At 61.1% G+C, this 115343-nt stretch carries 98 protein-coding genes and 2 tRNA genes (1 of these 100 running past the window's edge); 50 read left to right on the top strand and 50 right to left on the bottom strand.

Features of this window, described 5'->3' with window-relative positions; all coding sequences use genetic code 11:
• The 3 genes from glgX to asd all read right to left on the bottom strand — a co-directional run.
• Positions 1-1390, bottom strand: the 5' portion of a protein-coding gene (gene glgX, locus ACJ8J4_RS22390; RefSeq protein WP_197836484.1) for a glycogen debranching protein GlgX. It extends 593 nt beyond the left edge of the window; the window shows 1390 of its 1983 coding nt (coding positions 1-1390); the start codon lies at positions 1388-1390; the stop codon falls past the left edge of the window.
• Complete coding sequence (gene glgB / locus ACJ8J4_RS22385) at positions 1387-3573, bottom strand: 1,4-alpha-glucan branching enzyme (protein ID WP_025304568.1); 2187 nt, start codon at positions 3571-3573, stop codon at positions 1387-1389. The genes glgX and glgB overlap by 4 nt, the downstream gene beginning before the upstream one ends.
• A gap of 443 nt (positions 3574-4016) precedes the next feature.
• Positions 4017-5120, bottom strand: a complete 1104-nt coding sequence (gene asd, locus ACJ8J4_RS22380; RefSeq protein ID WP_016930397.1) for an aspartate-semialdehyde dehydrogenase — start codon at positions 5118-5120, stop codon at positions 4017-4019.
• Between the two features lie 318 nt (positions 5121-5438).
• On the opposite strand from asd, the gene ACJ8J4_RS22375 reads away from it, so the two are divergent.
• Positions 5439-6032: a YhgN family NAAT transporter gene (locus tag ACJ8J4_RS22375; RefSeq protein ID WP_004930825.1), complete on the top strand. Its 594-nt coding sequence runs from the start codon at positions 5439-5441 to the stop codon at positions 6030-6032.
• 30 nt (positions 6033-6062) lie between these two features.
• On the opposite strand, the gene gntK is transcribed toward ACJ8J4_RS22375, so the two are convergent.
• From gntK to ACJ8J4_RS22355, 4 genes are all read right to left on the bottom strand, one after another.
• Positions 6063-6590, bottom strand: coding sequence for a gluconokinase (gene gntK / locus ACJ8J4_RS22370; protein WP_016930399.1), 528 nt, complete (start codon positions 6588-6590; stop codon positions 6063-6065).
• Positions 6591-6691: 101 nt separating this feature from the next.
• Entirely contained in the window at positions 6692-8008 is a 1317-nt protein-coding gene (gene gntT, locus ACJ8J4_RS22365; RefSeq protein WP_016930400.1) for a gluconate transporter, read from the bottom strand.
• Positions 8009-8348: 340 nt separating this feature from the next.
• Positions 8349-9344, bottom strand: coding sequence for a gluconate operon transcriptional repressor GntR (gene gntR / locus ACJ8J4_RS22360; RefSeq protein ID WP_025304569.1), 996 nt, complete (start codon positions 9342-9344; stop codon positions 8349-8351).
• A 293-nt stretch (positions 9345-9637) separates the two neighbouring features.
• A complete protein-coding gene (locus tag ACJ8J4_RS22355; protein ID WP_004930835.1) occupies positions 9638-10333 on the bottom strand; it encodes a pirin family protein in 696 nt (231 codons plus the stop codon).
• Positions 10334-10723: 390 nt separating this feature from the next.
• Here ACJ8J4_RS22355 and ACJ8J4_RS22350 point away from each other — a divergent pair, with 390 nt between their 5' ends.
• Both ACJ8J4_RS22350 and ACJ8J4_RS22345 read left to right on the top strand, forming a co-directional pair.
• Complete coding sequence (locus ACJ8J4_RS22350) at positions 10724-11239, top strand: GNAT family N-acetyltransferase (RefSeq protein ID WP_049209126.1); 516 nt, start codon at positions 10724-10726, stop codon at positions 11237-11239.
• Positions 11232-12413, top strand: coding sequence for a P1 family peptidase (locus ACJ8J4_RS22345; protein ID WP_049205584.1), 1182 nt, complete (start codon positions 11232-11234; stop codon positions 12411-12413). Before ACJ8J4_RS22350 ends, ACJ8J4_RS22345 begins: the two co-directional genes overlap by 8 nt.
• A 61-nt stretch (positions 12414-12474) precedes the next feature.
• Here the strand turns inward: ACJ8J4_RS22345 and iolE are convergent, their stop codons facing one another.
• The 4 genes from iolE to iolD are packed head-to-tail and all read right to left on the bottom strand — an operon-like array spanning position 12475 to position 17351.
• Entirely contained in the window at positions 12475-13371 is an 897-nt protein-coding gene (gene iolE, locus ACJ8J4_RS22340) for a myo-inosose-2 dehydratase (protein ID WP_019455194.1), read from the bottom strand.
• A 59-nt stretch (positions 13372-13430) separates the two neighbouring features.
• A complete protein-coding gene (locus tag ACJ8J4_RS22335; protein WP_049205585.1) occupies positions 13431-14315 on the bottom strand; it encodes a sugar phosphate isomerase/epimerase family protein in 885 nt (294 codons plus the stop codon).
• A 31-nt stretch (positions 14316-14346) separates the two neighbouring features.
• Positions 14347-15369, bottom strand: coding sequence for a Gfo/Idh/MocA family protein (locus ACJ8J4_RS22330; protein WP_197836486.1), 1023 nt, complete (start codon positions 15367-15369; stop codon positions 14347-14349).
• A 41-nt stretch (positions 15370-15410) separates the two neighbouring features.
• Positions 15411-17351 (bottom strand): 3D-(3,5/4)-trihydroxycyclohexane-1,2-dione acylhydrolase (decyclizing), encoded by a 1941-nt coding sequence (gene iolD, locus ACJ8J4_RS22325; RefSeq protein ID WP_197836487.1) that lies wholly within the window; start codon positions 17349-17351, stop codon positions 15411-15413.
• Between the two features lie 545 nt (positions 17352-17896).
• Between iolD and ACJ8J4_RS22320 the strand changes: the two genes are divergently transcribed.
• The gene (locus tag ACJ8J4_RS22320) at positions 17897-19828 is read left to right on the top strand and encodes a bifunctional 5-dehydro-2-deoxygluconokinase/5-dehydro-2-deoxyphosphogluconate aldolase (protein WP_025304577.1); all 1932 of its coding nucleotides are present in this window, start codon (positions 17897-17899) and stop codon (positions 19826-19828) included.
• A 203-nt stretch (positions 19829-20031) separates the two neighbouring features.
• The gene (locus ACJ8J4_RS22315; RefSeq protein WP_004930856.1) at positions 20032-20868 is read left to right on the top strand and encodes a MurR/RpiR family transcriptional regulator; all 837 of its coding nucleotides are present in this window, start codon (positions 20032-20034) and stop codon (positions 20866-20868) included.
• Positions 20869-20906: 38 nt separating this feature from the next.
• On the opposite strand, the gene iolB is transcribed toward ACJ8J4_RS22315, so the two are convergent.
• Together iolB and ACJ8J4_RS22305 are read right to left on the bottom strand one after the other, a co-directional pair.
• The gene (iolB, locus tag ACJ8J4_RS22310; RefSeq protein WP_025304578.1) at positions 20907-21728 is read right to left on the bottom strand and encodes a 5-deoxy-glucuronate isomerase; all 822 of its coding nucleotides are present in this window, start codon (positions 21726-21728) and stop codon (positions 20907-20909) included.
• Positions 21729-21805: 77 nt separating this feature from the next.
• Positions 21806-23311 (bottom strand): CoA-acylating methylmalonate-semialdehyde dehydrogenase, encoded by a 1506-nt coding sequence (locus ACJ8J4_RS22305; RefSeq protein WP_043138995.1) that lies wholly within the window; start codon positions 23309-23311, stop codon positions 21806-21808.
• Positions 23312-23867: 556 nt separating this feature from the next.
• Between ACJ8J4_RS22305 and ACJ8J4_RS22300 the strand changes: the two genes are divergently transcribed.
• Together ACJ8J4_RS22300 and ACJ8J4_RS22295 are read left to right on the top strand one after the other, a co-directional pair.
• Positions 23868-25310, top strand: coding sequence for a sugar porter family MFS transporter (locus ACJ8J4_RS22300; RefSeq protein ID WP_025304580.1), 1443 nt, complete (start codon positions 23868-23870; stop codon positions 25308-25310).
• 31 nt (positions 25311-25341) lie between these two features.
• Complete coding sequence (locus ACJ8J4_RS22295; RefSeq protein WP_043139001.1) at positions 25342-26178, top strand: TIM barrel protein; 837 nt, start codon at positions 25342-25344, stop codon at positions 26176-26178.
• A gap of 35 nt (positions 26179-26213) precedes the next feature.
• Here the strand turns inward: ACJ8J4_RS22295 and fetB are convergent, their stop codons facing one another.
• From fetB to ACJ8J4_RS22270, 5 genes are all read right to left on the bottom strand, one after another.
• Positions 26214-26987: an iron efflux ABC transporter permease subunit FetB gene (gene fetB / locus ACJ8J4_RS22290; RefSeq protein ID WP_025304582.1), complete on the bottom strand. Its 774-nt coding sequence runs from the start codon at positions 26985-26987 to the stop codon at positions 26214-26216.
• Positions 26974-27651 (bottom strand): iron efflux ABC transporter ATP-binding subunit FetA, encoded by a 678-nt coding sequence (fetA, locus tag ACJ8J4_RS22285; protein ID WP_004930881.1) that lies wholly within the window; start codon positions 27649-27651, stop codon positions 26974-26976. Before fetA ends, fetB begins: the two co-directional genes overlap by 14 nt.
• Positions 27652-27842: 191 nt before the next feature.
• The gene (locus ACJ8J4_RS22280) at positions 27843-28130 is read right to left on the bottom strand and encodes a FaeA/PapI family transcriptional regulator (protein WP_004930885.1); all 288 of its coding nucleotides are present in this window, start codon (positions 28128-28130) and stop codon (positions 27843-27845) included.
• Positions 28131-28167: 37 nt separating this feature from the next.
• A complete protein-coding gene (locus ACJ8J4_RS22275) occupies positions 28168-29289 on the bottom strand; it encodes an FKBP-type peptidyl-prolyl cis-trans isomerase N-terminal domain-containing protein (protein WP_235211372.1) in 1122 nt (373 codons plus the stop codon).
• A 29-nt stretch (positions 29290-29318) separates the two neighbouring features.
• Positions 29319-29693 (bottom strand): hypothetical protein, encoded by a 375-nt coding sequence (locus ACJ8J4_RS22270; protein ID WP_373275267.1) that lies wholly within the window; start codon positions 29691-29693, stop codon positions 29319-29321.
• Positions 29694-30488: 795 nt separating this feature from the next.
• Here ACJ8J4_RS22270 and ACJ8J4_RS22265 point away from each other — a divergent pair.
• From ACJ8J4_RS22265 to pdxR, 9 genes are all read left to right on the top strand, one after another.
• Positions 30489-31019, top strand: coding sequence for a fimbrial protein (locus tag ACJ8J4_RS22265; protein WP_015379342.1), 531 nt, complete (start codon positions 30489-30491; stop codon positions 31017-31019).
• Between the two features lie 91 nt (positions 31020-31110).
• A complete protein-coding gene (locus ACJ8J4_RS22260) occupies positions 31111-31662 on the top strand; it encodes a fimbrial protein (RefSeq protein ID WP_025304586.1) in 552 nt (183 codons plus the stop codon).
• A gap of 86 nt (positions 31663-31748) precedes the next feature.
• Positions 31749-34235: a fimbria/pilus outer membrane usher protein gene (locus ACJ8J4_RS22255; RefSeq protein WP_046687943.1), complete on the top strand. Its 2487-nt coding sequence runs from the start codon at positions 31749-31751 to the stop codon at positions 34233-34235.
• Positions 34236-34259: 24 nt separating this feature from the next.
• On the top strand, positions 34260-35006 hold the full coding sequence (locus ACJ8J4_RS22250; protein ID WP_049294961.1) for a fimbrial biogenesis chaperone: 747 nt from the start codon (positions 34260-34262) through the stop codon (positions 35004-35006).
• A gap of 11 nt (positions 35007-35017) precedes the next feature.
• Positions 35018-35629: a fimbrial protein gene (locus ACJ8J4_RS22245; protein ID WP_043139018.1), complete on the top strand. Its 612-nt coding sequence runs from the start codon at positions 35018-35020 to the stop codon at positions 35627-35629.
• Positions 35630-35643: 14 nt separating this feature from the next.
• Positions 35644-36648, top strand: coding sequence for a fimbrial protein (locus ACJ8J4_RS22240; protein WP_025304590.1), 1005 nt, complete (start codon positions 35644-35646; stop codon positions 36646-36648).
• A gap of 18 nt (positions 36649-36666) precedes the next feature.
• Complete coding sequence (locus ACJ8J4_RS22235) at positions 36667-37203, top strand: fimbrial protein (RefSeq protein ID WP_025304591.1); 537 nt, start codon at positions 36667-36669, stop codon at positions 37201-37203.
• Between the two features lie 109 nt (positions 37204-37312).
• Positions 37313-37936: a helix-turn-helix transcriptional regulator gene (locus tag ACJ8J4_RS22230; RefSeq protein WP_043139025.1), complete on the top strand. Its 624-nt coding sequence runs from the start codon at positions 37313-37315 to the stop codon at positions 37934-37936.
• 79 nt (positions 37937-38015) lie between these two features.
• Positions 38016-39509 (top strand): MocR-like pyridoxine biosynthesis transcription factor PdxR, encoded by a 1494-nt coding sequence (gene pdxR / locus ACJ8J4_RS22225; protein ID WP_049294963.1) that lies wholly within the window; start codon positions 38016-38018, stop codon positions 39507-39509.
• Here the strand turns inward: pdxR and ACJ8J4_RS22220 are convergent.
• Entirely contained in the window at positions 39506-40420 is a 915-nt protein-coding gene (locus ACJ8J4_RS22220; RefSeq protein ID WP_049205608.1) for a DMT family transporter, read from the bottom strand. The genes pdxR and ACJ8J4_RS22220 overlap by 4 nt on opposite strands.
• 297 nt (positions 40421-40717) lie before the next feature.
• Here ACJ8J4_RS22220 and ACJ8J4_RS22215 point away from each other — a divergent pair, with 297 nt between their 5' ends.
• From ACJ8J4_RS22215 to ACJ8J4_RS22205, 3 genes are read left to right on the top strand one after another with little or no spacing between them, the layout of a single operon-like run.
• Positions 40718-41956 carry an SrfA family protein gene (locus tag ACJ8J4_RS22215; protein ID WP_197836488.1) on the top strand — a complete coding sequence of 413 codons (1239 nt, stop codon included), beginning with the start codon at positions 40718-40720 and terminating at the stop codon, positions 41954-41956.
• The gene (locus ACJ8J4_RS22210) at positions 41956-44901 is read left to right on the top strand and encodes a virulence factor SrfB (RefSeq protein WP_197832497.1); all 2946 of its coding nucleotides are present in this window, start codon (positions 41956-41958) and stop codon (positions 44899-44901) included. Before ACJ8J4_RS22215 ends, ACJ8J4_RS22210 begins: the two co-directional genes overlap by 1 nt.
• A complete protein-coding gene (locus ACJ8J4_RS22205; RefSeq protein ID WP_197836489.1) occupies positions 44898-47090 on the top strand; it encodes a virulence factor SrfC family protein in 2193 nt (730 codons plus the stop codon). The genes ACJ8J4_RS22210 and ACJ8J4_RS22205 overlap by 4 nt, the downstream gene beginning before the upstream one ends.
• Before the next feature lie 32 nt (positions 47091-47122).
• On the opposite strand, the gene ACJ8J4_RS22200 is transcribed toward ACJ8J4_RS22205, so the two are convergent.
• Positions 47123-48022, bottom strand: a complete 900-nt coding sequence (locus ACJ8J4_RS22200) for a LysR substrate-binding domain-containing protein (RefSeq protein WP_025304598.1) — start codon at positions 48020-48022, stop codon at positions 47123-47125.
• A gap of 141 nt (positions 48023-48163) precedes the next feature.
• Between ACJ8J4_RS22200 and ACJ8J4_RS22195 the strand changes: the two genes are divergently transcribed.
• From ACJ8J4_RS22195 to ACJ8J4_RS22175, 5 genes are all read left to right on the top strand, one after another.
• On the top strand, positions 48164-49174 hold the full coding sequence (locus ACJ8J4_RS22195; protein WP_025304599.1) for an aldo/keto reductase: 1011 nt from the start codon (positions 48164-48166) through the stop codon (positions 49172-49174).
• A gap of 53 nt (positions 49175-49227) precedes the next feature.
• Positions 49228-50025, top strand: a complete 798-nt coding sequence (locus tag ACJ8J4_RS22190; protein ID WP_025304600.1) for an SDR family NAD(P)-dependent oxidoreductase — start codon at positions 49228-49230, stop codon at positions 50023-50025.
• A 36-nt stretch (positions 50026-50061) separates the two neighbouring features.
• On the top strand, positions 50062-50478 hold the full coding sequence (locus ACJ8J4_RS22185; RefSeq protein WP_197769831.1) for an SRPBCC family protein: 417 nt from the start codon (positions 50062-50064) through the stop codon (positions 50476-50478).
• Between the two features lie 144 nt (positions 50479-50622).
• Positions 50623-51039 (top strand): VOC family protein, encoded by a 417-nt coding sequence (locus ACJ8J4_RS22180; RefSeq protein ID WP_197836490.1) that lies wholly within the window; start codon positions 50623-50625, stop codon positions 51037-51039.
• 137 nt (positions 51040-51176) lie between these two features.
• Complete coding sequence (locus ACJ8J4_RS22175; RefSeq protein ID WP_043139055.1) at positions 51177-51413, top strand: hypothetical protein; 237 nt, start codon at positions 51177-51179, stop codon at positions 51411-51413.
• 17 nt (positions 51414-51430) lie between these two features.
• Here the strand turns inward: ACJ8J4_RS22175 and ACJ8J4_RS22170 are convergent, their stop codons facing one another.
• Complete coding sequence (locus ACJ8J4_RS22170) at positions 51431-52630, bottom strand: NAD(P)/FAD-dependent oxidoreductase (RefSeq protein ID WP_442516109.1); 1200 nt, start codon at positions 52628-52630, stop codon at positions 51431-51433.
• A gap of 300 nt (positions 52631-52930) precedes the next feature.
• Between ACJ8J4_RS22170 and pitA the strand changes: the two genes are divergently transcribed.
• A complete protein-coding gene (pitA, locus tag ACJ8J4_RS22165) occupies positions 52931-54433 on the top strand; it encodes an inorganic phosphate transporter PitA (protein WP_043139063.1) in 1503 nt (500 codons plus the stop codon).
• Between the two features lie 73 nt (positions 54434-54506).
• Here the strand turns inward: pitA and uspB are convergent, their stop codons facing one another.
• Positions 54507-54842, bottom strand: coding sequence for a universal stress protein UspB (gene uspB / locus ACJ8J4_RS22160; RefSeq protein WP_016930435.1), 336 nt, complete (start codon positions 54840-54842; stop codon positions 54507-54509).
• Positions 54843-55275: 433 nt separating this feature from the next.
• Here uspB and ACJ8J4_RS22155 point away from each other — a divergent pair, with 433 nt between their 5' ends.
• From ACJ8J4_RS22155 to ACJ8J4_RS22110, 10 genes are all read left to right on the top strand, one after another.
• On the top strand, positions 55276-56049 hold the full coding sequence (locus tag ACJ8J4_RS22155; RefSeq protein ID WP_025304606.1) for an SDR family oxidoreductase: 774 nt from the start codon (positions 55276-55278) through the stop codon (positions 56047-56049).
• Between the two features lie 103 nt (positions 56050-56152).
• Complete coding sequence (locus ACJ8J4_RS22150) at positions 56153-57061, top strand: LysR family transcriptional regulator (protein ID WP_025304607.1); 909 nt, start codon at positions 56153-56155, stop codon at positions 57059-57061.
• 267 nt (positions 57062-57328) lie between these two features.
• Positions 57329-57766: a universal stress protein UspA gene (uspA, locus tag ACJ8J4_RS22145; RefSeq protein WP_004930988.1), complete on the top strand. Its 438-nt coding sequence runs from the start codon at positions 57329-57331 to the stop codon at positions 57764-57766.
• Between the two features lie 199 nt (positions 57767-57965).
• Positions 57966-59309, top strand: a complete 1344-nt coding sequence (gene gdhA / locus ACJ8J4_RS22140; protein WP_043139067.1) for an NADP-specific glutamate dehydrogenase — start codon at positions 57966-57968, stop codon at positions 59307-59309.
• Between the two features lie 329 nt (positions 59310-59638).
• Entirely contained in the window at positions 59639-60625 is a 987-nt protein-coding gene (locus ACJ8J4_RS22135; RefSeq protein WP_025304608.1) for an autoinducer 2 ABC transporter substrate-binding protein, read from the top strand.
• Between the two features lie 105 nt (positions 60626-60730).
• Positions 60731-62230: a sugar ABC transporter ATP-binding protein gene (locus tag ACJ8J4_RS22130; RefSeq protein WP_043139072.1), complete on the top strand. Its 1500-nt coding sequence runs from the start codon at positions 60731-60733 to the stop codon at positions 62228-62230.
• The gene (locus ACJ8J4_RS22125) at positions 62223-63212 is read left to right on the top strand and encodes an ABC transporter permease (protein WP_015379367.1); all 990 of its coding nucleotides are present in this window, start codon (positions 62223-62225) and stop codon (positions 63210-63212) included. Before ACJ8J4_RS22130 ends, ACJ8J4_RS22125 begins: the two co-directional genes overlap by 8 nt.
• A 1-nt stretch (position 63213) precedes the next feature.
• Positions 63214-64167 carry an ABC transporter permease gene (locus ACJ8J4_RS22120; protein WP_025304610.1) on the top strand — a complete coding sequence of 318 codons (954 nt, stop codon included), beginning with the start codon at positions 63214-63216 and terminating at the stop codon, positions 64165-64167.
• A 10-nt stretch (positions 64168-64177) separates the two neighbouring features.
• On the top strand, positions 64178-65815 hold the full coding sequence (locus ACJ8J4_RS22115) for an FGGY-family carbohydrate kinase (protein ID WP_442516108.1): 1638 nt from the start codon (positions 64178-64180) through the stop codon (positions 65813-65815).
• On the top strand, positions 65815-66414 hold the full coding sequence (locus ACJ8J4_RS22110) for a KpsF/GutQ family sugar-phosphate isomerase (protein WP_049294970.1): 600 nt from the start codon (positions 65815-65817) through the stop codon (positions 66412-66414). The genes ACJ8J4_RS22115 and ACJ8J4_RS22110 overlap by 1 nt, the downstream gene beginning before the upstream one ends.
• A gap of 28 nt (positions 66415-66442) precedes the next feature.
• Here the strand turns inward: ACJ8J4_RS22110 and rsmJ are convergent, their stop codons facing one another.
• The 4 genes from rsmJ to ACJ8J4_RS22090 form a co-directional block, all read right to left on the bottom strand.
• A complete protein-coding gene (rsmJ, locus tag ACJ8J4_RS22105) occupies positions 66443-67189 on the bottom strand; it encodes a 16S rRNA (guanine(1516)-N(2))-methyltransferase RsmJ (RefSeq protein WP_442516107.1) in 747 nt (248 codons plus the stop codon).
• An 8-nt stretch (positions 67190-67197) separates the two neighbouring features.
• Positions 67198-69240 (bottom strand): oligopeptidase A, encoded by a 2043-nt coding sequence (gene prlC, locus ACJ8J4_RS22100; protein ID WP_025304614.1) that lies wholly within the window; start codon positions 69238-69240, stop codon positions 67198-67200.
• Positions 69241-69358: 118 nt separating this feature from the next.
• A complete protein-coding gene (locus ACJ8J4_RS22095; protein WP_025304615.1) occupies positions 69359-69820 on the bottom strand; it encodes an HIT family protein in 462 nt (153 codons plus the stop codon).
• A 16-nt stretch (positions 69821-69836) separates the two neighbouring features.
• The gene (locus tag ACJ8J4_RS22090; RefSeq protein WP_025304616.1) at positions 69837-70241 is read right to left on the bottom strand and encodes an ASCH domain-containing protein; all 405 of its coding nucleotides are present in this window, start codon (positions 70239-70241) and stop codon (positions 69837-69839) included.
• Positions 70242-70376: 135 nt separating this feature from the next.
• Between ACJ8J4_RS22090 and ACJ8J4_RS22085 the strand changes: the two genes are divergently transcribed.
• Together ACJ8J4_RS22085 and gorA are read left to right on the top strand one after the other, a co-directional pair.
• Positions 70377-71219: a 23S rRNA (adenine(2030)-N(6))-methyltransferase RlmJ gene (locus ACJ8J4_RS22085; protein ID WP_004931012.1), complete on the top strand. Its 843-nt coding sequence runs from the start codon at positions 70377-70379 to the stop codon at positions 71217-71219.
• A gap of 130 nt (positions 71220-71349) precedes the next feature.
• Complete coding sequence (gene gorA, locus ACJ8J4_RS22080) at positions 71350-72702, top strand: glutathione-disulfide reductase (RefSeq protein WP_025304617.1); 1353 nt, start codon at positions 71350-71352, stop codon at positions 72700-72702.
• Positions 72703-72779: 77 nt separating this feature from the next.
• Here the strand turns inward: gorA and ACJ8J4_RS22075 are convergent, their stop codons facing one another.
• The 3 genes from ACJ8J4_RS22075 to ACJ8J4_RS22065 all read right to left on the bottom strand — a co-directional run bounded on the left by ACJ8J4_RS22075 (position 72780) and on the right by ACJ8J4_RS22065 (position 74930).
• Positions 72780-73346, bottom strand: coding sequence for a DinB family protein (locus ACJ8J4_RS22075; RefSeq protein WP_244590492.1), 567 nt, complete (start codon positions 73344-73346; stop codon positions 72780-72782).
• 69 nt (positions 73347-73415) lie between these two features.
• Positions 73416-74267 (bottom strand): PhzF family phenazine biosynthesis protein, encoded by an 852-nt coding sequence (locus ACJ8J4_RS22070; protein ID WP_060435210.1) that lies wholly within the window; start codon positions 74265-74267, stop codon positions 73416-73418.
• Positions 74268-74300: 33 nt separating this feature from the next.
• A complete protein-coding gene (locus ACJ8J4_RS22065; protein WP_043139101.1) occupies positions 74301-74930 on the bottom strand; it encodes a LysE family translocator in 630 nt (209 codons plus the stop codon).
• A 139-nt stretch (positions 74931-75069) separates the two neighbouring features.
• Here ACJ8J4_RS22065 and ACJ8J4_RS22060 point away from each other — a divergent pair, with 139 nt between their 5' ends.
• The 3 genes from ACJ8J4_RS22060 (at position 75070) to ACJ8J4_RS22050 (ending at position 78856) form a co-directional block, all read left to right on the top strand.
• Positions 75070-76419, top strand: a complete 1350-nt coding sequence (locus tag ACJ8J4_RS22060; protein WP_099817027.1) for an aminotransferase-like domain-containing protein — start codon at positions 75070-75072, stop codon at positions 76417-76419.
• A gap of 161 nt (positions 76420-76580) precedes the next feature.
• A complete protein-coding gene (locus ACJ8J4_RS22055) occupies positions 76581-77075 on the top strand; it encodes a molybdopterin-dependent oxidoreductase (RefSeq protein ID WP_043139109.1) in 495 nt (164 codons plus the stop codon).
• Positions 77072-78856 carry an ATP-binding response regulator gene (locus ACJ8J4_RS22050; RefSeq protein ID WP_025304623.1) on the top strand — a complete coding sequence of 595 codons (1785 nt, stop codon included), beginning with the start codon at positions 77072-77074 and terminating at the stop codon, positions 78854-78856. The genes ACJ8J4_RS22055 and ACJ8J4_RS22050 overlap by 4 nt, the downstream gene beginning before the upstream one ends.
• Here the strand turns inward: ACJ8J4_RS22050 and ACJ8J4_RS22045 are convergent.
• From ACJ8J4_RS22045 to ACJ8J4_RS22035, 3 genes are all read right to left on the bottom strand, one after another.
• A complete protein-coding gene (locus ACJ8J4_RS22045) occupies positions 78846-79697 on the bottom strand; it encodes a helix-turn-helix domain-containing protein (RefSeq protein ID WP_025304624.1) in 852 nt (283 codons plus the stop codon). The genes ACJ8J4_RS22050 and ACJ8J4_RS22045 overlap by 11 nt on opposite strands.
• A gap of 455 nt (positions 79698-80152) precedes the next feature.
• Positions 80153-83176: an autotransporter outer membrane beta-barrel domain-containing protein gene (locus tag ACJ8J4_RS22040; protein WP_442516106.1), complete on the bottom strand. Its 3024-nt coding sequence runs from the start codon at positions 83174-83176 to the stop codon at positions 80153-80155.
• 478 nt (positions 83177-83654) lie between these two features.
• Positions 83655-84293, bottom strand: a complete 639-nt coding sequence (locus ACJ8J4_RS22035; protein ID WP_038630005.1) for a TetR/AcrR family transcriptional regulator — start codon at positions 84291-84293, stop codon at positions 83655-83657.
• Between the two features lie 264 nt (positions 84294-84557).
• Here ACJ8J4_RS22035 and ACJ8J4_RS22030 point away from each other — a divergent pair, with 264 nt between their 5' ends.
• Positions 84558-85775: a Tm-1-like ATP-binding domain-containing protein gene (locus ACJ8J4_RS22030; protein ID WP_043142954.1), complete on the top strand. Its 1218-nt coding sequence runs from the start codon at positions 84558-84560 to the stop codon at positions 85773-85775.
• A 94-nt stretch (positions 85776-85869) separates the two neighbouring features.
• Here ACJ8J4_RS22030 and spy read toward each other — a convergent pair whose 3' ends face one another.
• Positions 85870-86361: an ATP-independent periplasmic protein-refolding chaperone Spy gene (spy, locus tag ACJ8J4_RS22025; RefSeq protein WP_043142950.1), complete on the bottom strand. Its 492-nt coding sequence runs from the start codon at positions 86359-86361 to the stop codon at positions 85870-85872.
• Positions 86362-86897: 536 nt separating this feature from the next.
• On the opposite strand from spy, the gene pdeR reads away from it, so the two are divergent.
• A complete protein-coding gene (pdeR, locus tag ACJ8J4_RS22020) occupies positions 86898-88892 on the top strand; it encodes a cyclic di-GMP phosphodiesterase (protein WP_043142947.1) in 1995 nt (664 codons plus the stop codon).
• Positions 88893-88908: 16 nt separating this feature from the next.
• Here the strand turns inward: pdeR and ACJ8J4_RS22015 are convergent, their stop codons facing one another.
• The gene (locus tag ACJ8J4_RS22015) at positions 88909-89775 is read right to left on the bottom strand and encodes a crotonase/enoyl-CoA hydratase family protein (protein ID WP_025304631.1); all 867 of its coding nucleotides are present in this window, start codon (positions 89773-89775) and stop codon (positions 88909-88911) included.
• A gap of 341 nt (positions 89776-90116) precedes the next feature.
• Here ACJ8J4_RS22015 and yhjD point away from each other — a divergent pair, with 341 nt between their 5' ends.
• The 3 genes from yhjD to ACJ8J4_RS22000 all read left to right on the top strand — a co-directional run bounded on the left by yhjD (position 90117) and on the right by ACJ8J4_RS22000 (position 93656).
• The gene (yhjD, locus tag ACJ8J4_RS22010) at positions 90117-91136 is read left to right on the top strand and encodes an inner membrane protein YhjD (protein WP_025304632.1); all 1020 of its coding nucleotides are present in this window, start codon (positions 90117-90119) and stop codon (positions 91134-91136) included.
• Between the two features lie 329 nt (positions 91137-91465).
• Positions 91466-92788: an MFS transporter gene (locus ACJ8J4_RS22005; RefSeq protein ID WP_043142943.1), complete on the top strand. Its 1323-nt coding sequence runs from the start codon at positions 91466-91468 to the stop codon at positions 92786-92788.
• Positions 92789-92888: 100 nt separating this feature from the next.
• Entirely contained in the window at positions 92889-93656 is a 768-nt protein-coding gene (locus ACJ8J4_RS22000; protein ID WP_025304633.1) for a CDP-diacylglycerol diphosphatase, read from the top strand.
• Here the strand turns inward: ACJ8J4_RS22000 and ACJ8J4_RS21995 are convergent, their stop codons facing one another.
• Positions 93657-95696 carry an AsmA family protein gene (locus tag ACJ8J4_RS21995; RefSeq protein ID WP_149570073.1) on the bottom strand — a complete coding sequence of 680 codons (2040 nt, stop codon included), beginning with the start codon at positions 95694-95696 and terminating at the stop codon, positions 93657-93659.
• Between the two features lie 90 nt (positions 95697-95786).
• Positions 95787-96578: a cyclic-guanylate-specific phosphodiesterase gene (gene pdeH, locus ACJ8J4_RS21990; protein WP_043142934.1), complete on the bottom strand. Its 792-nt coding sequence runs from the start codon at positions 96576-96578 to the stop codon at positions 95787-95789.
• A gap of 238 nt (positions 96579-96816) precedes the next feature.
• On the opposite strand from pdeH, the gene ACJ8J4_RS21985 reads away from it, so the two are divergent.
• Together ACJ8J4_RS21985 and ACJ8J4_RS21980 are read left to right on the top strand one after the other, a co-directional pair.
• Positions 96817-97752 carry a sugar kinase gene (locus ACJ8J4_RS21985; protein ID WP_264383763.1) on the top strand — a complete coding sequence of 312 codons (936 nt, stop codon included), beginning with the start codon at positions 96817-96819 and terminating at the stop codon, positions 97750-97752.
• Positions 97753-97987: 235 nt separating this feature from the next.
• Positions 97988-98689, top strand: a complete 702-nt coding sequence (locus ACJ8J4_RS21980) for a LuxR family transcriptional regulator (RefSeq protein ID WP_060448493.1) — start codon at positions 97988-97990, stop codon at positions 98687-98689.
• A gap of 47 nt (positions 98690-98736) precedes the next feature.
• Here the strand turns inward: ACJ8J4_RS21980 and ilvC are convergent, their stop codons facing one another.
• Positions 98737-100212 (bottom strand): ketol-acid reductoisomerase, encoded by a 1476-nt coding sequence (ilvC, locus tag ACJ8J4_RS21975; protein WP_025304638.1) that lies wholly within the window; start codon positions 100210-100212, stop codon positions 98737-98739.
• 168 nt (positions 100213-100380) lie between these two features.
• Between ilvC and ilvY the strand changes: the two genes are divergently transcribed.
• A complete protein-coding gene (gene ilvY, locus ACJ8J4_RS21970; protein WP_004929971.1) occupies positions 100381-101271 on the top strand; it encodes an HTH-type transcriptional activator IlvY in 891 nt (296 codons plus the stop codon).
• A gap of 9 nt (positions 101272-101280) precedes the next feature.
• On the opposite strand, the gene ACJ8J4_RS21965 is transcribed toward ilvY, so the two are convergent.
• The 10 genes from ACJ8J4_RS21965 to ACJ8J4_RS21920 form a co-directional block, all read right to left on the bottom strand.
• Entirely contained in the window at positions 101281-101982 is a 702-nt protein-coding gene (locus ACJ8J4_RS21965) for a DUF2461 domain-containing protein (RefSeq protein ID WP_141999152.1), read from the bottom strand.
• 21 nt (positions 101983-102003) lie between these two features.
• Complete coding sequence (locus tag ACJ8J4_RS21960; RefSeq protein WP_025304641.1) at positions 102004-102582, bottom strand: hypothetical protein; 579 nt, start codon at positions 102580-102582, stop codon at positions 102004-102006.
• The gene (locus ACJ8J4_RS21955; RefSeq protein WP_025304642.1) at positions 102582-103577 is read right to left on the bottom strand and encodes a hypothetical protein; all 996 of its coding nucleotides are present in this window, start codon (positions 103575-103577) and stop codon (positions 102582-102584) included. Before ACJ8J4_RS21955 ends, ACJ8J4_RS21960 begins: the two co-directional genes overlap by 1 nt.
• A gap of 112 nt (positions 103578-103689) precedes the next feature.
• Positions 103690-105234 (bottom strand): threonine ammonia-lyase, biosynthetic, encoded by a 1545-nt coding sequence (ilvA, locus tag ACJ8J4_RS21950; protein ID WP_015379394.1) that lies wholly within the window; start codon positions 105232-105234, stop codon positions 103690-103692.
• A gap of 5 nt (positions 105235-105239) precedes the next feature.
• Positions 105240-107090: a dihydroxy-acid dehydratase gene (gene ilvD, locus ACJ8J4_RS21945; RefSeq protein WP_015379395.1), complete on the bottom strand. Its 1851-nt coding sequence runs from the start codon at positions 107088-107090 to the stop codon at positions 105240-105242.
• 106 nt (positions 107091-107196) lie between these two features.
• On the bottom strand, positions 107197-108123 hold the full coding sequence (locus tag ACJ8J4_RS21940) for a branched-chain amino acid transaminase (RefSeq protein ID WP_033636413.1): 927 nt from the start codon (positions 108121-108123) through the stop codon (positions 107197-107199).
• A 23-nt stretch (positions 108124-108146) separates the two neighbouring features.
• Entirely contained in the window at positions 108147-108404 is a 258-nt protein-coding gene (gene ilvM / locus ACJ8J4_RS21935) for an acetolactate synthase 2 small subunit (RefSeq protein WP_004929955.1), read from the bottom strand.
• A complete protein-coding gene (gene ilvG, locus ACJ8J4_RS21930; RefSeq protein WP_043142918.1) occupies positions 108401-110047 on the bottom strand; it encodes an acetolactate synthase 2 catalytic subunit in 1647 nt (548 codons plus the stop codon). The genes ilvM and ilvG overlap by 4 nt, the downstream gene beginning before the upstream one ends.
• Before the next feature lie 142 nt (positions 110048-110189).
• Complete coding sequence (gene ilvL / locus ACJ8J4_RS21925; protein WP_013814970.1) at positions 110190-110288, bottom strand: ilv operon leader peptide; 99 nt, start codon at positions 110286-110288, stop codon at positions 110190-110192.
• Positions 110289-110421: 133 nt separating this feature from the next.
• Entirely contained in the window at positions 110422-111654 is a 1233-nt protein-coding gene (locus ACJ8J4_RS21920; RefSeq protein ID WP_025304644.1) for an MFS transporter, read from the bottom strand.
• A 341-nt stretch (positions 111655-111995) separates the two neighbouring features.
• Between ACJ8J4_RS21920 and ACJ8J4_RS21915 the strand changes: the two genes are divergently transcribed.
• A complete protein-coding gene (locus ACJ8J4_RS21915) occupies positions 111996-113519 on the top strand; it encodes a YifB family Mg chelatase-like AAA ATPase (RefSeq protein WP_043142915.1) in 1524 nt (507 codons plus the stop codon).
• Between the two features lie 27 nt (positions 113520-113546).
• On the opposite strand, the gene ACJ8J4_RS21910 is transcribed toward ACJ8J4_RS21915, so the two are convergent.
• On the bottom strand, positions 113547-113885 hold the full coding sequence (locus ACJ8J4_RS21910) for a DUF413 domain-containing protein (RefSeq protein WP_004929946.1): 339 nt from the start codon (positions 113883-113885) through the stop codon (positions 113547-113549).
• 119 nt (positions 113886-114004) lie between these two features.
• Here ACJ8J4_RS21910 and hdfR point away from each other — a divergent pair, with 119 nt between their 5' ends.
• The gene (gene hdfR / locus ACJ8J4_RS21905; RefSeq protein ID WP_025304646.1) at positions 114005-114832 is read left to right on the top strand and encodes an HTH-type transcriptional regulator HdfR; all 828 of its coding nucleotides are present in this window, start codon (positions 114005-114007) and stop codon (positions 114830-114832) included.
• A gap of 269 nt (positions 114833-115101) precedes the next feature.
• On the opposite strand, the gene ACJ8J4_RS21900 is transcribed toward hdfR, so the two are convergent.
• A tRNA-Trp gene (locus ACJ8J4_RS21900) sits at positions 115102-115177 on the bottom strand.
• 51 nt (positions 115178-115228) lie between these two features.
• Positions 115229-115305: transfer RNA gene (locus tag ACJ8J4_RS21895), tRNA-Asp, on the bottom strand.
• Positions 115306-115343: the final 38 nt, after the last annotated feature.

The raw sequence follows: 115343 nt of genomic DNA, 5'->3' as shown, positions 1-115343 counted from the left end.
CGTTGGGCTGATTGTGTTTCTCATTGAAGCTGACCACGTCTTGCAGGGTAAAACCATCATGGGCGGTCAGCATATTGACGGTGGCGTAAGGCGCTCGCCCGCGCTGGTTATACAGATCGCTGGAAGCGGCAAAACGCCGGGCGAACTGGCCGAGCGACACGCCGCTCTGCAGCCAGAAACGGCGCATGTCATCGCGGTAATGGTCGTTCCATTCGGCGAAGCGGCCGGGAAACGCCCCCACCTGATAGCCGCCGGGGCCAACGTCCCAGGGTTCAGCGATGAGCTTGCAGCGCGACAGCACATCGTCCGCCAGCATCGCCTGGAACAGCGGGGCATCGCGATCGAACTCCGGCGTGCGGCCGAGCACGCTGCCCAGATCGAAACGGAAGCCGTCGACGTGGCACTCCCGTACCCAAAAACGCAGGCAATCCATCACCCAGGCCACGCCTTGCGGCTGATCCAACCGCAGCGTGTTGCCGCAGCCGGTGTCGTTGACATAGTCCCCTTCGGGCGTCAGCCAGTAGTAGCTCAGGTTATCGATGCCGCTCAGCGACAGCATCGGCCCGTCCCTATCCAGCTCGGCGCTGTGGTTAAACACCACGTCCAGGATCACCTCGATGCCGGCTTGGTGCAGCGCCTTGACCGCATCGCGGAATTCGTTCAGCGGCGTGGCATCGGTGCTCAGGCTGGCGTAGCGGTTGTCCGGCGCATAGGGCGCCAGCACGTTATAGCCCCAATAGTTGATCAGCCCCAACCGCTGCAGGCGCGGTTCGGAGGTATGTTGCTGCACCGGCAGCAGTTCCAGCGCGGTGATGCCGAGGCGTTTGAAGTGGGCGATCATCTCCGGGTGCCCCAATGCGGCGAAGCTGCCGCGCAGCGCCGGCGGGATCTTCGGGTGCAGCAGCGTCAGGCCGCGCACGTGCGCTTCATAAATCACCGTCTGGCCCCAGGGCGTGGCAGGCGGGCGATCGTCCTGCCAGTCATACCGTTCGTCCACCACCACACATTTCGGCATTAGCTCTGCGCTGTCGTGCGGGTCCGGCTGCTCGTAACCGCCGTGCAGGTGCGGGTGGTCCCCCACCGGCCCTTCCACCGCGCGCGCGGCTGGATCGAGCGCCAGTTTGTTGGGGTTGAAACGCTGTCCGTTCGTCGGATCAAACGGGCCATAGACCCGGTAACCGTAACGTTGCCCCGGCCTGCCGCCCGGCAAATAGCCATGCCAGATATCGCCGCTGCGCGCCGGCAGCGGCAGGCGTACTTCGCGCTGCTGGCCGTCGAACAGGCACAGCTCCACCCGCTCGGCGTGCGCCGAGTACAGGGTAAAGTTGATGCCTTCGCCGTCGTAATGCGCGCCCAGCGGCGCGGCGAGGCCGGCCGTCAGCTCCGTCATGGCGCCTCCCGCAGCAGATAAATGGTCGCCAGCGGCGGCAGCGTTACGCAGATGGAGAAGTCGCGGCCGTGGCTGCCGACCGCTTCGGAAGAGACCCGCCCCTGATTGCCGGCGTTGCTGCCGTGATAGTGGTGCGAATCGGTATTGAGGATCTCGCGGTAGTCACCGGCGCGCGAGAGGCCGATGCGGTAGCGGTAGCGCGGCACCGGGGTAAAGTTGCTGATGGCGATCAGCTCATTGCCCTGCGAATCGTAGCGCGCGAAGGCGAACACCGAGTTATCGTGATCGTCGACCACCAGCCACTCGAAGCCGTCCGGCCGGTAGTCGCGCTCGTACAGCGGCGCCTGCTGCCGATAGCAGTGGTTCAGATCGCGCACCAGCCGCTGCACGCCGTTATGCCAATTATCCAACCCCTCCAATAAATGCCAGTCGAGGCTGGTATCGAAATTCCACTCGCGCCCCTGCGCGAATTCGCAGCCCATAAACAGCAGCTTTTTGCCCGGATGCGCCCACATAAACCCGTAATAGGCGCGCAGGTTGGCGAACTTTTGCCAGGCGTCGCCCGGCATGCGGTCGAGGACCGATTTTTTGCCGTGCACCACTTCATCGTGCGAGATAGGTAACACGAAGTTCTCGGTATAGGCATACAGCATGCCGAAGGTCATCTGGTTGTGGTGATATTTGCGGTGCACCGGATCGCACTTCATATAATTGAGCGTGTCGTGCATCCAGCCGAGGTTCCATTTGTAGTGGAACCCCAGGCCGTTGGCGTCCGGCGGCAGAGTGACGCCGGGATAGTCGGTGGACTCCTCCGCCAGCGTCACCGCGCCCGGCTGCGCCTGGCCAATGGTTTGGTTGGTATAACGCAGGAAGGCGATGGCCTCCAGGTTCTCGTTGCCACCGTAGTAATTCGGCACCCACTCGCCGTCGGCGCGGCTGTAGTCGCGATAAATCATCGACGCCACCGCATCGACCCGCAGCGCATCGATACCGAAACGCTCCAGCCAATACAGCGCGTTGCCCGCCAGGTAGTTGCGCACCTCGTGACGGCCGTAGTTGTAGATCAGCGTATTCCAGTCCTGGTGGTAGCCCTCACGCGGATCGGCGTATTCGTACAGCGCGGTGCCGTCGAAATTCGCCAGGCCGTAGGCGTCGCTCGGGAAGTGCCCCGGCACCCAGTCAAGGATCACGTTGATGCCCGCCTCATGCGCCGCCGCCACGAACGCCCTGAAATCGGCCGGCGTGCCGAAGCGACGGGTCGGCGCATACAGCCCCAGCGGCTGATAGCCCCAGCTGCCGTCGAACGGGTGCTCGTTGATCGGCAACAGCTCGATATGGGTGAATCCCATGTCCTTCACATAGTCGATAAGCTGCACCGCCAGCTCGCCATAGCTAAGCCAGAAGTGATTATCGGTGTGGCGGCGCCATGAGCCAAGATGCACCTCGTAGATGGCGATCGGCTGGTCAAAATCGTTGGCGCGGCGGCGCGCCGGCGTCGACGGCACCCCCTCCGGCAGCGGCGCCACCAGCGAGGCGGTATCCGGGCGCATCTGCGCCTCAAAGGCGTAAGGATCGGCTTTCAGCTGGGTATTGCCGTAGCAATCGACGATTTCATATTTGTACAGCTGGCCGGCCCGCACGCCGGGCAGGAACAGCTCCCAAATGCCGTTCTCACGCCGCAGACGCATCGGATGGCGGCGGCCGTCCCAGAAGTTGAACTCCCCCACCACCGAGACGCGCTGGGCGTTGGGCGCCCAGACCGCAAAACTGACGCCGTCGATGCCATCCAGCGTAACGAGGTGGGCGCCCAGCCGTTCATAGGGACGCAAATGCGTGCCCTCGGCCAATAGCCAACTGTCGATATCCTGCAGCAGCGGGCCAAACCGGTAGGGATCGTCGACAGTCTGTTGGTGATCGCGCCAGCTGACCTGCAGCTGATAGCGGAAAGGATTTTTTCGCCGCGGCACCACGGCGCTGAAGAAACCGCGCGGATCGTCGCAGTTCAGCTGCACCAGCCGCCGGCCGGTTTGCTGTTCTACCAGCCAGACTGCGCCGGCGTCCGGCAGCAGCGCGCGCACCTGCAGACCGTTATCGGTCGCATGCATGCCAAGCAGAGCAAAAGGGTCGGCGTAATGGCCGGAGATGATCTGATCAATCACGTCACGATCGGGAAGTACAGGCATAGTCTTCTTCCTTAGATTAACAGCATGATCTAAGCACGGCTTGTTGGTTATTCCTTGGCCGTTTTGGTCATCATGCAATGCATTCGGACTCTAAAGCGTGATTGCGGTCGGTTATTGACCAATCTTTACTCTGCCGACCTGAATTTCGCTCTTTATGCTTATTTTTTGAAATATTTCAGTCATGGTGAAAAAGTGTTCACCCATGCGTTAAGCATAGCCAATGTCTGTTAAAAACTGCTCAGCATTGCTCAGGAAAATTCTTCATTAAGAAAACTGCCAGCCCGGCGGCGTCTGAATGCGGCGGCCGACGAGGCGATATGCGGGGTGGAGCCCAGTGAAACGAGGCTTGCGGTGACGTTGTCCGACGCGGTGCGCGGCGAACAAAAAGGCGGAAAATAAGGCTTTAGGGGGCTGAAATCAGCCAGCCCCCAGGAAGTGCGGGTTTACAACAGGATGCGCAGCATGCGGCGCAGCGGCTCGGCCGCGCCCCACAGCAGCTGGTCGCCCACGGTGAACGCCGACAGGTACTCTGGCCCCATGTTCAGCTTGCGCAGACGGCCGACCGGCGTATTCAGCGTGCCGGTCACCGCCGCCGGCGTCAGTTCGCGCATGGTCAGCTCGCGGTCGTTCGGGATCACGCGCACCCAGTCGTTGTGCGTCGCCAGCATCTGCTCGATTTCCGGCAGCGACACGTCTTTTTTCAGCTTCAGGGTGAACGCCTGGCTGTGGCAGCGCAGCGCGCCCACGCGCACGCACAGGCCATCGACCGGGATCACGCTGCCGGTGTTCAGAATCTTGTTGGTTTCCGCCTGGCCTTTCCACTCTTCGCGGCTCTGGCCGTTGTCGAGCTGCTTGTCGATCCATGGGATCAGGCTGCCGGCCAGCGGCACGCCGAAGTTATCGGTCGGCAGTTTGCCGCTGCGGGTGGCTTCGGTCACCTTGCGCTCGATATCCAGAATGGCGGAAGCCGGGTCCTGTAGCTCTTTCGCCACGTCGGCGTGCAGCATACCCATTTGGGTCAACAGTTCGCGCATGTGGCGCGCGCCGCCGCCGGAGGCCGCCTGGTAGGTGGCGACCGACGCCCACTCCACCAGATCGTTAGCGAACAGGCCGCCGAGGGACATCAGCATCAGGCTGACGGTGCAGTTGCCGCCGACGAAGGTTTTGATGCCTTTGTCCAGGCCCTGCTGGATCACCGCGTGGTTGACCGGATCCAGGATGATAATGGCGTCGTCCTGCATGCGCAGCGACGAGGCCGCGTCGATCCAGTAACCCTGCCAACCGCTGGCGCGCAGCTTAGGATAGACTTCGTTGGTATAATCGCCGCCCTGACAGGTAATAATGATATCGAGCGCGCTCAGTGCGTCGATGTCATACGCATCCTGCAGCGTGCCTTGCTGGCCGCCGAAGGCCGGCGCGGCAGAACCGTGCTGCGAGGTGGAGAAAAAGACCGGGCGAATGGCGTCGAAATCGCGCTCTTCCGTCATGCGTTGCATGAGAACCGAGCCGACCATTCCGCGCCAACCGATGAAACCAACGTTTTTCATAATATCTGTATCCCGCCCGGATAAGGGCTTATGTAGGTGATAACGAGTTGTGTGCAATATCTCCTCACCTTACAAAATGTCGGCGCGGGCGCAAAGTGAATTTATTCGATGGCTGAGGATTTCTCAGCAATCCTTCTTATATACCCGTCGTCTTTCAAACTGCAGCGTTGTTACCTGCACGATCGCATCCCCAGTCACTTACTTGAGTAAGCTCCTGGGGATGCGATCGCTGGGCGCCTAGCTGCAATTTGAAATCCATAGGTATAGGCAAGGACGCGGCCGAAAAGGCCGAGGCGTTTTCCCGATCACGAGGTCACCATGACAGAGATGATTTCCGCTACGGTATTGCTGTTTTTAATTATGGATCCGCTGGGCAACCTGCCGATTTTCATGTCGGTGCTCAAGCACCTGGAACCGCGCCGCCGCCGGGTGGTGCTGATCCGCGAGCTGCTGATCGCCCTGCTGCTGATGCTGATCTTCCTGTTCGCCGGCGAGAAAATTCTGGCGTTCCTCAACCTGCGTACCGAAACCGTCTCCATTTCCGGCGGCATCATCCTGTTTCTGATCGCCATCAAGATGATTTTCCCCACGCAGGAGGGGAACAGCTCCGGGCTGTCCGCCGGCGAGGAGCCGTTCCTGGTGCCGCTGGCGATCCCGCTGGTGGCCGGGCCATCGATTCTGGCGGCGCTGATGCTGCTGTCGCACCAGTATCCGCATCAGCTGCCCCATCTGGTGGCAGCGCTGTTGATCGCCTGGGGTCTCTCTGCGGCCATTTTGCTGATGTCGAACCTGTTCCTGCGCCTGCTGGGCAGCAAAGGCGTCAGCGCGCTGGAGCGGTTGATGGGGCTGATTCTGGTGATGCTGTCGACCCAGATGTTCCTGGACGGCGTGCGGGCTTACATGAAGCTGTAGGCGCCTGGCGGCGCCGACAACGGCCCGCGCTCAGCGGGCGGTAACGCGGCGAATATAGGCGAGCGTATCGGCGACCACGCCGTCCAGCGGCTGGTTGATGTCAATCGCTTGCACATCCGGCTCCTGCTCACCCGGCTCTTCCAACGTGGCGAACTGCGAAACCAGCATCTGCGGTTTGAAGAAGTGACCTTTGCGCTGCTTCAGGCGCTCCTCGATCACCGCCTTGTCGCCTTTCAGGTAGAGGAAATGCAGGTTGCTATTCCCTTCGCGCAGGCGGTCACGATAGCTTTTTTTCAACGCCGAGCAGACCAGCAGCGACACGGGATTGGTGCGTTGCATGGCGAAGATGGCGTCGTTCAAGGCCGCCAGCCACGGGGCGCGATCGTTGTCGTCCAGCGCGTGCCCGGCAGCCATTTTGTTGATGTTGGCGCGCGGATGCAGATAATCGCCGTCCAGCATGGCGGCCTCGGCCTCGTGGGCGACAGTGCTGGCTACGGCGGATTTGCCGCTGCCGGATACGCCCATCAGGATAAATACGTGATTCTGCGGATTGCTCATTGTGTCATGCCCCTATGGGAACTGGCGCAAGCGCGCCAAATGCGTCCCAACTGATAAAGATACTCTGGAACGCCGACGCCCCGCAGGGCGCCGGATAAAGATTATACGACCGTCGCCAGGAGCAGACAGCCCACCAGGCCGCACACCGAGATGATGGTTTCCAGCACCGACCAGGATTTGATGGTTTCCATGATGCTCAGGTTGAAATACTCCTTGAACAGCCAGAAGCCCGGATCGTTGACGTGCGAGAAGATGACGCTGCCGGAGCCGACCGCAATCACCATCAGCTCAGGGCTGACGCCGGTGGTGGCGATCAGCGGCGCGACGATGCCGCCGGCGGTGATTGCCGCCACGGTGGCGGAACCCAGCGCCAGACGCAGCGCGGCGGCGATTGACCAGGCCATCAGAATCGGCGAAACGTTGCTGCCTTCCATCAGGCCGGCGATGTACTGCTCGACGCCGCTGTCCACCAGCACCTGTTTAAAGGCGCCGCCACCGCCGATGATCAACAGCATCATCGCGATGATTTTAATCGAGTCGGTGATGGTGCCCATCACTTCATCCATGGTGCGGCCACGGTTCAGGCCGAAGGTGAAGATGGCGATCAGCACGGCGATCAGGGTCGCCATCACCGGGTCGCCGAAGAACTCGGCGAAGCGCAGCAGGCTGTGGCCCTTCGGCAGCACCATTTCAGCCACCGCGCGCAGCGCCATCAGGATCACCGGCACCAGCGACGTGGCAACGCTGACGCCAAAGCTCGGCATCTCCGCGTCGGTAAAGGTTTTCGGGTTGTACAGGCCTTCCGGCACCGGCTTGTCGATGCCTTTCAGGAAGCGGGCATAGACCGGGCCGGCCAGGATCACCGTCGGGATCGCCAGCAGCGTGCCGTACAACAGGGTTTTACCCATGTCAGCATGGAAGATGGTGGCGATGGCGGTCGGGCCTGGATGCGGTGGCAGGAAGCCGTGAGTCACCGACAGCGCGGCGGCCATCGGCACGCCGACGTACAGCAGCGGAATGCGTGCGGAGGCGGCGATGGTGAACACCAGCGGCAGCAACAGCACGAAGCCCACTTCGTAGAACAGCGCGAAGCCGACGGTGAAGCCGGTCAGCACCACCGCCCATTGAATGTGTTTTCTGCCGAACTTGTCGATCAGCGTGGTGGCGATGCGCTGTGCGCCGCCGCAGTCCGCCAGCAGCTTGCCGAGCATGGCGCCGAAGCCCATGATCAGCGCCAGGCTGCCTAGCGTACCGCCCACGCCGGCCTTGATGGAGCCGATGACCTTATCGACCGGCATACCCTGTGCAATCCCGACCGCCAGGGCAACCAGAACCAGAGAGATAAAGCCGTTCAGCTTGAAGCGGATCATCAGCAGCAGCAGCAGCGCTACGCCGCCTGCAACAATCACTAATGGCATAGTTTTTCTCCAACCTTTTATCGCGACTCTCTTTACGATAGGCGTAAAGCGTGCGGTTGTTTTATTTTTAGGCTCTTTCCCGGTGTTTAAGAAGAGCTGTAGGTGTTGTTGAGTCAGAGGTTCAGTCTTGCAGCAAGATGACCGCACACTCGTTGTTACCGGTATCATGATACCGGTAACAACATGAGCGCCGGAACCGGGTAAGCGGCTAAAATTCGCGTTCTGGGACAGAGATCAAACTTATGTCGGCAACGAGCGGCGGGCTTACAGGCGGGATAACCAGCGCGCCTCAGGGCGCGCTGCAAAAAGAAAGGGTGTTAAAACAGAACGTTAAAATGGCTCAGATACTGCCACCGGGGATCACAGTGAAACCGACGTCCACCATGCGTGGGCACACCGTTTCACCGCGCAGCCGGGCCAGCAAGCGCTCGGCGCCGATCTGCCCCATGCGTTCACGCGGCGTCAGCACGCTGGCCAGCTTCGGCACCATCACCTGGCCGATGTCATGGCCGTGGAAGCCGGCGATCGCCATGTCCTGCGGGATCGACAGCCCCTGCCGCTGGCACTCGAAGGCCGCGCCGATCGCCAGGTCATCGTTGGTGCAGAAGATACTGTCGATCTGCGGATAGTCGCGCTGCGCCACGCGCAGCAGTTCACCGCCGGCGGAATAGGAGGAAGATCGCGCGGTCATGATGCTGTACGGTTCCAGGCCGGATTCACGCATCGCCTGCTCATACCCCTGCTGCTTGATGATGGTACGTTCATCCTGACGGGCGCCGAAATAGACCACGTGACGGTGGCCGTGCGCGATGATCTGCTGGGTCATCTGGCGCGCCGCCTCGAAGTTGTTGAAGCCCACCGCCAGATCGATGCACGGCGAGACGCAGTCCATCAGCTCCACCACCGGAATGCCCGCCACCTCGATCATTTTCAGGGTGCGCGGCGTGTGATGGCGCTCAGACAGGATCAGGCCGTCGATATTGTAAGACAGCAGCGAGGTCAGACGTTCTTCTTCACGCTCCGGCAGGTAGCCATAGTGCGCCAGCATGGTCTGGTAGTTGTGCGCGTCGGTCACGCTTTCGATGCCGCGCAGCACTTCGGCGAACACCTGGTTGGTCAACGACGGCAACAGCACGCCAATCGCCCGGCTGGTGGCGTTGGAGAGGATGTCCGGCGCGCGGTTGGGGATGTAGCCCAGCTCATCCAGCGCGACGGCGATTTTTTGCTGCAGGGCGACGGAAACCTGGTCGGGATTGCGCAGATAACGGCTCACCGTCATCTTGGTCACGCCCACCTTGTCCGCCACATCCTGGAGTACCGGCCGTTTTTTCTTCATTATCAATGAACTGACTAACCATGAATGGGCAGTCATTTTAGCAAAAAAAACGGCGGGCCGATATTGTCGGTTATGCGACGGCCAACGCAAAAAGGGCTCACATCGTGAGCCCTTCATACGCAGACAAAGGGGAAAAAGCGTGGTTTCTCCCCCTTTGTGACGATCAACCGAAAATCAATAAATTGATTTTCCTTGTTTTTATATGTTTTGCCGGCGTTAAGTCAGGCAACGTCGGCAGGCGAGTCACTCACCTCAAGGGCTCACACCGTGAGCCCTTGATATTTACCGCTTAATCACACCGGCGGCAGATCGAACAGCAGGATTTCGCTCTCTTCGTCGGCCTGGATCGTCAGTGCCGATTCATCCCACACCGCGAACGCGTCGCTGATGCCGGCGGTCTGGCCGTTGACCGAGACCTTGCCGCGCACCACCTGGATCCAAACGCGACGGCCGGCGGCGATCGGGCATTCCCCCTGCTCGCCTTTATTCAGCGCCCAACGCGACAGCGTCATATCCTGGAACACCTTCAGCGAGCCGTCACGCGCATCCGGCGACAGCACCAGCTGACGGCCCTGCGGCGCGTCGAACATGCGCTGCTCATAGCGTGGCTCAAGCCCGACCTGATCCGGGATGATCCAAATCTGGTACAGGTGCAACGGACGATCCTGATTGGCGTTGTACTCGGAGTGACGCACCCCGGTGCCCGCACTCATGATCTGGAATTCACCGGCCTGGATCTGCTCCTTGTTGCCCATGCTGTCCTGATGTTCCACCGTGCCGCTCAGCACGTAGGTCAGGATTTCCATGTCTTTATGCGGGTGAGTACCGAAACCCTGCCCTGCATCGATCACATCTTCGTTGATCACCCGCAGCGCCGAGAATCCCATAAAGTTCGGATCGTAGTAATCGGCAAATGAGAAGGTGTGCCAGCTATCCAGCCAGCCATGATTGGCGTGGCCGCGGTCTTCCGCTTTACGTACATAAATCATATTCAACTCTCCTCAATGTTTTTTTACAGTCTAGTCCTGCCAGCAGAATAAGAAAGCGTAAAAAACTCATGCCTCTGTTCAAAAATTTCGATGGAATGAAACAGCGGATGGGCAGCGGATTTGTTGAAGGCGGAAACGGCTGAAAAAAGGGCAAAAAAAAAGCCAGCACCCGAGCTGGCTAAGTAAACACTGGAAGCAATGTGAGCAATGTCGTGCCTTCGCAGCGAGAGTATCAAGGGTTGATGCCCTCCCCGGAACGCATCGCAATAATAATCATTATCATTCGCACCTGTAAAGCGTTTTTTTTGACCCGTTGAAATAATATTGACTCAAGGCAGTAAACGGATAAATTCAGAGGTTATTCAACCGGTAAGCAAAAGGAGCAGCGACATGAGCGAGATCGTGATACGCCACGTGGAAACAACGGATGCGCAAGCCCTGCATCATCTTTATTCGCAGACGCCCGTCTACCGCGATACGCTGCAGCTCCCGCTACCGTCCGTCGAGTCCTGGCAGAAGCGACTCGCCAATCCCGAACCGGGCACGCATAACCTGGCGGCCATCATCGACGGGCAGCTTGCCGGCCAGTTGGTTGTGATGCTGAATCAGCGCGTTCGCCGCCGCCACGTCGCCACCTTCGGCATCGGCGTCGATCCGCGCTACCACGGCAAAGGCGTCGGCAGCCGCCTGATGCGGGCGATGATCGACCTGTGCGACAACTGGGCCGCCATCGAGCGCATCGAACTGACGGTGTTCACCGACAACCCGGCCGCCATCGCGCTATACCGCAAGTTCGGCTTCGAGATAGAGGGCACCAGCCGCGGCTATGCCATGCGCGATGGCGTGCTGGTCGACGCCTACCATATGGCGCGTTTGCGTTCCGGGCAGCCGCACGGCGATGCGTAATATTCCCCACCCGCAGGGGCCGCTGTGCCGGCCCCTGCATATCAACCGCCGAACCTTTTTACACGCGCTGGCCGGCCTGACCGCCGCCGTCGGCATATTCTCTCCTCTCACCCCATTAGGTGCCGCTATGCCAACTTCCGCCGCCGGGCGCCCAGGCTCCCGCAACCTGATTACCGATGTGCCCGGCCTGAAGGTCGGCGTGGCTCAGGACAGCCGGGTGCGCACCGGCGCGACGGTGATCCTGCCGGACAGCCCGGCGATTGCCGCCGTGGACGTGCGCGGCGGCGGCCCCGCCACCCGGGAAACCGACGCGCTCGGTGAGGACAATTTGGTACAGACCATCGATGCGCTGACGTTCAGCGGCGGTTCGGTTTACGGTCTGGCGGCGGCGGATGGCGTCGCAGCCTGGCTGGGGCAACAGGGTAAAGGCTACGCGCTGCGCCCAGCACCCGGCGTGCCGGTCTCCCCTATCGTGCCCACCGCCTGCCTGTACGATCTGGCCAACGGCGGCGACAAAAACTGGCAGCTCACGCCGCCGTATCGCCAGTTGGGCATCGAGGCGGTCGGCAAGGCCGGCCTGGACTTTCCGCTGGGCACCGTCGGGGCCGGCTACGGCGCCATGACCGGCATGGGCAAGCTGAAAGGCGGCCTCGGTTCGGCGTCGATCGTGGCCACCAACGGCGCTACCGTCGGCGCGCTGGTGGCGGTCAACAGTTTGGGTGCGGTGGTCGCACCCGGCACCCGCGCCTTCTGGGCGACGCCTTATGAAATTAACGGTGAATTTGGCAACGGCGGCGCGGCGGCGCTGGCGCAACTGCATGCGCAGGGTGAAGACGGGATGGTGCAAGAGCCGCAGGGCGGCAGAAAGAACACCACCCTGGCCTGCATCGCCACCGACCTGGCGCTGACGCGAGTGGAGTTGAAACGGGTGGCCATCATGGCGCAAGACGGTATGGCGCGCGCGATTCGCCCGCTGCACAGCCCGTTTGACGGCGACGTGGTGTTCGCCCTGTCCACCGGGCAGCGCGAGGTACAGGGCAGCCGCGAACTGGCGGTGCTGCAAATCGGCGCGCTGGCGGCGGACACCCTCGCTCGGGCGATCGCCCGTGGCGTGCATGCCGCCACACCATGGCCAGGCAGCCAGGTCGCAACCTGGCAAACGCTCGGCGGCTAACGCGCCGCCATCAAAAAAGGGGCGCTGGCAGCGCCCCTCGATCTTTATTCACCCTTACCGCTTAAATACCGGCGGTTTCCCGAATATAGCGGCGCGCTTTCACCGCATACTCGAACGGGTTGGCCAGCGCCGGATCCTGCTCGGCCTCCACCACCATCCATCCCTTGTAACCGCGCTCGTCCAGCAGCTTGAACACCGGCCTGAAGTCGATCACGCCATCACCCGGCACGGTGAAGGTGCCCTTCTTCACGCCATCGAGGAAGCTCAGCTTGTTGGCCTTCACTTCCGCCACCACCTCATCGCGCACGTCCTTCAGATGGACGTGGTTGATGCGCGGCAGATACTTCTCCAGGATCGCCATCATCGCCTGCTGGCTGCCTTCCGAATAGTAGGCGTGCCCGGTATCGAACAACAGGTAAACGTCGTCGTTGACCATGCTCATGTAGCGATCGATTTCGGCGGTAGTCTGAATGCCGGTACCCATGTGGTGGTGCAGACACACCTGCATGCCTTTGCCGGCGGCGATCTTCGCCAGCTCGTTGTAACCGTCGGCCACGCGCTGCCACTCTTCATCGCTGAAATACGGCTTCTCTTCGAACACGCCTTTGGTGGTGCCCTGAATGCTCTTGCTCTGCTCGGAGCAGCCAATCACCCTGGCGCCCATGGCATGCAGGAAATTCATGTGGTTGATAAATTCATCGATGGTTTTGTCTTTTTGGCCGTCGGCGAAAAAGGTGCTGAACCAGGCGTTGCAGATCTGAATGCCGCGAATATCCAGCATCGGTTTCAGCACCGCCGGATCGCGCGGGTATTTGCTGCCCACTTCGCTGCCGGTGAAACCGGCCAGCGCCATTTCGCTGACGCACTGCTGGAAGGTGTTTTCCTTGCCCAGATCGGGCATGTCGTCGTTGGTCCAGCCGATTGGCGCGATGGCCAATTTCACGTTGTCTTTATTCATGGTCTGCCTCGGTCCTTGGAGGGCCGCCGGTGCAAATGACGCCGGCGAGCCAAATAAGATTATTTGCCCAACAGCTCTCTTTCGATGCGCTCTCTGGTCGCCACCGCCTGGCTCGGCATCTTTTCCGGATAGCCGAACAGCGAGGTGCAGATGATCGATTCGCCGCCGGCCTTGAAGCTGCGGTTGGCAAATTCCATATCGCGCAGCGTCTGGAACAGGGCGTCGAAATTCACCTCACCTTCGCCGATGCCGACGTGCTGATGCACCGCGGCGTCAACGCCCGGCGGATTGACGATATAACGGCAATGCTTGGTGTGATTCATGGTGTCGGCAATCAGCACGTGGGAAAGATCGTCCCCGGCGTACTGCAACATGCCGGCCACATCGCCCTGCCCCTTGTCGTAGTAGAAGGTGTGCGGCACGCTGTAGAGGTATTTGACGTGGTCGCTGCGCAGCGATTTCACCAGATCGGCGGTTTCGTTACTCAGCTCGCAGAAGTCCCACGGGTGCGACTGGATCTCCATACGGATACCTTCACGCTCGATGATCGGCAGCAGCTCCTCCATCGAGCGATACCACAGCTCCTCGCAGATCTCCGGCTCGTTGGGGTTGCCGGCCAGTTCGGTGTTGATCACCTGCACGCCCATTTCCACCGCGATCTCGATCATCCGTCGCCAGTTTTTGACTGCCGCCTGGCGGCGATCTTCGCCCGGCCCGGACCAGCGATACACCACGATAAATGAGGAGATCTCCACGCCGGTCGCTTTCAGGGCGTTTTTATACTCCGCCATGATTTCGCGGCTGGCCTTCGGATGCTTGTAAAACGGGTTGATCTGCGGGTGCGGCGACTGCTCGATGTATTTATAGCCCCAGTCCGCCACCTGCTGAACCATTTTGGTCACGCCCAAATCCCGGATAACGTCGACATCAAAAGCGATCTTCATGGTCACTCCTCTGCAATCATGGGTACGGGGTTCAAGCCGATGGCTTGTTGTAAAACGCCGGGCGCGCCGGCAGGGTCACCGGTACGATCTCACCGCTGAGCTGGGCCGCCACACAGGCGTCGGCGGTCACCGCGGCGGCGTAGCCGTCCCAGGCGGAAGGCCCGGTCAACTGGCCCGCGGCCACGTCGTTGATGAACCCCTGCAGCTCGACGTCATAGGCGTCGATAAAGCGATCCTTCCAGTCGGTCAGGATTTCGGTCGACAGGCGGGCGCCGCTGCGCATCTGCACCGAGGACGGCTCCGGCAGTTTGGCAATGCCGGTTTCCCCCACCACTTCACACTGAATGTCGTAGCCGTACTGGCAGTTGACGAAAATTTCGACGTCGATGCGCGTACCCTTGGCGGTTTCGAACAACACAATCTGCGGATCTTTCAGATGCGGGAACGCCTTCGGGCTCTTGCGTGGGAACACCACCTGCACCGACACATAGTCGTCGTCGAGCAGCCAGCGCAACACGTCGATTTCGTGGATCAGGGTGTCGGTGATCGCCATATCGGTGGTGTAAGCCTCGCCAACCGTCGGGTTGCGGTGCGCGCAGTGCAACATCAGCGGCTCGCCAATCTGGCCGCTGGTCAGCACCTGTTTCAACGCCCGATAGCCCTGGTCATAGGGGCGCATAAAGCCGACCTGCACCAGCCGCTTGCCGTGCTTCGCTTCGGCATCGACGATGTTTTTGCAGCCCTGCGCGGTCACCGCCAGCGGCTTCTCGCAGAACACCGGTTTGCCGGCGGTGATGGCCGCCAGCACGAATTCTTCGTGGCTCGGCCCCCAGGAGGTGACCAGCACCGCCTGCACATCGGCGGCCTTGATCAGATCGTGGCCGTTGTCATACACCCGCGCATCCAGCTGCAGATCGCTCACCACCTTGGCGGCGTTGTCGCGATTGATGTCGTTCACCGCCACGACGCGGGCGCCCTGCAACACTTTGCTACAGCGACGGATATGATCGCGGCCGATGGCGCCGGTGCCGATAACCCCAATGTTCAATGTCATTTTCGCTACCCTCTGGAAAGTGTGTTGTGTTCGAAAACGAATCAGTAATCGCGCGCCTTATCGATGTTTTCCTGCAGCTTGCGCGCCACTTCGACGATTTTCTCGCTGTCGGCCACCTGAGCGCCGCCCACGCGCCACCAGCTGAGATACTTGTGCACCATGGTCTTCGGCAGCACCTTGATGTCGAGCAGCGTGGACACGGTCTGCCTGCGGGCGTCGGCCAGCGCGTCGAGCAGCTGCTGCTCGGTGGTGACGCGATAGGTTTTACAGCCGTAAGCCGCCGCCAGCATGGCGAAATCGACCGGCACCAGTTTGCCGTCGAGCTTGCCGCCCTCTGGATTGCGGAAGCGGAATTCGGTGGTGTAGCTGTCCATGCCGTGTTCCATCTGCAGGTTGTTGATGCAGCCGTTGGTCATGTTGTCGAACAGCACCACGTTGATCTTGCAGCCTTCCTGAATCGAGGTGACCAGTTCGGAATGCAGCATCATGAAGGCGCCGTCGCCCACCATCGCGTACACCTCGCGCTGCGGCTCGGCCAGCTTGACCCCCAATGCGGCGTTCACCTCGTACCCCATGCAGGAGTAGCCGTATTCCACGTGGTAACCGTGCTCGCCACGGTTGTGCCACACCCGCTGCAGATCGCCCGGCAGGCTGCCGGCGGCGGCGACGATCACGCTGTCCGGCGGCAGCTCGCGGTTCAGCACCCCCAGCACCCGGCTTTGCGTCATCGCCGAGTCGGTCTGAGCGATAAATTCGGCGAACACCCGCTCGCGATCGAGGTGATCGTCTATCTCCGGCACAAAGCCCGCGCCGCCGTATTCCACCGCGTAAACCCGCTCGGTCTCTTCACGCTGGGCAGCGCGCGCCGCGGCGATGGCGTCGCCCCAGCCGGCGCAGTACTCGGCCTGCGCCAACAGCGCGCCCAATGCGTTCAGGGCCTCGCGGGCGTCCGCCAGCACCTGCACGCCGTCGAGCTTGCCGGCGTCAAAGGCGCTGACGTTGATATTGAGGAAGCTGACGTCCGGGTGTTGGAACAGCCATTTGGACGAGGTGGTGAAATCGGTGTAACGGGTGCCGACGCCAATCACCAAATCGGCCTGTCGGGCCAGCGTGTTGGCCGCCAGGCAGCCGGTTTCGCCGATGCCGCCGAGGTTGAATTCATGGTCGCTTGGCACCGTGCCTTTGCCGGCCTGGGTCTCGGCGAACGGAATGCCAAAGCGCTCGGCGAATTCGCGCAGCGCCCGCCCGGCCTGCGAGTATTTCACGCCGCCGCCGCACACCAGCAGCGGTTTGCGTTTGGCCGTCAGCAGCGCCAACGCGTCCGCCAACATGCCGTCGGTCGCCGGACGGCGATCGAGCCGGTGCACGCGTTTTTGGAAGAAATAGTCGGGGTAGTCGTAGGCTTCCCCCTGCACGTCCTGCGGCAGACACAGCGTCACCGCGCCGGTTTCCGCCGGATCGGTCAACACGCGCATCGCATTGATGCAGGCGCTCATCAGCTGTTCCGGTCGCACGATGCGGTCCCAGTATTTGCTCACCGCGCGGAACGCGTCGTTGGTGCTGATGCTGAGATCGTAAGACTGTTCGATTTGCTGCAGCACCGGGTCCGGCTGGCGGGAAGCGTAAACGTCGCCCGGCAGCAGCAATAAAGGAATGCGGTTGGCGGTGGCGGTGGCCGCGGCGGTGATCATATTGGCGGCGCCGGGGCCGACCGATGAAGTGCAGGCGTAGATCTGCCGGCGCAGTTTTTGTTTGGCGAAGCCGATCGCCGCATGGGCCATCCCCTGCTCGTTGCGGCCCTGATGCACCCGCAGATCGCCGCTATCCTGTTCCAGCGCTTGCCCCAGCCCCAGCACGTTGCCGTGGCCGAAAATCGCGAAAATGCCCGCGACGAATTTGGTTTCCACCCCGTCGGCCAGCAGATACTGGTTATCGAGAAATCTGACGAGCGCCTGCGCCATGGTTAGCCTGATCTTGCCCATTTACTCACCCTTTAGATTGAGGGCCGCCCCGGAAAGGGCTCGCGCCGAGCCGACAATCCCGTGTTTGTATTACGCGGCGGCAGCTATTATCTTGAGCAGGCGATGCCCGCTGCTCACGAAGTCGACAACCTGAAACGTGAAGCGATTATAAACAAATATATTTTTCATAAAATCACATTACAGAAGAAACATTTCATTTTGCGATAAAGATCGCATATTACATGAAAAGCCCGTTTCATCTCGTGATTCAGCCTTTACTGGCTTAGCGCCGCGCACCGGCCGATAACAACCGTTACCACACGGGCTGACAGCCTTTTATCCTGATCTAATCCCCTTTTCTGCGCGCGCCCGGTCGCCGTCTTATGGCCGCTTCATCGGCTTTTCCCGTTCTCCTGTCGATGTTTTAAACGCATCACATTTTCGGGGTGTAAATTTCATTCTATATTGAAATTGAAATTTTCATTCCCCATACTATCCACATGCTTCCTGCAGGGCGCCACGCTCGGGCCGCCGCCGGAGTTTTGCTTAAACAGAAGGAAACGGGTATGGCTACACAAGAAAAACAGCTTGATGTCATTTGTCTCGGGCGCATCGCCGTCGATTTCTATGCTCAGCAGATCGGCGCGCGGCTGGAAGACGCCGGCACATTCGCCAAGTACCTCGGCGGATCTTCCGGCAACGTGGCCTACGGCACCGCCATTCAGGGGTTAAAATCCGGCATGCTGGCGCGCGTCGGCGATGAACACATGGGCCGCTTTCTGCGCGAAGAGCTGCAGCGCGTCGGGGCCGATACTCGCTGCCTGATCACCGACAAACGTCGGTTAACCGGCCTGGTGATCCTCGGCATCAAGGATCAGGAAACCTTCCCGCTGATCTTCTACCGCGAAAACTGCGCGGACATGGCGCTGACGCCCGACGACATCGACGAGGCCTACATTGCTTCCGCGCGCGCGCTGGCCATCACCGGCACGCACCTGTCGCACCCGAACACCCGCGCCGCGGTGCTGAAGGCGCTGGAATACGCGCGCCGCCACGGCCTGCGCACCGCGCTGGACATCGATTACCGCCCGGTGCTGTGGGGGTTGACGTCGCTGGGCGACGGCGAAACCCGCTTTGTGGAATCGGATCAGGTAACGCGCGAGCTACAAGAGGTGCTGCACCATTTCGATCTGATCGTCGGCACCGAAGAGGAATTTCATATCGCCGGCGGCAGCACCGACACGCTGACGGCGCTGAAAAACGTGCGCCGGGCCACGGCGGCCACGCTGGTGTGCAAGCGCGGCGCCCAGGGCTGTTCGGTGTTCGAAGATGACATCGCCGACGACTGGGAACAGGTGAAGCTGCACGCTGGTGTGCGAGTGGAGGTGCTGAACGTGCTGGGAGCCGGCGACGCCTTTATGTCCGGCCTGCTGCGCGGCTACCTGAACGATGAGGGCTGGGATCAGGCCTGCCGCTACGCCAACGCCTGCGGCGCATTGGTGGTCTCGCGTCACGGCTGCGCCCCGGCCATGCCGACCAAACGGGAGCTGGATGACTATCTGCAGCGTGAACAACAGGTCACGCGCCCGGACCGCGACGCACGCCTGAATCACCTGCACCGGGTCACCACCCGCAAGCAACAGTGGCCGGAATTGTGCGTATTCGCCTTCGATCACCGCAAGCAGCTGGCGGACATGGCGCGCGAAGCCGGCGTCAGCGAGGAACGCATTCCGCGCCTGAAAACCCTGCTGTTAACGGCGGCGCAACAGGCTGCCGCGCAGGCCGGCCTCAACGGCAACAGCGGCATTCTGGCCGACACCACCTACGGGCAGGCGGCGCTGAACGAAATCACCGGTCAGGGATGGTGGATTGGCCGGCCGGTGGAGCTGCCCAGCTCGCGCCCGCTGCGCCTGGAGCACGGCAACATCGGTTCGCAATTGATCGACTGGCCGCAGGAGCACGTGGTGAAGTGCCTGGTGTTTTATCATCCGCACGACGCGGCAGAACTGCGCCGCGAACAGGATGAGCTGATCGCCGACGTCTACCGCGGCTGCTGCAAATCCGGCCATGAGCTGCTGCTGGAAGTGATCCTGCCGGACGGCAACGCCGACAAGGACGAGCGCTATTACCTGGAGATGATTGAACACTTCTACCGGTTGGGCATTCAGCCGGACTGGTGGAAACTGCCGCCGCTGAGCGCGGAAAACTGGCAGCAGGTCGGCGCGCTGATCGACGCCTACGATCCCGACTGCCGCGGCGTGCTGATCCTGGGGCTCGACTCCCCAGAGGCGGTGCTGAAGGCGGGCTTTGCCGCCGCCGCAGATGCGCGCTGGGTGAAAGGTTTCGCCGTCGGCCGCACTATTTTCGGCCAACCTTCGCGCCGCTGGCTGCAGGGGGAAATCGACGACGCGGCCCTGATCGAGCAGGTGAAACAAAAATACCTGACGCTGATCGGTTTCTGGCGCCAGTACCGTCCACAGGCGGGTGGCACGCACTGACAGCGAGAGCAGGTTCACGTCCCCTTAAGGCCATTTCGCCGCTTTAAGGGGATTTTTTTGCCCATTTTCTGTGAAGTCGCGCAATGTGCGATCGAATAAATCGCTTTTTGAGGAAATGAAATTTCCGCTCCGTCTGTTAAAATACCCTGTCAATATTTCAGGCGTCAGGCCAATGCGCCTTCACCCCACTGCGAGCCGAATGGATGAACAACCCAACTCAACTTTCGCTGTTACAGGACGAGATCCGCCACCGTTATGAAACGCTGAGCAAGCGTTTGAAGCAGGTGGCGCGCTATATTTTGGATAACAGTAACAGCATCGCTTTCGATACCGTTGCCTCCATCGCCGCACAGGCCAGCGTGCCGCCTTCCACCCTGATCCGTTTCGCCAACGCCTTCGGTTTCAGCGGCTTCAACGAAATGAAGCAGGTGTTCCGTCAGCATCTGATGGAAGAGACGGTGAACTATACCGAGCGCGCGCGCCTGTTCCGCCAAACCTCCACCGACGACAACGTCGCGCCAGAGAAGCCGGCGGAGATTCTCAACGTATTCACCATGGTCAACGCGCAGGCGCTGCAGCAGCTGGCGATGCAGATCGCTCCCGAGCAGCTGGATCGCGCCGTCGAGCTGCTCAACAACGCTGAAAACATCTACGTGATCGGCCTGCGCCGCTCGTTCAGCGTCGCTTCCTACCTCACCTATGCGCTGCGCCATCTGGAGCGCCGCGCGTTTCTGATCGACGGCCTGGGCGGGATGTTCACCGAACAGCTGAGCATGGTGAAACCGAAGGACGTGGTGATCGCCATCAGCTATTCGCCATACGCCCGCGAGGCGGTGGAACTGGTGGAATTGGGCGCCAAGCGCGGCGCGCAGCAGATCGCCATCACCGACAGCCAGGTCAGCCCGCTGGCCGCCTTCAGCGACGTCTGTTTCGTGGTGCGCGAAGCGCAGGTGGACGGGTTCCGCTCGCAGGTGGCTTCGATGTGCCTGGCTCAGACGCTGGCGGTCTCGCTGGCGCTGAATAACGCCCGGGACGAGTAAGGCTGACAAAAAAGCCCGGCAAGCCGGGCCTCAGGCGCTTATTGCGCGGCGGGATAGCCGTCGCCGTTAATCCAAGCGTGGTCTTTTTCCCAGGTGAATTTCCACTGCCGCACCGGCCCGGCCATCACGTTGAGGTAATAGTTGTCGTAACCCGCCAGGGTCGCCACCGGGTGATAACCGCGCGGCACTTTCACCACGTCACGATTGTAGACCGGCATGCACTCATCGAGCGTGCGATCGTCGGTATAGACGCGCTGCATGCAGAACCCCTGCTCCGGCTGTATGCGGTGATAGTACGTCTCTTCGAGATAGGTTTCGTGCGGTGAGTCTTCTTGATCGTGCTTGTGGCTCGGGTAGGAGCTGGTATTGCCCTCGTCGGTGTAAACCTCCACCACCAGTAGACTGTCGGCCGGCTCACTGTCCGGCAGAATGTTATGCACCAACCGCTGGTTACGCCCCTTGCCGCGCCGCTCCACGCCGATATCCGCCGGCGTAATCAGCCGTGAAGGCAGGTGGCCGCTGCCGGGTGCGCTGCACACCGCCAGCTCCAGATCGGTTTCTGCCCGCACGTCGATGCGATCGTGGTGCGGCACATACACCGCGTAAGGCGGCGTACGTTCGAACGGGCTCATGCGTTTACCGATATGCGGGTATTCGGCGCGCAGCGTGGCGACGGAGGCGATACCGGCAACCAGCACCAGGCACAGTTCCTGGTCGCCGCACTCAAGCTGCAGCGACTGCCCGGCGGCCAGGCGGTAAACGTCAAAGCCGACATAGCGCCAACCGGCATTTTCCGGCGTCACGTGCTGAATACGCCCCTCGGCATTCGGCGTCTGACATTTGGCAAGCAGTGAAGACATCTCGATTCTCCTGTTAATGACCCGTGCAAAGGCCGCTGCCCCGAAGGAGCAACGGCCTGGCCTGAATATGACAGCGCTTAACCCAGCGTCGGCATGCTGAATTCGGACACCGTCTGCTGCCCGGCCGGCCAGCGTGCGGTGGCGGTCTTCATGCGCGTGTAGAAGCGCACGCCGTCGGTGCCGTGCACGTTCAACGCGCCGAACACCGAGCGCTTCCAGCCGCCGAAGCTGTGGAACGCCATCGGCACCGGCACCGGCACGTTGACGCCGACCATCCCGGCCTGCACTTCCTGCACGAACTGACGCGCGTAGTGGCCGCTGCCGGTAAAGATGGCGCTGCCGTTGCCAAACTCATGGCCGTTGACCGTGTCGATGGCGGTGCGATAATCCGGCACCCGCACGATGCCCAGCACTGGCCCGAAGATCTCTTCGCGGTAGATGCGCATATTCGGCTTCACATGGTCGAACAGCGTGCCGCCGACGTAGTAGCCTTCAGGGTAGCCCGGCACCTGATAATTGCGGCCGTCGGCCACCAGGGTTGCGCCTTCTTCCTCGCCCAGATCGATGTAGCCCAGCACCTTTTTCTGGTGGGCAGACGACACCAGCGGCCCCATTTCATTCTCTTCGCCACCCTGCTGCAAGCCCGGCCCGACGCGCAGCTGCGCGATCAGCGGCTTCAGTTTGGCGATCAGTTTGTCGGCGGTATCGTCACCGACCACCACGGCGATCGGCAGCGCCATGCAACGCTCACCGGCGGAGCCGAACGCGCCGCCCATCAACGCGTTGACCGTGGCGTCCAGATCGGCGTCCGGCATGACGATCGCCTGGTTTTTCGCCGCGCCGAAGGCCTGTACCCGCTTGCCGTGCGCGCTGGCAGTGGTATAGATATGTTCCGCCACGGTGGAGGAACCGACGAAGCTCACCGCCTGAATGCGCGGATCGGTGCACAGCTGCGCCGCATCTTCATTGGCGCAGTGCACCACGTTGAACACGCCGTCCGGCAGGCCGGCTTCTTTCAGCAGCTCCGCCAGGCGCACCGAGGCCGAAGGCACCAGCGCCGGCGGCTTGAGGATAAAGGTGTTGCCGCAGGCCAGTGCGATGGGGAACATCCACATCGGCACCATCGCCGGGAAGTTGAACGGGGTAATGCCCGCCACCACACCCAGCGGCTGCATCAGCGAGAAGCTGTCGACGCCGCTGCCGACGTCCGGCGAATACTCTCCCTTGATCAGATGCGGGATACCGCAGGCGAATTCGACCACTTCCATGCCGCGCGTCAGTTCGCCCAGCGCATCCGAATACACTTTGCCGTGCTCGCTGACGATAAGCTCGGCCAGCTCGTCGCGGTGTTGTTCCAACAGCGCCTTGAAATTGAACATGATGCGCGCACGGCGCAGCGGCGTGGTGCGCGACCAGTCGGCGAACGCCCGATGCGCCACGTCGATGGCCTGTTTGACTTCGGCGGCGGTGCTCTGCGTGACGCGCCGCTCAACCTGCCCGCTGGCTGGGTTGTGCACGTCGATGGTTTGATTGCTGCTGCTCAGGCACACCTGCCCGTCAATAAAATTACCCACGGTTTTCATGTCACGCCCTCTTTTCAAGTCCGCTGTCGCCAGGCCACTCACAGGCGGCGCGGCGTTAATCGTCCCGCTCGCCAAACTCCGTCGGCAAGCCGGCTAAATCCTGACCGGATGCAGCAAACTCTATTTCATTGAAAAAAAAGTTTCAAATAAATTGTTTTGAAAAATTTGTTTTTAGTGCGTGAGGTCGCAATTTTGCGGTGTCGATCGGATTGGCGCTTTCATTGCCGTGCCAGGGAAAGCACAACAGCGGCGGAGAAAACAGAGCTAATACACACTGACTTTGCTACAGAAAACCCGCACTGAGCCTGCTCTGCCGTCGTTACCGTCCGCCCCCGAACGCCCAAGGCGCCTGGCGCAGAGGTGACGGTTTTTTTTGAACTGGATCTAAAAATCAATATTCCATTATTCACTAATTATGAAATAAATGTTCTTGTTTGTTCCAGCATTTATCGACGACATCGCCTTGATGACAGGCACGGTTCACACCCTTCCGCTCGCCCTCTTCCCGACACCCCGACCGTGCGGACGGAAGCCAGGATAAAAATCGGAGCAACACATGTCATATCAGCGTAAGCACAATACCGGCTACATATTGCGAATTTGCGGCATCGCCGCCCTGGGCGGCATTCTGTTCGGCTACGATACCGCCGTGATCTCCGGCGCGATCGAAGCGTTGAAAACCTATTTCGATCTCAGCCCGGCCGAAACCGGTTGGGCCGTCTCCAACGTGGTGATCGGCTGCGTGGTCGGCGCCTTCGCCGCCGGGCCGCTGGCGGCGCGCTGGGGCCGCAAAAAGGCGCTGATGCTGGCGGCGCTGCTGTTCACCGTGTCCGCCGTCGGCGCCGCATTGGCCCCGACCTTCACCTGGTTCGTCATCTACCGCATCATCGGCGGGCTGGCGGTCGGCATTGCCGCCACCGTGTCGCCGATGTACATGTCGGAGGTGTCGCCGAAAGACATGCGCGGGCGGGCGCTCAGCATGCAGCAATTCGCCATCGTCTTTGGCCAGATCGTGATTTTCTACGTCAACTTCAAAATCGCCAGCATCGCCAGCGAAGCCTGGCTGGTGGAAATGGGCTGGCGCTGGATGTTCGCCTCGGGCGTGATCCCCTGCATTCTGTTCTGCATCCTGGTGTTCGTCATTCCTGAATCGCCGCGCTGGAACGTGATGATGGGCCGCGACGATCAGGCGCTGGCGATGTTGACCAAGGTCTCCAACGCCGCCCACGCGCAGAATCTGCTGAAAGAAATCAAAGACTCGCTGCAGCAGGATCAACAGCAGCAGCACCGGAAGCTGAACTACGGCGATGTGCGGGTGCGGTTTATCCTGTTCGTCGGCTGCATGATCGCCATGTTACAGCAGGTCACCGGCGTCAACGTGATGATGTACTACGCGCCGGTGGTGCTGAAAACCGTCACCGAAAACGCGCAGGAAGCGCTGTTCCAGACCATCTGGATCGGCGTGCTGCAGCTGGTCGGTTCGGTCATCGGCGCCATGCTGATGGATCGCATGGGCCGCATTCCGCTGATGCGTTACGGCACGCTGGGCGCCATCGCCGGCCTGCTGCTCACCTCGTACGCGCTCTACACCCAGGCCACCGGCTATTTCGCGCTGTTCGGCATGCTGTTCTTCATGGTGTTCTATGCGCTGTCCTGGGGCGTCGGCGCCTGGGTGCTGGTGTCGGAAATCTTCCCGAACCGCATGCGCGCGCAGGGGATGAGCATCGCCGTCGGCTGCATGTGGGTCGCCAACTTCGCGGTGTCGCAGTCGTTCCCGATGATCAACGACCACCCTTACCTGTTCTCGCATTTCCACGGCGCCTTCCCGATGTGGATCTTCGCCGCCTGCTGTCTGTTCAGCTACTGGTTTATCGGCCGCTATATTCCGGAAACCAAAGGCGTCTCACTGGAAAAAATGGAGCAGGTGGTGATGGCCAAACGCCACCGCCAATCCCTGCCCGACGGCAAGCCGCTGCCGCTGGAAAACGGCAAATCCTGATCTCTCAACCCTGACCGCTGGAGTCATGCCCATGAACATTGCGCTGGACCGCTTCTGCATTAACCGCAAGATCGCGCCGAATCTCAATCTGGACCATTTTTTCCGCCTGGTGAAACGCTGCGGGCTCAGCAAAGTTGAGCTGCGCAACGACATGCCCAGCGGCAAGGTGACCGACGATCTGAGCGACGCGCAGCTCAACGCGCTCGCCGCGCAATACGGCATTGAAATCGTCACGATCAACGCCCTCGGCATGTTCAATCTGATGGATGACCCGGCGGCGCTGCAGCAGCGCGCCGAAGCGTTGCTGGCGCAGGCGCAGGCCATCCACAGCCGGGCGCTGGTGCTGTGCCCGCACTGCAGCGCCGACGACACGCGCAGCGAGCAGCAAAAACGCGACGACACCCTCGCCGCGTTGCGGCTGCTGGCACCGCTGTTTGCGCGCTATGGCGTACAGGGATACGTCGAACCGTTGGGCTTCGGCATCAGCTCGTTGCGATCGTCGCTGCTGACCCAGGCGCTCATCCGCGACTCGGGCGCGCCGTACCGTATCGTGCTCGATACGTTCCACCACTATCTGAGCGGCGTGACGCAAGCCGACTTCGACGCGCAGATCCAGGTGGCGCAGATCGGCCTGGTGCATCTGTCCGGCGTGGAGGACGGGCGGGATAAAGGCACGTTGAGCGACGAAGAGCGCATTATGCTGAGCGAGGGCGATCGGCTGGAGAGCGGCCGCCAGGTACAGAACCTCGAACGCCTGGGCTACACCGGCGTCTATGCCTTCGAGCCCTTCTCTTCACAACTGGACAGCTGGAGCGAGGCGGATATCGAACGGGAAATCCGCCAGAGCATCGCCCTGCTGCAAGGGTAAAAAAACGGCCTCCGCGGAGGCCGTTTTTCATGGCGTTACTTCAGGTTGCCGACCACCAGCTGGTGGCGCTCGTTGTAAAACTTACGGTAGGCCAAATAGCAGGCGATGATGGTTGACAGGCTGGCAGTAGAAAGCAGCATGAAGGTCACCATAATCTGGTATTTGATCGCTTTCACCGGATCGATACCGGCAAAGATCAGCCCGGACATCATGCCCGGCAAGCTGACCAGCCCAACGGTTTTCGCCGAGTCCACGGTCGGGATCAGCGAAGCGCGGATGCTGTCGCGGATCAGCGCCGCCGACGCGAACTTGGGCGTAGCCCCCAGGCTGAGCATCTCCTGAATCTTCTGCTGCTCGCCTTTGAAACGCTGGCCGAGGTTGGTGTAGCACAGCCCCACCGCCACCATGGCGTTACCGGCGATCATCCCGGAGATGGGGATCACCTGCATCGGTGTAAATTCGATGGAGCCGGTCAATACCAGCACCGCCAGCGTCAGCACCGCGCCGGTGGTAATGGCGATAAACGACGTCACGAACGCGTGTTCGATGTACTTGCTGCGTTTCTTGGCGTTGTAGGCCGCGTTAAAGCAGATGAACAGCACCATCAACACGGTGAGAACGGCGTTATCCAGGTCGAAAATATACTTCAGCACGTAGCCGACGATGATCAGCTGCACCACCGCGCGGCAGATGCTCCAGATAATGTCCTTTTCCAGCGCCAGTTTTTCCCGGTGGCTGATCAGGATGGCGACCACCACCAGCACCATCGACAAGCCCAAGGATTCGTTGGTGATGTTATGCTGATTCATGCTGTTGCTCCTGTTGCTCGGCGCCATGCGCGCGCAGGGTGATCACCTCGTCCGCATGCGCTATCTCTTCGGTATCGTGCGTCACCCACAGCACCGCCAGCCGGTGTTCCGCCACCAGTTGATGCACTATTTCGTTGACGTTGCGCTTATTTTCCTCGTCCAACGCGCTGGTGATCTCATCGAGCAACAGCACCCGCGGCATAAACTGCAGGTTGCGGATCAGGGACACGCGCTGCTTCTCCCCGCCGGACAGTTCATTGATGCTTTTGGTCAGCATCGCCTCTGGCAGCCCGAAACGCGCCAGATCGGCCTTCATTTTTCGCTCGGCTGGCGGTTCCTGGCGGATCTGGTAAGGCAGCGCCAGATTGTCGTAAACCGTATTGCCGAACAGTGACGGCGTCTGGAAGCAGTAAGAGACCTGCTTGCGATACGCCTCCGGCGACATCTCGTCGATCGCCTGGCCGTCGAAATAGAGCTTTCCGCTGGTCGGATCCATTAAGGAAGAGATGATTTTCAGCAGGGTGCTTTTCCCGCAGCCGGAAGGCCCGGTGATCAGTTTGAACTCGCCTTCACCCAGCGTGAAAGAGACGGAATCCAGGATCACCTGGCTGTCTATTTGATAATGAATATCATCCAATCTCAGTATGTCTTTCTTTTCCTTCATTACGATGCCGGCTCCCTACACCTGTTCCCGTCTGAGCGATAAGTATATGGCCGCAAAAAACATCTTAGCAATGGCTGTGCGGATGGCAGTGAACGAAGAGGGAGGATTGACGGAGCGAAACGCCCCGTCAAATGATAAATTTAATTAATGATTAGCTGTGGGAATAGTCAAAAGCGACCACCAGGGTCGAATCACTCTTTTTTTATCGCTGCCTGTTCGTCGCAGCTGTACCAACGGAGAGAATTGTTGATGCTGCGGTGGGTGCAGTGAACCTTGCCCTCCTTTTCCAGCGCCAGCAGCAGGGTGCGGGTGGTATAAATATTTTCGCCGCATTTATCCGCCAACTCGCGCGTCTTCGGCCACTGTTCCGGCGGGGGATGATGGCCCCCGGATCCTTCCACACGCTCCCTGCACAACCCTTGCAACACATTCAGCATCAGCGATTTTCTGCTTTCAAACGTTTTCGGCGCCTTGGCCATAGCATTCCTCCTGAGTGGTTACTGCTGAGCACCCCGCTCACGGCTGCACGTCAGCGATGCGCAGGGTGTAAATCATGGTGGCATTCGGGGGGATCGCCGGCGGGCTGCCCTGTTTGCCGTACGCCAGCGCCGGCGGCACCACCAGCGTGATCGAGCCGTGGCGCTGCAGCTTCTCGATAGCGGCGCGAAACAGCGGCGGATAGCGCGTCAACGGCTGCGAGATCACCGTCCCCGCCAGCTCCATGTCTTTGACCACCCGCCCGTCGGTCAGGCTTTCGCGCACCACGATATCTACCCGATCGTCGGCGCCGATCGCCCCGCTGCCGGCATAGTCCACCCGGTAGTAGAAACCGAGCGCATCCTGCTTGACGCCCTCCTGACGGGTAAAAGCGGCCAGATAGTCTTTACCGTCCAGAGGCGGAGCCTGCGTCTGCTGCGCCTGCTGCAAGCGCTGATGCGCCGTGCGCAGCGCGCTGTCGATGGCGGCCTCATCCAGCCGCAACCGCCCGGCCAGGGTATCGGCGATGCCCGCCAACAACAGCGGACTCTCCGCCTCCAGCCCCGCGCGCCGGTTCTCCTGCTGCAGATGCAGAATGTCGCGCCCGAGCGACACGCCGGCGGCATATGCCAGCTTGTCCGCCTCACTGGCCAGCACGGGTGGCTTGGCCGCCTGCTGCCGTTCGGCCAGCAAGGTCTCTACCCGCTGCTGCTGCTGTGCCAGTTGCGCCGCCAAACTTGCGCTGCGCTGTTCGGCCCGCGTGAGCGAAGCGGCCAATGCGCCCACCTCTGGCACCGGCGCAACGGCTTGCCGCAATCCCTTCAGGGCATCGGCCAGCGGCCGAATATCGACGACGACCCGCTCCCGTTTCGCCGCCGCCGCGGCCTGAGCCGCCGCCAACTGCCGCTCCAACTGACGGATTTTCTCCGCCTGTTGTTGCAAAGACTGCTTCAGCGACGTTAAACGAACGCTGTCTGCCCCGACGATGGCGGCCGGTTTGGTGGCCGGTTTGGTGACCGGTGCGGGCGCCGATTTACGCACTGTTTCTTCCCTGGGCGCGGCCGGTGGTGCCTGCCGTTGTTCGGCAAACTTCAACAGCGCGGGAATGCCGTCATCGGCGGCGCAAGCGGCCCCGCTCGCCGCTAACAGCAAAAGAACCATCGCCCATCCCTGCGCGCATCGCTTCATGGCTACAGATTCTCAACCCGGCTGGACAGATCGGACATCAGCTCATGCTCGACGTCGGCGCAGAATTTCTCGGTTTTATATTGATAAAGAGCATCTATCGCTTTACGGGTACTCTCATCCACGTTGCCGCGTACCCCGGCATATCCGGAGGCGTTGGAAAGAAGGCCGTTAAAATAGGCGATGCGTTTTTGGTAACTTTGCGGATTAATATTCTTTAATGAATTAACCCGTTGCTGACAAAGTGCGATGCGTTGCTCATCGGATTTATCATTAGGATTATTCTGTGAGATTTTTTTCACGGAATTCAGTTTTGTCTTGCTCCCGCCCGCACAGCCAGAAAGCGCCATAAAAGACAGCAGAAATATAGCCAAACCCATCCAGCGGCGCCCGCTGCAAGCATTAATCATCGTTATCATTCCGTTTATAATCCTTTAATTGTCACTTAGGTCATCATTATGTGGCGAACGGCAGCAGCACATGCCTTAATTTGATTAATCAAAATGGGTTAGGCGGTGAAAAATCCCTATACCGCAATGCGATAGGATAATTCACTACCGGTGTAATTGTTATTTAATTGTTAATCAATTAGGCTTAAACGCGAACTAAACGCGAATAAGAAACCCAATCTCTCGTGAACAAAAAACCATGAAACAACAATAAAAACAATGAATTATGTTTTATATTTTGTTTCTAAAGGGAAATGCATCATCTGCTGCCTAAGGGCGATATTAGCAAAACAATATTGTGAATTGTAGGTATCACCCTATTTCCCCCGATCTAATATCTCGCATATCGTTATTTATATAGTGATTTATACTGGATAATATTTGTATACGATCTATTGATTTTAAAGCAAATATGTTTCTTTTTCCTTTTGGTTTTATATTCTGAATTTGACTTAATTTAATAAAATCTATTTCCAAGCAATACTATTATTTGCAAGAATATTCCCAGCAACACGCCACACGTAAAACTCGTATTTTATTTACCAGAAAATCCATTGTCGATTTTCCAAATCTCGTTATTTCTCATAAATAACGGATGTCGGCGTATTGCCCAGAGCAAAAGGATCTGGCTCCAACCGCACGGACGGCGACATGGCGTTGCCGCCGCCGCGGGGGATTTAGATGTGCTGTTCTTTTATTTAAAAACTCTCTACAGGAACCTGAGAAATGAAACTGAATAAATTAATGCTGGCAACCGTGATTGCTTTCGCTTCCGCCTCTGTTGCTCATGCCGCATCTAATCAGGGCAGCGGTAAAGTCACCTTTACCGGCGAAATTATCGATGCGCCATGCAGCGTCGCGCCGGAATCCGTTGACCAAACCGTGCCGATGGGCCAGATCAGCAGCCGCATCCTGGCCAACCAGGGTAAATCCAGCATGCAGCCTTTCAACATCGAACTGAAAGATTGCTCCATCTCCACCATGAAAAACGTCAAAGTGACCTTTACCGGCACGCCTGATCCGGTCAACAACAAACTGCTGGCCCTGAGCGGCACGGCAACCGGCGCCGGCATCGTGATCTACGACAACCTGCACTCCAAAGAAGTGGAACTGGGCACCGCAACCGACGGTCAGGGTCTGAACGACGGCGACAACTCGCTGAAATTCGCCGCTTACCTGCAGGGCAGCAGCGCCTCAAGCGCCGTGGTACCAGGCGACTTCACCAGCGTGGCGAACTTCACCCTGGCTTACCTGTAATACCCCACAGGGGATGTCTCAGGGCATCCCCCGCTTTATTGCATGCCGCGGATACCGGCAAGGGAACAGGGAAAGACAGGGAGACGCCAGCATGACTATCCGCCTTTGCGGCCTGTTGCTCATCGCGCTCAGCGTCGGCAGCGCGGCGGCGGCAGCGAAAAATCAGGGCCACGGCAAAGTCAGCCTGGGCGGCACCATCGTTGAAACGCCGTGCGGCATCGCCAGCGACAGCCTGGATCAAACCGTCGATTTCGGTCTGATTTCCATGACCGACGCCTCGCAGGACGGGCAATCGGTGCTGATCGGCAGCCGCCGCCATTTCACGATCAAACTGGTGAACTGCGAGCTGGCCAGTCAGGTGAAACCTGACTTCATCTATCGCGCGGCCAACGTCACGTTCGACGGCACCGCCGACAGCGGGGATCCTTCCCTGCTCGGCGTTTACGGCGAGGCGCAGGGCGTGGCTATCGAGCTGTTGACCGATGCCGGCACCCCAATCCCGCTCGGCAGCACGACGGCGGATTACCAGATCGTCGCCGGCGACAACACGCTGCGCTTTGGCGCGCAGTTGCGCCTGCATCCTGACAAGGCGCGGGCAGGCGGCTTCAGCTCTCTGGCCAAATTCACCCTGTCTTATCTCTAGCGCCGGCGGGCGCTGCACAGCATTACGTATTCAGGTCGTACGGATGACCTGCTATTGGGCGCGGACTTGCCATGAGTGATTATGCTATGACGTCATTACTGACACGGAAACACCTACCTCTCCTCGTCATTCTATCTTTCCTCTGGGTACGTCCGGCATTTTCCGCCACGGAATTCAATACCGACGTCCTGGACATCGGTGAGCGCAGCAAAGTGGACCTTTCGCGCTTCTCCGACGCCGACTACGTCATGCCCGGCGCTTATTTACTGGACATCAAGATCAACCAGAAAACGCTGCCCCAGCGCAGCATTCAGTATTTCCCGTCGCCGGATAACAAAAGCGGCAGCCAGGTGTGCCTGCCGCCTGACCTGGTGGAAAAAATGGCGCTGAAAGAAGAAGCGGCCAAAAAAGTCACCCTGTGGCACGACAACCAGTGCGCCGACATTCGCGGCATCAAAGGCGCGACCGTCTCCGATCGCATCGGCGGCGGCGTGCTGGCGATCACCATCCCGCAGGCGTGGATGAAATACTCCGATCCCGACTGGACGCCGCCCGAGCAGTGGGACGACGGCATCCCCGGCCTGCTGCTGGACTACAACCTGAGCGGCCAGTTAGGCAAGCAGAATCACAACAACAACACCGCCCAGAACCTGAGCAGCTACGGCACGCTGGGCGCCAACCTGGGCCCCTGGCGCCTGCGCGCGGACTACCAGGCCAATTACAATCAGCAGGCCGGCGATCGCAGCACCGGCTTCGACTGGAACCAGATCTACGCCTACCGCGCGCTGCCGATGCAGGCCGCCAAGCTGACGCTGGGTGAGATTTATCTCGACTCCGGGGTGTTCGACGCCTATCGCTTCACCGGCCTCAATCTGGCCAGCGACGAGCGCATGCTGCCGCCGAACCTGCAGGGCTACGCGCCGGAAGTGCGCGGCATCGCCAAGAGCAACGCCAAGATCACCGTCTCGCAGGAAGGCCGCACGCTGTACGAAACCACCGTGCCCGCCGGGCCGTTCGCCATTCAGGATCTCAACAGCTCGGTGCGCGGCAAGCTGGACGTCAAGGTGGAAGAGCAGGACGGCACCGTCTCGACCTTCCAGGTGGATACCGCCACCATTCCGTACCTGACCCGCCCGGGCTACGTGCGCTACAACGTGGCGCTCGGCAAAACCTCGGCCTACGACCACCGCACCCAGGGCCCGCTGTTTTCCGCCAGCGACTTCTCCTGGGGGCTGAGCAACGCCTGGTCGTTGTATGGCGGGGCGCTGCTCGGCGGCGACTATAACGCCTGGGCGCTCGGCCTCGGCCGCGATCTGAACGTGTTCGGCGCCATGTCGCTGGACGTCACCCAGTCGATCGCCCGTCTGCCCGGCGAGCCGACCGCCAGCGGTATGTCGTTCAAGCTCAACTACGCCAAACGCTTCGACGAGCTGAACAGCCAGATCACCTTCGCCGGCTACCGCTTCTCGCAGCGCAAGTTCATGAACATGTCGCAGTACCTGCAGGAGCGTTACGGCGATTACGACAAGAATTACAACGGCCGCCAGAAAGAGCTGTACACCATCACCGCCAGCAAAACCTTTATGGCGGAAGACAGCGCCAAGGCGATCACCGCCTACCTGACCTACTCGCACCAGACCTATTGGGATGCGCGAACCCAGGACCGTTACGGGCTGTCGGCCAGCAAGCTGTTCAGCGTCGGCGATATCAGCAACATCACCGCCTCGCTGTCGGCTTACCGCACCTATTACCAGGGCCGCACCGACGACAGTGTGATGCTCAACTTCACCGTGCCGATCGGCGACCGTCGGCGCGTCGGCTATGCGCTGCAAACCAACAACGGCGATGTCACGCAGACCGCGTCGTACAACGACTACAGCGATCCGGACAATACCTGGCAGGTCAGCGGCGGCTTTAATCAGTCCGGCAAATCGCTGGCGCGCGGGTACTACACCCACAACGCCTCGTTTGGCTCACTGAACGCCAGCGCCTCTTACCAGCAGGACAGCTACTCGTCGATCGGCGGCTCGTTCCGCGGCGGCCTCACCGCCACCCGGCACGGTATCGCGGCGCACCAGAACTCGAGCAACGGCGGCAGCCGCATGATGCTCGACACCGACGGCATCGCCGGCGTGCCGATCAACAACGGCCGCGCTTACAGCAACCGCTTCGGGCTGGCGGTGATTTCCGACATCACCAGCTACTACAACACCGACACCCGCATCGACGTCAACAAGCTGGCAGACGACGTCGAGGCCACCCGCGCCGTGGTGCAAGGCACGCTGACCGAAGGCGCCATCGGCTACCGCCACTTCGAGGTGGTGAAAGGCAGCAAGCTGCTGGCCACCATTCGCCTCGCGGACGGCAGCGAACCGCCGTTCGGCGCCGCGGTGCTGAGCGAGAAAGGCCGCGAGGTCGCGGTAGTCAACGACGGCGGCTCGGTCTACCTGACCGGCGTGCAGCCGGAGGAAAAACTGGACGTCGCCTGGGAAGGCCAACGCCGCTGCCGCATCGTGATCCCGGGCGCCGCCAAGCCGCTGGACCAGCTGCTGCTGCCGTGCGCCACCCTGTAATCCGTAACGCTGAGAAATAATGACATGAACACACACCCGATAACGCTACTGACCGCCGCCGGCCTGGCCCTGAGCGCCGTACTGCCCACCGCCGACGCGGCGATATCGCTGGATCGCACGCGCGCCGTCTATGTGAGCGACGCCAAATCGATCAGCCTGAATATCGTCAATGAAAACAAAGAGCTGCCCTTCCTGGCGCAGTCCTGGCTGGAGAACGAGCAGCACCAGAAAATCACCTCGCCGCTGGTGGTGCTGCCGCCGTTGCAGCGCGTGGAGCCAAGCGAGCGCAGCGTGGTACGCATCACCAAGACGCCGGAGGCGGATCGCCTGCCGCAGGATCGCGAGTCGGTGTTCTACTTCAACCTGCGCGAAATTCCGCCGAAAAGCACCAAAACCAACGTGATGCAGCTGGCGCTGCAAACGCAGATCAAGCTGTTCTACCGGCCGAAGGCCATCGTCGCGCCCAAGGGCCAGGTGTGGCAGGAAAAGCTGGTGTTCCGTAAAAGCGGCGGCGCTATCTCCGTCGATAACCCGACGCCGTTTTACATCACCCTGACCGGCATGACGCGGCAGACGCAAAAACAGGGCGGCGGCGCGATCGGCGGTTTTCAGCCGCTAATGCTGAAGCCGAAATCCAGCGAAAGCCTCAAGCTGCACGATACCGGCATGAACAGCTTCGTCATCACCTACATCAACGACTACGGCGGCCACCCCGAACTGCGCTTCGCCTGCAACGGCAGCGTTTGCACCGCCGTGCCCGAGAAAAAATAAGGAGGTCCAGCATGGCTGAATTCACCGATCGACTGCGCCCGCTGCTGCTCGGCGCACTGCTGTGCGGCGGCAGCGCGATGGCGGCAACGCCGCTGGGCGTGATCGAAGGCACCACCGGCACCGTCAGCTTTCACGGCGGCCTGCTCAGCTCCCCCTGCAGCCTGACGCCGGACAGCCGGGATCAGTCCGTCGATCTGGGCGACGTCAGCGCACGCGACTTCCGCAACGCCGGCGATCGCAGCGCGCCGGTGCGTTTTCGCCTCTCGTTCCGCAACTGCCTGCTGGGCGCGCGCGCGCTGGCGGATAACCCGGCCGGCCCGCGCAACGGCGACGCCGGCCGCCTCTACCTGCAGGGTGAGCAGGCCGCCACGCTGGTATTTCTTGGCGAAAGCGACGTCGACAACCCGTCGTTGCTGAAGCTGAACGGCGGCGTACAGGGCATCGGCCTGCGGCTGCAAGACCAGCAGGGCCAGGTGCTGGAGCTGAATCAGCGCAGCCGCCCTTACATTCTGCAGCCCGGCAGCAACACTCTGTGGTTCAGCGCCAGCGTGGAATCCACCCAGCGGGCGGTGATGGCCGCCGGGTTCGCCGCCGTGGCGCACATTCAGGTGATTTACCTGTGAGGCTCGAGAACGCGATGAAAACACAACTGACCAAACTCTGCCTGCCGCTGGCGATCGCACTGGCGGCCCCCGCCGCCTGGGCCAACGGCTACGTCACGCCGGACGGCGGCCCCAAACAGTTCTATATCGACCTCAATCAAAGCAACATCACCAACCAGGTAGGGTTCACCAAACTGTTTCCCTATGATCTGGGCGGCACCTATACCGGCAAGGTGTATTGCGATACCCCTATTCCAACCAGCCCGCACTTTTACAAGTCGGATTCGGCGTTGCCCCCCTCCGACTACGGCAACGGCTATTTAAAACTGAATGACTTTTTGGATTTAAAAGCCGAGGTGTGGATTGCCGGCAACAAGAATGCCTACGTCACCGTGCCTTTTTACAACGAATCGAATTTGCTGAGCCAACACCGTTGCCAGCCGCCGTACTTACAGGTCAACAACTACGGCAGCGGTTCCAAAGGCAAGATCACCTTCCGGGTGCGCAAAAAGATCATTAACGGCGTCGAGATTAACGATCGGCAGATCATCGAGATGTACGGCCGCCTCGGCTCGACCGACGGCGGTTTCGGCCCCAATCCGATGGCGCAGGTGTTTATCCAGTCCGCGATCCTCTATGTACCGGATAAATGCGTGGTGAACGAAGGCCAGCTGATCAACGTCGAGTTCGGCGAGATCGGCGGCAGCGATCTCAACGGTTCGAATTATCCGCAGAGCATTCCGGTGCGCTTCCAGTGCGAGGGCGGCAGCTTCGAGGACGGCACGCTGAACATCAAGCTGGCGGTGTCGGGCACGGCGGCTTCCTTCAGCAACGAGGTGTTCAAAACCGACAAGAACGATCTCGGCATCCGGCTGACGCACAACGGCCAGTTGGTTATCCCGAATGAGTTTTACCCGGTGCCGAACATCGGCAACGGCGGCTCCTGGAACCTGGTGGCGGCGCCGTTCGCCAACGGCGGCGCAGAGATCGGCGAAGGGGAATTCAACGCATCGGCCACCATCGTGGCGGCATTCCAGTAACCGAGGGAGGAACGGAAAATGCGTCTACGCGCTTTAGCGCTGCTGAGCTGCGCGCCCTGGTGGGTTGCCATACCGGCGGCGGCGAACACCGAGCTTATCGGCGCGCCGGTGCAGTTCCACGGCACCGTGGTGAGCCGCCCGTGCAATATCGAACCGCAGTCCGCCGATCAGCTGGTTGAGATGGGCACGGTGATCGTCAAAACCCTGTACCGCTACGGCCACACCACGCCGGTGCCGTTCAGCATCAAGCTGACCGACTGCAAGACCACGGTGTTCAAATCCGTCAGCGTGACCTTCAGCGGCACCGAAGACGGAGAGCTGCCGGGCAAGCTGGCGATCAACAACGGCGCGAACGGCGCCGCCATCGCCCTGTTCGATCATCAGGGAGCGGACATCGACCTGAATAAGGCCACCAGTGCCGTCGCGCTGCAAAACGGCCCCAACAGCCTGAACTTCACCGCCTATGTGCAGGGGCAGCCGAGCGCGATCCAGAACCAAAGCATTACCGAAGGCGAATTCACGTCCGTCGCCAATTTTGTGCTGGCGTACCAATAAGCCCGCACCACCCCAGGGAAATCAGGAAAACGACCGGCGCGCGAACGCCGGCAATGGGCCGTCACCGTTCGCTCCGGCGCGGTGCCACGGCCCTTTTAAGGAGCCACCCATGCCAGATATTCGCTTCACGCTGTTCGACAGCGATAACTTCTACCAGCAGGGGCTGCGTCTGCTGCTGCAGGACTATCTGCACTCCCTGAACGAATGCCAGCGTCTGTACCCGCAGTTCTCGCCGCTGGCGCTGCAGGCGTTGGATAACATCGAAATCGTGTTTCGCACGCCGGAAGAGCGCTGGGGTTGCGCCTGCTGCTACCAGAGCGCCTACGGCATCCCGCGCCAGCGGCAGCTGACCCTGCTGATCCTCGACGACACGACCCAGCAACAGGTGAAAAACCTGCCGCCGCTGTTCAGCATCCATCGGCGCGATTCGGCCTATGCCATCCGTCTCAAGCTGCAGATGGCGCTGGAAAAGTTCATCCAGCATCCGTGGGTGGCGCTGCACGCCGCCGGCCTGTGGAAATGCCAGGCCTGCCGCATCGCCGCGCTCAGCCACTGCGAAAAAAAGGTGTTGGGTTTGATGAGCAGCGGCATGTCCGCCTGCAGCATCGCCGGCCTGCTGCAGCGCAGCCAGAAAACCATCAGCGCCCATAAGCGTTCGGCGATGCGCAAGCTTAACGTGCGTAAAAACAGCGAGTTGAATAAGGTGCTGCTGAATCAGCGGGGGCTAAGCTGAGCGACAACAGGCTCGCGAGTGATATCAGAGTGGTTTACTCTGAATACTCATTTTTGTACTGCAAAGCGAGCCGGAATACATGCCCAGAACAGCCCAAGTCGTTGACGTCCCCGCCCTCGGCGAGATTGACCGCCAGGCGGGGCAGCTTAGCCACCAGCTGGCGCAGGCCCTGCGCCGGGCTATCCACAAAGGCGATCTGAAAGCGGGCGATCTGCTGCCTTCGACACGCCGGCTGTCGGCGGCGCTGAATCTGGCGCGCGGCACGGTATTGGAGGCCTTTGCTCAGCTGACGGCGGAAGGCTTTCTCGAACCGCAGCCCGGTTCCGGCACCCGGGTTGCCCACTATCAGGCGCCGCGCCGCACGCCACGCGCCACGGTACAGGCGAGTTCGGCGGTAGCGGTTCCGCTTTCTTCACAGGCGCAGCATCTGGCGCGCTTCGCCGCCCAGGTGCGGGCGCTGCCGCCGGTGCCGTTCACCGTCTCGGTGCCGATCGGCGATACCGCGCCCGACGATGTCTGGCGGCGGCTCGGCAACCGCATCCGGGCGCGCGGCCCCGGCGCCCCGTCGGGCTACGGCGATCCGCTGGGCGCGTTGCCGCTGCGCGAAGCCATCTGCGACTATGTGCGCCGTTCCCGCTCGGTCAACTGCACGCCGCAGCAAATCCTCATCACCGCCGGCACCCAGCAAGGACTGTATCTGGCCGCGCAGATCCTGCTGGACGCCGGCGACAGCGCCTGGGTCGAGGACCCCGCCTACGCCGGCATCACCGCCCTTTTTAACAGCCTGTTTCGCGATCGGCACATGATCAGGGTACCCGTCGCTAACGACGGCATCGACGTCGCCGCCGGCGTGCGCCTGGCCGCCGACGCCCGAGCCGCCTTTGTCACGCCGTCGCATCAATACCCGCTGGGCATGCCGATGAGCATGGCGAAACGAAGCGCCCTGCTGGCCTGGGCCAAAGAGCGGCAGGCCTGGATCGTGGAAGACGATTACGACAGCGAGATGCGCTACGCCGGCCACCCGTTCCCCTCGCTACAAGGGTTGGCGCCCGAGCGGACGCTTTATCTCGGCACCTTCAGCAAGGTGCTGTTCCCTTCGCTGCGGCTGGGTTACGCCATCGTGCCGCCGCCGCTGGTCGACGCCTTTTGCGGCGCGCGGATCCTGATGGATCGTCACCCGCCCAGCGCGGATCAACACGTACTGGCCGCCTTTATCGCCGAAGGGTATCTCGACCGGCATATCCGCAAAATGCGCGGCGTCTACGCCGAGAAACGCCGGATGCTGATCGAGGCGATCAACACGCATATCCCCGCCGATTTGGCGGTAGTGCAGCCCTGCAATCAGGGCATGCACATGGTGCTGTGGCTGAGGAAAGATCTCGATGACGTGCGGGTCGCCCAGTGCGCCAACGAAGCCGGGTTGGCGCTGCGGGCGGTGTCGCCGATGTATGCGCCCGGCCACGGTGAGCCGGGTCTGGTGCTGGGATTGGGCGGTTACCATGAACGCCAGGTACAGCAGGCGGTGAAACGGCTCGGCGAAGTGATCCTGGCCTGCGCCGGCAGCGGCGCCTAGCGGGAAAAACGCTTGGCGCCGAACACGCAAACCACCACGCCGGCCATCACGGCGATCATCATCGGCTGAACGGTTTCCTGCAGCAGCCAGGCCGCCAGCATCAGGCCGAAGAACGGCTGCAGCAGCTGCAACTGCCCGACGGCGGCGATGCCGCCCTGCGCCAGGCCGCGATACCAGAAGATAAACCCAATCCACATGCTGAACACCGAGACGTACACCAGCGACAGCCAGGCGGCACCGCTGACGGCAGGCCAAGTGGCCGGCGCCGCCCACCACGCCGCCACCAGCGTCAACGGCAAGGCGACCACCAGCGCCCAGGAGATCACCTGCCAACCACCGATCCGGCGCGACAACACCGCCCCTTCGGCATAACCCAGACCGCACAGCAGCACCGCGCCGATCATCAGCGCATCCCCCTGCCAGGCACCGCCGCTTTCCTGGCTCAGCGCGAACGCCCCCACCAGCGCGGCCCCGATACCGGAAAAGGCCCAAAAAGCGGGCTTGGGCCGCTCTCCGCCGCGCAAGACGCCAAAACCGGCGGTCGCCAGCGGCAGCAGGCCGATATACACCAGCGAATGCGCCGAGGTGGTGTGCTGCAGCGCCAGCGCCGTCAGCAGCGGGAAGCCGATGACCACGCCGAGCGCCACAAACAGCAGCGGCGGCAAATCGGCCCGCGTCGGCCGCGCCTGGCGGGTGATCAGCAACGCGCACAGGGCCAGCAAGGCGGCGATCGCCGCCCTGACTGCCGTCAGAAACAGCGGATCGAGCTCCAGCACCGCCACCCGCGTGGCGGGCAGCGAGCCGCTGAAGATAATCATGCCGAGGAAGCCGTTCATCCAGCCCTGAGCGGAATGTCCGACAACGGGATGAGCGGGGGTAACAACGAGAGTTTTTTCAGACTGACTGTCCATGATGCGAACGCTCCGCACGCCTGAGGCATACCGAAATCGGCAACCCGCGAGGCGAGGTCATAGTGAAAGAGAACAGCATTCCCCGGCGTCGCTTGCCGGGGTTGCGTTCTATTTTTCAGATAAAGCGGCTCACGGACAGGTCCAGATAGCGAGATTTTCACTGTGCCGGTTGCCAAAGCGCATCGCTAACGCCGAAGAAGGGCGTTTTTCGGGCTGTCCTTGGCCGTTTGGCGCCGCCGCCTGCGGGGTATCATGGACTTTTATGCGTTTTTGCAGAACAGGACAAGGTGCGGTGCCGTGGTGAAACCCTTCTTACGCAGTGGCAGTTTGGATGATGTGCTCGCTTTAGGCGAGAACGGGCAACCGATCTACGCCTGCGCGCAGCAGCTGCGGGAAACCCTGCGTCTTCGCCGGCAGCCACAGGCCGCCGACTGTCTGGCGATCCCCCAGCCGAACGAAAGCGGCACCCGCATCGACTGGTATGCGCCCTTCCCGGGAAAAGTGACCTCCTGGCTGGCGGCAAGCGACGCCCAGCGCGCGCAGGCGGTGCGCCACCTGGAACACTGTCTGGCGACCTTCCGCAGCCTGACGGAACAGACCCGGGCGACCGATCATCCCAGCCACCGCCTGTTCGGCGCGCTGCTGGCCAAAGCGATGCATATTCCCGATCCCAACCACGTCTACCTGGTAGACGACCGACCGGTGCTGACCTTTTGGGGCTTTATCAAACCGCAGGCGCAGAGCCCGGACGATCCGTTAGCCTGCCTGCGCCCGCTCGAATCGGAAGTGGAAAAACCGGCGCCGATCGCCGCCGCACCACGCAAGCCAGCCGTTGTTGAACCGGCAAAACCAACACCGGCCGCCGAGCCTGAACCGGTGCTCGCTCCGGCGGCCCCCGTCGAACCCCCTGCCGTCGTGCGCCCGCGTCGGCGCCACGCGCTGTGGCTGTTACCGGTACTGCTGTTAGGCAGTGCGGCGCTGGCCGCCTGGCTGCACCGCTCACCGCCGCCGCAACCGGCGATGCCGGCTGAGGTGCACCCTCCGGCACCACCGGAAAAAACCGCCGCGCCATTGCCTAAGCTGCGCTTGCCGCTGGCGCACGCCACGCTGATGCCGCCGCCCCCGGCGCCGACCATCCCGCAACCGCTGGACAAAAATGCGCTGGTGCTGCCACCCGAGGCGGTGAAGGCTGGCTCCACCCGTTTCCTTAACGGCAAATGGCGCGCCACGGTGGCGCTGAAAGATCCGATCACCGGCAAACGCCCCAGCCTGCAATACCGCCTGAACGCGGGCAAAGGCAACGCCATCATCGCCTACGGCGACGGCGTCACCTGCCGGGTCGCGGTCGAAGCCGGGCTGATGCAGTCCGGCAATCTGGTGATCAACAGCCGCACCAAGGCGCGCTGCAGCGACGGCAGCCGCTATCAGATCCCGGAAATCGTCTGCCGCCAAGGCGAGACCGGCGCGGCGGAGTGCACCGGCCGCTACGATGCGGACACCACCTATCCCATGACGTTCAAGCGCGAGAGTAAATGATGCTGGCCCCCCTTACTGACTACAAACACGGCATTACGCTGATTCAGGACAGCGGCATTCAGTTTCTGGACTTTGCCCTGACGCCGCGGCTGGACGCCGAGTTTCCCGGCAAATTCGTGCGCAAGACCGCCAGCGGCCCGCTGCTGCGCCTGCAATGGGAGGCCGAGAGCGGCAAATACCAGTTGCCGGCCGTGGGCGACCAGGCCGCCGAAGTGGTGCGGCCGGAGTTCAGCTACCCGCTGCAGCAGTCGCTGCGCCTGCTGGATAAGCTCTGGCTGCCGTTGCCGTTCCTGCGCTACACCACCTCGGGAATGTTTTTATCGGGCCCGGATAACTGGGCACGTCTGCAGGTGGTGCAGTTGGATGAGCCGGATCAGGACGGTAACCTGCTGCGCGTGGTGCTGGCCTTCGACACCCGCGCCGCCGCGCCCGGTCAGGAAGCATTGGCGCCGGGCGAAAGCGATCTCGGCACCGGGCTGAACTTCACGCTGGCGCACCGCAACCACGAGCTGGGCGAGTTCCTCGATCTGACCTGGGTGGACGGCTGGCTGCGCGAGGCGTTCAGCCAGCGCGCCGCCGAGCGGGAACAGCGCGCCGAGGCGGAGATCAACGCCGGGCTGAAAACCTTCGAGTATCAGGCGCACTACCTCAACCTGTTGCACATGCTCGGCCATCAGCTGACGGTGCCGCAGATAAAAATGGTGGCGGCGACGCTGCAACAACCGGCGATCGACGTCGATCTGGTGCTGGACGTCGGCAATTCTCACACCTGCGGCGTGCTGGTCGAGGACCATCCGGAAGAGAGCAACGGCCTGAAGCAAACCTATGAGCTGCAGCTGCGCTCGCTGTCCGAACCGCATCAGGTCTACAACGAACTGTTCGAGAGCCGGGTGGAGTTTTCTCGGGCCGCGTTCGGCAAGCCGCATCTGTCCTTCCAGAGCGGACGCGACGATGCCTTCCAATGGCCGTCCATCACCCGCGTCGGCCATGAAGCCGCGCAATTGGCGCAGCGACGCGAAGGGCATGAAGGCACCACCGGCATCTCCAGCCCACGGCGTTATCTGTGGGACGAGGAGCGCTATGCGCCCGGCTGGCGCTTCAACGAGCGGCACGAGCCGATGGCCGCCGCCGCGCCGTTGACCACCCTGATCAACGATGAGGGCGTGCCGCTGTCCGCCCTGCCGACGGCCGAACGGCTGCCGGTGTTCGCCGCCCATTACAGCCGCAGTGCGGTGATGAGCCTGATGTTGAGCGAGCTGTTGGCGCAGGCGCTGATGCAGATCAACAGCATCGCCCAACGCAGCCGCATGCCGAACGCCACCGCGCCGCGCCGTTTACGCGCCATCATCCTGACGCTGCCTTCGGCGATGCCGAAGCCGGAGCGCGAGATCTTCCGCCGCCGCATGCAGGAAGCGATTGGGCTGGTATGGAAAGCCCTCGGCTGGCACCCGCAGGATGCGCCGTTCAACGGCGAGCACACCCGCTTCCCGGCGCCGCAAGTGCAGATCGAGTGGGACGAAGCCACCTGCGGCCAGATGGTCTATCTGTACAACGAAACCCAGGTGAACTTCGCCGGCCGCACCGACGCCTTCTTCGCCGCCATGGCGCGGCCCGATCGGCCGCTGGCGCCGGGTGAACAGCCCGGCAAGACGTTGCGCATCGCCTCCATCGACATCGGCGGCGGCACCACCGATCTGGCGATCACGCACTACTCGCTCGATGACGGCGTAGGCAACAACATCAAAATCAACCCGCGCCTGCTGTTCCGCGAGGGCTTTAAGGTCGCCGGCGACGATATCTTGCTGGACATCATCCAGCAGTTTGTCCTGCCCGCCGTGCAACAGGCGTTCGAGGCCGCCGGCGTGAGCGCCGCCGCGGCACTGATGGACAAACTGTTCGGCAACGAAGGGCGCATGGACGGGCTTTCCACCCTGCGTCAGCAGGCCGCGCTGCAGATCTTCATGCCCGCCGGACGCGCGCTGCTCGCCGCCTATGAGCAGTACGATCCGCTGGACAGCCGGGCGGAAATCGCCGCCAACCTCGGCGATCTGCTGCCGCAGCCGCCGACGCCGCAGGTGCTGGCGTTTATCAACGGCGAAGTGCAGCGCGAAGCCGACAGCGACGCCTTCGATATTCTGCACACCCCGCTGGTGACCCGCCTGGCCGATCTGCACGCCGCCTTCTTGTCCGATCGCATCGGCATCGGCCGCTGCCTGCGCCTGCTGGCCGAAGTGGTGGCGCTGTATACCTGCGACGTGCTGCTGCTGACCGGCCGCCCGGCGCGTTTCCCCGGCGTGCAGGCGCTGCTGCGCCACCTGCAGCCGCTGCCCGCCAGCCGCATTCTGCCGCTCGAGGGCTACCACACCCGCAGTTGGTACCCGTTCAACAAACGCGGCCGCATCGACAACCCGAAATCCACCGCTGCCGTGGGCGCCATGCTGTGCCTGCTGGCGATCGATCTGCGGCTGGAGAGCTTTTACTTCAACGTCGGCGATTTCCAGCCCTACTCCACCATTCGCTATCTGGGCATGCTGGACGGCAACAATATGCTGGCGGACGATAACGTCTATTACCGCGACATCGATCTGGATCGCGCCGATTTCGCGCTCGATCCCGCCGTCAGCTTTCAGCTGCGCGGCCCACTGCGTCTGGGCTTCCGCCAGTTGGACAACGAACGTTGGCCGGCCTCCCCGCTCTATACGCTGACCATCAATGACGCCCAGCTGGCGCGCAAGCTGGCCGGCGACGCGGTGATCGGCCTGCGTCTGGCCATCACCGCCAGCGCCGAACAGGGCGCCGAAAGCGTCAAGATCGCGCAGGCGGTGCTGGCCGACGGCAGCCCCGTCCCGGCTCACCACCTGCAACTGAAACTCAATACCCTGGCTGCCAGCGCCTCCGGTGCGACCCACTACTGGATAGACAGCGGGAGCATTTACCCACGATGAAAACGCACACCTTTGCCCCAGCGGCTCCGAATAACGCGCTCAGCGCCGGCATTGTGCAGGCGATCGGCTGGGTGGACGCCACACGCCGACAATCCGCCCGCCTGGAGCGGGAAGCCGATCGCCTGACGCTGCGTCTGCGCGGTTGCCATAACCGCGCCGTCCAGTTGGAAAACACCCGGCCTGCGCAGGTCGCCATCGGTTTGTATGGCCACAACGCCGCCGCCAAGGCCCATCTGCTGGCGGCGCTGGCGCCTGGCGCCAAACGCTTCAACGCGGACCTGTCGCTCGCGGTGCGCTACTGCACGGCGGCCGAAACGGGGCCCGCCGATTATCCGATCGCCCTCGCGCTGCTCAACGAAGCGCAGTGGTTGGCCATCACGATCGACGCCGCCGCGATGCGCGGCTTTCGCCCGGACTGGGACGCCCGCGCCATCGCCGGCCATTTGCAAGCGTTGGCGCGCCACCGCCAAGCCGTCGCCCTCGATGGCCTCGATGGCAACGCCGTGCTGGCGCTGTGGGACAACCAACGCCGCCACGGCGGCAAAGAGCAACCCACGCTCGACAGGCACTTCTGGCCGCAGGCCGTGGCGCTGGCGCCGCAGCTGAGCATCGACGATCGCGCGCGCCTGTTTGCACCGCTGTGGGGAGAGGAGGCGACGTTGACGGCGCGTTATCGCCAGCTGGCGCACGCGCTGCATACCCTCGGCGGCAGCCGACAGGTTCATGCCCCGCGCCGCGCGTTGGCGCTGCTGACCGCAAACGCCGTACCGGAAAACGCCACGATCGCCGTCATGACCGAAAACGGCGATGAACGGGAGATCGCACTGAGCGATCTAGCCTGGCTGACCGCCGAAGTGACCACCGTTCTGCCGCAGACGGCGCAGGCGGGCCTGCCCGCCGAGGTGGCGCTGATCGACCTGCCCGGCAGCCGCAGCTGTCCGCAGGCGGAGCCGGCGCAGCGTCTGCAACAGGCAAAGCGCGCCCATTTATTGACCCGCTGCTCGGACGGCCTGCACGCCAATCTGTTGCTGGTAACCGATGCCGCCGCCACGCCGCAGGACGCTGCGCGCGTCGGCCAGGCGCTCGGCGATTGGGTCAACCACACCCAGGGGGAAACCCCGGCGCTGCGCCAACGCCGCAAGCCCGGTTTAATCTGGGCAATCACGCCGTTCGACTCGCGTCAGGAAGGCAAAGCGCGGCCCGACGACGCCGTCCAGCGTCAGGTCGGCGAGCCCGGCGACAGCTGGGCCACGCTGCTGGCGCTGGATGAACAGGACTGTCGCCGCATGGTGAACTACCTGGCCGCTCAGGCGCGTCCGGCCCACAAGCAAGCGCGCCTGCTCGAACAGCGTGAGGAATTGCAGCGCGAGCTGACGGAAAGCCTGCTCGGCAACTGGCTCACCGCCGCCGATCCGCACGCGACGCAGCAACGCGCGCAACAGCTGCTGCGCGCACTGCAGGCACAGGCCGGCCGCCACGGCGAACTGCTGGAGCGGTTGCTACCCCAGCGCGATACGCTGCGCCAGCTTTATCAGCAACAGCAGCACACCGCACCGGCTCCGACGATGGCGCCTTCACCGTTCGGGCTGGATATCGATCTGTTCGGCGAGCAAGACCCTGCGGCGCCCGGCGAGCAGCCCGCATCGCCTTTTGCCGCACGGATCTTCGCAGACTGGGTCAATCATCTGCGTGCGCTGCCGGACAGCCGCCGGTTGCTGGATCTGCTCGGCGTCGAGAAACCACACCTGGAATTGCTGGTCGATGCGCTGATCGGCGCCGCCTGCCGCCTGCAGCTCGACGACGAACTGGAGCGTGCACTGTGCGCCGGGGGCCTGCCGGAACAGGGTGAAGATCGGCAGATCAGTCAGGCGCTGGCGCTACTGGGCGACTTCGTCGCCTGGCTCGGCTTCCCGCGGCGCGATGTGGCAACGCGCCCCGAAAGCCGCGTCAATCCCGGCCAGCCGATCTTTACCCCGCCGCCGCAGCCGGCGGTGGATTGGAGCGGCCAGCAGCGGCTAACCCGGCTGGCGCCGACGCCGACCAAGAATACCGCGTTTTATATCTATGACTGGCTGATCGGCCTGCAAACCCTGCTGGCGGAGAATGCCGCGCAGGCGCAGCCCGCGCTGGCAGACGAGCAGCGCGCCGACCTGGCGGCGATCGTCGCCACCCTGCGCGCTGTGCCGTAGCGGGCGCAATCCGGGCCGGGCGCCGCCGGCGATCAGTGGCAGGCCGGCCCGGCCGACATCACTTCGCGAAAATGGGTGACCAGCGGGCGCAGGTTGGCCTTGTGCCACACTGCCCACAGCTGCGTGGTGTATTGCATCCAGGGCAGCTCGCGCAGCACCACGCCCTGCGGCGCGTTATGCCGCAGGCTGTGCTGGATCAGCGTCATCCCCAACCCGGCGGCGACCAGCCCCAGCGCGGTCAGCGGCTCGCCCGCTTCCAGCCGAATATCCGGATCAAACCCGGCCTTCACGCAGGCCGCCACGAAGTCGTCGCGCGAATGGGCATCCTCTTTGTGGATCACCGAGATCCAGGCCTGATCGGTGAGATCCGCCGGCTGCAGCGTCTCCCTTTCAGCCAGCGGATGCGTCTGCGGCAGGGCCAGCAGCATGCGATCGTCCAACACCTGCGTATAGTCCAAATCCTGATCGTCGCGATCCGGCGCCGTATTGACCAGCGCCACGTCCAGGCTACGCTGCCGCAGCCCTTCGAGCTGCATGGAAGAAGGCTGGCTGTAAAGCACGATGTGCACATCCGGCCGGGACACCCGCAGCGCCCGCAATGCGTTCGACAAAACGCCGGAGTGCATCGCATTTTCGATATAGCCGATGCACAGCCCGCCGTCTTCCCCCCGTCCCAGGCGGCGCCCGAGCGACTCAAGCCGGTTGGCGTGCGTCAATAGCGCGCGGGTTTCGGCCAGAAACGTCTGGCCGTCGGCCGTCAGGCGGATGCGCTGCTGATTGCGCTCAAACAGCATCAACCCGAGGCGCTCCTCAAGCTGGGAAATCTGCCTGCTCAGTGGGGACTGGGAAATGTGCAGCCGTTCGGCGGCGCGGCCGACGTGCTCCTCTTCCGCCACCGCGACAAAGTATTTCAACTGACGTAAATCGATCATGTGAGACCTCAAAGGACTTAACTTAGACGAATTATGTCCTATCAAGTCACAACTTGCCACGTTATCTTTAGCCTCGTGACGGGGCAGACAGGTATGAGCCCCATAAGTTTCCCTGAAAAGATAACGTATTGAGGATCGACTATGAGCATCAAAAATATTTTACCCGGCAAGATCGGTTTGGGCGGCGCGCCACTCGGCAATATGTTCCGCAACATCCCGCAAGAGGACGTGCAAGCCACCGTCAGCGGCGCCTGGGATCTGGGCATCCGCTACTTCGACACCGCGCCGCTCTACGGTTCCGGCCTGTCGGAAATCCGCATGGGTGAAGTGCTGTCGCAATACCCACGCGACGAGTATGTGCTGAGCACCAAAGTGGGCCGCATCATGCTGGACGAAGAAGAAGACACCTCCGCCCGCGATCTGGGTGAGAAAGGCGGTTTGTTCGAACACGGTTTGAAGAACAAGATCGTCAACGACTACTCCGCCGACGCCACGCTGCGTTCCATTGAAGACAGCCTGAAGCGCCTGAAAACCGACCGTCTGGACATCGTCTGGATCCACGATCCGGCCCAGGACTTTTACGGCGACAACTGGATTGAGCAGTTCAACATCGCTCGCACCGGCGCTTTCCGCGCGCTGACCCGTCTGCGTGAAGAAGGGGTGATCAAGGCCTGGGGCCTCGGCGTCAACCGCGTCGAGCCTTGCGAATTGGCGTTGGGCCTGAGCGAAACGCAGCCGGACGCCTTCCTGCTGGCCGGCCGTTACAGCCTGCTGGATCATGAACGCGCGCTGCAACGTTTGATGCCGGAAGCCCTGGCGAGCAACGTCGACATTGTCGTCGGCGGCCCTTACAACTCCGGCGTGCTGGCCGGTGGCGAGCACTACGAATACCAGAAAGCATCCCCGGCGGTGTTGGCGAAAGTGGCGCAAATCAAAGCGATCGCCGCTCGCTTCCAGGTCGACGTCAAAGCCGCCGCGCTGCAGTTCTCGCTGGCTAACCCGGCGGTCGCCGCCGTGATCCCCGGTTCGAGCCGCCCTGGCCGCATGGCCGAAGATCTGGCTGCGCTGGACGCCGTTATCCCGGCTGAATTCTGGGCCGAAATGCGCCGTCAGAAACTGGTGGCCGACAACGCACCGCTGCCGATTCGTTAAGTTTTATGGGGCCGCATGGCCCCATTACCCCCATTAACTCGATGAGATACATGATGAAACTGGATCTATCAGGCAAAGTCGCCGTCGTCAGCGGCTCCACCTCCGGCATCGGCCTCGGCATCGCGCGCGGGCTCGCCAAAACGGGCGCCACCGTCGTGATCGTCGGCCGTCAGAAAACCGGGGTCGATAACGCTATCGCCGACATCAGCGCCAACGTGCCCGGCGCGCAGGTGCGCGGCGTGGTCGCAGATCTCGGGACGGAACAAGGGGCTGCCACCCTGTTCGCCGCGGAACCGAAAGCCGACGTGCTGATCAACAACCTGGGCATTTTCAACGATAAAGACTTCTTTACCGTGCCCGACAGCGAGTGGATGCACTTCTATAACGTCAACGTCCTCTCGGGCGTGCGTCTTGCGCGCCACTATGCGCGGAGCATGACCGAGCAGGGTTGGGGACGCATTATTTTCGTGTCGTCCGAATCCGGCGTCGCCATCCCGGCGGACATGATCAACTACGGCGTCACCAAAAGCGCCAACCTGGCGGTGTCTCACGGCCTGGCGAAACGCCTCGCCGGCACCGGTGTGACGGTCAACGCCATCCTGCCGGGGCCAACCTTTACCGAAGGCCTGCAAGAAATGCTGGCGGATGCGGCGGCCAAATCCGGGCGCAGCGCACGCGATCAGGCCGACGAGTTCGTTAAAACCGAACGCCCAAGCTCCATCATTCAGCGCGCGGCGGACGTCGATGAAGTGGCCAACCTGGCCGTTTACCTCGCGTCTCCGCTGTCTTCGGCCACCACCGGCGCGGCGCTGCGCGTTGACGGCGGCGTCGTAGATACGCTGGCAATGTAACCCTGTATCCGAAACCGATATTAAGAGAGAAAGAAAATGGCTACTACATCCGTCTCTATGGACATCCCGGCATCTGCCGACACCGTATGGCAACTGATCGGCGGCTTCGACGCCTTGCCTGACTGGCTGCCGTTCATCCCAAAAAGCGTCGTTTCTGAAGGCGGCCGCGTGCGTACCTTAACCACCGCCGACGGCGGTATCGTCATCGAGCGGCTGGAAGCGTTCGACAACCGTCAACGCAGCTACAGCTACTCCATCATGCAAGCGCCGTTCCCGGTGGTGAATTACCTGTCCACCCTGTCAGTGCACGCCACCGACGACGCCAACGTGGCGCGCGTGGAATGGTCGGGCAGCTTCACGCCGGTCAACATCAGCGACGACGAGGCCATCGCCCTGTTCAGCGGCATCTACCAGGGCGGCCTGGATGCGCTGAGCGGCAACTTCCCTCGTTAACGCTTGAACGCTTAAGCCCCACGGTCGATGGCTGCACCCATCGGCCGTTTTTTTTGGGGTTTGGGCGCACGAACGGGCACGCCGCGCAGCAGGATAAATCCGTCATCGCCGCTTATGCTGTAAAGGAGATGTTCATTTGAGGAGATGACCGTGCGCCCCTTCAACTTGCAACGGCTGGATCATGTGGTTCTGCGCGTGCGCGATATGCAGAACAGCCTGCGTTTTTATACCCAGATCGTCGGCTGTGATATCGCCAAACAGCGACCGGATTTGGGGCTGGTGCACCTGCGCGCCGGTGCCTCCATGATCGACCTGGTGGACGTCAACGGCGTGCTGGGGAAAAAAGGCGGCGAAGCGCCCGATCCTCATAGGCAAAATGTCGATCACGTCTGCCTGTGCATCGATCCGTTCAACGAAGAGGCGCTGTTGACCTATCTGCGATCGCAGGGGATCGGCGTTGATCCCGCCGAATCGCGCTATGGGGCGGAAGGCGACGGGCCGTCCATTTATTTCAGCGATCCGGACGGTAATCGCGTGGAATTGAAAGGGCCGGGGGGATGAGATTAACGGGCCATAGATAATGGAGCCTTATCGGCCCCATCTGTTTGAACGCCACGGGTAGGTGTTCCACGCACCAACAATAAGCTGCTAGCTTATGGTTCTATCGATGTCATTGGCTACGAGAGGCGCTGCCCCATATGAGAAAACCGATCGCCTCGGTGATTTTTGTCCTGGTATTCGCTGTCTTGCCGAACATCATTCCCTCTCGGCTGCTGCTGACACCGGACATGGCGTGGGAAATGGTTCACAAGTCTAATGAATGGGGTCTCGGCGATCCGCAAGCGCTTTCGACCGCCTACCTGCTAATGCTTTATGCAGCAGCAGCGGCGGTCGCGGGGTTGTGTCTGCGTTTTATGCCAAAAAAATCGGCCTAACCCGTCACTGCTGAACGTTAACGCCCCTGCGCTGCCAGCGCCTGGGCGCAGGCCCAGGCCGAGCTCCAGGCCCACTGGAAGTTGTAACCGCCCAACCACCCGGTCACGTCCACCACTTCGCCGATAAAGTAGAGCCCCGGCGCCTTGTGGGCTTCCATCGTCTTGGAAGAAAGTTCGTTGGTGTCGACGCCGCCGAGCGTCACTTCCGCCGTGCGGTAGCCTTCGGTGCCGTTCGGCTGCACGCGCCAGTTCTGCAACAGATCCACCAGCGCCGCCTGCTGCGGCGCATTCAGCTGCTTCAGCGTCGCCTCCGGCAATTGTCCCAGGGTCTGCAAGCACTCCACCAGCCGCTTCGGCAAGTGCAGCGCCAGGGTATTTTTCAGGCTTTGGTTCGGGTGCTGCAAGCGTTGTTCATCCAGGAAGCCCGCCAGATCCAGCTCAGGAAGTAAGTTAACGCTCACATACTCACCCGGTTGCCAGTAGCTGGACAGCTGCAGCACCGCCGGGCCGGACAGGCCGCGATGGGTAAACAGAATGCTTTCACGGAAGCTGACGCCGTTCTCGGCGGTGATCACCGCCGGCACCGAGACGCCGGACAGCGTCTGTACATGCTCCAACAGCGGTTTATGCAGGGTAAACGGCACCAGCCCGGCGCGCGTCGGCAGCACCTTAAGACCGAACTGCTCAGCCAGTTTGTAACCGAACGGCGACGCGCCCAACCCCGGCATGGATAATCCGCCGCTGGCCACCACAAGTGAGCGAGCGCTCACTTTTTCACCATTCAGCGCCAGCGCGTAGCCATTCTCGGTTTTCTCTACGTCCAGCACTTCGCTGCGCAGGCGCATCGTCACCTGGCCCAGCTCGCACTCTTTGACCAGCAGATCCACCACCTGCTGCGCCGAATCGTCGCAGAACAGCTGCCCCAGCTTTTTTTCATGGTAAGCGATGCCGTAACGGTTGATCAGATCGATGAAGTCCCACTGGGTATAGCGCGCCAGCGCCGACTTGCAGAAGTGCGGGTTGTTCGACAGATAGGCCGCCGGTTCGGCGTACATGTTGGTGAAGTTGCAGCGCCCACCGCCGGACATCAGGATCTTGCGGCCCGGTTTTTTGCCGTTGTCGAGCAGCAATACGCGGCAACCGAGTTGCCCCGCCTGCGCGGCGCAAAACATGCCGGCGGCGCCCGCCCCAATCACTACGACATCAAACTGTTCCACCTGAGCCTCACTTATCAAAACCACAATCGCGACAAAAGAGCGCCATATTACGCCGTTTCGCCGCCGGTCACCGCCAAATTCACGGCGGCAGATTGTAAAGCCCCGGCGGCGCCAACGCCATAGTAAGAAAATATTACAGAGGTCAGAGCAGATTAACGCGTTGATATTCCATATTTTTGTTATAGGCGCGTCATCGTTTCGTCATGTCCAAATCAAAAAAACGTCATATTTTCCTTTTCCCCGGCACCGGTTGTCACTGATAATGCGCGGCGTTCATGTCCACAAACTGGCGTAACGCTTATGCTGCATTTGTTCGCTGGCCTGGATTTCCATACCGGCCTGATGTTAATTCTCGCATTGTTGTTCGTGTTGTTTTATGAAGCCATCAACGGTTTTCATGATACGGCCAATGCGGTCGCTACAGTTATTTATACCCGCGCCATGCGCTCGCAACTTGCGGTCGTGATGGCAGGTTTGTTCAACTTTCTTGGCGTAATGCTCGGCGGTTTGAGTGTTGCTTACGCCATCGTCCACTTGCTGCCTACCGATCTGTTGTTGAACGTCAGTTCAGCACACGGATTAGCCATGGTCTTCTCCATGCTGCTGGCGGCAATCATCTGGAACCTCGGCACCTGGTATTTCGGTCTGCCGGCCTCCAGTTCCCATACGCTGATAGGCGCAATCATCGGTGTCGGTTTAACCAACGCCCTGATGACCCACACCTCGGTCGTGGATGCGCTTAACGTCCCGAAAATGATTGGCATTTTCCTTTCTCTGCTGTTCTCGCCGCTGGTCGGCATGATGGTGGCGGGAGTGATGGTGTTCGCCTTGCGCCGCTATTGGAGTGGCACCAAGAAACGCCAGCGTATCCACATGACCCCTGCGGAACGTGAAAAGGTCGACGGCAAACGCAAGCCGCCGTTCTGGACCCGTATCGCGCTGATCCTGTCGGCGATTGGCGTCAGCTTCTCGCACGGCGCCAACGACGGCCAGAAAGGTATCGGCCTTATCATGCTGGTGCTGATCGGCGTTGCGCCGGCCGGCTTCGTGGTCAATATGAATGCAACCGGTTATGACATCACCCGTACGCGTGATGCCGTGACCCACCTGCAGCAATATTACCAGCAGCACGGCGACGCGCTGTCGCATGCGGTGTCGCTGACGCCGCTGGTGCCAAGCCCGGATGACGAAGCCGCGCCTGGCAAGCCTGCCGAGTTCCACTGCGACAGTTCGCGCGCCATGCCGGCGATCGAGCTGGCTCAGGGCATGCTGACCAACCTGCAAAGCTACGATCAGCTGACGGTTGACCAGCGCAGCCACCTGCGCCGCCTGCTGATGTGCGTGACCGACACGGCGGATAAAGTCGCCAAGCTGCCGGAAACCTCATCCGCCGACCAGCGTTTCCTGAAGAACCTGCGTCAGGATCTGCTGCAGACCGTCGAGTACGCGCCGATGTGGATCATCGTCGCCGTCGCGCTGGCGCTGTCGCTCGGCACCATGGTGGGCTGGAAACGCGTGGCCACCACCATCGGCGAGAAGATCGGCAAGAAAGGCATGACCTACGCCCAGGGCGTATCGGCCCAGATGACCGCGGCGCTGTCTATCGGCGTGGCGAGTTATACCGGCATGCCGGTCTCCACCACCCACGTCCTCTCTTCGGCGGTTGCCGGGACGATGATCGTGGACGGCGGCGGCGTGCAGAGCAAAACCGTGAAGAACATCCTGTTGGCCTGGGTACTGACCCTGCCAATCTCGATCCTGCTTTCCGGTACGCTGTATTGGGTTGCGTTGAAGCTGATCTAAGCGATAAGCATCATGAGGAAGGCGGCCCCAGGGCCGCCTTTTTTTTGCCTGCATCAAGGGAAACAGGAAGGCATTAATACCAGATCATCAGCGCTATCAGGCTGATGACCACCAGGCCGCACAGGGCCGAGGTCAGCATAAACTGCCCGCGCACCCGCTCGCAGCGGCGGATAAACTCCGGATCGTGATGCTCGACATAGCGCTGCGCGAAGATATAGCGCACCAGCCTCAGCTGCTTGCTGGGTTGCCCGTGGGCGGTGAAAAAACCGCCGCCGTCGACGTACTGGTACAGCAACGGGTCACAGCCGCGCAATACCACCAGCAACGCGCGCAGAGAAGAGTAATACCGCACCATGTTTACCACACACACCACACATAAGGCCCAAAACAGCGCGACGGTACTGATCATGATTACCCCCTCAAGGCGTTGTTATCCGCGGCCTTCCGCCGGGTCCAACCGCCCTACCTCATTACCCGATACTCTGCTGGAGCTTACCGCTCTCATCCCCTTTTTTGCCTGCACGGACCATGCCCATAACCCACCGCCTCCGGAGACGTTACCGCACCGCACAGAGAGATTTGCACGGCGTGGTTCCACTCAGAGGGGAAATGATGAGGCCCATATCCATCATTGTAGGTTAATGAAACGCAAACTGGCCTGAGCAGTGGATAAAATTTACCGCCCTGTGCCGAAAAGTCACCTGCCGGGACGTTATAAGCGATAACCGCCCGTTTTCGATTAGGCGGTTTTTCTGGATAGTCTATCCCGCGCCGCGCCGCTGATCTTTCTTCCCACGCTGGCTAGACTCAGGTTTCCGTTACGTTCATCCAAGGAAACTGTTATGGCAAACCATTCAATCAAGGGAAAAACCGTCCTCATCGCCGGCGGCGCCAAGAACCTCGGCGGGCTGATCGCGCGCGATTTGGCTGAGCAAGGCGCCAAAGCGGTGGTGATCCACTACAACAGCGCCGCCTCCAAAGCCGAAGCGGAGAAAACCGTCGCCGCCATTCAGGCCGCCGGTGCGCAAGGCGTCGCGCTGCAGGCCGATCTGACCACCGCGGGCGCGGTCGAGAAGCTGTTCGCCGATGCGGTCGCCGCCGTCGGCAAGCCGGATATCGCCATCAATACCGTCGGCAAGGTGCTGAAAAAGCCGATGGTCGACATCAGCGAAGCCGAGTACGACGAGATGACTGCGGTCAACGCCAAAACCGCGTTCTTCTTCCTGAAAGAGGCGGGCAAGCACCTTAACGACAACGGCAAAATCTGCACGCTGGTCACCTCGCTGCTCGGCGCCTTCACGCCATTTTACGCCGCTTACGCCGGCACCAAAGCGCCGGTGGAGCACTTCACCCGCGCCGCCGCCAAGGAGTTCGGCGAGCGTGGCATCTCCGTGACGGCGGTCGGCCCCGGCCCGATGGACACCCCGTTCTTCTACCCGGCTGAGGGTGCGGACGCCGTGGCCTACCACAAGACGGCGGCGGCGCTGTCGCCGTTCAGCAAAACCGGCCTGACCGATATCGAAGACGTGGTGCCGTTCATCCGCCATCTGGTCAGCGACGGCTGGTGGGTAACCGGCCAAACCATCCTGATCAACGGCGGCTACACCACCAAATAAGTTCGACGGGGGGCGGAGATGCCCCCGCACCTGCTCGCGCGCAACCGCGTCATACGGCTACACTCTCTGTCAGAAACGGCGCCACGGAACAGCAGGTCACGAGATGGACAGATTTAATCAATACCGCGTATTCGTGCAGGTGGCGGAAATGGGCAGCTTTATCCGGGCGGCCCACGCGCTGGAGGTGCCGCGCGCCTCGGTGTCCGCCGCCGTGCAACAACTGGAAACGCAGCTGGGCGTGCGCCTGCTGCACCGCACCACGCGGCAAGTGCGGCTGACCGCCGACGGCGAACAGCTGCTCGAGCGGCTGCGCCCGCTGCTGGCCGAGGTGGAAGACATCGATCAGTCGTTTCAGGCCAGCCAGCGGCAGGCCTCCGGGCGGCTCAGCGTCGACGTGCCGAGCCGCATCGCTCGTCGGTTGATCGCCCCGGCGCTGCCTAGCCTGTTGCGGCGCCACCCTCATCTGCAGCTGGTGCTCGGCTCCGCCGATCGCGCCATCGATCTGGTGCAGGAAGGGGTCGACTGCGCGGTGCGCGTCGGCGATCTGCACGACAGCAGCCTGGTGATGCGCCCGCTCGGCCATATCGCGCTGATCAACTGCGCCAGCCCCGCCTACCTGAGCGAATTCGGCCATCCGCGCCAGCCCGCCGACCTCGCTGAGGGGCACTGGAGCATCGGTTACGCCTCGCCCAAAACCGGCCGCGAATCCCCCTGGGAATACCTGACCGACGACGGCCATACGCAACGCCTCGAACTGCCCAGCCGGGTGGTGGTCAACAACGCCGAAAGCTATATCGCCTGCTGCCGCGCCGGGCTGGGGCTGATGCAAATCCCGCGCTACGACGTGCAACACCTGCTCGACGCCGGTGAACTGGTGGAAGTCCTGCCCGGTTACCGCGCCGCCTCCATGCCGATCGCCCTGATCTACCCCCATCGCCGCCAGCGATCGCGCCGCCTGGCGGTGTTTCATGAGTGGTTTGAAAGCCTGCTGCAGCCGCATCTGGAGCGCTGATTGCACATTTAGCGCTATACTTTGTTTAATAACGCTTATAATTCAAGCGGTCAGACCGTTAAAGCCCGCATAACCCATAGGCTTTTACGCCGCGCGGGTGTACAACGAAAGGTATCGGGCGGAGAGATTTTCGATGCGGCGCAGTGTGATCGCCCCAACATATCATTGCGTTATCCGAATGATACTATGGAACCAAAAGCGCCAGGCGGGTAAACGGAACGCCTGCTAACCCTTTTTAATCGGCATGTTTATGGAAGGAGTATTCTTATGGCTTACAAACACATACTGATCGCGGTGGACCTATCCCCGGAAAGCAAGATCCTGGTAGAAAAAGCCGTCTCGATGGCGCGGCCGTACAACGCTAAAGTTTCTCTGATCCACGTCGATGTCAACTATTCCGACCTCTATACTGGCCTGATCGACGTCAATCTCGGCGACATGCAAAAACGCATCTCTGAGGAAACCCATCAGGCGCTGACCGAGCTGTCGCAGAACGCCGGCTACCCGATCACCGAGACCCTGAGCGGCAGCGGCGATCTGGCGCAGGTATTGGTCGATGCCATCAAGAAATACGACATGGACCTGGTACTGTGCGGCCACCATCAGGACTTCTGGAGCAAGCTGATGTCTTCCGCTCGCCAGCTGATCAATACCGTGCACATCGATATGCTGATCGTGCCGCTGCGCGACGAAGAAGACGAATAAAGTAAGCGCTTGCTAACTTAACTACCCAACGCCCGCGCCCTGCGGGCGTTTTTCATGCCGCCACGCCGATTAATCGCTTGATAATCAACCGCCCTCCGATGATATAGTCGCTAAAGACACAACATCCTCCCCCGGGCATCACCCACACCCAAATCTATAAGAAATAGCGGGGGAAACTTAATGCGAAAAGGAGTTATCCATGGAATATGCCGTATCGGTAGAGTCTTTCCTGTCCTCGTTACAACGCCATAACCCCCACCAGCCGGAATATCTGCAGGCGGTGCGCGAAGTGTTCACCTCGCTGTGGCCGTTTATCGAGCGCAACCCGCGCTATCGCGAACAGGCGCTGCTGGAACGCCTGGTAGAGCCCGAGCGCATCATTCAGTTCCGCGTCAGCTGGGTGGACGATCGCGGCCAGGTGCAGGTCAATCGCGCCTTCCGCGTGCAGTTCAACTCAGCCATCGGCACCTACAAGGGCGGCATGCGCTTCCACCCATCGGTAAACCTGTCGATCCTGAAGTTCCTCGGCTTTGAGCAGACCTTCAAGAATGCGCTGACTACCCTGCCGATGGGCGGCGGCAAAGGCGGCTCCGATTTCGATCCGAAGGGCAAAAGCCAGGGCGAGATCATGCGCTTCTGCCAGGCGCTGATGACCGAGCTGTACCGCCATCTGGGGCCGGACACCGACGTGCCGGCCGGCGACATCGGCGTCGGCGGCCGTGAAGTCGGCTTTATGGCCGGCATGATGAAGAAACTGTCCAACAACACCGCCTGCGTATTTACCGGCAAAGGGCTCTCCTTCGGCGGCAGCCTGATCCGCCCCGAGGCGACCGGCTACGGCCTGGTGTACTTTACCGACGCCATGCTGCAGCGCCACGGCCTGGGCTTTGAGGGCATGCGGGTGGCGGTATCCGGCTCCGGCAACGTGGCGCAGTACACCATCGAGAAAGCGCTGGAGCTGGATGCGCGCGTGATCACCGTGTCGGATTCCGGTGGCACCCTGGTGGACGAAGACGGCTTCACTACCGAGAAGCTGGCGCACCTGGCGGAGATCAAAAACCAGCGTTACGGCCGGGTGGCGGACTACGCCCGCGAACGCGGTCTGACCTACCTGGCGGGCCAGCAGCCATGGAACGTGCCGGTGGATATCGCCCTGCCGTGCGCCACCCAGAACGAACTGGATCTCGAGGCGGCGCAGACGCTGATCCGCAACGGGGTGAAAGCGGTGGCGGAAGGCGCCAACATGCCGACCACCATCCAGGCCACCGACGCCTTCCTCGACGCCGGGGTGCTGTTCGCGCCCGGCAAGGCGGCCAACGCCGGCGGCGTGGCCACCTCGGGGCTGGAGATGGCGCAAAACGCCGCGCGCATCGGCTGGCGGGCGGAAAAAGTGGATGTACGTTTACAACATATCATGGCGGATATTCACCATGCCTGCGTGGAATACGGCGGTGAGGGCAAGCAAACCCACTATGTACACGGCGCGAATATCGCCGGTTTCGTCAAGGTCGCGGAGGCGATGCTGGCCCAAGGCGTGCTGTAATCCGTCGTAAAGGTGATCTTGTTCACACATCGATTAAATGCTTCAATGCCGGCCTCTGCGCCGGCATTTTTTTATGCCTTCACGCCATCAGAATGATGCAATCTAGTTAAATAAAAGTTAATAAATAGTTAATTAATGCCATTTAATTGGTAGTAAATTTACCACCACCAGATAATTAAACATTTATTTAACACTAAATACGCCAATATTTTACTTAAATGTGCGCAGATCACATTTCATTAACTTCAGCTACGCCCCCTCTTCCATTCCTTTGTAATCTGCAGCGGTGGAAAAACCGCCACCCCTACAGATAAAAAAAGGTACAGCTAATGAAATTTAACCTCGCATTATTAAATGCATGTGTGGTTTCTGCGTGCATGTTATCGACAACACCTGTGTTCGCCGCTGATAAGTATGAGATTGCCGTAGTCGCCAAAGTGACCGGCATCCCGTGGTTCAACCGCATGGAAGTGGGCGTCAACGAAGCGGCGAAAAAACTCGACGTCAACGCCTACCAGACCGGCCCTTCTACGCCGGATCCGGCCGCGCAGGTCAAGGTGATTGAGGATCTGATCGCCAAGAACGTCAACGCCATCATCGTGGTGCCGAACGACGCCAAGGTGCTGGAACCGGTGCTGAAAAAAGCGCGCGACAAAGGCATCGTGGTGCTGACCCATGAATCCCCGGACCAGCAGATCGGCCAGTGGGACATCGAGACCATCGACAGCGAGAAATACGCGCAGGCCAACGTCGATGAGCTGGCGAAAGACATGGGCGGCAAAGGCGGCTATGCGATCTACGTCGGTTCGCTGACCGTGCCGCTGCACAACGCCTGGGCCGACTTCGCCATCAAATACCAGAAAGAAAAATACCCGGACATGTTTGAAGTCACCTCGCGCTTACCGGTGGCGGAAAGCATCGACAAATCCTACGCCACCACGCTGGATCTGATGAAAACCTATCCGCAGATGAAGGGCATCATCGGCTTCGGTTCGCTCGGCCCGATCGGCGCCGGCCAGGCGGTGGCCAAGAAACGCGCCAAGGACAAAATCGCAGTGGTGGGCATCGCCATGCCGGCGCAGGCCGCCCCTTACCTGATGCGCGGCGACATCAAGAAAGCGCTGCTGTGGGATCCGAAAGACGCCGGTTATGCGCTGGTGACGGTGGCCGACCAGCTGTTGCAGGGCAAGGAAGTGAATAAGGACCTGTCGATTGAGGGCCTCGGTAAGGCCGACGTCGATATGGAACACAAAGTGATTCGGTTTAATAAGATTTTGGAAGTGACCAAAGACAACGCCAAATCGCTCGGATTCTGATTTTTCGCGTAATTTCGCCACACCGGGAAAGAAGTTAAACCCTCGTAGGGGCGCAGCGTTGCTGCGCCCAGGGCTTCGGCCGCTACGCAAGCACAGGTTAACGTTATGACAGCCTCCCCCGCATTTATCACCCTGGAGAATATCAGCAAGCGATTCCCAGGCGTGCTGGCATTAGACCAGATCAACCTGACGCTGAATAAAGGCGAAGTGCACTGCCTGGCCGGGCAAAACGGCTGCGGCAAAAGCACCATTATTAAAATCATCTCCGGCGTCTATCAGCCGGAAAAAGGCGCCAACATTTCGCTGGAAGGCAAACTCTTCCACGCCCTGACGCCGCAGCTGTCCGGTTATTACGGCATACAGGTGATCTACCAGGACCTGTCGCTGTTCCCTAACCTGACGGTGGCGGAAAACATCGCTATCCACCGTTACCTGCCCGGCGGCCACTTCTGGGTGCGCAAGCGGGTGATGCGCCAGACGGCGCTGGACGCCATGGCACGGGTCGGCGTACACATCGATCCCGAGAAAAAGGTGGAAAAATTGTCGATCGCCGATCGGCAGCTGGTGGCGATTTGCCGCGCCATCGCCGCCGAAGCGCGGTTGGTTATCATGGACGAACCGACCGCCTCGCTGACCCGCCAGGAAGTCGACGGCCTGCTGCGGGTGGTTAACGAACTGAAGGCGGCCGGCATCTGCGTGGTGTTCGTCAGCCACAGATTGGACGAAGTGATGGAAGTCGCCGATCGCATCAGCGTAATGCGCGACGGCAAGCTGGTGGGCACCTGGCCGGCCAGCGAACTGGACAGCCATGAACTGGCGTTCCTGATGACCGGCCAACGCTTCCATTACAGCCCGCTGCCCCCGCTGCCGCCGGCTGAACAAGCGCCGCTGCTCGAGGTGCGCAACCTCAGCCGCGGCGAAAAATACCGCAACGTCAATCTGGCGCTGCGCGGCGGCGAGATCGTCTCGATCGTCGGCCTGCTCGGCGCCGGCCGCACCGAACTGTGCCTCAGCCTGTTCGGCATGACGCGGCCGGACAGCGGCGAGATCCGCATCGAGGGCCGCACGGTGCAGCTGCACAACAACCGCGAAGCGGTGCGCCACGGCATCGGCTATGTGTCGGAAGATCGCCTGACGCAGGGGTTGATCATGGAGCAATCGATCTACGACAACACCATCGTCACCGTCTTCGATCGGCTGCATACCTCGCTCGGGCTGCTGGATCACGCCAAGGCGACCGAGCTGGTCAACCGGCTGATCCGTGATTTGAACATCAAGGTGTCCGACAGCGCATTGCCGGTGAAAACCCTGTCCGGCGGCAACGCCCAACGTATCGCCATCGCCAAATGGGTGGCGACCCAGCCGAAGATCCTGATCCTCGACTCGCCTACCGTCGGCGTGGACATTGCCAACAAAGAGGGGATCTACCAGATCGCTCGCGATCTGGCGCAGCTGGGCATGGCGGTGCTGATGATCTGCGACGAGATCCCGGAAGCCTATTACAACAGCCATCGGGTGATGGTGATGCGCAAGGGCGAACTGATCGCCGAATTCGCGCCGCACCAGAGTACCGAACAACAGATCGCCGAGGTGGTGAATGGATAAGTCATTATTGGCCCGCCTGGCCGGGCGGCACGAGTTTTATCTCGGCCTGTTGGTGCTGCTGCTGGCGATCGGCCTAAGCGCCGGCACCGATGAGTTTCTGACGCTCGGCAACCTGACCGACGTCGCCACCAGCTACGCCATTCTCGGCATTCTGGCCTGCGGGCTGTTCGTGGTGCTGATCGCCGGCGGCATCGACATTTCGTTCCCGGCGGTCACCGCCATCGCCCAGTATGTGATGGCCAGTTGGGTGATCCAGCACGGCGGCAGCTTCCCGCTGGCGTTCGCCCTGGCGATCGGCGTCGGCCTGCTGCTCGGGCTGGTGAACGGTTTCCTGGTGTACTGGCTGAAGGTGCCGGCGATCATCATCACCATCGCTACCCTTAACCTGTTCTACGGCCTGCTGGTGTACGCCACCAACGGCACCTGGCTGTACGGCTTCCCGGACTGGTTCATGAACGGCATCAACTGGTTCTCGTTCCAGGGCGCCGACGGTTACGACTACGGCCTGACGCTGCCGCTGCTGTGCCTGCTGGCGACCATCGTCGTCACCGGCGTGCTGATGAACCGCACCCGGCTGGGGCGCCAGATCTACGCCATGGGCGGCAACCGCGACGCGGCGTCGCGCCTGGGGTTGAACCTGCTGCGGCTGCACTTCTGCGTCTACGGCTATATGGGCATTCTGGCCGGCGTCGCGGCGGTAGTGCAGGCGCAGATCACCCAGTCGGTGGCGCCCAACTCGCTGCTCGGCTTCGAGCTGACGGTATTGGCGGCGGTGGTGCTGGGCGGCACCAGCATGAGCGGTGGCCGCGGATCGTTGACCGGCACCCTGCTCGGCGTGGTGCTGCTGGCCTTCCTGCAAAACGGGCTGACGCTGCTCAGCGTCTCGGCCTATTGGCACCAGGTGTTCAGCGGCGCGATCATTTTGATCAGCATCAGCACCACCGCCTGGAACGAAAAACGCAAGCTGCTCAAGGAGATCTGACATGACGCAGTTAACTCGGTTGATCCCAAGCGATCGGATCATTCGTCTGCAGGGCGCGATCATCATCGCGGTGGCGCTGCTGTTCGCCGGTCTGCTCGGATCGCGCTTCTTCAGCCTTGGCAACTTCCAGTCGATCGCCTCGCAGCTGCCGATCCTCGGCCTGCTGGCGCTCGGCATGGGCATCACCATGCTGACCGGCGGCATCAATCTGTCGATCATCGCCGGCGCCAACGCCTGTTCGCTGGTGATGGCGGCGATCATCGTCAGCCATCCCGACCAGCCGCTGTTCCTGGTGCTGGCGCTGCTGGCCGGCCTGCTGGTGGCGGTGGCGATCGGCGCACTGAACGGAGTACTGGTGGCCTGGATCGGCGTCTCGCCCATCCTCGCCTCGCTCGGCACCATGACCCTGATCACCGGCCTGAATATCCTGCTGTCCAACGGCGCGGTGATCTCCGGCTTCCCGGCGGCGATTCAATTTCTTGGCAATGGCGCCGTACTCGGCGTGCCGGTGGCGCTGATCCTGTTCCTGCTGGTAGCGGTCGGGCTGTGGCTGCTGCTGGAGCACACCACGCTGGGCCGCAGCCTGTACCTGATCGGCTCCAACGAGCAGGCCACCCGCTTCAGCGGCGTGAACACCGCGCGGGTGCAGATCGCGGTGTATATCCTGTCGGCGCTGCTCGGCTGGGGCGCCGCCCTGCTGATGATGGCCAAGTTCAACTCGGCCAAGGCCGGCTACGGCGAATCTTATCTGCTGGTGACCATTCTGGCCTCGGTGCTGGGCGGCATTAACCCGGACGGCGGTTTCGGCCGTATTCTGGGGCTGGTGCTGGCGCTGATCGTGCTGCAAATGTTGGAAAGCGGCCTCAATCTGCTGGGGGTCAGCAGCTACCTGACCATGGCCCTGTGGGGCGGCGTGCTGATCCTGTTTATCGCGTTACAGAATCGAAAAGCCTGAGGAGAAAATAATGGCAAGCTATTTTATTGGCGTAGATGTGGGCACCGGAAGCGCGCGCGCAGGCGTATTCGATCTCAACGGCCGCATGGTCGGCCAGGCCAGCCGGGCCATCGATCTGTACCGGCCGAAGGCGGATTTCGTCGAGCAGTCGTCGGATAACATCTGGCAGGCGGTGTGCAATGCGGTGCGCGACGCGGTCAACCAGGCCGACATCAACCCGATCCAGGTCAAGGGGTTGGGCTTCGACGCCACCTGTTCGCTGGTGGTGCTGGATAAAGAGGGCAAGCCGCTGACCGTCAGCCCCTCCGGCCGCACCGAACAGAACATCATCGTGTGGATGGATCACCGGGCGATCGCCCAGGCCGAGCGCATCAACGCCACCAAACACCGGGTGCTGGACTTCGTCGGCGGCATTATCTCGCCGGAGATGCAGACGCCGAAACTGCTGTGGCTGAAACAGCACATGCCCACCACCTGGGCCAACGCCGGCTACCTGTTCGATCTGCCGGACTTCCTCACCTGGCGCGCCACCCAGGACGCCACCCGTTCGCTGTGCTCGACGGTGTGCAAGTGGACCTATCTCGGCCACGAGCAGCGTTGGGACAAGAGCTACTTCCAGCAGATCGGGCTGGAAGACGTGCTGGAACACGACGCGGCCAAGATCGGCTGCGACGTTAAAATGATGGGCGAGCCGCTGGGCCACGGCCTGACTCAGCGCGCCGCCAGCGAGATGGGGCTGATCGCCGGCACGGCGGTGAGCGTATCGATCATCGACGCCCACGCCGGCACCCTCGGCACGCTGGGCGCCACCGGCGTCTCCGGCGAGGTGGCCGACTTCAACCGCCGCGTCGCGCTGATCGGCGGCACCTCCACCGGTCATATGGCGATGTCGCGCACCGCGCGCTTTATCGGCGGCGTCTGGGGGCCGTATTACTCGGCGATCCTGCCGGAATACTGGCTGAACGAGGGCGGCCAGTCTGCCACCGGCGCGCTGATCGACCACGTCATCCAGTCGCACCCGTGCTACCCGGAGCTGCTGGCGCAGGCGAAAACCCAGGGGCAGACCATCTATGAGGTGCTGAACGCCATTCTGCGCCGCATGGCCGGCGAGCCGGAGAATATCGCCTTCCTGACGCAGGACATTCACATGCTGCCGTACTTCCACGGCAACCGCTCGCCGCGCGCCAACCCGACGCTGACCGGCATCCTGACCGGGCTGAAGCTGTCGCGCACGCCGGAGGATATGGCGCTGCACTACCTGGCCACCATTCAGGCCATCGCGCTCGGCACCCGCCACATCATCGAAACCATGAACCACAGCGGCTACAGCATCGACACCATCATGGCCAGCGGCGGCGGCACCAAGAACCCGATCTTCGTGCAGGAGCACGCCAACGCCACCGGCTGCGCCATGCTGCTGCCGGAGGAAAGCGAAGCGATGCTGCTCGGCGGTGCGATGTTGGGCACCGTGGCGGCGGGCGTGTTCGACACCTTGCCGGAGGCGATGAGCGCCATGAGCCGCATCGGCAAGACGGTGACGCCGCAGACCAACCAGATAAAAAGCTACTACGACCGCAAATACCGGGTGTTCCATGAGCTGTACAACGACCACATGAAATACCGCCAGCTGATGCAGGAGGAGGCGTGATGCAGCAGGAATGGCGGCAGGCCGTGCAGGGTTGGCAAACCTACAGCCAGGAGCTGGCGCAGCTGGGCGAGCGCCTCGACGCGCGCACCTGGCAACGGCTGCTGGCGCTGCTGACCGACTGCCGCGGTAAAATCGCCGTCACCGGCGTCGGCACCTCGGGGATTGCGGCGCGCAAGATAGCCCACATGCTGGCCTGCGTGGAACGGCCGGCGGTCTACCTCGACGCCACCGGCGCGGCGCACGGCGATCTGGGTTTTCTGCGCGCCGACGATCTGCTGATCCTGATCTCGCGCGGCGGCAATTCCGACGAGCTGACCCGCCTGCTGCCGACGCTGCAGGCCAAGGGGGTGACGCTGATCGCGGTGACGGAAAACCCGCACTCCGCCATCGCGCAGGCGGCGCAGCTAACGATCGCCACCGGGGTGCAAAAGGAGATAGATCCGCTGAACATGCTGGCCACCACCTCAATTGTGCTGGTGCTGGCGATCTTCGACGCCGCCTGCGCCTGCCTGATGGCGCGCAGCGGTTACGACAAGGAGACCCTGCTGGCGGTGCATCCGGGCGGCGGCGTGGGGAAAAGTTTGCGGGAGGAAAACTGAGGGCCCGACACGGCGGGCCCGGCTGACATTACAGCGGCATGTAGATATCGAAACGGTGGCTTTTGGTCAGCGTGGCGGCGTGCGCCGGCACGTCGGCCAGCGGCGGCGCGTAGTCCGGGCGTTTCACCACCACGCGCTTGGTCGCCAGGCGGCGCGCCGGCTCCAGCAGGCCGTCGGCGTCATCGTCGCTGCCCACCAGCGATTGAAACACCCGCATCTCTTTCTTCACCAGCGCGCTTTTTTGCTTGTGCGGGAACATCGGATCGAGATACACCACCTCGGGGCGCGGGCTGAGATCCGCCAGCGCCGTCAGGCTGGAGGCGTGCAACAGCGTCAGGCGCTCGCGCAGCCACGGGCCGATTTCCGCATCCTGATAGCCGCGCTGCAGTCCGTCGTCCAGCAACGCCGCCACCACCGGATTGCGCTCCAGCATCCGCACCCGGCAGCCCAGCGCCGCCAGCACGAAGGCGTCGCGCCCCAGCCCGGCAGTAGCGTCCACCACGTCCGGCAGGTAGCTGCCCTTGATGCCGACCGCCTTGGCCACCACCTCGCCGCGGCCGCCGCCGAAACGGCGCCGGTGCGCCATGGTGCCGGTGACGAAGTCGACATAGATCCCGCCGAGCTTCGGCTCGTCGCGCTTACGCAGCTCCAGCCGTTCCGGCGTCAGTACCAGCGCCATCGGCGCATCGTCATCGGACACCAGCTGCCAGCGCTGCGCCAAAACAGACAAGGCGCCGGGATCGGCGCCTGCTTCACACAATAAACACACGCTCACGTGTCGGGTTATCCTTTAATGCCGTAATGGCGCAGCATAGCATCCAGCTGCGGCTCGCGGCCACGGAAGCGTTTGAACAGCGTCATCGGCTCTTCCGACCCGCCGCGCGACAGGATGTTGTCGAGGAAGGATTTGCCGGTCTCGGCGTTGAAAATCCCCTCTTCTTCGAAGCGCGAGTAGGCGTCGGCCGACAGTACTTCCGCCCACAGGTAGCTGTAGTAACCCGCCGCGTAGCCGCCGGCGAAGATGTGGCTGAAGGCGTGCGGGAAGCGGCCCCAGCTCGGCGAAGGCACCACCGCCACCATTTTCTTCACTTCCGCCAGCGTCGGCAGGATCTGCGCGCCTTTTTCCGGGCTGTATTCGAAATGCATGCGGAAATCGAACAGGCCGAACTCGAGCTGGCGCAGGATGAACAGCGCCGCCTGGTAATTCTTGGCCGCCAGCAGCTTGTCGAGCATGGCCTTCGGCAGCGGCTCGCCGCTCTGGTAATGGCCCGAGATAAACGCCAGCGCTTCCGGCTCCCAGCACCAGTTTTCCATAAACTGGCTCGGCAGTTCGACCGCATCCCACGGCACCCCGTTGATGCCTGAGACGCCGGCGGTATCGATCTGCGTCAGCATATGGTGCAGACCGTGGCCGAACTCGTGGAACAGCGTGGTCACTTCGTTATGGGTGAACAGCGCCGGCTGGTCGCCCAGCGGACGGTTGAAGTTGCAGGTCAGGTAAGCGACCGGTTTTTGCAGCGTGCCGTCAGCCTTGCGCAGGCTGCCGACGCAGTCGTCCATCCAGGCGCCGCCGCGTTTGTTTTCGCGGGCGTACAGATCGAGGTAGAAACTGCCGCGCAGCTCGCCGTCGGCGTCGAACAGATCGAAGAAGCGCACGTCCGGATGCCAGGTCTCCACGTCTTTACGCTCTTTGGCGGTGATGCCGTAGATGCGTTTCACCACTTCGAACAGCCCTTCCACCACACGCTGTTCCGGGAAGTACGGGCGCAGCTGCTCGTCGCTGATGGAGAACAGGTGCTGCTTCTGTTTTTCGCCGTAGTAGGTGATGTCCCAGGCGTCGAGCTCGTCCACGCCATAGTGCTGTTTGGCGAAGGCGCGCAGCTGTGCCAGCTCCTGCTCGGCCTGCGGGCGGGCGCGCTTGGCCAGATCGCTCAGGAAGCCGATCACCTGCTCCGGGCTTTCCGCCATCTTGGTCGCCAGCGACTTGTCGGCGTAGGTGTCAAAGCCCAGCAGCTGAGCCAGCTCATGGCGCAGCGCCAGCGTTTCCGCCATCACTTCGCTGTTGTCCCATTTGCCGGCGTTCGGCCCCTGATCGGAGGCGCGGGTGGCGAAGGCGCGGTACATCTCTTCACGCAGCGCGCGGTTGTCGGCGTAGGTCAGCACCGGCAGGTAGCTCGGCATGTCCAGCGTCAGCAGCCAGCCGTCCTGCTCTTTGGCCTGCGCCATCGCCTGGGCCTGCGCCAGGGCGCTCTCCGGCAGGCCGCTCAGCTCGGCTTCGTCGGTAATCAGTTTGCTCCAGCCCATGGTGGCGTCGAGCACGTTGTTGCTGTAGGTGGAGCCCAGCTCGGACAGGCGTGCGACGATCTCGCCGTAGCGCTGCTGTTTGTCCGCCGACAGGCCGATGCCCGACAGCTCGAAGTCGCGCAGCGCGTTGTCCACCGCCTTGCGCTGCGGCACGCTCAGCGTCTCGAACGCCGCGCCCTCTTTGAGGCTGCGGTAGGCCTGGTACAGCCCTTCGTGCTGGCCAACCCAGGTGCCGTACTCGGACAGCAAGGGCAGCGCCTGCTCATAGGCGGCACGCAGCTCCGGGCTGTTTTTCACCGAGTTCAGGTGCCCGATCGGCGACCAGATGCGCGACAGGCGATCGTCCGACTCCGCCAACGGCTGACACAGATTGTCCCAGGTGAACGGCCCCGGCTGCGCGACCACGCGCTCTACCGCGGCGCGGCAGTCCGCCAGCGCGGATTGCACCGCAGGCACGATATCTTCAGGGCGGATCGCCGAGAACGGCGGCAGGGAAAACGGGGTCAGCAACGGATTTGTCATAGGGCAGTCCTGATTAGCGTTGGGGCCCGCCACGGGGGCGAGCCTTAAAATGCGTATGAATCTCTAACATGGAGCCAGGCAACAGGAAAATCAATGCCCGGCGTTGATCGTTCGTGCCTTAAACGGCGCATTGGCGAATGCGGGCGGCCAGCGCCGCCAGCTGTTCGTCGTCGGCGCGCGCCGCGTCGTGGGAGGAGATATAGCCTTCGTAACGCGCGAAAAACTTCGGCGAGGTCGATTCGATCGGCCGCCACTGTTCCAGCGACGCGGTGCCGTGCAGCGGGATCAGTTTGGCGTGCACATGGTCAACGCCGTAGCCCTCGAACACCATGCCGCAGCGGCCGACGTCGTCGAACGCGCGATCCAGCTGCTTTGCCACCCGCTTGGTCGCCAGCATCAACGCGCTCAGCACCTCGTCCGGCAGGTCAAAGGCGTAGCTCGGGTGGTGCGCCTTGGGGATCACCACGCTGAAGCCGTCGGTGTTGGGAAAGATGGACAGGAACGCCAGATGGTCGTCGTCTTCCCAGATTTTATGGCACGGCGCCTTGCCCGCCACGATGTCGCAAAAAATGCAGCTCATCCTTTCTCCTTGTGATTCACAGCGTTTCAACCCGTTCGAATTCTTCGAACACCAGCCACATGTCCGGCGCAAAGCTCCCCTCGCGGGTAAAGAATGCCTGATGCCCCTCGCGCCAAAACGCCAGGCTTTTGTCGCCTTCGCCCTCTTTGGCCGCCATCTCGGCGGTCACTTGGTCGTAGCGCACCAGGCGCAGCGCCAGGGTTCTGATCACGCAGGCCGGTTCGCCGCGGCCATCGAGAACGATGCTGTAATCGCCGATCCGCGGGGTTTGTTCCCGACGATAGCTCGCATAGGAACTGCAGGTGGCGGTTTTATCCCCGCTCAGCACCAATCCCAGCAGTTCGTCGGCTAACGCCGGGCCGTCGCCGAACGCCCAGCGCGCCGCGTCGGGGTAATTCGCCAAAATCGCCTGTTTGCTCATCGTCCTGTCCCTTTCTGTTAACGTCTGCGGCAACGGAGTCCGGTTTTTCCCGGCCAGACAGTTTATACTGTGCAGATTATAAGCCTTATTGCATTGAATGCTCCGTCTGCGGAGCACAAGGAACCGCCACCCGTCATGTTAAGTTATCGCCACAGTTTCCACGCCGGCAACCACGCCGACGTGCTCAAACACACCGTTCAGAGCCTGATCATCGAGTCGCTGAAGGAAAAAGAGAAGCCGTTCCTGTACCTGGATACCCACTCGGGCGCGGGCCGTTATCAGCTCAGCGGCGAACACGCCGAGCGCACCGGCGAATACCTGGAAGGCATCGGCTTGCTGTGGCAACGCGACGATCTGCCGGAAGAGCTGGCGGCCTACATGAGCGTGGTGCACAACTTCAACCGTTCCGGCACGCTGCGCTACTATCCCGGTTCGCCGCTGATCGCCCGCCAGCTGCTGCGCCCGCAGGACAAAATTCACCTGACCGAGCTGCACCCGAGCGACTACCCGCTGCTGCGCAGCGAGTTCCAGAAAGACGAGCGCGCCAAAGTGCAGCGCGCCGACGGCTATCAGCAGCTGAAATCCCAGCTGCCGCCCCTGTCGCGCCGCGGCCTGATCCTGATGGACCCGCCGTATGAAATGAAGACCGATTACCAGGACGTGGTCAAAGGCATTCAGGAAGGCTACAAGCGTTTCGCCACCGGCACCTATGCGCTGTGGTACCCGGTGGTGATGCGCCAGCAGATCAAACGCATGCTGCGCGATCTGGAAGCCACCGGCATTCGCCGCATCCTGCAGATCGAGCTGGCGGTGAAACCCGACAGCGATCAGCGCGGTATGACCGCCTCCGGCATGATCGTCATCAACCCGCCGTGGAAGCTGGAACAGCAGATGAAAAACGTGCTGCCGTGGCTGCACAAGGTGCTGGTGCCGTCGGGCATCGGTCACCATCTGGTGAACTGGGTGGTACCGGAATAATCCCCATCAGGGCGCGGTTTGCCGCGCCCTGCGTCCACCTATCGCAGCCATCGACGCAATCTTTGCGACAAACCCCGGTCAGGCGTTAAACTCTTACCCTCTTCAAATTCACAACTCATGGAAATCCCAGATGACGAAACATTACGATTATCTAGCAATTGGCGGCGGCAGCGGCGGTATCGCATCGATCAACCGGGCAGCCATGTATGGCCAAAAGTGTGCGCTGATTGAAGCCAAAGAGCTGGGCGGCACCTGTGTAAACGTGGGTTGTGTACCGAAAAAAGTCATGTGGCACGCGGCGCAGATCGCCGAGGCCATCCATCAGTACGGCCCGGACTACGGCTTCGACACCACCGTCAACGCCTTCGACTGGAAGAAGCTGGTCGCCAACCGCACCGCCTATATCGACCGCATCCACAACTCCTACGATAACGTGCTGGGCAAGAACAAGGTCGACGTGATCAAAGGCTTCGCGCGCTTCGTGGATGCGCACACCGTGGAGGTGAACGGCGAGACCATCACCGCCGACCACATCCTGATCGCCACCGGCGGCCGCCCGAGCCATCCGGCTATTCCGGGTGCGGAATACGGCATCGACTCCGACGGCTTCTTTGAGCTGGACGCCATGCCGAAACGCGTCGCCGTAGTCGGCGCCGGCTATATCGCCGTGGAGATCGCCGGCGTGCTGAACGCGCTCGGCGCGGAAACGCACCTGTTCGTGCGCAAGCACGCGCCGCTGCGCAGCTTCGATCCGATGATCGTCGAAACCCTGGTGGAAGTAATGAACACCGAGGGGCCGAGCCTGCACACCGAATCGGTGCCGAAAGCGATCGTCAAGAACGCCGACGGCAGCCTGACGCTGCAGCTGGAAAACGGCAAAGCATTCACCGTCGACTGCCTGATTTGGGCCATCGGCCGCGAACCGGCGACCGACAACCTGAACCTCGGCGTCACCGGAGTGAAAACCAACGAGCAAGGCTACATTGACGTCGATAAGTTCCAGAACACCAACGTCAAAGGCATCTACGCGGTGGGCGACAACACCGGCGCGGTAGAGCTGACCCCGGTCGCCGTGGCCGCCGGCCGCCGCCTGTCCGAGCGCCTGTTCAACAACAAGCCGGACGAGCACCTGGATTACAGCAACATCGCCACCGTGGTATTCAGCCACCCGCCGATCGGCACCGTCGGCCTGACCGAGCCGGAAGCCATCGAGAAATTCGGCGCGGACAACGTGAAGGTGTACAAATCCTCCTTCACCGCCATGTACAGCGCCGTGACGCAGCACCGCCAGCCGTGCCGCATGAAGCTGGTGTGCGCGGGTAAAGAAGAGAAGATCGTCGGCCTGCACGGCATCGGCTTCGGCATGGATGAAATCCTGCAGGGCTTCGCGGTGGCAGTGAAGATGGGCGCCACCAAGAAGGACTTCGACAACACCGTGGCGATCCACCCGACCGCGGCGGAAGAGTTCGTCACCATGCGCTGAGGCGCAACCTCGCCGAGTTTCGGCGCGTAACAGGCCAGGCGCGAAAGCGTCTGGCTTTTTTATTTCTCTCGCTCGCCTCACCGCGCCTGGCGGTAATGATCGCGAAGAAACACCGGCAAATCGTTCGCCGGCGAGGCGAAGGGTACTTGATAGAGCATATCGCCGACAAAACCGCGATGATAGGTAGCGTGGTTGACGACATGCAGCACGATTTCCTGGCGCGTCATCCGGCCTTCCCCCCCGCCGACGAACTCGAAATGTACCACCTGCGCCAGCGCCTCGGGTGACCAGTTGTCCACCTGTTCGATATACCAGCGGTCCATTTCCTCCACCGCACACCGCAAGTCGTCAAGCGCAGGCGTTTGCTCGGTGTTGCGCGCCGTGTAGCCGTGCTTGCGGCCTTGCAGATGGTGTTTGAAGATATCGTCCACCACGTACACATGATTTAAGGTATGCACCATATTGCCAAAACGGGTCGGCCGCTGCCGTAAGGCTTCACCGGCCGGCAAGGACATCACGGTGTCAAAGGTCAGCGCATTCGCCCACGCTTTGTAACGTACCAGCATTTTCAACGTTTCGGTGACCGTCGTCGGCTGCGTAATATCAGCTTCGACAGGGGTATCGTTTGGTGGCATCGCAGACATACTGTTCACTCCTTATCATCGGATGAAAATCGATATTCCGTTCAGCCGCACACAGTGCGGCGACGCTTTCTACGCCGTGCCAATCCCTTGCAGCCGCCCTTCGACCTGAGTGCGCGTATTGCCGCCCACCCAAATCCGGCCGCTCTCGTCGCGGGTGATATGCACGCGCCCGTTGCGCCCACGGCAGCGGCCCTGGGCGGCGATATAGCCACCGCTGACCACGCCGCTTGCGAACAACCACTGGGCCAGCGAGGCATTGAGGCTGCCGGTGACCGGATCTTCGACGATAGCGCCAAGATGATCGCTCAAAAAGGCGCGAACTTCGAAGGCTGCGTCACCATCGGCATGTGGGCCGACGACGCCAATGTCCACTCTGCGCGGCCAGCTTCTCGCCGGCGTCAGGGAAAGTACCCGCTCAGCGCTGGCCAGCCGGATCCCCAGCCACCCCGGACCGTTATCGATCCAGGCGGCATCGAGCGCCTCCTCAGGCGCGATACCTAAAAACTGCAGCGCGTCGGCCAACGTCTCTTCTGAGGGCGCCCCGGAGCGAATCAACGGCGGCGCGGCAAAACACAGCCGTCCTGCCTCGCGGCGAATGCTCACCAAGCCCGCCCCGCATTCCTGGATGATCTCCGCCCTATTGCGCGGCATCCCCTCCGCAGTGAGCCAGGCATGACAACTGCCCAGCGTCGGGTGTCCGGCAAATGGCATTTCACGATCCAGGGTGAATATCCGCACCCGGTAATCCGCCTGGGGGTGCGTCGGCGGCAGCAAAAAGGCCGTCTCCGACAGGTTGAACCAACGCGTCAAACACTGCATGTCTTCCGTCGACAACGCTCCGGCGCCCGTGATCACCGCCAACGGATTGCCGGCGAGCGGCCCGGCGCCAAAGACATCCACCATCTGCATGCCAAAAACCATCGCTTCTCTCCTCAGGTTAACGCCGGGCGTTCATTACCCCCGCGATATCAACAGCTCCAGGCCCGCCAAAGCGAACAGCAGCGCAAGCGTTCCTTCAATCCAGCGCCTCACCCGGGTGTAAAACGCGATCATCGGCGCCGTTGAGAACAGCAGGGCATACCCCCCGAAAATCGTCACGCCGAGCAGCGCGCAACCGCCAATAATTGCCGGTAAAACCTGCTCAGGCGCGCCTTGCCGCAATCCCAGCGACATGATCGCCATCCAGGACATGATGGCCTTGGGATTGCCGAGGTGCATCAGCACGCCCTGCCGATAAAGCGCCCGATAAGGCCTCGCATCGCGCCCTGCGGCCATGCCCGGCGCCGCGGCGGACGTCCGTAACGCGGACTTTCCAGCGCGCAGCGCCAGATACAGCATATACACGCCGCCAACGATTTTGATGGTCCACAGCGCCTGCGCATACGTGGCCAACACGGCGGAAAGGCCGGTCGCGGCCAACATCGCCCAGCACAGCGATCCGGTCATCACGCCGGCGGCCAGCACCAATGCGGGCCTGCGGCCGTCACGCATCGCCACGCCCATGATCGCCATGTTGCTGGGGCCGGGGCTGGCGGTAGCGAGGAGATAGGCGCCGTAAACCAATGCAAGCTGACTGACCATCATGGAAAAACTCCGCTGACCCGCCTTACGGCCGAGCCGTTGTTGAAAACGCCGGGGCTCCTCACCAACATAGTATGTGTTACACTTTTCGCCTATTTAAATAGTGTCACGTGACACTATATTCTTTCTCCGGAGAGCGACCATGCGGCTTCAATCCCCCTGGCAACCCCGCCTGGCCAACGTGGAAGCCACTACCGTCGAACGGCTGGTGCTGGCGTTGGCTGACGACATTATCGAGGGCAAGCTGCAAGGAGGCGATCGTTTGCCGGCACACCGCCCCCTCGCCTGGCAATTGGCGATCGGTCTGGGCACGGTGACCAAAGCCTACGCCATCCTGGAACGACGCGGGCTGGTCCGCAGCGTGAAGGGGCGCGGGATGTTCGTGGCGATCCGCCGCGCCCGTGAAGAACGTGAAATCGATCTCTCGTCCAATGCGCCGCCGGCGATGCTGACTGACCGTTTGCTGGCACGCACGCTGGCCGGCATCGCACGGAAAATGGATGCAGATCATCTGAACCTCTATTCCCCTCCGACCGGGCACTTGGAACATCGGCGTCTGTTGGCCCGCTGGCTGGAAAACGCCGGCGTCACGATCGAACCGTCGCACCTGGCGCTGACCAGCAATGCCCGTCAGGCGATTTCGTTGGCATTTGACCTGGCCTGCGGGCCACGCGGGACGATACTGACCGAGAGGCTGACCTACCCCGGCGCGATCGCGCTGGCCCGACGTAAAGGCCATCGCCTGATCGGCGTGGAGATCGATGCGCAAGGCATGGTGCCGCAGGCGCTGGCGAGCGCGCTCGAGCGTGTCTCCTCCGGCCATATTGCGGTCTATCTGACACCGACGCTGCATAACCCGACGACCGCCACCATGAGCGCCGAGCGCAGGCGGGCTATCGTCGAGATATGCCGGCAGGCGAATGTCTGGATCATCGAGGATGGCGTGTATGCCCTAGGGCATTCAGCAGTGCCTGCGCTCGCGACGTTGGCACCCGAGCGGGTGTTCCATGTCAATGGCCTGTCGAAAACGCTCGGCCCGGGGTTGCGGATCGGTATGCTGACTCTACCGCCCGACATGCAAACCGCGGCGGAAGAAGCCTTGCAAGATATTCCCTTCGCACCTTCGCCACTGTCTTGCGCCGTGGTGGGGGAGTGGTTGTCCAGCGGCGCGATCGAGGCGATACCGCAAGCGTTGCGCCATGAGGCTCAGCGAAGAGTGCATCTGGCTACCTCGATATTCGATGCCGACGAATGCGTATCGCATCCCGACGCTTACCATGTCTGGCTGCCGATGCCGCACGAAACCGCCGAGTCTGTGGCCGCCGCCGCCGCGTTGGCGGGCGTTAAAGTCACGCCGCCGGCCGCGGTCATGGTCAATGACGGCGAAAGTGAATCGGGCATTCGCCTGTGCCTGGGTTCCCCCTCACTGGACGAGCTAACGGCAGGCCTGACGCAGCTGGCCCAGCTGTTGAAAGCACATCGGAACGGCTGACAAACGGAAGGGAAAGGTTACGCGCACGGGCCGACCGACCCAGACCTGTTCTTTTTGTGCGGTTTACTATTCCCTTCGCACCCGCCTGCTTTTTCTGCCATTATTCTGCCTGATAAATTAGCGGGACTGATACAACCTCCCCGCGCCTCTGGAGAACACCGATGCTGTTCAAACTATGCAAAAACCTTGCGATAGCCTGCGTGGCCCTGATTATCGCCCAGAGCAGCGCCCTCAGCTTTACCCTGGAAGTGGCGGGCAAGATCGACAACGTGACCGACCCGGTCAACAAAAGCTATCTGTTCACCGATAAACAACTGTTGGCGATGCCGGTGCGCAGCATCACCACCTCCACGTCCTGGACGCCGCAGAGAAAATTTGAAGGGATTTCGGTGGCCGATATCCTGGAGCGCGTCGGCGCCAAGGGCGAGACGCTGACCTTCTACGCGCTGAACGATTATTACATCGACGTGCCGCTGTCCGACGTCACGAAATACAACATGATCCTGGCCTACAAGATGGACGGGGAAATGCTGAAGCTCAGAAACTTCGGCCCGCTGTTCCTGGTGTACCCGCGTGACGCCGCCGGGCCTGAGCTGAACTCGCCGTTGTACAATTCACGCTTTATCTGGCAAGTCGACAGGATCGTGATCAAATGAAGCTGACGACCTTTAAGAACGGCAGCAGGCTGGCGATCCCGGCCATCTTTGCCGCGCTGTTTTTAGTGGCTTCGACCGTCACACTCTATTACTACAGCGCCACCCTGTCGAAGAAAGGGCTGTATGCCATCGCCGGCACGCAGGAGAACTACTCCTGGTCGATCGCCAAGTTCTCCATCAAGCTGGCGGAGTTCGACACGCTGGTCGAACAGCAAAGTCACGCGCCGCAGGTGGACAACGACAACCTGCGGCTGCGCTTCGAAATCCTCTATTCGCGTTTTTACGTGCTGGAAACCGTCTCCGAATCGACCCAGCCGCTGTACGCCGAGCCGGGTTATCCGGAAGTGGTCAAACAGATGCGCCTGCAGATGGATCGCATCGATAAGCTGCTGGACAGCCCGAAAATCGACTTCGACCAGGTTTTCGCGGCCATGAAGGCCATCAAGCCTTACTCCATCGAAATGGCCAACCTGACCGACCATGCCGAGGTGAAGCAGCGCACCGCCGCCTATGAGGACTACATCGAGAAGCGGCACATTATTTTCTATGGGCTGGTGATCGTCATGTTCTCGGTGATCGCGCTGATCGCCATCACCCTGATCGTGTTCCGCCAGCAGCGGCTGACCATTCGCCAACAGGCCAAGGCGATTGAGGCGGAGAAAGCGACGCGCACCAAAAACGCCTTCCTCGGCGCTATTGGCCACGAGCTGCGCACCTCATTGCAGAGCGTGATGTCGGCCATCGACGTGCTGGTGAATACCCGGGTGTCGGCAGAGCATGCGGACACCTTCCAGCGGCTGGAGACCGCCGCGCAGCAAATCGAAAGCCAGATGAAAGATCTGACCGACTACGCGCACCTCGACAGCGGCATGATGGAATTGCGCATCGTACCGTTCGACGCGCAGAAGCTGATCGCGGAGACCGCCAACGAAATCGCCACCCTGACCCGCAAAGAACAGGTCAAACTCAGCTGTGAAGTGGAATGCAGCCACCTGCTGGTGCACTCCGATCCGCTGCGCATCCGGCAGATTATCGTCAACCTGCTGACCAACGCCTACAAGTACACCGAAAGCGGCAGCATTACGCTGCACAGCTGCCTGCGCCGCCAACCGGGCGGCAGTTCGTTGATTATCGAAGTGACTGACACCGGCATCGGTATCGAAAAAGACCAGCTCGATCAGATCTTCAAGCCCTTTACCCAGTTGGATCAGTCGCATACCAAGCAGTACGCCGGCGTGGGGATGGGGTTGGCGATCGTGCACGGCCTGGTGACGTTGCTCAACGGCACCATCACGGTGTACAGCGAAATCAAGAAGGGCAGCACCTTTATCGTCAGCATTCCGGTGCAGATCAGTGAAGACGAACGTGCCGACGAGCCCGCCGCCGCCAATGCCTCTCTGCAGCATAAGCCGCAGCAGGTTCTGGTGGTGGATGACAACAAGTCGGTGGGTGACGCCTTTGCGGCGCTGCTGGACAAGCTGGGTTACCAGCACGAACTGTGCGACTCGCCGGAACGCGCGCTGCAGAAGCTGCTCAGACGTCCTTACGATGCGCTGTTGCTGGATTTGCAGATGCCGGGCATCGACGGCGCTGCTCTGGCCAGGCAGTTGCGCAACCGTCGCGGCCCCAACCGCCATGTGCCGATCATCGGCATCAGCGCCTACACGCCGGAGCAGTTAACGGCGGATCAGCGCGCCCTGTTCGATAACTACCTGATGAAGCCGGTTCGACTGGATGCGCTGTCGAGCGCGCTGGCCGAGGTGTTCCCCGCTAAAGATTAAAACAGCGTTGCAGTGCGGCTTCGATCACATGGAGCCGCACCGGTTTTTCATAAGGGCCGAGCACGTCGTACTCGCGCATCGCCTGAGCGATTTCCGATTCGCGTCGGTCGGTGCCCAGTTCACCGGTCAGCACCAGTACCGGCGCGTCCGGATTGTCGGAGGCGCGGATGGTAGCGATACAGCGATCCGCCGTTTCCTCACCGATCAACCAGTCCACCACGTAACCGTCGAACAGGCTTTGCTGCAACGCCTGACAGAAACTGTCGACGTCGTAAAACGCCACCGCGTTGAACCCGCAGCCACCCAGATACTTGGCCAGTTCATCGGCCGCCTGATGCGAATCGTCCAATACCGCGATGCTCAGCCGCTCGTCGTCGCCGAAGCCGGGCCGGATTTCGATCAGATCGACGCCGTAACGCGGGCCTGCCGGCGCCTCATCGGTGCGATAGATATGCCACTGCCCTTCCACGCGCAGCGCCACAAATTCCGCCGGCCGCCCGGCAGGAAGCTCGTCGCCGATGTGCCCGACGCAAGGTATCGCCACCCCCGCCACGACAAAGATGGCATCGCGCGCCATGTTTGGCTCGGGAGTCTCGTGTTCGGCGCTCAAATCGGCGATCGCCGCCGGCGTTTCTCCGAGCGCGGCCGCGACGCTGTTGATCTGTTCCAGCGTCCAGGGGCTTTGCCCTTTCAGTTTGCGGTGCGCATGTGAAAAACTCAGATCCAAGATGCGGCTGAGCTCGCGGGCATGCTGACGTTTTCCAATCCCGTAATGTAAAAACAGCTCCCTGACCCGATTGGCAATCGACTGTGAATCGAATTTTTGGTGATTGTTATCCATTTGTTCCTTCGATTTTTTTTACTGATTTATCAGTCGTTTTGATTATTTCCGCTGAAAAAGCCACATCTAAAACTAGCATCTGATGCAATTATGCGTTAAAAACGTTGCTTGACATACCATGTTGCATCGTCAAACATGGTATCAAAAGAGACATACAGCAATACACTATAAAAAATAACACCAGCACGTTTTTTAATAATAACCATAGTAACACCAGGGAAAATTTGTTCCGTTGCCGCTACTGAGACGATGATCACATCGCTCGGACTGCACAAGCAAAACGGGGCTTGAGCCTTTAGCGCTAATCTGTTTTACCCACTTTTGAGCCGGGATCCGTCAGGGTCCCGGTTTTTTATTGCCCTGGCGCCGCGCCATCATACGGACTCACCCCGCAGCCGCAAATAAAAACGGAGCCGGCATGCCGGCTCCGTTGTCATTGTGATGACCGTTGAAGGTCAGAAGCGCCAGGTGAAGCCGGCGTTGACGCTGTTGTCCTGATGGTTTTGCGACAGCAGTCCGCCGTAGCCCAGCGACAGCGTGGCGTTCTCGTTCACCGCCACTTCCGCCCCTGCCTTCAACACCATGCCGTCACGCGACACCGGCACGCTGTCCACCACGAACGGCGCATTGCCGCCGTTGAACCGCAGCCCGGTGCCACGGTCCAGACCGCCGTACTGGTGCTGCCACCCCAGCTCGCTGCGCAGCGCCACCGTCGTGCCCGGGCTCACCTGCCATTCGGTGTCTGCACGCAGCCCCAGCGTCGACACCGTCGCGTCGGTATGCTGCTTGTCGCCGCGCAGTGCCGCCGCGCCGCCGCTTTCCGCGATGCCGTTGTTTTCGAAGTTCACGTACGCCAGGTTGACGAACGGCTCCAGGTTCAGCCATTCACCCTGCACGCCGTAGCCCGCTTCCGCGAACAGCTGTTCGGTGCGCGCGCTGTACTTCGCCGTGTCACGGTCCGACTGCATCCCGTAGTTCACCGACCGCTTGGTGTCGATGCGGTGCCAGGTGTAGCCCGCCCCGCCGCGCAGCGCCAGCGCCCCGAACTGCTTGTCGCCGTACGCCGCCAGGTGGTAGTTGTCGCTGTCCGCCTTCGACCCGTAACCGCCGTGCAGCGAGGTGCGGGTGTAGCCGGTCGCCACCCCCAGTCGCCCGTCGCCCGCAACCGCCGAGTCCAGCCCCACCAGCACCCCGTAGGTCGAGGCCTGATAGCCGGTGGCGTTGGCGTCGCCCGACGCGTGGTCCCATGCCCCCAGCAGCTGCGCCCAGGCGCCGTCCTCGTCCGCCTTGATGGCCGACGAGCTCGCCAGCCCTTCCGCCTGACGCAGACGCCCGTTCAGCGCCTCACGCAGGTAGCGGCTGTCGTTCACCAGCGCCGAGGCGATATCCGCATGGATTTGCCCCGACAGCTGACGGAACGCCTGCCGCGCTTCGCCCGCCGTGCCGCTGGTGAGCAGGCTCTCGTACACCGGGTTGCCCGCCGCCAGCGCATCCGCCGCCACCGCCACCGCCCGCTCGTTCGAGGTCTGCGCCACGCTGGCGAAGCTCGTGCCGTTGCGCCCGACGCTCAGCGTCACCCCGGTCGGCTGGTAGCTCAGCCCGGTGCCGAGGAACAGGTAGTTCGGCGCCACCGCGTCAAACTGCCCGCTCACCCCCTGCTGCGCGCTCAGGATGGTGTACTGCTGGCCCAGCAGGCTGCGCACCTCGCTTTGCGTCAGCAGGTTGGCGCTGTTCTCCAGCGTCACCGCCACCTCACCGCCGCCGATCGTCGCCGCTCCGCTGCTCTGGATCCGATCGCTCTGGCCGTTCGGCCCCACTTCCACCGCGTAGCGCGAGCCCGTTTCGAAGCTGACGTTACCCGCCACGTTCAGGGTGCCGATCGAGTTGCCCGGCGCCACGGTGCCGCCATGACGGGCGGTCAGCGAACCGACCGTGCCGCTGCCGCCGACGATGCCGCCGTTCTGCACGCTGACGGCCGAGGTGACCGAACCGTTGACAGCCAGCCGACCCTGATTGACCAGCGTCGGGCCGGCATAGGTGTTGTTACCGGTCAGCACCAGGGTGCCGATGCCCTGCTTGGTCAGGCCGCCGTGACCGGAGATATCGTTGCTCCAGACGTCCAGCCCGCACAGCACATCGCTGCAGACGCGCTCGGTCGGTTTGCCCTTATCCAGCACCGCGCCGACGCCCGGCAGATCCACCACGAACTGGGTCGGGCCGTAGGCCACGCCCGCCGGATCCGGAATACGGAATTCTTCGGGAATATCCTCGGAGGTCACCAACATGCCCGGACCGTTGATGGCTTTGCCCAGGTTGATCATCCCCCAGCCGTAGAGCGCGTCGATGCCCGGCGCGCCCATGTCGGTGGCGGTGGTTTTCAGCACTTCCGCCACCTGCGCGCCATTCAGATACGGGAAACGCTCCATCAGCACCGCAACGCTGCCGGCCACGTGCGGCGCCGCCATCGAGGTGCCGCTTTTATTGGCATAGCCGGTCGTCAGGTCGTCCACACCGGTGCCCGCGATCACCGAGCTGTACACCCGGGTACCCGGTGCCGAGACGCACAAACTGGCGGTATAGCCGCAACGGGAAGAGAAGGTGCTGATGCTGTAATCACCGCTATTGGTGGGATCCTGCAGGCTGGCGACCGACAGCCAGTTCGGCGCGATGTCCGGCACGAAATAGGCCAGGCCGGCCATGGCATCCGGGTTGTTGAGGTTACCGTCGTTGCCGGCGGCGAAGATGGTGACCACGCCGCTGCGCGCCGCGTCGATCGCGCCCTGATAGGCGCCGCCGGGGTTGGTGCCCAGGATCGTTTTGATCTGATCGAACTGCTTTTGCGCATCGTTCACCGTGAAGTGCGGATAAGCCGGGTCATACCCGCCTTCATCGAATTTCTCGGTGATGCCGATGCCCCAACTGTTATTGATGATGCGCGCGCCGCTGGCCACCAGCGCCTCCCAGCCGGCCTGGTAAACCGCGCCGTCGTTACCGAGCACAATGCCGTCCTCCGGGCCGGGGTCGCCGTTTTCTGCGCTGATGATCTGCGCGTTGAATGCCACCCCATGCATGGCGCCACCGTCGCGGCTGCCGGCGGCGATGCCGCCCACGTGGGTGCCGTGCGAGCCTAATTTGCCGCTGGAGTCGGTGCTTGGCGTACCGTCATAGCGGAAGTCATCGCCTTTTTTCACTGGAATATAGGGATCGGTGTATTCGCGAGTGCCATGGGTAACCAGATTGATCACCTTATCTGGGCCGGAAAATTCGGGGTGCTTGGCGTAGACTGGCTGATCGAAAATACCGAGTTTGATGCCTTTTCCGGTATAACCGGCGGCGTAGGCCTGGTCGGCGTGGATCGCTCCCAGCCCCCATTCCGCGTTGAACTCACTGCTGCGCCAACTGGCCGGATCGCCCGCTTTGCCGTTCTCTATATAGCTGGAGGCCTGCGCCCCGCCGATCGCCGTCAGGCAGATCAGCATCGCGCTCCATTGTGCGCGATGAACTCCGATTTCAGGCCAGCCGAAGGCCGCCCGAGCGGATTTGACTCCTCTAAGTTTCTTCTCCATCCCAGATACCGTCCGTTGTTGTTTGCAAATGTTTTATAAGATTTTTTGTGTAACAGTTTGGTAACACCAAATAAATAAAGCACAACAATCTCAAGTGCGCTTAATGTGTCACTCGGCAGTTCGGCGGGGGGAGAGAACGTTTCAGGGGTGAATCAGGCCAACGCCAATAAGAAATGGCAATGACGTTTGCCGGTAGCGAAGCGGCGATAAAAAGTGAGAGGAAAAACCTTAATACGCTGATAAATAAAAATATAAACAAAGATCGAATGAAGGAGATGGCCGCCTGAAAAGTGCTTAACAGGCGTCTTTTATCACTTTTAATTATAAATTTTGCCAATATTCACTCAGTGAATTATGCTGGTTTTTCACTCGGTCATCGGCAAAAATTGGATTATCCTGCTGATGTTTTTTTGCGGTTCGTCGCGTCCTCTTCCGCCTGACGCAGGATGGCTTTGGCCATCCATTGCGTGACGTCCTGAATGCCCTCAAGTTCCAGCCCCCAGATATCTTTCAACACCAGGAATACCTCCGAGCCGTAAATCAGCGAGAAAGCATGAATCACTCTCTGTAGAGAATCCGGCGGCAGTTTGCCCTGCAACGGTTCTACCGCCAGCGCCAACAGACGCTTGCGGTTGCCGCGCACGAATTTTTCGCCCGGCGTGGCGTGCGCCCACTGCTGCAAAGAGAGCTGCAGTGCCGCACGCAATGCTCCCTCGTGCCGTTCCATCTGAGGATAGGCGAAGGTCAGCAACTGCTGGATACGCTTCAGGGCATCGTCGTCCTGCGGGCGCCATTCCAGAATAGGCCCCAGGCTTTCCGCCACCACGGCGCTAATCAGCGCACTCTGGGTCGGAAAATAACGGTAGGCGGTCGCGCGCGATACCTGGGCATGCGCCGCCAGCTCGGTGATCGAAGGAAACGCCCCTTCGTCATACAGCGCCATCGCGCTGGCCAGCAACAAACGGTAGGTTTTTGCCCGTGTGGAAGTCAGTGAAGGATCGAACGGGGTGGGAAAAGCATTTATCGGCACTTAAACCTCATACATCTGCACACGCTTGCGCAACAGAGGATGCGCCTCTGTCGACTGGCTGCCGGCAAAGCGCCGGCCACGTTGAAAAGCTCAAAAATGAGACAGGAGTCCCATTTTGCACTGAGCTGCCCTTGCAAAAATGATACTGCCGTCTCATTATATAAATACATTAATCAATTTAATTTAAATGCCAACACCAGGGCACCCTAAAAAATATAATAAAATGATTTTTAAATAAAAATTAGAAACACCCCAGGAAGACACATGAAAGAAACTTCAAATTTTGTCTATATTGCTACCACAGCAGATACGAAAGGACAAGAGTTGGAGTATGTACGGCGGCTAATCGCTGCCCTGAATTTACCCACGCGAACCGTCGATCTTTCCACTCGTCGCTTGCCGTTTGACTCCCCGGCCGATATCGGTCCAGAGGACGTTGCTCGCCACCATCCGGCAGGCGCCGGTGCGGTCTTTTGCGCCAGTCGCGGCCAGGCGATCGCCGCTATGGCAACCGCTTTCGAACGTTTTATCCTGACGCGCCGCGATATCGCCGCCTTGCTGGGTCTGGGCGGCTCCGGCGGCACCGCCATCATCACGCCGGCCATGCAGCAGCTGCCGATTGGCCTGCCGAAAATAATGGTCTCAAGCATGGCGGCAGGAGACGTTTCCGCCTATGTCGGCGCCAGCGATATCAACATGCTGTATTCGGTCACCGATCTCGCCGGTCTTAACCGCATCTCGCGACAGGTGCTAGGCAACGCGGCACGCCAGATAGCCGGCGCAGTGCACTTCGCCGCCGTCGACTATCACGACAACAAACCCGCGATCGGCCTGACGACGTTTGGCGTCACCACGCCCTGCGTTCAGGCGTTGGTGGCCGAACTGGGAACACAATGGGATTGTCTGACGTTTCATGCGACTGGCAGCGGCGGCAGGTCGTTGGAAAAACTGATCGATAACCGCCAACTGCACGGCGCCATCGATTTGACCACCACCGAAATGGCCGATTACCTGTTTGGCGGTGTGCTGCCCTGCAATATGGATCGTTTCGGTGCCATCGCGCGTACCGGCATCCCGTGCGTGCTCTCCTGCGGCGCGATAGACATGATCAACTTCGGCGCGCCGAATACGGTGCCGGCTCGCTATGCCAACCGTCTGCGTCACCATCACAACCCACAAGTGACGCTGGTGCGTACCAGCGCGCGGGAGAATGCGTTAATGGGGCGTTGGATGGGCGAAAAAATCAACGCCTGCGCGGGCGAAGTGCGTTTCGTTATCCCGACAGGCGGCGTATCGGCTTTGGATGCGCCCGGGCAACCGTTCTGGGATCCGGCGGCGCTGGCCGCCTTTACGCAGGCGCTGGAAGAAACGGTGCACGCCACCGACAAACGCCGGTTGATAAAAACGCCTTATCATATTAACGACCCGTGCTTTGCGCAGGCCGTTGCCGAACATTTCCAGCACATTGTCGGCGGAGAATGATTATCACTCACGACAAAGTCTGCCGGCGATAACGCCAAATAGAAAAAGGGCCAGACAAATAGCCTGGCCCTTTTTTACTCACCGCGAGCGGATATTACTGACCGGAGGACATCTGCTCCTTCATTTTATTCATGTGGTCCATCATCTTTTGCTCGCGTTTCTGATAATTCTCATTGTATTGTTTTTTCTGCTCAGGCGTCAGCAGGTTATACATTTTATTTTCCGCTTTGGCGCGTTCCAGCATGCGTTCGGATTGTGCTTTGCCGATCGCGTCAATTTGCGCCTTCGCCTTCGCTTCGTCAAAGCTGTCGGAAGCGACCAGATTGTGCAGCGCCTGGCGTTCTTCTTTCATGCCCGGCCCGCGCTTCTGGTGCGACTCTTTCATGATATCGCGCATCTGCTGGCGCTGCTGCTCGGTCAGGTTCAACCCGGCGAACGGGCCGCCTTTACCTTCACCCTTGTGATGCATCATTTTCATCGGCGCCGCATCCGCCGCCGGGGCAGTCACCGTATCGGCGGCGAACGCCGCGGAAGCAGAACCCAGAGCCAGCGTGGAAGCAATAAATAAAGCCGTCAATTTACGCATAATCATTTCCTTAAAAGTTTTTCTTCATCAGGAGCGCTGTACGTTAACAGGCTCATTCGTCGTCGGAGATAATAATAGGCTGATAAAATTCAAGTAATGCGAGGGTGTGTAAACTTTTTAAAACCCGTCTCGGATTTATTCACCAATTATGAGAAAACTATGAAGATGGCGTTTATTTGATGGAAATTTTAATTTCTCGGCAAAAATCCCCCCGGTGGAGTTATTTTTCCGCTTTCCCCTCACCGCTATAATTTACTCGCCAGCACGGCAATCTTGCCTCAACCGTTTTCCGATAGCAGGGGGAAGTCAGTACAAGCATCATAGGATCCGATGTTCTCCTACACTTTAAGGCAAGCGGCCGCCGGGCGACGTTTACACCGCAAAACTAATCATTGCTTATATAATAGTTTCCATCACCCGTCCCGCCTGCAAAAACCTGTTATATGATGCACAGATGCGTACGGCGATCGCTTTCGGGCCAACAGGCTGCCCGGAGCTGCGCCGACCGGCCGCCCGTGCTCTTTTGAGGAATCATCATGCCCGCAGACCAAGGCCCTGAGCTTCTTAACGCCCACTTCGGCACCCAAAGCCCCCACTGGCGGCTGGCGTTTGACAGCAATGCCCTGGAGCTGTCCGCCGTTAAGGGCAAAGCCCACGTCGCGGTGGCACTCAGCGCCATGGACGCGGCGAAAATTCGCCGTCTGAGCGGCGTAACCGCCAGCCTTGAGCTGACCATTACGCTGGCCGGCGAACCGCTGCATCTGCATCTGGTCGGGCGCCGCGTCAACAACCTCGAATGGGCGGGCACCGCTTCCGCCTTCAGCGACACCCCATCCGTGGCGCGCGATCTGGTGCACGGCCTCTCCTTTGCCGAGCAGGTGGTGTCCGAAGCCAACTCGGTGATCGTGATCGTCGATCAGCACGGCCGCATTCAGCGTTTCAACCGGCTGAGCGAGGAGTACACCGGGCTGCACGAACACGAGGTGATCGGCAAAAACGTTTTCCAGCTGTTTATGAGCCCGGAAGAAGCCGCCGCCTCGCGGCGCAACATCGCCGGCTTCTTCCGCAACGGATCGTCTTATGAGGTGGAGCGTTGGGTAAAGACGGTCAAGGGCGAACGACTGTTTCTGTTCCGCAATAAGTTCGTGCACAGCGGCAGCGGCAAGAACGAGGTGTTTTTGATCTGCTCCGGCACCGACATCACCGAAGAACGCCGTGCGCAGGAACGGCTGCGGGTGCTGGCCAACACCGATCTTATCACCGGCCTGCCTAACCGTAACGCCATCCAGGATAAGATCAACCACGCCATCGCTACGCGCAGCGAAGAGAGCTTCGGCCTGGTGTACCTCGATCTCGACAACTTCAAAAAGGTCAACGACGCCTACGGCCATATGTTCGGCGATCGGCTGCTGGTCGAAGTCGCGCTGGCGATCCTCGGCTGCCTGAGCCCGGATCAGGTGCTCGCCCGCCTCGGCGGCGACGAATTTCTGGTGCTGGCGCCGCAAACCGATCGCGAGCGCCTGCAAACGCTGGCGCAGCGCATTATCGACAGGCTGAAAACCCCTTTCCGCATCGGCCTGATTGAGGTGTATACCGGCTGTTCGATCGGCATCGCGCTGTGCCCGGAGCACGGCAACGATCTCGACAGCCTGATCCGCAGCGCCGATACCGCCATGTACGTCGCCAAGGAGCACGGCAAACGCACCTATACCGTCTTCTCGCCGGAGATGAACAAACGCGTCGCCGAATACATGTGGCTGGACACCAATCTGCGTAAAGGGCTGGAGCAAAATCAGCTGGTGTTGTATTACCAGCCTAAAATCGACGCGCGCAGCGGCGAAGTGCACAGCGTGGAAGCGCTGGTGCGCTGGGATTCGCCGGAGCGCGGCCTGATCCCGCCGCTGCAGTTCATCTCCTACGCCGAGGAGTCCGGCCTGATCGGCCCGCTGGGCCAATGGGTGCTGCAGACCGCCGCCAGCCAGGCAGCGCAGTGGCAAGAACAGGGATTGAACCTGCGGGTAGCGGTCAACCTCTCCGCCCGGCAGTTGGCCGACGACGGCATCGTCAACGACCTGCTCGGGGTGCTGCGCCATCATCGCATGGCCCCCTGTCTGCTGGACTTCGAGCTGACCGAAAGCAGTCTGATTGAAGACGAGAACCGCGCGCGCGCGCTGATCACCCGGCTACGCGAACTGGGCGCGCAGGTGCATCTCGACGACTTCGGCACCGGCTATTCGTCACTGGCGCAGCTGGCGCGTATACCTCTGGACGCCATCAAGCTGGATAAAAGCTTCGTGCGCGGGGTGAATTTCAATCCGGTATCGCAATCCCTGGTACGCGCGATCGTCGCGGCGGCGGAGGCGCTGGCCTTCCGGGTGATCGCCGAAGGGGTAGAGACCGAGAGCGAAAACCACTTCCTCGACGAGGTCGGCGTGGACGAAAAACAGGGCTTTCTGTTTGCGCGGCCAATGCTCCCGGAACAGCTGGAGCATTGGCTGCAGTCCTATCGCCCGCGCTCACCTTCCGCGTGAGGCGGGCGCGTTAACGTTAGCCGGCACGACGCAGGTTCAGGGTGTGGCGATCCTGCAACATCACCAGCCGCTCAATGTAGGCGCGATCTTTTTCCTCAATGGTGAAGGCCGAGTGGACCCAATCCTCGGTAATATCCATCAGCTCGGAACGCGTCAGTTGCAATACGCGCTGACGCGCCCGCAGCATGGCGCGCATGCCGTTGAGCTTCGGCCGGATGGTATCGATGAAAGTGCGCGTCGCCATATAGGCATCGCCGGGCTGGAACAGCTGATCCACCAGCCCGCGGCTCTCGAACCACTCTGCGGTGTGCGACTCGCCGCCCCAAATCAGCTCCTCAGCCAAGCGCATGCCCGCCTTGCGCGCCACCAGCGAGTAACCGCCCATGCCGGGAAACAGGTTGAACGCGATCTCCGGGAACCCCATGCGCGCATTGTTCTGCGCCAACACGAAATGGTGCGCCAGCGCCGCTTCAAAGCCACCGCCCAGCGCGCTACCTTCAACCATGGCAATGCTGACCGCGCCGGTGTCGAAACCGCGCGCAGCGGCATGCACACAGTCGATGCAGGCCCGCGCGTAGGCCATCATCGCCTCGCGCCTGCGGTTTTTGATCGCTTCGGCGAAGAACTGCAGATCGCCGCCGACGTTGAACATGTTCGGCACCAGCGAGCCGGTGACCCAGAAATCGAATCGCAGCGAAGACTCCTTCGCCGCCTGCGCCAGCGTCATGATGTCTTCGATCAGCGCCTGGTTGAAGCAGGGGCGGGGCGCAGCGCGCAGCAGCATCCACATGATATGCCTCTCCTCTTCATAGTAGGCGGAAAGCTGCGACAGATTGCCCGCTTCGGTAAACGGACGGCAGGTGGGGTGATTAAGCAATTTCATAAGACCTTCCAGTTTTTCTGTTGATGACGGATGAGACCGTTCCAGCCCCTACGGCTGCAGCGGAGCGGCGGTCGGTAAAGCGCGACGCCACATCATGAGTAAACGCTTTCTCGCCGACGAAACAGATAAAAATTGGAGGTAGGGAAGTGAAAAAAACCGAGGCGCCACGGGCTTTTCATAGGAATTTTACCTATCGCGCCATCGTCGGCATTTCATGCCGGGCGCTAACGCGTTAAGCTCGGAAATTGACCGTTTGCCGCCCCGGCGCTCAAAACGCCGCGAGGCTTTGGCTATAATCAATACGGATACATGCCGTTTAACGTTAAGGAAATCGTGAAGTAATGCCTACAGGACCAGACCAGGAACGCCGCCAGCCCGCACAAGACACGCCGCCGAAGCCGCTTATCGCCATCAAGACCGGCCATGAGACCCTCGACCGCCGCATTGGTGGTTTTTCACGTCTGATTGAACGCATCAAAGCCTGGCCGAGCGTTGCGCACCTGCTGCGCGCGGCCGAACGCTTTAACGATCGGCTGGGTAGCCAGTTCGGCGCCGCCATCACCTATTTTTCATTCCTCTCGCTGATCCCGATCCTGATGGTGTCATTCGCCGCCGCCGGTTTCGTGCTGGCCTCCAACCCGGATCTGCTGGCCCGATTGATCAACCGGATCGTCGGCAGCATCAGCGATCCAACGCTGGCCAGCACGCTGAAGAACACCGTCAACACCGCCATTCAGCAGCGTACCACCGTGGGGTTGACCGGTCTGGCGCTGGCGCTCTATTCCGGCATCAGTTGGATGGGCAACCTGCGCGAGGCGATCCGCGCACAGTCGCGTGACGTCTGGGAGCGCAATCCGCAGGATCAGGAGAAAATCTATTTCAAGTACACCCGCGACTTCATCTCGCTGACCGGCCTGGTGGTCGCGCTGATCATTACGCTGTCGCTGACCTCGGTCGCCGGATCGGCACAGGCGGCGATCGTCAACGCGCTGGGGTTGGACGGCATCGAATGGCTGCGGCCGGCGTTGACGACGATCGCGCTGTCGATCTCGATTTTCGCCAACTATCTGCTGTTCCTGTGGATTTTCTGGATGCTGCCGCGCCACAAACCGAAGAAAAAAGCGCTGCTGCGCGGTACCTTGCTCGCGGCTATCGGATTTGAGGTGATCAAGTTCGTGATGACGATGACGCTGCCGCAGGTGGCGAAGTCGCCTTCCGGCGCGGCCTTCGGCTCGGTGATCGGGCTGATGGCGTTCTTCTACTTCTTCGCCCGTTTGACGCTGTTTTGTGCCGCCTGGATCGCTACCGCCGACTACAAAGGCGACAAAGCCTTGCCGGAACGCGAGCCACCGGCCCCCTGAAGCCATGCAATCGTGCCGGTGTTATCGCACACACCGGCACTTTCCTCTGGTTAATAAGCAAAAATCCAGTCAATCCCTCTAAATCATGCGGCATGGCATTCGGAAAACCAGCATAACAAACTACCCATTCACTTTTCTTTTCCGTTTTTACAGCCATTCCCTCTGTATGAAACCCATTTCTCAACGTTTAACGCTACAGAAAAGAAGCCAGGTAAAACATTAGTCTTTTTAACCGGTTAGCGGCGGCGCAGCCCAGAGTTACAGCGTTGAAAAGGCGGAATGCTGTCACTAAGATGGATTTTTACCCCCTCCAACAATAAGAAATAGATATGCAAGCCACCATCGCACCCCCACTCGACGCCGACGACGCGTCTACACCGGTGAATTCCCGCGGGAAAGTCATCGTCGCCTCGCTGGTCGGCACCGCCATCGAGTTCTTCGACTTTTACATCTATGCCACCGCCGCGGTGATCGTGTTCCCGCACATCTTCTTCCCGCAGGGCGACCCGACCACCGCGACGCTGCAGTCGCTGGCCACCTTCGCCGTCGCCTTTGTCGCGCGGCCTATCGGCTCTGCGCTGTTCGGCCACTTCGGCGATCGCGTGGGGCGCAAGGTGACGCTGGTCGCCTCGCTGCTGACCATGGGGATTTCCACCGTGCTGATCGGCCTGCTGCCGAGCTATGAAACCATCGGCATCTTCGCCCCTATCCTGCTGGCGCTGGCGCGCTTTGGCCAGGGTCTGGGGCTGGGCGGCGAATGGGGCGGCGCCGCCCTGTTGGCAACGGAGAACGCGCCGGCCAAAAAGCGCGCGCTATACGGCTCTTTCCCCCAGTTGGGCGCCCCGATCGGCTTCTTCTTCGCCAACGGCACCTTCCTGCTGCTCTCCTGGCTGCTGAGCGATCGGCAGTTTATGGAATGGGGCTGGCGCGTGCCGTTCATTCTCTCCGCCGCGCTGGTGCTGATTGGCCTGTACGTGCGGGTATCGCTGCATGAAACGCCGGTGTTCGCCAAAGCGGCCAAGGCCGGCAAACAGGTAAAAGTGCCGCTCGGCACGCTGCTGAGCAAGCATCTGAAAGCCACCATCCTCGGCACCTTCATCATGCTGGCGACCTACACGCTGTTTTATCTGATGACGGTGTATTCGATGACCTACGGCACCGCGCCGCAGCCGCTGGGCCTCGGCTACTCCCGTAACAGCTTCCTGTGGATGCTGATGGTGGCGGTGATCGGTTTCGGCGTGATGGTGCCGATCGCCGGCCTGCTGGCGGACGCGTTCGGCCGCCGCAAGACCATGATCGCCATTACCCTGCTGATGATCGGCTTCGCGTTTCTGTTCCCGACCCTGCTGGGCTCCGGCAACCAGGCGCTGGTCATGGGCTTCCTGCTGTGCGGCCTGAGCATCATGGGGCTGACCTTTGGCCCGATGGGCGCGCTGCTGCCGGAGCTGTTCCCTACCGAAGTGCGCTATACCGGCGCGTCGTTCTCCTACAACGTCGCGTCGATCCTCGGCGCGTCCGTGGCGCCTTATATCGCCACCTGGCTGGCGGCCCATTACGGGCTGTTCTACGTCGGCATGTACCTGGCGGCAATGGCCGGGTTGACGCTACTGGCTCTGCTGTTGATGAAAGAAACCCGCCACCAGTCGCTGTGATCCCCTGCGGCCCCCTCACTGCGGGGGCCGCACGCGTTGTTCGTTTCCTGTCATAAAACCGGGCTATGCTGGATGTTTATCTCGGTAACAGGATCGGCCGATGTCTCTGCGTCGTGGGGTATTTGTCTGCGTTGCGCTGCTGGCGGCTCTCGCCATCGCGCTCTATTACGGGTTGAAGCCCGACCATCCCGATGCGCTGTGGCGCATCGTCAGCCAGCAATGTCTGCCCAATCAGCAAGCGCATGACAACCCGGCGCCCTGCAAGCAGGTGGATGTGCAGGCCGGCTTCGTGGTGTTTAAAGATCGCAACGGACCGCTGCAATACCTGCTGATGCCCAGCGCCAAAATCACCGGGATAGAAAGCCCGGCGGTGCTGGATGCCGCCACGCCGAATTTCTTCGCCCAGGCCTGGCGCGCGCGCCACGTGATGGCGGAACGCTATGGCAAACCCATCGACGACGGTGATATTTCACTGGCCATCAATTCGGAATATGGCCGCACGCAAAACCAGCTGCACATTCATATCTCCTGCCTGTTGCCGGCGGTAAAACAGCGCTTGGCGCAGATCGGCCCCGATTTCATCGAGCAATGGCAACCGCTGCCCGGCGGCCTGTTGGGACATGACTATCTGGGGCGGCGGGTAACCCCTGCCGAGCTGGAGCAACAGGGCGCCTTCCGCCTGTTGGCTGCCGGCCTGCCGCGCGCCGACGGGCGCATGGGCAGCTTCGGCCTGGCGATGACCGCGCTGCCGGACGGCGATTTCCTGCTGCTGGCGACCGAGCGCAGCCTGCTGCCGTTCACCCTGGCCTCGGCGGAAGAGATCCAGGATCACGACTGCCGGCTGCTTACGCCACCGCCGCGCGCCTGATTATTTTTTGCCTTTCATCTCCCGCAGGATCTGCCCGCACTGGTTCTCCTCGCCGCCTTCACTGGGCGAGACCAGCGCCAGCAGCGCCGCCGCCGGCGTCAGCACCGCCCCCAACGCCACCGCCGCCGCGCCGCGCGCGATCAGCGGCCCGGCTTTCACCCCGGCGTCCGGGTGCTTGAAGGTGCCTTTCACGTACAGCGGCGATCGCAGGGTCAGCACGCGCATCCCCTTGCTTTCCGGATCGATGGATAAATCCAGCCGCTCTGTGGCGAGGTTAGTGTTACCGGTGATGTTGATCACCGCGTTCTCGGTGTCGAACACGAACAGCCGCGGCGCGGCGACGCCGCTGCGGATGCCGACGTCCGCCGCCGCGCAGTTGATGCCTACCACGTCGTCACCGAACAATTGCGCCACCAGATAGTTGCCGACGTTCAGACCGAGGATCTCCATCAGGCTACGGCTGATCACCCCGTTATTGATCAGCAGGCGCAGATCGCCGTTGCTGGTCGCCAGCAGCTCGGCCACTGAATTACCGCTGCCCGTCAGCCTCGCGTCGCCGTTCATCTGCCCGAGGCTGCGCTTCATCGCCGCCACGTTAGGCAATAGCTGTTTGAGCTGGAGTTTGCGCGCGTGCATATCTACCTGGCCGCGCATCGGCTTTTTGCCGCCGTCGAGGCGCACCACGGCGTTCAGGCTGCCGCCCGCCATGCCGAAGCGCAGCGGATCCAGACGCAACTCGCCATTGTTCAGCTTCAGGTGCGTGGCCAGATCGCTCAGCGGTAAATCGCTGCCGCGCTCGATGCGCGCGGCGGCAAACTTCACGTCCGCATCCATCTTGCTCCAGCTTTGCGTATCGAACTGTTCAACCGGCAGCACCTTATCCGCCGGCTGGCGGCTCTTCTCGCCGCGGCCGGCTTTGGCAGCGTTGGAATCCGCGCCGATCAGCGGCGCCAGATCCGCCAGCCTCAGCTGCCGGGAGCTCACCGCGCCACTCAGCGTCGGCCGCGGTTTAGCGGCAACGTATTTCAAGTCGCCATGAATGTCGCTGTCGCCGATTTTGCCGTCGAATTTCTGATATTCGAACACGGCGCCGCCCGGCTGGTGCAGGCGGGCAATCAGATGGCCATCGGTCGCATACGGCGGCGTGTTCGGCAGCAGCACGCCGGTCAGGCCATAGAGATTCCCCAGGCTTTCACCGGAAAATTTCAGCTGCACGTCCAGGCCGCCGAGGTTCAGCGGATCGGACAAGGTGCCCGCCACCGCCACCCGGGTGCTGCCGGAGCGCACGTCGGCCTGCAGCGGGAACGGCAGATCGGCGCTCTGCAGTGACAGCATGCCGCCGATCTTGCCGCTGCCGCTCAGCGGTTCGCCGTTATATTTGCCTTTCACTTGCCAGCCGAAAACATAATCGGGTGTAGCGACCTTGCCGCCGCTCTGTTTGCCGGTCACTTCACTGAACGGCAGCGGTTTGCCGAGCGGATCGATAACGGCGCGGAAATCCGCCTTCAGCGTGGCGTCTTTAAAGGCGATCTGTCCCTTGTCGAACACGATATCGTGCACAGTGAACGACCAGGCGGAAGGCGGCTGCTTGGGATCCTGGCCGCCGGCCAGGTCAAACGTCCAGTTGTTGTCGCCGTTGGCCAGGCGTTGCAACGACGCATTCGGCTGCTTGAGCCAGATGCGCGGGATCAGCAGTTCTTTCCTCAGCAGCGCCAGCGGTGCGATGCTGGCGTCGACGCGCTGCAGCGTCACCATGCTGTCGCCGGGGATGTTTTTCGGATTACCCAACCACACGTCTTCGGCGTGAATATGCGGCCAGGGCACCCAGGCGCGCCAGCCGCCCTCCTCAGGGTTACGCGACCAGTCGACGCCCAGATCGCCGCGGATGGCGAAGGGCCGCCGCAGTTCGGCCGACACCTTGTCGTTGATGGTAGGCTTGAGTCGATTCCAGTCGAAGGTGGCGATGAAGATCGCCAGCGCGGCGAGCACCAGCAGCACAATGCCGCCCAGCCAGCTGAAAACCTTTCCTGTTCTTGTCATAGGGCTCCCTCAGCACATAAACCGGGCTGCCGAATGAAAGGAAAAGGAATGAGCAGCCCCGTTTAAGCCTAGCTGAGGATAGGCCGGAGTTCACGCCGGCGCGCCGGGCGCGGCAAACAGCGTCGGTACGCTGTGTAAAGTTTCAAAGCACGCCGGGCGGGAAAGATAGTAACCCTGCGCGGCCAACGCGCCGGAACGCTGCACCAGCCGCCACTCCTGTTCGGTTTCCACGCCTTCGACGATCACCCCGTCGCTGTGCTGATTCATCATCTTGATCAGGGTGCCGAGCAGCTGTACGCCCTCTTCCGACTGTTTGAGCAAGGTGAACAATTCGCGCGCCACCTTGATGTATTGATAGCGCCAGGCGCCGACGGCGGAGAAGTTGGCCAGCCCGCTGCCGAAATCGTCCAGCCACAACCGTTCGCCGCCGACGATCTGCTGTAACGGGCGGTTTGACGCCGTTGCGGCTTGCTCCACCAGCTCGAAGCGCAGGTAGGGCATCTCGGCGATCTGCCGTTGCAACGCGTCATGACGCTGCAACGCTTGCAGCGCCATACCATCGATATTGACCGACACCATCACCGCGTGGCGAATGAACAACGCCTGCCAGCGCTGCAACAGCGCCAACTGCTCCTGGATCACCCGCAAACGCTGGGCGACGCCGAGCGAGGCAAAATACTGTTCCGGGGATTGCCGTTTGTCCGGCTCATTAGGGTGATACACCGCCGTCAGCAGTTCCACCGCCAGCAACGCGCCGCTGGTGCGATAAATCGGCTGGAAGGTATACAAGCGCCGGCATTGCCGCCAGTAGCGCCGCGATTTGGCGCAGGCATAGAGGGCAAAACAGGGCGCCAGCAGACCCGAGATCAGGTTGGTTATCATCGGTACTATCGCCGTGGCGGGGAAGTGAGAGCGCTGCCGCTGTTTCTTTACCCAGCTTATCGGCCGCGCCGCGTAAAACTTTAAGCACGAATTACCGCAGGCTTTCCTCTTCACCCTGTTGGCGTTGGTCGATCGCGATCATAAAAAATTAAAACGCTGTTTTAATTTATTGACTCCCTGACCGCCTTACGTGGAGACTGGCGGCTGTTGCTTCTTCTTTAGCCAGGGCTTATTGACGATGACTATCCGAAATCTCGCCGTGATCGGCGAATGCATGATCGAGCTGTCACAGCAGGGCGCACAGCTGACGCGCGGCTTTGGCGGCGATACCCTCAACACCGCCGTCTACCTTGCCCGCCAAATGCCGGAACAGACGCTGCAGGTGCATTACGTCACCGCACTCGGCACCGACAGCTTCAGCGGCGAGATGCTGCAGGCCTGGCGGCAGGAGAACATCGAAACCGGGTTGATTCAGCAGTTGGACAACAAATTGCCGGGCCTGTACGTCATCGAAACCGACGCCGCCGGCGAACGCACCTTCTACTACTGGCGCAACGACGCCGCCGCCCGGTATTGGCTTGCGGGACCGCAGGCCGACGCACTGTGTGCCCGGCTGGCGCAGTTCGATTACCTGTATCTCAGCGGCATTAGCCTGGCGATCCTCGCGCCTGCCGACCGCACGAAGCTGCTGGCGCTGTTGCGCCGCTGCCGCGCCAACGGCGGCCAGGTTATCTTCGACAACAACTACCGTCCGCGCCTGTGGCAAAGCCGTGAGGAAACGCAGCTGGCCTACCGCGAGGTGCTGGCCTGCACCGACATCGCCTTCCTGACGCTGGATGACGAAGCGTTGCTGTGGGGAGCACAGCCGGTTGAACAGGTGGTGGCACGCACACAGGCGCTCGGCGTCGGCGAGATCGTTATCAAACGCGGCGCGGATGCCTGTCTGGTGTTCAGCGTGGAGGGAGAGCGGCTTGAGGTACCGGCGATCGCACTGCCGCCGGAGCGCGTGGTGGATACCACCGCAGCAGGCGACTCTTTCAGCGCCGGTTACCTGGCGGTACGCCTGAACGGCGGCAGCGCCCAGCAGGCGGCGCAGCGCGGCCATCTGCTCGCCGCATCGGTGATCCAACATCGCGGCGCCATCATTCCCGCAGCAGCGATGCCCAACCAATAAGACGACGGCGAGGTGACCTCGCCGCCGGCGCGATGGCTCCCAGACGTATTGATGAGAGGATGATTGAAGAATTTCCCTGGCGTTGGCTTATTGATACCCAGAACTGCTAAGCTCAGGTCTTGGCATTGCCGACTTTTTGAATTTATTAGCCGAGTATAAATTTCAATCCGCCGCACTGACTAGCTGGACTTTGGTGCAGGTCGGGCTGAATCGCCGAACGACAGGGAGGTTACCGATGGCCGTCGCATTCGCCAACGCCGTCGCCGCAAGACTGCATCTGGACAGCCGGCTGCACGCCTTCGGCAGATTCAAATATGCTTATTTGACCTTCAACAAACACCATCCCGATCGCCATCTGTTGGTATCGAGCTACCCGCAAGAATGGCTGAACATCTACAGCGACAATCGCTATCAACGCATCGACCCCGTCGTGCGCGCCGCCCATAGTCGCTGCGCGCCCTTTATGTGGCACGACACCCCAATCACCACCGAGGATCGGCATTACCGGAAGATCTTCAGCCAGGCACGGGAGTACGACATCGTGCACGGCTGCAGCTTTGTTTTGCACGATCACGACAACAACCTGGCGATCTTGTCGATCAGCGCGACGGCGGCCGATGACGCCGAACTGCGGCAGCTGATGGAAGACGAAAGGGCCAACCTGCAGATGGTCTTGGTCGATACCCACCAGCACGCGCTGACATTGGCCAATGCCGAGGCGAACCGGGCGGATCGACTCTCGCCGCGCGAAGGGGAAATTCTCTATTGGGCCAGCCAGGGCAAAACCTACCACGAGATCGCGCTGATCCTGGGGATCAAAACCCGTACGGTGAAGTTTCACATCGGCAATGCGGTGCGTAAGCTGGGGGTCACGAACGCCAAACACGCGATCCGGCGCTGTCTCGAGCGGCAGCTTATCGCACCGCCGGAAGCATAAAAAAGCCGGCATCGCTGCCGGCTCTTTGTGCTTTGCCTTGCGGAAAATCAGCCCGCGACGGCGATGCGTTTCATGTCAGTCATGTAGCCACGCAGTTTACGGCCAACGGTTTCGATAGGGTGGCTGCGCACCGCTTCATTCACGTCGCGCAGTTGCGCGTTGTCCACCGCCGTACCCGCCACGGCTTTGCCCAAATCGCCCGCCTGCAGAGTGGTCATGAAGTCTTTCAGCAACGGCACCGCCGCGTTGGCGAACAGGTAGTTGCCGTACTCCGCGGTATCGGAGATGACCACGTTCATTTCATACAGACGCTTACGCGCAATGGTGTTGGCGATCAACGGCAGCTCGTGCAGTGACTCGTAGTAAGCCGACTCTTCGATGATACCGGCATCGACCATGGTTTCGAACGCCAGCTCGACGCCTGCTTTCACCATCGCCACCATCAGCACGCCGTGATCGAAGTACTCTTGTTCACCGATCTTGCCTTCAAACTGCGGCGCATTCTCGAACGCGGTTTTGCCGGTCTCTTCGCGCCAGGTCAGCAGTTTCACGTCGTCTTCCGCCCAGTCGGCCATCATGCCGCTGGAGAACGCGCCGGAGATGATGTCGTCCATGTGCTTCTGGAACAGCGGTGCCATGATGGTTTTCAGCTGTTCGGACAGCGCATAGGCACGCAGCTTGGCCGGGTTGGACAGGCGATCCATCATCAGGGTGATGCCGCCCTGCTTCAGCGCTTCGGTGATGGTTTCCCAGCCGAACTGAATCAGTTTCTCGGCGTAAGCCGGATCGGTGCCCTCAGCAACCAGCTTGTCGAAGCACAGCAGCGAACCCGCCTGCAGCATGCCGCACAGAATAGTCTGCTCGCCCATCAAATCGGATTTCACTTCAGCGACGAAGGAAGACTCCAGCACGCCGGCGCGGTGGCCGCCGGTCGCCGCCGCCCAGGCCTTGGCGATCGCCATGCCTTCGCCTTTCGGATCGTTTTCCGGGTGAACCGCAATCAGGGTCGGCACGCCGAAGCCGCGCTTGTACTCTTCACGCACTTCGGTGCCCGGGCATTTCGGCGCTACCATCACCACGGTGATGTCTTTGCGCACCTGCTCACCCACTTCAACGATGTTGAAGCCGTGGGAGTAACCCAGCGCCGCGCCGTCTTTCATCAGCGGCTGCACCGCGCGCACTACGGAAGAGTGCTGCTTGTCCGGCGTCAGGTTGACCACCAGATCCGCTTGCGGGATCAGGTCTTCGTAGGTGCCGACCTTAAAGCCGTTTTCGGTCGCCTTGCGCCAGGAAGCGCGCTTCTCGTCGATCGCTTCTTTGCGCAGGGCATAGGCGACATCCAGACCGGAATCGCGCATGTTCAGCCCCTGGTTCAGGCCCTGGGCGCCACAGCCGACAATCACCACTTTTTTACCTTTCAGGTAGCCGGCTTCGTCAGCAAATTCGTCGCGCGCCATAAAGCGGCATTTACCCAATTGCGCCAACTGCTGACGCAGGTTCAATGTGTTGAAATAGTTAGCCATGGTGGTACTCCGGTTTGATGTTGTCTTGCATTGTTATTTTCATTCCCCGCCCTGTCTGTGCGGAGATTCGTTAAACTCAATGTATAACAGGAAATGCGTTGCTTAAATTGATATATTGAGAACGTGACATTGCAATTTTTGCAACACTCTCACTGCGAGCGTATCGATATGGATTTACGTGATTTAAAGCTGTTCTTGCATCTGGCCGAAAGCCATCACTTCGGGCGCACCGCCAAGGCGATGCACGTCAGCCCGTCGACGCTCTCCCGCCAGATCCAGCGGCTGGAAGAGATCCTCGGGCAGCCGCTGTTCCTGCGCGATAACCGCACCGTGCAGCTCACCGACGCCGGCGAACAGCTGAAAGAATTCGCCCAGCAAACGCTGCTGCAGTATCAGCAGCTGAAGCACTCGCTCGGCCAGCACGGCCCTTCGCTGAGCGGCGAACTGCGGCTGTTCTGCTCGGTGACCGCGGCGTACAGCCACCTGCCGCCGATCCTCGACCGCTTCCGCGCGCAGCACCCGCTGGTAGAGATCAAGCTGACCACCGGCGACGCCGCCGACGCGGTCGACAAGGTGCAGTCCAACGAGGCCGATCTCGGCATCGCCGGCCGGCCGGAAACGCTGCCCGCCAGCGTGGCGTTCACCAAAATCGGCGAAATTCCGCTAGTGCTGATCGCGCCGGCGCTGCCCTGTGCGGTGCGCAGCCAGGCGTTCGCCGACAAGCCCGACTGGGCCGAGATCCCGTTCATCCTGCCGGAGCACGGCCCCTCGCGAAAACGCATCGAGCTGTGGTTCCGCCGCCATCGCATCAGCAATCCGCTGATTTACGCTACCGTCGGCGGCCACGAGGCCATCGTGTCGATGGTGGCCCTGGGCTGCGGCATCGCGCTGATCCCAAGCGTGGTGGTGGACAACAGCCCGGAGCCGGTACGTAACCGCATCTCGCAGCTGGATAACATCTCGATGGTCGAACCGTTTGAACTGGGGGTCTGCGTTCAGAAAAAGCGCCTCAGCGATCCGTTGATCGACGCCTTTTGGCGGTTACTGCATCCCCGCTGACGCGGGGTTTCAAAGGTCTGCCGGATCGATCTGCTTCATCGTCTCTACCTGCATCAACCAGTGGTAGAGCGGCTCAAGCTGCAAAAATGCCCCGGCCAGCAGCGACGCCAGATCGGCGTTGAACAGCTTTTCCACTTCGCTGTCCGTCACCATCACCGCAAACGACTTGCGGTTGTACCAGGTGGCGATCTCCGCCGCCTGTTCCTTCACCAGCGGGCGCTTGTAGCGCTCGCCCACCAGCTCGAACGGCGGCCGGCAGCAGGCGGCCACCTCCAGGAAAGGCTGCGGCCGCTGCCTCAGCGTATGGCGGAACAGATCCATGGTCGGCTTGTTGGCGCTGTAGTAGCCGAGCCCATAGCGCAGCATGTCCGGCCCCAGTTCGAAAAAGTAGACCGGCGCGTCTTTCCAGTCTTTACTCGGGCGCTTGAACGTCAGCCACATGCGGCTGCGGTAGCGCGATTTATCGTGAGAAAACCGCGTATCGCGATGAATGCGCGACAGCGTTTTGCCGATCGCCGGGCGGGTCTCGAACTGCGGGTCGATCGCCAGCATGCCGGGAGCCAGTTGCTCCACCAGCGCGCGAAACGGCGCCAGCAGCTCGCGATCGTAGATGTCGCGATTGCCGTCGAACCAGGCCTTATCGTTCTCGATCCGCACCTGCTGCAGGAAATTCAGGCCCTGCTGGCTAAAGCCGGAGAAAGGTTGCGTCATAAGTTTTTCCGTTCTGACGGTTTATCGGGTGTTGCGCAGATCTTCCCTCTGCCAACGGCGTTTGATAAACACGCGCCGACGCGTGCGGAAATAGGCGACATACAGGTAGAACGCCGCCCGGTTGCTGAACAGCGCACCGCCAACCACGCCCCCCAGCAGCAGGGCGCCGGTGGCGATGCCGGTCATGCCCGCCGCCCACGCCGCCGCGGCGCCGAGGCAACACAGGCCGAGCATGCCAAGGTAATATTGCAACAATACCACCCCGCTGTTTTTACCCTGCACCAGTTGGAACAGGATCAACGTCATCCACACCGCCACGATCGCGCCGCTGCCCATCAACACGGCGGCGGAGGTCTTGCCGCTCCAGGCGGCCGCCACATCCGTGACCAGACCCATCACGCCCGCCAGCCCCAGCGTCAGGCACACCATCAGCAACATGACGTTGCCGACGCCCGGCGGCGACAACCGCTGGCCCGGCGTCATGAAATGCTGCTCGAGCTGCGCATCCACACCGGCGAAAAGAGCGCGATCGCGCGCCGCGATTTGGCTTTCCATCTCCCGACCCTGCACGATCAGGCGTTTAATCATCCACTCCGCCATTACCTCACCATCTGCGGCAATTTCTGCATAATGCCCACAAAATACTGCCCGGTGGTTTTCACATTCACCGGCGCCGACAGGGTGCCGCTGATGCCGCTGCCGACAAACGTCAACGCGTTATTGAGCGCCGAGTGCAATTGCTGGCGCAGCCCGTTTTGGATCGCTTCCGTCGGGTAGCGTTTCGGGTACAGGCCGTTCTTCACCATCTCTTTCAAGACGTTGTTGGAAATTCCCGGATTTTCCGCCCGAATGATGTTTTCGGTCAGTCGCTTCCTTTCGCTGCGGGGCATGCTTTTCAGCCACTCCGTCGCCTTGCGCGCCGAAATGCGGCGCATGGCGCGATAGGTCATCGTCGCTTCCTTCAGGGCGGCCCCGGCGCTGGCCAGCGAGATCACATCGAGCACGGTACTGGTGGCGATATACCACTGCTCTGAATCGAGCTGAGCCAATTCATCGCCTTTCCCGTCATAAAGCTTGTTGACGCGGTACAGCCCATTACCGCACTGCAACGCGCTGGCGGCCATGCCGGCATAGCCCAGATAAGCCACCGCTGAGCTGGTACCGCCGGTAAATGGCACGGCGACGCTGCCCGACGCCAGTAAAAAGACCGATACCAGCAGCGTTCCACACGACAGCGCGGCCGAGGCCAGCTCTTTGCTGACGCTGGGTTTGCTCAACGCTTCCGACAGCGTATTGGTCGCGGCAACGCGCGAGGTATGAGCCACCGTTTTGCTGATGACCACGTGGGTAACCTGCGAAGCGTTCGAGTAACCGGTGTGCTGCGTCGGGCGGACTAAAAATGAGTTTTGCCCGTCGGAAAAAATAATTCCCACGCCATGAAAGGCGAGGCTGCAGTCCAGCGAGTCCTGCAAGGCTTGCAGATTAATATCGCGATAGAATTCTTGTACGCCGGTATTGCCCAACAGGCGGGCAAACTCGGCGTTGGTCAAATCGTCTTCGGGAGAACCGAACGGCGTAGAAAAAGCAGTTTTCATTGTCGTGCATCCCTATACGTCAGAAGTCTTGGCAGTATAAAAATGCACGACAAAATCACAACCGCACAACCCATAAACTGACTCATGCGTCACGGTTACTTATCAATCCGACTCACCCCTGCAAAAAGAAGCGGAACGCCGGGTTGTCGGTTTCATCGTGGCAATCGTAGCCCAACGCCTGCAGGTGCCGCTCGAATTCCGGCTCGGATTGCGCCAGCTCGAAGGCCGCCAGCACCCGGCCGAAGTCGGTACCGTGGCTGCGATAGTGGAACAGCGAAATGTTCCAGTGCGTGCCCAGCGTTTGCAGGAACTTCAGCAGCGCGCCCGGCGACTCCGGAAACTCAAAGCTGTACAGCCGTTCGCGCAGCGGCTTCGACGGACGCCCGCCCACCATGTAGCGCACGTGCAGCTTGGCCATCTCGTCGTCCGACAGATCCACCACCTGGTAACCGTCGGCGTTGAGTTCGTCGATGATCTCCCGCCGTTCGGCGTGGCCGCGCGTCAGCCGCACGCCGACGAAAATGCAGGCGTTGTCGGCATCGGCGTACCGGTAGTTGAATTCGGTCACCGAGCGGCCGCCCAGCAGTTGGCAGAACTTGAGGAAGCTGCCCTGCTGTTCCGGAATGGTCACCGCCAGCAGCGCTTCGCGCTGTTCACCCAGTTCGCAGCGCTCGGAAACGTAGCGCAGCCCGTGGAAGTTGAGGTTGGCGCCGGACAGCACGTGCGCCAGACGCTCGCCCTGAATATTGTGCTGCTGGACGTACTTTTTCAGCCCCGCCAAAGCCAGCGCGCCGGAAGGTTCGGCAATGGCACGCACGTCCTCGAACAGATCTTTGACCGCCGCGCAGATGGCGTCGCTGTCCACGGTGATCACGTCGTCCAGATACTCACGGCACAGGCGGAACGTTTCGTCGCCGATGCGCTTCACCGCCACGCCTTCGGCGAACAGCCCGACGCGCGCCAGATCCACCGGATGGCCGGCATCCAGCGCCGCGCGCAGGCAGGCGGAGTCTTCCGCTTCGACGCCGATCACTTTGATCTGCGGCATCAGCTGTTTGATCAGCACTGCCACCCCGGCGGCCAAGCCGCCGCCGCCGACCGGCACGAAGACCCGATCCAAATGCGCGTCTTGCTGCAACAGCTCCATCGCCAGCGTGCCCTGCCCGGCGATCACCGTCGGGTGATCGAACGGCGGCACGAAGGTCATGCCCTGCTGTTGGGAAAGCTCGATTGCCTTCGCTTTGGCCTCGTCGAAATTGGCGCCGTGCAGCAACACTTCGCCGCCGAAGCCGCGCACCGCATCCACCTTGATGTCCGCGGTGGACACCGGCATCACGATCAGCGTTTTGATCCCCAGCCGTTTACCGGAGAAGGCGACGCCCTGCGCGTGGTTGCCGGCCGAAGCCGTCACGACGCCGCGCGCCTTCTGCTCTTCGTCCAGCCCGGCGATCATCGCATAGGCCCCGCGCAGCTTGAAGCTGTGCACCGGCTGGCGATCTTCGCGCTTCACCAAAATGGTGTTGCCGAGACGCGAAGAGATTTTGCTCATGGCCTGCAACGGGGTGACCTGCGCCACCTCGTAAACCGGCGAGCGCAGTACCGCTCGCAGATATTCTGCGCCGCAGGGGGCGCTGGGTAGGGGTTGAGAGACCGCCATGCTGTTTATCCCCCCAGTTTGCTCTTGTCGCGCACCGCGCCTTTGTCGGCGCTGGTGGCCAACGAGGCGTAGGCGCGCAGCGCGAAGGACACCTGACGTTCACGGTTTTTCGGCGTCCAGGCCGCGTCGCCGCGCGCCAGTTCCGCCTCATGCCGCGCCGCCAACTCCTGCTCGCTGACATCCAGCTGGATGCCGCGATGAGGAATGTCGATCGCGATCATGTCGCCGTCCTGCACCAGGGCGATCAGGCCGCCGTTGGCCGCTTCCGGCGAAGCGTGGCCGATGGACAACCCGGAGGTGCCGCCGGAGAAACGCCCGTCGGTGATCAGCGCACACGCCTTGCCCAGCCCCATCGATTTCAGGTAGGTGGTTGGGTAAAGCATTTCCTGCATGCCCGGCCCGCCTTTCGGCCCTTCGTAGCGAATCACCACTACGTCGCCCGCCACCACTTTGCCGCCGAGGATCGCTTCTACCGCGTCGTCCTGGCTTTCATACACTTTGGCCGGGCCGCGGAAGGTGAGGATTTCTTTGTCCACGCCGGCGGTTTTGACGATGCAGCCGTTTTCCGCCAGGTTGCCGTACAGTACCGCCAACCCGCCGTCCTGACTGTAGGCGTGCTCACGGGTGCGGATGCAGCCTTCCTTGCGGTCGGTGTCCAGCGAATCCCAGCGGCAATCCTGAGAGAATGCCTGCGTGGTGCGGATACCGGCCGGCCCGGCGGAGTACATTTTCTTGACGCTTTCGTCGCGGGTCAGCATCACGTCGTAAGCTTCCAGCGTCTGCGGCAGGGTCAGCCCCAACACGTTGTTCACCTCGCGGTTCAGCAAGCCGGCGCGATCCAACTCGCCAAGGATGCCGATCACGCCGCCGGCGCGGTGCACGTCTTCCATGTGATATTTCTGCGTGCTCGGCGCCACCTTGCACAGGTGCGGCACTTTGCGCGACAGGCGATCGATGTCTTCCATGGTGAAGTCCACCTCGCCTTCCTGCGCCGAAGCCAGCAGGTGCAGCACGGTGTTGGTCGAGCCGCCCATGGCGATGTCCAGCGTCATGGCGTTTTCAAACGCCGCCTTGTTGGCGATATTGCGCGGCAGCGCGCTTTCGTCATCCTGCTCGTAATAGCGTTTGGTCAGCTCGACGATGCGCTTGCCGGCGTTGAGGAACAGTTCCTTGCGATCGGCGTGGGTGGCCAGCAGCGAGCCGTTGCCCGGCTGCGACAGGCCCAGCGCTTCGGTCAGGCAGTTCATCGAGTTGGCGGTAAACATGCCGGAGCAGGAGCCGCAGGTCGGGCAGGCGGAACGCTCGATCTGCTCGCTGTCGGCGTCGCTGACGTTCGGGTTCGCACCCTGGATCATCGCGTCTACCAGATCCAACTTGATGATCTGGTTGGAGAGTTTGGTTTTGCCGGCTTCCATCGGGCCGCCGGAAACGAAGATCACCGGAATGTTCAGGCGCAACGCCGCCATCAGCATGCCTGGGGTGATTTTGTCACAGTTGGAGATGCACACCATCGCGTCGGCGCAGTGGGCGTTCACCATGTATTCGACCGAGTCGGCGATCAGCTCGCGCGACGGCAAGGAATAGAGCATGCCGCCGTGGCCCATGGCGATGCCGTCATCCACCGCGATGGTGTTGAACTCTTTGGCCACGCCGCCGGAGGCTTCGATCTGTTCGGCGACCAGTTTGCCCAGATCGCGCAGATGCACGTGGCCCGGCACGAACTGGGTAAAGGAGTTGACCACGGCGATGATCGGCTTGCCGAAATCGGCGTCGGTCATCCCGGTCGCGCGCCACAATGCGCGGGCACCCGCCATATTGCGGCCATGGGTGGTGGTGGCGGAACGGTACTTAGGCATGCTCTTTTCACTCCAAATGTATTTATGACAGGCGGCGAACGAACCGCCTGGATATTCTTATCTTGTCTGTCTTGTCGTCCGCCACGCGGCGCGGCGAGCCTTGTCGTTACGGGTTTACCGGATCCAGCCAACCGTATTTGTCTTCGGTCTTGCCGCTGAACAGGCCGAAGAACGCCTGTTGGATCTGTTTGGTCACCGGGCCGCATTTGCCGATGCCGACCTGAATGCCGTCCACGCTGCGTACCGGCGTAATCTCCGCCGCAGTGCCGGACATGAACACTTCGTCGGCCAGGTACAGCGATTCGCGCGACAGCACCTGCTCACGCACTTCGAAGCCCATGTCTTTCGCCAGCTTGATGATCGCGTCACGGGTGATGCCCGGCAATGCCGAAGAGGTGAACGGCGGGGTGTAAATCACGCCGTCTTTCACTTCAAACAGGTTCTCGCCCGCCCCTTCGGAAATGTAGCCGTGCACGTCGAGCGCGATGCCTTCCTGATAGCCGTGGCGACGCGCTTCGCTGCCCACCAGCAGGGAGGAAAGATAGTTACCGCCGGCCTTGGCCGCAGTGGGGATCGTGTTTGGTGCGACGCGGTGCCAGGAGGAGACCATCGCATCGATGCCTTGATCCAGCGCTTCTTCACCCAGGTAAGCGCCCCAAGGAAACGCCGCGATAATCACGTCCGTTTTGTAACCGGCCGGCGGGTTGACGCCCATGCCGACATCGCCGACGAACACCAGCGGGCGAATGTACGCGCTGACCAGGTTGTTCTTGCGCAGCGTAGCGCGGCAGGCTTCCATCAGCTCGTCGACGCTTTGCGACACCGGCATGCGGTAGATTTTCGCCGAATCGTGCAGGCGCTGCATATGCTCGCGATGACGGAATACCACTGGCCCCAAGTGCGAGTCATAGCAGCGTACGCCTTCAAACACCGACGTGCCGTAATGCAACGCGTGCGACATCACGTGCACTTTGGCCTCGGCCCAAGGCACCATCTCACCATTGAACCAAATGTAATCGGCTTTCTTAGTCATTGTTATTTATCCTTCTCAGCGCCTCAGGCGCGTATTTGTTGTGATGTTGGCTGCTGGATCTCGACGCAGGAGACGTCCATCAGTTTGCTTAATTGAGATGACAACAGGGCGACCGGGCGCGGGCTGGCAACGGTCAATTCGATATTGATGCTGTCGGCGTTGGCCGGGGAAACCATATTCATAGCACAAACCTGAAAGCCGCGATGACGCACGACCCGCAATACGCGCTCTAACATTTCGGGGCGAAAACGCGCCTGGATCGAGAGTTGATGCTGCATCATGATATTTCCTCCAACATGGTTTCGTTACCGGCGCCCGGCGGCACCAGCGGCCAGACGTTTTCGAGTTCGTCGATAGAGACCTGCAGCAGATAAGGGCCCTCGGTATTGAACAGCGCCTCGAGCGCGCCCTCCACCTGATCCTTGCGGCTGATGCGCTGGCCGGGAATGCCGAAGGCGGCGGCCAGCATCAGGAAGTCGGGGTTATCGGACAGGTTGGTTTCGCTGTAGCGGCCGTCGAAGAACAGCTGCTGCCATTGGCGCACCATTCCGAGACGCTGGTTGTCCAGCAGCACGATCTTCAGCGGCAGCCGTTTGCGCTTGATAGTGCCCAGTTCCTGCACGTTCATCATGAAGGAACCATCGCCCGAGACGCAGATCACCGTATCTTGCGGACGCGCGATCTGGGCCCCGACCGCCGCCGGCACGCCGAACCCCATGGTGCCGAGGCCGCTGGAGGTGATGAAATTCTCCGGGCGCTCGAACGTCATGTGCTGCGCGCTCCACATCTGGTGCTGGCCGACGTCGGTGGTCACCACGCTGTTGGCCGGCTTGCGGGCGGACAGCTGGCGCAAGAACAGCGGCGCGTAGATCGGCTGGCCGGGGTGATCGTAGCGGCAGACGTGCTCGGCTTTCAGCGCCATCACCTGCTGCTGCCAGGCGGCGATGTTCAGCGGGCGCTGCAACGCCGGCAGCAACGTTTTCAAATCGCCTTGCAGGGCGACATGCGCCTGGCGCAGCTTGCTCATCTCCGCCGGGTCGATATCCATGTGGATCACTTTGGCGTGCGGCGCGAAGGCGTTCAGCTTGCCGGTCACGCGGTCATCGAAACGCGCGCCGACGGCGATCAACAGATCGCACTCCTGCACCGCCAGGTTGGCAGCCTTGGTGCCGTGCATGCCCAGCATACCGAGGTACAGCGGATCTTGCGCATCCGGCGCGCCCAGCCCCTTCAGGGTGGCGACGTTCGGCATGCGGGTCACGGCGATGAACTCGCGCAGCGCCGGCACCGCCTGGGCCATGCCCACGCCGCCGCCGACGTACAGCATCGGTTTGTGCGCCTGCGCCAGCAGCTCGGCCGCCTCTGCCAACGCCGCCGCCGGGAACGCCGGCGCTTCATCGACCGGCATCAGGTGCGGATGCAGGTCGCCCTGCGCCAGCTGGATGTCTTTCGGGATATCGATCAGCACCGGGCCGGGACGGCCGCCGGCGGCGATGGCGAATGCTTCCGCCATGATGCCCGGCAAGGCGTCCAGCGATTCCACCAGGAAGCTGTGCTTGGTGCAGGCCAGAGACAGGCCGAGAACATCGATCTCCTGAAAGGCATCGGTGCCGATCAGCGCGGAGCCCACCTGGCCGGTGATGGCGACAACGGGAACAGAATCGAGCAGCGCATCAGCCAGGCCGGTGATCAGGTTGGTGGCGCCGGGGCCGGAAGTGGCGATACAGACACCGACTTTGCCGGTGGCGCGGGCGTAGCCGATGGCGGCCATGGCGGCGCCCTGTTCATGGCGGCACAGCAGGTGTTCCACGCCGCCGTCGTACAGCGCATCGTACACCGGCATGATTGCCCCGCCCGGATAGCCGAATACGGTATCCACCCCCTGCGTACGCAACGCTTGAACTACCCACTGAGCGCCATTCATGGTTATTTCCCCGCCTTACTTCGAAAATCGCAGGATTTTGTTCTGTTTTTCATGCTCTGCCCCTTGCTCCACTTTTCTCTTGCCAATAAAAAACCCCCGGACCTGACGGTGCGGGGGTTCTCTTGCGATTCCGGCTTGTTTGCTAAGCCTTTCTTCGTCCAAGTGCAGCCCCGCACGGTGGGATAATAATCACCACCACGCTAATCACGACTAGGCTAATCACTTGGGCAAAGGCTTTCATAATGGGTTTGTTCACTGTGCTCATTCAGAACTAATGCTTACAGAGGTACCACAGCCGCGCGCGACATGACAACACTTTTTTTGCGTTATTATTCGGCGCAATCTGGTCATACCTCACGCGAATCGCTTCTCTTTCACACGTTGGCGCGCACGCCCGGATTTTTCACCGCGTCGGTGATCGCCTTGCCGCGCGTATCCTTGCCGAAGAACACCAACAGGGCGATCGCCACCGCCACCGTACCGGCGACGATCGCCATCGCCAGGCCGTAATTATGCCCATGATGCTCGGCGATGGTGGCTTGCAGCGTGGCGTTGACCGAGGCGATCAGGTTGCCCAACTGATACACGAACCCCGGCAGCACCGCGCGGGTGTTGGCCGGCACCAGCTCGGTCAGGTAGGTCGGCACTACGCCCCAGGCGCCCTGCACCATGAATTGCATTAGGAAAGCGCCGATCCCCAACATTAGCGAACCGCTGGAAAATGCCCACAATGGGATCACCGGTAAGGCCAGCAATGCGGCGATAATGATCGCTTTTTTACGACCGATTTTTTCCGATAACGAACCGAAGAAAACGCCACCGATAATTGACGCGATATTGTAGCTAATGGCGATGATACTGACGGTTTTAGGGTCGAAACCGTGCTGAACTTTCAGAAACACCGGATACAGATCCTGCGTGCCGTGAGAGAAGAAATTGAACGCCGCCATCAGCAGCACCAGATAGCAGCATAGCTTCCAGTGGCTCTTCAACACCGGCAATAAAGCCGTACTTTCTTTGCGCTCACGTGCCGCCAGCCACACCGGCGACTCCTGCACGCAATAATAAATAAACGGCAGCAGCAGGATCGGCGCCGCGCCGATGACGAACATGCCGCGCCAGCCGACCGTTTCGAACAGCAGGCCGTACACCACCGCCGCCAGCAGATAACCGAACGGATAGCCGGCCTGGAAAATGCCCGACATCAGGCCGCGCGAGCGGTCCGGTATGGTTTCCATCGCCAATGACGACGCCACACCCCAGATACCGCCCATCGCAACGCCGTACAACACTCGTAACAGCAAGAAGACCGTCAACGAGGGCGCGGCGGCGGAGAGCAGCTCAAACACCGAAAAGAAGACGATATTCAGCATCAGGATCGGTTTGCGGCCATATTTTTCCGCCGCACGCCCGAAGATCAGCGCGCCGATCGGGCGCACCGCCAGCGTGAGCAGAATAGCCAACGTGACCTGTTCCAGACCGACGTGAAAAGATTGCGCGATGTCGCTGAGTAAAAATACCAGCACGAAAAAATCGAAAGCGTCGAGCGTCCAGCTTGAAAAACTGGCAATTGCCGCGTTGCGTTGCAGCGGGGTCCAACCAAACATAGTGTTATCCCTACCGTAGAGTACGAAGTCAGGAGGTTTAGCGGCTGCCGGGCAGACTGCGGCGGCGGTCGGAGTGTGTTAAAGAAGTGATTTTTCTTTTAATCAATTGTTAAATACACCCGTTAACCCTATGGTTGCAATGCGTATGGGCCGCTAATGTGTTGCAGCCTTCAGCGAATTGTTAATGGGTATTGCCGCAGGTTGCGAGGCGGTTCGCACAATCTCGTTCAATTCGATGAAAATCAGTGATTATGCTGCGAGTTTCATGGAAAAAATGCCAAGAACGCCGCGCGGTACCTGGATAAATCGCGCATCATGCCGCCCTCAGCAAGGAGAGCGATATGTCACTGGCGGTAATCTATAGCCGCGCCATCATCGGCGTTCAGGCCCCTTCCGTGACGGTGGAGGTGCATATCAGCAATGGCCTGCCCGGCCTGACGCTGGTCGGTCTGCCGGAAACCACGGTAAAAGAGGCGCGCGATCGGGTGCGCAGCGCCCTGATCAACAACGGTTTCACCTTTCCCGCCCGGCGCATCACCGTCAATTTGGCACCGGCCGATCTGCCGAAAGAAGGCGGGCGTTACGATCTGCCGATAGCGCTGGCGATCCTCGCCGCCTCCGAGCAACTGCCCCTCGCACCGTTGGCACGCTACGAGTTTCTTGGCGAGCTCGCGCTGTCCGGCGCACTGCGTGCGGTCAGAGGCGCCATCCCGGCGGCGCTGGCGGCGGCTGACGCCGGGCGACAATTGATCCTGTCGACGGACAACGCCGCCGAGGTCGGCCTGATCGCACAGTCACAATCCCATACCGCCCAACACCTGTTGGAGGTCTGTGCTTTTTTACTCGGCCAGGGCGAACTGCCGGTGGCCGTCACACCCCCCGCAGCCGGCAATGCGTACGAAAACGCCGATCTGCGCGACATCATCGGCCAGGAGCAGGCCAAGCGGGCGCTGGAGATCGCCGCCGCCGGCGGGCATAACCTGCTGCTGATTGGGCCGCCGGGCACAGGCAAAACCATGCTGGCCAGCCGACTGACGGGCTTACTGCCGCCGCTGACGGAGCCTGAGGCGCTGGAAAGCCTGGCGATCGCCAGCTTGCAACACCCTGTTCTGAGCGCTCTGCCATGGCGCCAGAGGCCGTTTCGCGCGCCGCATCACAGCGCATCGATGGCGGCATTGGTCGGCGGCGGCTCACTGCCGCGTCCGGGCGAGATCTCGATGGCGCATAACGGCGTGCTGTTTCTGGATGAGCTACCGGAATTCGAGCGTAAGGTCCTGGATGCGCTGCGCGAGCCGTTGGAATCCGGCGAGATCGTGATTTCACGCGCCAACGCCAAGGTCTGTTTCCCTGCCAGAGTACAGTTGATCGCGGCAATGAACCCCAGCCCGACAGGGCATTATCAGGGGTTGCACAACCGCGCCTCGCCGCAGCAGATGTTGCGCTATCTGGCTCGGCTGTCAGGGCCTTTTCTCGACCGTTTCGATCTGTCTATCGAAGTGCCGCTGTTGCCGCCGGGTACGCTCAGTAAGCGGCAAACGCAGGGAGAAAGCAGTGAGCTGGTTCAGGAAAGAGTGCAACTGGCACGCGCCCGCCAGCTCGAACGCGCCGGTAAAGTCAATGCGCTGTTGAGCAACCGCGAAGTAGAACGGGATTGCGTGTTGCAGCCGGCAGACGCCGAGTTTCTGGAAGCGACATTAAACGCGTTAGGGCTATCGGTACGCGCCTGGCAGCGCATCCTGAAAGTGGCTCGCACGCTGGCGGATTTGGCGGGAGATACTGAGCTCGACAGGCGCCACCTCAGCGAAGCGCTGGGCTATCGCAGTATGGACCGTCTGTTGTTACAGCTGCATCGTAGTCTGGAATGAAAATGGGGCCCGCAGGCCCCATCGTCTTTAGTCTTCGCTGTCGCTGTAATCTTCCACTGCGTCAGCCTGCGGTTTACCGCCGGACAGAGTATGGAATTTCTTCGGGCGACGTGTGCGCGCCAGATATTTAGCCCATACTTTTTCCTGCTCGGTAGCCGCTTCGCGCTCACCTCGGCACACTGCGACGAACAGCTGTTCTTCTTCAGTCGCTGGCTGGCGTTTACCCGAGTCCAGCTCGTTAAACGCGTAGCCGAAACGCTCTAGCAATTGCGCCTCTTTAATGGTGAAATCGCCGTGACGGGAGAACCCGCGAGGGTAATGTTTATTATCAAAAAAACGATTGGTCGTGGTGAAGCTATCCGCCATCTGACACGCTCCTAATTCTCTTATGGCCGTGCTGTTTATGGCGCGGAGTATTAGATAGGCTTGACAGCGTGTAAAACAAAACATTTAAATCTTAACGACAAATTTTTTTGGAGATAGGTGTGGATACCGAATTACTGAAAACCTTTTTGGAGGTCAGTAGAACGCGTCACTTTGGCAGAGCCGCAGAATCTTTGTACTTAACGCAGTCCGCGGTCAGTTTCCGCATCCGTCAGTTAGAAAACCAGCTGGGCGCAAATTTATTTACCCGTCATCGCAATAATATCCGCCTGACGCCTGCCGGTGAGCGGCTTCTGCCCTATGCCGAAAGCCTGATGAACACCTGGCAGTTGGCGAAGAAGGAGGTCGTGCGTTCGCTGCAACACACCGAGTTGTCGATCGGCGCTACCGCTTCGCTGTGGGAGGCCTATCTGACCCCTTGGTTGCAGGCGCTCTATCAACAACGCGAGGCGCTGCAGCTCGAAGCCAGGGTGGCATTAAGGCACTCTTTGGTAAAACAACTGCATGAAAGGCAGCTCGATTTACTGATCACCACCGAACCGCCGAAGATGGACGAATTGGCCAGCCAACAGCTGAGCAATTTCTCATTACGCCTGTTCTCATCCGCGTATCGTGACAAACAGGCCCCAATGCCCTACATCAAGCTGGAATGGGGAGCCGACTTCCACCAACAGGAAAGCCGCATGTTGGAAGGTGATAACGTGCCGGTCCTCACGACTACCTCCGCTCATCTGACGCGTCAGTTGCTGGAAACCACGGGCGGATGCGCTTTCCTGCCCAGCCAGTGGGAAAAGGAGTATCCGCAGCTGGTGGCCACTACTGAGATCCCGCCGATTATCCGCCCACTGTATGCCGTCTGGTTGCAAAACAGCGATCAACAGCCTTTGATTCGGCAATTACTTAAAATACCTTTAAATACCGCAGCCTAAAGCATTATGGCGGCCTTAAATGCCGTCATCGTGGTAATGACTGTCTATCATGCCAAAAGCCGCCCATCGCCTTCTGAGAGAAGATAATGCAAAACGATAAGAGAATCCGGAGGCGTGCAGGGTAAAGCTCGGAAGAACATGAAGCAGCCAGGATCGGGCAAACCTCGGCATATAGCGTCAAAAGCGCTCTTTTCCAAAGCGGGAATGCACTAAGGGAAGGGATAATAGGTAAAAAAAAAACCCTTTGCTTTCGCAAAGGGTTCTTAATATGGCAGGGGCGGAGAGACTCGAACTCGCGACACCCGGTTTTGGAGACCGGTGCTCTACCAACTGAGCTACGCCCCTAAATCTCGCTTAACATTATGCCTGCTAATAAAGCAGGCATAATTAAATAAGTGGCGGAACGGACGGGGCTCGAACCCGCGACCCCCTGCGTGACAGGCAGGTATTCTAACCAACTGAACTACCGCTCCACCGATTCTTTTACGTTGCATCTCTCGATGCCGGCAAA

Source organism: Serratia sp. CY47280 (genome assembly GCF_052168655.1).
Lineage (GTDB): Bacteria > Pseudomonadota > Gammaproteobacteria > Enterobacterales > Enterobacteriaceae > Serratia > Serratia bockelmannii.
Note: the sequence above shows the minus strand (reverse complement) of the source record. Positions and strands in the feature narration are given on the sequence as shown.

Bases quoted from the DNA above. Each gene is read 5' to 3' on its own strand.
- glgB (WP_025304568.1), bottom strand. From the start codon at position 3,573: ATGCCTGTACTTCCCGATCGTGACGTGATTGATCAGATCATCTCCGGC.
- asd (WP_016930397.1), bottom strand. From the start codon at position 5,120: ATGAAAAACGTTGGTTTCATCGGTTGGCGCGGAATGGTCGGCTCGGTT.
- ACJ8J4_RS22375 (WP_004930825.1), top strand. From the start codon at position 5,439: ATGACAGAGATGATTTCCGCTACGGTATTGCTGTTTTTAATTATGGAT.
- gntK (WP_016930399.1), bottom strand. From the start codon at position 6,590: ATGAGCAATCCGCAGAATCACGTATTTATCCTGATGGGCGTATCCGGC.
- gntT (WP_016930400.1), bottom strand. From the start codon at position 8,008: ATGCCATTAGTGATTGTTGCAGGCGGCGTAGCGCTGCTGCTGCTGCTG.
- gntR (WP_025304569.1), bottom strand. From the start codon at position 9,344: ATGAAGAAAAAACGGCCGGTACTCCAGGATGTGGCGGACAAGGTGGGC.
- ACJ8J4_RS22355 (WP_004930835.1), bottom strand. From the start codon at position 10,333: ATGATTTATGTACGTAAAGCGGAAGACCGCGGCCACGCCAATCATGGC.
- ACJ8J4_RS22350 (WP_049209126.1), top strand. From the start codon at position 10,724: ATGAGCGAGATCGTGATACGCCACGTGGAAACAACGGATGCGCAAGCC.
- ACJ8J4_RS22345 (WP_049205584.1), top strand. From the start codon at position 11,232: ATGCGTAATATTCCCCACCCGCAGGGGCCGCTGTGCCGGCCCCTGCAT.
- iolE (WP_019455194.1), bottom strand. From the start codon at position 13,371: ATGAATAAAGACAACGTGAAATTGGCCATCGCGCCAATCGGCTGGACC.
- ACJ8J4_RS22335 (WP_049205585.1), bottom strand. From the start codon at position 14,315: ATGAAGATCGCTTTTGATGTCGACGTTATCCGGGATTTGGGCGTGACC.
- ACJ8J4_RS22330 (WP_197836486.1), bottom strand. From the start codon at position 15,369: ATGACATTGAACATTGGGGTTATCGGCACCGGCGCCATCGGCCGCGAT.
- iolD (WP_197836487.1), bottom strand. From the start codon at position 17,351: ATGGGCAAGATCAGGCTAACCATGGCGCAGGCGCTCGTCAGATTTCTC.
- ACJ8J4_RS22320 (WP_025304577.1), top strand. From the start codon at position 17,897: ATGGCTACACAAGAAAAACAGCTTGATGTCATTTGTCTCGGGCGCATC.
- ACJ8J4_RS22315 (WP_004930856.1), top strand. From the start codon at position 20,032: ATGAACAACCCAACTCAACTTTCGCTGTTACAGGACGAGATCCGCCAC.
- iolB (WP_025304578.1), bottom strand. From the start codon at position 21,728: ATGTCTTCACTGCTTGCCAAATGTCAGACGCCGAATGCCGAGGGGCGT.
- ACJ8J4_RS22305 (WP_043138995.1), bottom strand. From the start codon at position 23,311: ATGAAAACCGTGGGTAATTTTATTGACGGGCAGGTGTGCCTGAGCAGC.
- ACJ8J4_RS22300 (WP_025304580.1), top strand. From the start codon at position 23,868: ATGTCATATCAGCGTAAGCACAATACCGGCTACATATTGCGAATTTGC.
- ACJ8J4_RS22295 (WP_043139001.1), top strand. From the start codon at position 25,342: ATGAACATTGCGCTGGACCGCTTCTGCATTAACCGCAAGATCGCGCCG.
- fetB (WP_025304582.1), bottom strand. From the start codon at position 26,987: ATGAATCAGCATAACATCACCAACGAATCCTTGGGCTTGTCGATGGTG.
- fetA (WP_004930881.1), bottom strand. From the start codon at position 27,651: ATGAAGGAAAAGAAAGACATACTGAGATTGGATGATATTCATTATCAA.
- ACJ8J4_RS22280 (WP_004930885.1), bottom strand. From the start codon at position 28,130: ATGGCCAAGGCGCCGAAAACGTTTGAAAGCAGAAAATCGCTGATGCTG.
- ACJ8J4_RS22275 (WP_235211372.1), bottom strand. From the start codon at position 29,289: ATGGTTCTTTTGCTGTTAGCGGCGAGCGGGGCCGCTTGCGCCGCCGAT.
- ACJ8J4_RS22270 (WP_373275267.1), bottom strand. From the start codon at position 29,693: ATGGGTTTGGCTATATTTCTGCTGTCTTTTATGGCGCTTTCTGGCTGT.
- ACJ8J4_RS22265 (WP_015379342.1), top strand. From the start codon at position 30,489: ATGAAACTGAATAAATTAATGCTGGCAACCGTGATTGCTTTCGCTTCC.
- ACJ8J4_RS22260 (WP_025304586.1), top strand. From the start codon at position 31,111: ATGACTATCCGCCTTTGCGGCCTGTTGCTCATCGCGCTCAGCGTCGGC.
- ACJ8J4_RS22255 (WP_046687943.1), top strand. From the start codon at position 31,749: ATGACGTCATTACTGACACGGAAACACCTACCTCTCCTCGTCATTCTA.
- ACJ8J4_RS22250 (WP_049294961.1), top strand. From the start codon at position 34,260: ATGAACACACACCCGATAACGCTACTGACCGCCGCCGGCCTGGCCCTG.
- ACJ8J4_RS22245 (WP_043139018.1), top strand. From the start codon at position 35,018: ATGGCTGAATTCACCGATCGACTGCGCCCGCTGCTGCTCGGCGCACTG.
- ACJ8J4_RS22240 (WP_025304590.1), top strand. From the start codon at position 35,644: ATGAAAACACAACTGACCAAACTCTGCCTGCCGCTGGCGATCGCACTG.
- ACJ8J4_RS22235 (WP_025304591.1), top strand. From the start codon at position 36,667: ATGCGTCTACGCGCTTTAGCGCTGCTGAGCTGCGCGCCCTGGTGGGTT.
- ACJ8J4_RS22230 (WP_043139025.1), top strand. From the start codon at position 37,313: ATGCCAGATATTCGCTTCACGCTGTTCGACAGCGATAACTTCTACCAG.
- pdxR (WP_049294963.1), top strand. From the start codon at position 38,016: ATGCCCAGAACAGCCCAAGTCGTTGACGTCCCCGCCCTCGGCGAGATT.
- ACJ8J4_RS22220 (WP_049205608.1), bottom strand. From the start codon at position 40,420: ATGGACAGTCAGTCTGAAAAAACTCTCGTTGTTACCCCCGCTCATCCC.
- ACJ8J4_RS22210 (WP_197832497.1), top strand. From the start codon at position 41,956: ATGCTGGCCCCCCTTACTGACTACAAACACGGCATTACGCTGATTCAG.
- ACJ8J4_RS22205 (WP_197836489.1), top strand. From the start codon at position 44,898: ATGAAAACGCACACCTTTGCCCCAGCGGCTCCGAATAACGCGCTCAGC.
- ACJ8J4_RS22200 (WP_025304598.1), bottom strand. From the start codon at position 48,022: ATGATCGATTTACGTCAGTTGAAATACTTTGTCGCGGTGGCGGAAGAG.
- ACJ8J4_RS22195 (WP_025304599.1), top strand. From the start codon at position 48,164: ATGAGCATCAAAAATATTTTACCCGGCAAGATCGGTTTGGGCGGCGCG.
- ACJ8J4_RS22190 (WP_025304600.1), top strand. From the start codon at position 49,228: ATGAAACTGGATCTATCAGGCAAAGTCGCCGTCGTCAGCGGCTCCACC.
- ACJ8J4_RS22185 (WP_197769831.1), top strand. From the start codon at position 50,062: ATGGCTACTACATCCGTCTCTATGGACATCCCGGCATCTGCCGACACC.
- ACJ8J4_RS22180 (WP_197836490.1), top strand. From the start codon at position 50,623: ATGACCGTGCGCCCCTTCAACTTGCAACGGCTGGATCATGTGGTTCTG.
- ACJ8J4_RS22175 (WP_043139055.1), top strand. From the start codon at position 51,177: ATGAGAAAACCGATCGCCTCGGTGATTTTTGTCCTGGTATTCGCTGTC.
- pitA (WP_043139063.1), top strand. From the start codon at position 52,931: ATGCTGCATTTGTTCGCTGGCCTGGATTTCCATACCGGCCTGATGTTA.
- uspB (WP_016930435.1), bottom strand. From the start codon at position 54,842: ATGATCAGTACCGTCGCGCTGTTTTGGGCCTTATGTGTGGTGTGTGTG.
- ACJ8J4_RS22155 (WP_025304606.1), top strand. From the start codon at position 55,276: ATGGCAAACCATTCAATCAAGGGAAAAACCGTCCTCATCGCCGGCGGC.
- ACJ8J4_RS22150 (WP_025304607.1), top strand. From the start codon at position 56,153: ATGGACAGATTTAATCAATACCGCGTATTCGTGCAGGTGGCGGAAATG.
- uspA (WP_004930988.1), top strand. From the start codon at position 57,329: ATGGCTTACAAACACATACTGATCGCGGTGGACCTATCCCCGGAAAGC.
- gdhA (WP_043139067.1), top strand. From the start codon at position 57,966: ATGGAATATGCCGTATCGGTAGAGTCTTTCCTGTCCTCGTTACAACGC.
- ACJ8J4_RS22135 (WP_025304608.1), top strand. From the start codon at position 59,639: ATGAAATTTAACCTCGCATTATTAAATGCATGTGTGGTTTCTGCGTGC.
- ACJ8J4_RS22130 (WP_043139072.1), top strand. From the start codon at position 60,731: ATGACAGCCTCCCCCGCATTTATCACCCTGGAGAATATCAGCAAGCGA.
- ACJ8J4_RS22125 (WP_015379367.1), top strand. From the start codon at position 62,223: ATGGATAAGTCATTATTGGCCCGCCTGGCCGGGCGGCACGAGTTTTAT.
- ACJ8J4_RS22120 (WP_025304610.1), top strand. From the start codon at position 63,214: ATGACGCAGTTAACTCGGTTGATCCCAAGCGATCGGATCATTCGTCTG.
- ACJ8J4_RS22115 (WP_442516108.1), top strand. From the start codon at position 64,178: ATGGCAAGCTATTTTATTGGCGTAGATGTGGGCACCGGAAGCGCGCGC.
- ACJ8J4_RS22110 (WP_049294970.1), top strand. From the start codon at position 65,815: ATGCAGCAGGAATGGCGGCAGGCCGTGCAGGGTTGGCAAACCTACAGC.
- prlC (WP_025304614.1), bottom strand. From the start codon at position 69,240: ATGACAAATCCGTTGCTGACCCCGTTTTCCCTGCCGCCGTTCTCGGCG.
- ACJ8J4_RS22095 (WP_025304615.1), bottom strand. From the start codon at position 69,820: ATGAGCTGCATTTTTTGCGACATCGTGGCGGGCAAGGCGCCGTGCCAT.
- ACJ8J4_RS22090 (WP_025304616.1), bottom strand. From the start codon at position 70,241: ATGAGCAAACAGGCGATTTTGGCGAATTACCCCGACGCGGCGCGCTGG.
- ACJ8J4_RS22085 (WP_004931012.1), top strand. From the start codon at position 70,377: ATGTTAAGTTATCGCCACAGTTTCCACGCCGGCAACCACGCCGACGTG.
- gorA (WP_025304617.1), top strand. From the start codon at position 71,350: ATGACGAAACATTACGATTATCTAGCAATTGGCGGCGGCAGCGGCGGT.
- ACJ8J4_RS22075 (WP_244590492.1), bottom strand. From the start codon at position 73,346: ATGTCTGCGATGCCACCAAACGATACCCCTGTCGAAGCTGATATTACG.
- ACJ8J4_RS22070 (WP_060435210.1), bottom strand. From the start codon at position 74,267: ATGGTTTTTGGCATGCAGATGGTGGATGTCTTTGGCGCCGGGCCGCTC.
- ACJ8J4_RS22065 (WP_043139101.1), bottom strand. From the start codon at position 74,930: ATGATGGTCAGTCAGCTTGCATTGGTTTACGGCGCCTATCTCCTCGCT.
- ACJ8J4_RS22060 (WP_099817027.1), top strand. From the start codon at position 75,070: ATGCGGCTTCAATCCCCCTGGCAACCCCGCCTGGCCAACGTGGAAGCC.
- ACJ8J4_RS22055 (WP_043139109.1), top strand. From the start codon at position 76,581: ATGCTGTTCAAACTATGCAAAAACCTTGCGATAGCCTGCGTGGCCCTG.
- ACJ8J4_RS22050 (WP_025304623.1), top strand. From the start codon at position 77,072: ATGAAGCTGACGACCTTTAAGAACGGCAGCAGGCTGGCGATCCCGGCC.
- ACJ8J4_RS22045 (WP_025304624.1), bottom strand. From the start codon at position 79,697: ATGGATAACAATCACCAAAAATTCGATTCACAGTCGATTGCCAATCGG.
- ACJ8J4_RS22040 (WP_442516106.1), bottom strand. From the start codon at position 83,176: ATGCTGATCTGCCTGACGGCGATCGGCGGGGCGCAGGCCTCCAGCTAT.
- ACJ8J4_RS22030 (WP_043142954.1), top strand. From the start codon at position 84,558: ATGAAAGAAACTTCAAATTTTGTCTATATTGCTACCACAGCAGATACG.
- spy (WP_043142950.1), bottom strand. From the start codon at position 86,361: ATGCGTAAATTGACGGCTTTATTTATTGCTTCCACGCTGGCTCTGGGT.
- pdeR (WP_043142947.1), top strand. From the start codon at position 86,898: ATGCCCGCAGACCAAGGCCCTGAGCTTCTTAACGCCCACTTCGGCACC.
- ACJ8J4_RS22015 (WP_025304631.1), bottom strand. From the start codon at position 89,775: ATGAAATTGCTTAATCACCCCACCTGCCGTCCGTTTACCGAAGCGGGC.
- yhjD (WP_025304632.1), top strand. From the start codon at position 90,117: ATGCCTACAGGACCAGACCAGGAACGCCGCCAGCCCGCACAAGACACG.
- ACJ8J4_RS22005 (WP_043142943.1), top strand. From the start codon at position 91,466: ATGCAAGCCACCATCGCACCCCCACTCGACGCCGACGACGCGTCTACA.
- ACJ8J4_RS22000 (WP_025304633.1), top strand. From the start codon at position 92,889: ATGTCTCTGCGTCGTGGGGTATTTGTCTGCGTTGCGCTGCTGGCGGCT.
- ACJ8J4_RS21995 (WP_149570073.1), bottom strand. From the start codon at position 95,696: ATGACAAGAACAGGAAAGGTTTTCAGCTGGCTGGGCGGCATTGTGCTG.
- pdeH (WP_043142934.1), bottom strand. From the start codon at position 96,578: ATGATAACCAACCTGATCTCGGGTCTGCTGGCGCCCTGTTTTGCCCTC.
- ACJ8J4_RS21985 (WP_264383763.1), top strand. From the start codon at position 96,817: ATGACTATCCGAAATCTCGCCGTGATCGGCGAATGCATGATCGAGCTG.
- ACJ8J4_RS21980 (WP_060448493.1), top strand. From the start codon at position 97,988: ATGGCCGTCGCATTCGCCAACGCCGTCGCCGCAAGACTGCATCTGGAC.
- ilvC (WP_025304638.1), bottom strand. From the start codon at position 100,212: ATGGCTAACTATTTCAACACATTGAACCTGCGTCAGCAGTTGGCGCAA.
- ilvY (WP_004929971.1), top strand. From the start codon at position 100,381: ATGGATTTACGTGATTTAAAGCTGTTCTTGCATCTGGCCGAAAGCCAT.
- ACJ8J4_RS21965 (WP_141999152.1), bottom strand. From the start codon at position 101,982: ATGACGCAACCTTTCTCCGGCTTTAGCCAGCAGGGCCTGAATTTCCTG.
- ACJ8J4_RS21960 (WP_025304641.1), bottom strand. From the start codon at position 102,582: ATGGCGGAGTGGATGATTAAACGCCTGATCGTGCAGGGTCGGGAGATG.
- ACJ8J4_RS21955 (WP_025304642.1), bottom strand. From the start codon at position 103,577: ATGAAAACTGCTTTTTCTACGCCGTTCGGTTCTCCCGAAGACGATTTG.
- ilvA (WP_015379394.1), bottom strand. From the start codon at position 105,234: ATGGCGGTCTCTCAACCCCTACCCAGCGCCCCCTGCGGCGCAGAATAT.
- ilvD (WP_015379395.1), bottom strand. From the start codon at position 107,090: ATGCCTAAGTACCGTTCCGCCACCACCACCCATGGCCGCAATATGGCG.
- ACJ8J4_RS21940 (WP_033636413.1), bottom strand. From the start codon at position 108,123: ATGACTAAGAAAGCCGATTACATTTGGTTCAATGGTGAGATGGTGCCT.
- ilvM (WP_004929955.1), bottom strand. From the start codon at position 108,404: ATGATGCAGCATCAACTCTCGATCCAGGCGCGTTTTCGCCCCGAAATG.
- ilvG (WP_043142918.1), bottom strand. From the start codon at position 110,047: ATGAATGGCGCTCAGTGGGTAGTTCAAGCGTTGCGTACGCAGGGGGTG.
- ilvL (WP_013814970.1), bottom strand. From the start codon at position 110,288: ATGAAAGCCTTTGCCCAAGTGATTAGCCTAGTCGTGATTAGCGTGGTG.
- ACJ8J4_RS21920 (WP_025304644.1), bottom strand. From the start codon at position 111,654: ATGTTTGGTTGGACCCCGCTGCAACGCAACGCGGCAATTGCCAGTTTT.
- ACJ8J4_RS21915 (WP_043142915.1), top strand. From the start codon at position 111,996: ATGTCACTGGCGGTAATCTATAGCCGCGCCATCATCGGCGTTCAGGCC.
- ACJ8J4_RS21910 (WP_004929946.1), bottom strand. From the start codon at position 113,885: ATGGCGGATAGCTTCACCACGACCAATCGTTTTTTTGATAATAAACAT.